Source organism: Pseudomonas sp. Irchel 3E20 (genome assembly GCF_900187645.1).
Lineage (GTDB): Bacteria > Pseudomonadota > Gammaproteobacteria > Pseudomonadales > Pseudomonadaceae > Aquipseudomonas.
On record NZ_FYEE01000002.1, the window covers coordinates 309,543 to 422,013 of the forward strand.

At 62.4% G+C, this 112,471-nt stretch carries 105 protein-coding genes (2 of these 105 only partly in view); 60 read left to right on the forward strand and 45 right to left on the reverse strand.

The window, feature by feature from the left end; translation table 11 throughout:
- The 5 genes from CKW13_RS04790 to CKW13_RS04810 all read left to right on the forward strand — a co-directional run.
- A protein-coding gene (locus CKW13_RS04790; RefSeq protein ID WP_095107448.1) for a rhodanese-related sulfurtransferase crosses the window boundary here: on the forward strand, positions 1-582 show its 3' portion. 357 nt of this gene lie to the left of the window's left edge; 582 of the gene's 939 nt are visible here — the last part of the coding sequence; its start codon lies off the left edge, out of view; its stop codon occupies positions 580-582.
- A 36-nt stretch (positions 583-618) separates the two neighbouring features.
- Positions 619-1,221 (forward strand): DsbA family protein, encoded by a 603-nt coding sequence (locus tag CKW13_RS04795; RefSeq protein ID WP_176465063.1) that lies wholly within the window; start codon positions 619-621, stop codon positions 1,219-1,221.
- Positions 1,214-3,025: an ABC transporter ATP-binding protein gene (locus CKW13_RS04800; protein ID WP_095107450.1), complete on the forward strand. Its 1,812-nt coding sequence runs from the start codon at positions 1,214-1,216 to the stop codon at positions 3,023-3,025. The genes CKW13_RS04795 and CKW13_RS04800 overlap by 8 nt, the downstream gene beginning before the upstream one ends.
- A 207-nt stretch (positions 3,026-3,232) precedes the next feature.
- Positions 3,233-5,692 (forward strand): EAL domain-containing protein, encoded by a 2,460-nt coding sequence (locus CKW13_RS04805; protein ID WP_095107451.1) that lies wholly within the window; start codon positions 3,233-3,235, stop codon positions 5,690-5,692.
- A gap of 77 nt (positions 5,693-5,769) precedes the next feature.
- On the forward strand, positions 5,770-6,522 hold the full coding sequence (locus CKW13_RS04810) for a TenA family transcriptional regulator (protein WP_371856218.1): 753 nt from the start codon (positions 5,770-5,772) through the stop codon (positions 6,520-6,522).
- A gap of 18 nt (positions 6,523-6,540) precedes the next feature.
- Here the strand turns inward: CKW13_RS04810 and CKW13_RS04815 are convergent, their stop codons facing one another.
- The 5 genes from CKW13_RS04815 to CKW13_RS04835 form a co-directional block, all read right to left on the reverse strand.
- Positions 6,541-7,467, reverse strand: a complete 927-nt coding sequence (locus CKW13_RS04815) for a GGDEF domain-containing protein (RefSeq protein WP_095107453.1) — start codon at positions 7,465-7,467, stop codon at positions 6,541-6,543.
- A 308-nt stretch (positions 7,468-7,775) separates the two neighbouring features.
- Complete coding sequence (locus CKW13_RS04820; protein ID WP_095107454.1) at positions 7,776-8,516, reverse strand: YciK family oxidoreductase; 741 nt, start codon at positions 8,514-8,516, stop codon at positions 7,776-7,778.
- Positions 8,517-8,562: 46 nt separating this feature from the next.
- Positions 8,563-9,234 carry an N-acetylmuramic acid 6-phosphate phosphatase MupP gene (gene mupP / locus CKW13_RS04825; protein WP_095107455.1) on the reverse strand — a complete coding sequence of 224 codons (672 nt, stop codon included), beginning with the start codon at positions 9,232-9,234 and terminating at the stop codon, positions 8,563-8,565.
- 4 nt (positions 9,235-9,238) lie between these two features.
- Positions 9,239-9,937, reverse strand: a complete 699-nt coding sequence (gene ubiG, locus CKW13_RS04830; protein ID WP_095107456.1) for a bifunctional 2-polyprenyl-6-hydroxyphenol methylase/3-demethylubiquinol 3-O-methyltransferase UbiG — start codon at positions 9,935-9,937, stop codon at positions 9,239-9,241.
- A 51-nt stretch (positions 9,938-9,988) separates the two neighbouring features.
- Positions 9,989-11,335, reverse strand: a complete 1,347-nt coding sequence (locus CKW13_RS04835; protein WP_095107457.1) for a TRZ/ATZ family hydrolase — start codon at positions 11,333-11,335, stop codon at positions 9,989-9,991.
- A gap of 108 nt (positions 11,336-11,443) precedes the next feature.
- On the opposite strand from CKW13_RS04835, the gene mtnA reads away from it, so the two are divergent.
- The 17 genes from mtnA to CKW13_RS04920 all read left to right on the forward strand — a co-directional run bounded on the left by mtnA (position 11,444) and on the right by CKW13_RS04920 (position 31,720).
- Positions 11,444-12,520 carry an S-methyl-5-thioribose-1-phosphate isomerase gene (gene mtnA, locus CKW13_RS04840; protein ID WP_095107458.1) on the forward strand — a complete coding sequence of 359 codons (1,077 nt, stop codon included), beginning with the start codon at positions 11,444-11,446 and terminating at the stop codon, positions 12,518-12,520.
- Positions 12,521-12,934: 414 nt separating this feature from the next.
- Positions 12,935-15,586 carry a DNA gyrase subunit A gene (gyrA, locus tag CKW13_RS04845; protein WP_095107459.1) on the forward strand — a complete coding sequence of 884 codons (2,652 nt, stop codon included), beginning with the start codon at positions 12,935-12,937 and terminating at the stop codon, positions 15,584-15,586.
- Between the two features lie 204 nt (positions 15,587-15,790).
- The gene (gene serC / locus CKW13_RS04850) at positions 15,791-16,876 is read left to right on the forward strand and encodes a 3-phosphoserine/phosphohydroxythreonine transaminase (RefSeq protein ID WP_095107460.1); all 1,086 of its coding nucleotides are present in this window, start codon (positions 15,791-15,793) and stop codon (positions 16,874-16,876) included.
- Entirely contained in the window at positions 16,876-17,970 is a 1,095-nt protein-coding gene (gene pheA / locus CKW13_RS04855) for a prephenate dehydratase (protein ID WP_095107461.1), read from the forward strand. The genes serC and pheA overlap by 1 nt, the downstream gene beginning before the upstream one ends.
- Before the next feature lie 11 nt (positions 17,971-17,981).
- Positions 17,982-19,094 (forward strand): histidinol-phosphate transaminase, encoded by a 1,113-nt coding sequence (hisC, locus tag CKW13_RS04860; protein ID WP_095107462.1) that lies wholly within the window; start codon positions 17,982-17,984, stop codon positions 19,092-19,094.
- A 28-nt stretch (positions 19,095-19,122) separates the two neighbouring features.
- Positions 19,123-21,330: a bifunctional prephenate dehydrogenase/3-phosphoshikimate 1-carboxyvinyltransferase gene (locus tag CKW13_RS04865; protein WP_256576516.1), complete on the forward strand. Its 2,208-nt coding sequence runs from the start codon at positions 19,123-19,125 to the stop codon at positions 21,328-21,330.
- Positions 21,285-22,016, forward strand: a complete 732-nt coding sequence (gene cmk, locus CKW13_RS04870; protein WP_095107464.1) for a (d)CMP kinase — start codon at positions 21,285-21,287, stop codon at positions 22,014-22,016. Before CKW13_RS04865 ends, cmk begins: the two co-directional genes overlap by 46 nt.
- A gap of 123 nt (positions 22,017-22,139) precedes the next feature.
- Positions 22,140-23,834, forward strand: coding sequence for a 30S ribosomal protein S1 (gene rpsA, locus CKW13_RS04875; RefSeq protein WP_095107465.1), 1,695 nt, complete (start codon positions 22,140-22,142; stop codon positions 23,832-23,834).
- A gap of 223 nt (positions 23,835-24,057) precedes the next feature.
- Complete coding sequence (locus CKW13_RS24715; RefSeq protein WP_095107724.1) at positions 24,058-24,339, forward strand: hypothetical protein; 282 nt, start codon at positions 24,058-24,060, stop codon at positions 24,337-24,339.
- Between the two features lie 162 nt (positions 24,340-24,501).
- A complete protein-coding gene (gene ihfB / locus CKW13_RS04885; RefSeq protein WP_007899751.1) occupies positions 24,502-24,798 on the forward strand; it encodes an integration host factor subunit beta in 297 nt (98 codons plus the stop codon).
- Between the two features lie 21 nt (positions 24,799-24,819).
- Positions 24,820-25,056 carry a lipopolysaccharide assembly protein LapA domain-containing protein gene (locus tag CKW13_RS04890; protein ID WP_095107466.1) on the forward strand — a complete coding sequence of 79 codons (237 nt, stop codon included), beginning with the start codon at positions 24,820-24,822 and terminating at the stop codon, positions 25,054-25,056.
- Positions 25,057-25,229: 173 nt separating this feature from the next.
- Positions 25,230-26,120, forward strand: coding sequence for a glucose-1-phosphate thymidylyltransferase RfbA (gene rfbA / locus CKW13_RS04895; protein WP_095107725.1), 891 nt, complete (start codon positions 25,230-25,232; stop codon positions 26,118-26,120).
- A 54-nt stretch (positions 26,121-26,174) separates the two neighbouring features.
- A complete protein-coding gene (locus CKW13_RS04900; protein WP_095107467.1) occupies positions 26,175-27,101 on the forward strand; it encodes a glycosyltransferase in 927 nt (308 codons plus the stop codon).
- Positions 27,098-28,060: an SDR family oxidoreductase gene (locus CKW13_RS04905; protein ID WP_095107468.1), complete on the forward strand. Its 963-nt coding sequence runs from the start codon at positions 27,098-27,100 to the stop codon at positions 28,058-28,060. Before CKW13_RS04900 ends, CKW13_RS04905 begins: the two co-directional genes overlap by 4 nt.
- Positions 28,057-29,067 (forward strand): glycosyltransferase family 4 protein, encoded by a 1,011-nt coding sequence (locus tag CKW13_RS04910; protein WP_095107469.1) that lies wholly within the window; start codon positions 28,057-28,059, stop codon positions 29,065-29,067. The genes CKW13_RS04905 and CKW13_RS04910 overlap by 4 nt, the downstream gene beginning before the upstream one ends.
- 216 nt (positions 29,068-29,283) lie before the next feature.
- Positions 29,284-31,278: a nucleoside-diphosphate sugar epimerase/dehydratase gene (locus tag CKW13_RS04915; protein WP_095107470.1), complete on the forward strand. Its 1,995-nt coding sequence runs from the start codon at positions 29,284-29,286 to the stop codon at positions 31,276-31,278.
- Between the two features lie 112 nt (positions 31,279-31,390).
- Positions 31,391-31,720, forward strand: coding sequence for a helix-hairpin-helix domain-containing protein (locus CKW13_RS04920; protein ID WP_095107471.1), 330 nt, complete (start codon positions 31,391-31,393; stop codon positions 31,718-31,720).
- Here CKW13_RS04920 and CKW13_RS04925 read toward each other — a convergent pair.
- Together CKW13_RS04925 and CKW13_RS04930 are read right to left on the reverse strand one after the other, a co-directional pair.
- The gene (locus tag CKW13_RS04925) at positions 31,717-32,340 is read right to left on the reverse strand and encodes a TetR/AcrR family transcriptional regulator (protein WP_095107472.1); all 624 of its coding nucleotides are present in this window, start codon (positions 32,338-32,340) and stop codon (positions 31,717-31,719) included. The two genes, CKW13_RS04920 and CKW13_RS04925, sit on opposite strands and share 4 nt — an antisense overlap.
- Before the next feature lie 227 nt (positions 32,341-32,567).
- A complete protein-coding gene (locus tag CKW13_RS04930) occupies positions 32,568-32,735 on the reverse strand; it encodes a DUF2897 family protein (RefSeq protein WP_095107473.1) in 168 nt (55 codons plus the stop codon).
- A 353-nt stretch (positions 32,736-33,088) separates the two neighbouring features.
- Here CKW13_RS04930 and kdpF point away from each other — a divergent pair, with 353 nt between their 5' ends.
- The 6 genes from kdpF (at position 33,089) to CKW13_RS04960 (ending at position 41,064) form a co-directional block, all read left to right on the forward strand.
- On the forward strand, positions 33,089-33,178 hold the full coding sequence (gene kdpF, locus CKW13_RS04935) for a K(+)-transporting ATPase subunit F (RefSeq protein WP_095107474.1): 90 nt from the start codon (positions 33,089-33,091) through the stop codon (positions 33,176-33,178).
- A gap of 8 nt (positions 33,179-33,186) precedes the next feature.
- Complete coding sequence (kdpA, locus tag CKW13_RS04940) at positions 33,187-34,890, forward strand: potassium-transporting ATPase subunit KdpA (RefSeq protein ID WP_095107475.1); 1,704 nt, start codon at positions 33,187-33,189, stop codon at positions 34,888-34,890.
- 17 nt (positions 34,891-34,907) lie between these two features.
- Positions 34,908-36,962, forward strand: a complete 2,055-nt coding sequence (kdpB, locus tag CKW13_RS04945; RefSeq protein WP_095107476.1) for a potassium-transporting ATPase subunit KdpB — start codon at positions 34,908-34,910, stop codon at positions 36,960-36,962.
- A gap of 48 nt (positions 36,963-37,010) precedes the next feature.
- A complete protein-coding gene (kdpC, locus tag CKW13_RS04950) occupies positions 37,011-37,556 on the forward strand; it encodes a potassium-transporting ATPase subunit KdpC (protein ID WP_095107477.1) in 546 nt (181 codons plus the stop codon).
- 113 nt (positions 37,557-37,669) lie between these two features.
- The gene (locus CKW13_RS04955) at positions 37,670-40,327 is read left to right on the forward strand and encodes a sensor histidine kinase KdpD (RefSeq protein WP_095107478.1); all 2,658 of its coding nucleotides are present in this window, start codon (positions 37,670-37,672) and stop codon (positions 40,325-40,327) included.
- Positions 40,328-40,374: 47 nt separating this feature from the next.
- Positions 40,375-41,064: a response regulator gene (locus CKW13_RS04960; protein ID WP_095107479.1), complete on the forward strand. Its 690-nt coding sequence runs from the start codon at positions 40,375-40,377 to the stop codon at positions 41,062-41,064.
- Positions 41,065-41,091: 27 nt separating this feature from the next.
- Here the strand turns inward: CKW13_RS04960 and CKW13_RS04965 are convergent, their stop codons facing one another.
- The gene (locus tag CKW13_RS04965) at positions 41,092-42,132 is read right to left on the reverse strand and encodes a patatin-like phospholipase family protein (RefSeq protein WP_095107480.1); all 1,041 of its coding nucleotides are present in this window, start codon (positions 42,130-42,132) and stop codon (positions 41,092-41,094) included.
- Positions 42,133-42,354: 222 nt separating this feature from the next.
- On the opposite strand from CKW13_RS04965, the gene CKW13_RS04970 reads away from it, so the two are divergent.
- The 3 genes from CKW13_RS04970 to CKW13_RS04980 all read left to right on the forward strand — a co-directional run bounded on the left by CKW13_RS04970 (position 42,355) and on the right by CKW13_RS04980 (position 44,364).
- Positions 42,355-42,633, forward strand: coding sequence for a hypothetical protein (locus CKW13_RS04970; protein ID WP_095107481.1), 279 nt, complete (start codon positions 42,355-42,357; stop codon positions 42,631-42,633).
- A 71-nt stretch (positions 42,634-42,704) separates the two neighbouring features.
- Positions 42,705-43,472 (forward strand): CHAD domain-containing protein, encoded by a 768-nt coding sequence (locus CKW13_RS04975; RefSeq protein ID WP_095107482.1) that lies wholly within the window; start codon positions 42,705-42,707, stop codon positions 43,470-43,472.
- A 97-nt stretch (positions 43,473-43,569) separates the two neighbouring features.
- Entirely contained in the window at positions 43,570-44,364 is a 795-nt protein-coding gene (locus tag CKW13_RS04980; protein ID WP_095107483.1) for an acyl-CoA thioesterase II, read from the forward strand.
- A 7-nt stretch (positions 44,365-44,371) separates the two neighbouring features.
- On the opposite strand, the gene CKW13_RS04985 is transcribed toward CKW13_RS04980, so the two are convergent.
- The 3 genes from CKW13_RS04985 to CKW13_RS04995 all read right to left on the reverse strand — a co-directional run bounded on the left by CKW13_RS04985 (position 44,372) and on the right by CKW13_RS04995 (position 47,300).
- Entirely contained in the window at positions 44,372-44,734 is a 363-nt protein-coding gene (locus tag CKW13_RS04985; RefSeq protein WP_095107484.1) for an Mpo1-like protein, read from the reverse strand.
- Positions 44,735-44,899: 165 nt separating this feature from the next.
- Complete coding sequence (locus CKW13_RS04990; protein WP_095107485.1) at positions 44,900-46,381, reverse strand: methyl-accepting chemotaxis protein; 1,482 nt, start codon at positions 46,379-46,381, stop codon at positions 44,900-44,902.
- A 112-nt stretch (positions 46,382-46,493) separates the two neighbouring features.
- A complete protein-coding gene (locus CKW13_RS04995; protein ID WP_095107486.1) occupies positions 46,494-47,300 on the reverse strand; it encodes a TatD family hydrolase in 807 nt (268 codons plus the stop codon).
- Positions 47,301-47,518: 218 nt separating this feature from the next.
- Here CKW13_RS04995 and CKW13_RS05000 point away from each other — a divergent pair, with 218 nt between their 5' ends.
- Positions 47,519-48,940, forward strand: coding sequence for a transglycosylase SLT domain-containing protein (locus CKW13_RS05000; protein ID WP_095107487.1), 1,422 nt, complete (start codon positions 47,519-47,521; stop codon positions 48,938-48,940).
- Between the two features lie 102 nt (positions 48,941-49,042).
- Positions 49,043-49,477 (forward strand): DoxX family protein, encoded by a 435-nt coding sequence (locus tag CKW13_RS05005; protein WP_095107488.1) that lies wholly within the window; start codon positions 49,043-49,045, stop codon positions 49,475-49,477.
- A gap of 146 nt (positions 49,478-49,623) precedes the next feature.
- Here the strand turns inward: CKW13_RS05005 and CKW13_RS05010 are convergent, their stop codons facing one another.
- A complete protein-coding gene (locus tag CKW13_RS05010; protein ID WP_095107489.1) occupies positions 49,624-50,088 on the reverse strand; it encodes a VOC family protein in 465 nt (154 codons plus the stop codon).
- Positions 50,089-50,199: 111 nt separating this feature from the next.
- Entirely contained in the window at positions 50,200-50,673 is a 474-nt protein-coding gene (gene soxR / locus CKW13_RS05015) for a redox-sensitive transcriptional activator SoxR (protein WP_095107490.1), read from the reverse strand.
- A gap of 95 nt (positions 50,674-50,768) precedes the next feature.
- Between soxR and CKW13_RS05020 the strand changes: the two genes are divergently transcribed.
- The 3 genes from CKW13_RS05020 to CKW13_RS05030 all read left to right on the forward strand — a co-directional run bounded on the left by CKW13_RS05020 (position 50,769) and on the right by CKW13_RS05030 (position 52,265).
- Positions 50,769-51,203, forward strand: coding sequence for an antibiotic biosynthesis monooxygenase (locus tag CKW13_RS05020; protein WP_095107491.1), 435 nt, complete (start codon positions 50,769-50,771; stop codon positions 51,201-51,203).
- 67 nt (positions 51,204-51,270) lie between these two features.
- Entirely contained in the window at positions 51,271-51,540 is a 270-nt protein-coding gene (locus CKW13_RS05025) for a hypothetical protein (protein ID WP_095107492.1), read from the forward strand.
- A 98-nt stretch (positions 51,541-51,638) separates the two neighbouring features.
- The gene (locus CKW13_RS05030) at positions 51,639-52,265 is read left to right on the forward strand and encodes a LysE family translocator (RefSeq protein WP_095107493.1); all 627 of its coding nucleotides are present in this window, start codon (positions 51,639-51,641) and stop codon (positions 52,263-52,265) included.
- Positions 52,266-52,328: 63 nt separating this feature from the next.
- On the opposite strand, the gene CKW13_RS05035 is transcribed toward CKW13_RS05030, so the two are convergent.
- On the reverse strand, positions 52,329-53,300 hold the full coding sequence (locus CKW13_RS05035) for a LysR family transcriptional regulator (protein ID WP_095107494.1): 972 nt from the start codon (positions 53,298-53,300) through the stop codon (positions 52,329-52,331).
- A gap of 105 nt (positions 53,301-53,405) precedes the next feature.
- Between CKW13_RS05035 and CKW13_RS05040 the strand changes: the two genes are divergently transcribed.
- Positions 53,406-54,155 (forward strand): sulfite exporter TauE/SafE family protein, encoded by a 750-nt coding sequence (locus CKW13_RS05040; protein WP_095107495.1) that lies wholly within the window; start codon positions 53,406-53,408, stop codon positions 54,153-54,155.
- On the opposite strand, the gene CKW13_RS05045 is transcribed toward CKW13_RS05040, so the two are convergent.
- Complete coding sequence (locus CKW13_RS05045) at positions 54,145-54,999, reverse strand: LysR substrate-binding domain-containing protein (protein WP_095107496.1); 855 nt, start codon at positions 54,997-54,999, stop codon at positions 54,145-54,147. The two genes, CKW13_RS05040 and CKW13_RS05045, sit on opposite strands and share 11 nt — an antisense overlap.
- Positions 55,000-55,092: 93 nt before the next feature.
- On the opposite strand from CKW13_RS05045, the gene CKW13_RS05050 reads away from it, so the two are divergent.
- On the forward strand, positions 55,093-55,302 hold the full coding sequence (locus CKW13_RS05050) for a DUF1127 domain-containing protein (protein WP_256576509.1): 210 nt from the start codon (positions 55,093-55,095) through the stop codon (positions 55,300-55,302).
- A gap of 17 nt (positions 55,303-55,319) precedes the next feature.
- On the opposite strand, the gene CKW13_RS05055 is transcribed toward CKW13_RS05050, so the two are convergent.
- Positions 55,320-56,666 (reverse strand): class II 3-deoxy-7-phosphoheptulonate synthase, encoded by a 1,347-nt coding sequence (locus tag CKW13_RS05055; RefSeq protein WP_095107497.1) that lies wholly within the window; start codon positions 56,664-56,666, stop codon positions 55,320-55,322.
- 149 nt (positions 56,667-56,815) lie between these two features.
- On the opposite strand from CKW13_RS05055, the gene CKW13_RS05060 reads away from it, so the two are divergent.
- Positions 56,816-57,571, forward strand: coding sequence for a spermidine synthase (locus CKW13_RS05060; protein ID WP_095107498.1), 756 nt, complete (start codon positions 56,816-56,818; stop codon positions 57,569-57,571).
- Between the two features lie 109 nt (positions 57,572-57,680).
- On the opposite strand, the gene CKW13_RS24400 is transcribed toward CKW13_RS05060, so the two are convergent.
- The gene (locus tag CKW13_RS24400) at positions 57,681-57,872 is read right to left on the reverse strand and encodes a hypothetical protein (protein ID WP_176465052.1); all 192 of its coding nucleotides are present in this window, start codon (positions 57,870-57,872) and stop codon (positions 57,681-57,683) included.
- 142 nt (positions 57,873-58,014) lie between these two features.
- Between CKW13_RS24400 and CKW13_RS05070 the strand changes: the two genes are divergently transcribed.
- Entirely contained in the window at positions 58,015-59,688 is a 1,674-nt protein-coding gene (locus tag CKW13_RS05070; protein WP_095107499.1) for a DEAD/DEAH box helicase, read from the forward strand.
- A gap of 90 nt (positions 59,689-59,778) precedes the next feature.
- On the opposite strand, the gene CKW13_RS05075 is transcribed toward CKW13_RS05070, so the two are convergent.
- Positions 59,779-60,546 carry a class III extradiol ring-cleavage dioxygenase gene (locus CKW13_RS05075; RefSeq protein ID WP_095107500.1) on the reverse strand — a complete coding sequence of 256 codons (768 nt, stop codon included), beginning with the start codon at positions 60,544-60,546 and terminating at the stop codon, positions 59,779-59,781.
- Positions 60,547-60,648: 102 nt separating this feature from the next.
- On the opposite strand from CKW13_RS05075, the gene CKW13_RS05080 reads away from it, so the two are divergent.
- Positions 60,649-61,305 (forward strand): thiopurine S-methyltransferase, encoded by a 657-nt coding sequence (locus CKW13_RS05080; RefSeq protein WP_095107501.1) that lies wholly within the window; start codon positions 60,649-60,651, stop codon positions 61,303-61,305.
- A 51-nt stretch (positions 61,306-61,356) separates the two neighbouring features.
- On the opposite strand, the gene htpX is transcribed toward CKW13_RS05080, so the two are convergent.
- Both htpX and CKW13_RS05090 read right to left on the reverse strand, forming a co-directional pair.
- Positions 61,357-62,244: a protease HtpX gene (gene htpX, locus CKW13_RS05085; protein ID WP_095107502.1), complete on the reverse strand. Its 888-nt coding sequence runs from the start codon at positions 62,242-62,244 to the stop codon at positions 61,357-61,359.
- 315 nt (positions 62,245-62,559) lie between these two features.
- The gene (locus CKW13_RS05090) at positions 62,560-63,771 is read right to left on the reverse strand and encodes a pyridoxal phosphate-dependent aminotransferase (protein ID WP_095107503.1); all 1,212 of its coding nucleotides are present in this window, start codon (positions 63,769-63,771) and stop codon (positions 62,560-62,562) included.
- Positions 63,772-63,983: 212 nt separating this feature from the next.
- Here CKW13_RS05090 and msrB point away from each other — a divergent pair, with 212 nt between their 5' ends.
- From msrB to CKW13_RS05105, 3 genes are all read left to right on the forward strand, one after another.
- Entirely contained in the window at positions 63,984-64,379 is a 396-nt protein-coding gene (gene msrB, locus CKW13_RS05095) for a peptide-methionine (R)-S-oxide reductase MsrB (RefSeq protein WP_095107504.1), read from the forward strand.
- Between the two features lie 113 nt (positions 64,380-64,492).
- Entirely contained in the window at positions 64,493-64,978 is a 486-nt protein-coding gene (locus CKW13_RS05100) for a glutathione peroxidase (protein WP_095107505.1), read from the forward strand.
- Positions 64,975-65,436 (forward strand): MarR family winged helix-turn-helix transcriptional regulator, encoded by a 462-nt coding sequence (locus CKW13_RS05105; protein WP_095107506.1) that lies wholly within the window; start codon positions 64,975-64,977, stop codon positions 65,434-65,436. Before CKW13_RS05100 ends, CKW13_RS05105 begins: the two co-directional genes overlap by 4 nt.
- On the opposite strand, the gene CKW13_RS05110 is transcribed toward CKW13_RS05105, so the two are convergent.
- Positions 65,420-67,741, reverse strand: coding sequence for a response regulator (locus CKW13_RS05110; protein ID WP_095107507.1), 2,322 nt, complete (start codon positions 67,739-67,741; stop codon positions 65,420-65,422). The two genes, CKW13_RS05105 and CKW13_RS05110, sit on opposite strands and share 17 nt — an antisense overlap.
- 165 nt (positions 67,742-67,906) lie before the next feature.
- Between CKW13_RS05110 and CKW13_RS05115 the strand changes: the two genes are divergently transcribed.
- Both CKW13_RS05115 and CKW13_RS05120 read left to right on the forward strand, forming a co-directional pair.
- Positions 67,907-68,797: an ATP-binding protein gene (locus CKW13_RS05115; protein WP_095107508.1), complete on the forward strand. Its 891-nt coding sequence runs from the start codon at positions 67,907-67,909 to the stop codon at positions 68,795-68,797.
- Complete coding sequence (locus tag CKW13_RS05120) at positions 68,794-69,276, forward strand: GAF domain-containing protein (protein WP_095107509.1); 483 nt, start codon at positions 68,794-68,796, stop codon at positions 69,274-69,276. Before CKW13_RS05115 ends, CKW13_RS05120 begins: the two co-directional genes overlap by 4 nt.
- On the opposite strand, the gene CKW13_RS05125 is transcribed toward CKW13_RS05120, so the two are convergent.
- From CKW13_RS05125 to CKW13_RS05160, 8 genes are all read right to left on the reverse strand, one after another.
- On the reverse strand, positions 69,277-72,225 hold the full coding sequence (locus tag CKW13_RS05125; protein ID WP_095107510.1) for an HD domain-containing phosphohydrolase: 2,949 nt from the start codon (positions 72,223-72,225) through the stop codon (positions 69,277-69,279).
- 209 nt (positions 72,226-72,434) lie between these two features.
- Positions 72,435-76,064: a transporter substrate-binding domain-containing protein gene (locus tag CKW13_RS05130; protein ID WP_095107511.1), complete on the reverse strand. Its 3,630-nt coding sequence runs from the start codon at positions 76,062-76,064 to the stop codon at positions 72,435-72,437.
- A gap of 8 nt (positions 76,065-76,072) precedes the next feature.
- Positions 76,073-76,699 carry a response regulator transcription factor gene (locus tag CKW13_RS05135; protein ID WP_095107512.1) on the reverse strand — a complete coding sequence of 209 codons (627 nt, stop codon included), beginning with the start codon at positions 76,697-76,699 and terminating at the stop codon, positions 76,073-76,075.
- A gap of 425 nt (positions 76,700-77,124) precedes the next feature.
- Entirely contained in the window at positions 77,125-77,514 is a 390-nt protein-coding gene (locus CKW13_RS05140; RefSeq protein WP_095107513.1) for a response regulator, read from the reverse strand.
- 236 nt (positions 77,515-77,750) lie between these two features.
- Positions 77,751-79,082, reverse strand: coding sequence for a deoxyguanosinetriphosphate triphosphohydrolase (locus CKW13_RS05145; protein WP_095107514.1), 1,332 nt, complete (start codon positions 79,080-79,082; stop codon positions 77,751-77,753).
- Between the two features lie 145 nt (positions 79,083-79,227).
- Positions 79,228-79,566 carry a hypothetical protein gene (locus CKW13_RS05150; protein WP_095107515.1) on the reverse strand — a complete coding sequence of 113 codons (339 nt, stop codon included), beginning with the start codon at positions 79,564-79,566 and terminating at the stop codon, positions 79,228-79,230.
- Positions 79,563-79,943, reverse strand: coding sequence for a phage holin family protein (locus tag CKW13_RS05155; protein WP_095107516.1), 381 nt, complete (start codon positions 79,941-79,943; stop codon positions 79,563-79,565). Before CKW13_RS05155 ends, CKW13_RS05150 begins: the two co-directional genes overlap by 4 nt.
- Position 79,944: 1 nt before the next feature.
- Positions 79,945-80,259 carry a YqjD family protein gene (locus tag CKW13_RS05160; RefSeq protein ID WP_095107517.1) on the reverse strand — a complete coding sequence of 105 codons (315 nt, stop codon included), beginning with the start codon at positions 80,257-80,259 and terminating at the stop codon, positions 79,945-79,947.
- A gap of 326 nt (positions 80,260-80,585) precedes the next feature.
- Here CKW13_RS05160 and CKW13_RS05165 point away from each other — a divergent pair, with 326 nt between their 5' ends.
- On the forward strand, positions 80,586-81,794 hold the full coding sequence (locus tag CKW13_RS05165; protein ID WP_095107518.1) for an ammonium transporter: 1,209 nt from the start codon (positions 80,586-80,588) through the stop codon (positions 81,792-81,794).
- A gap of 44 nt (positions 81,795-81,838) precedes the next feature.
- Here CKW13_RS05165 and CKW13_RS05170 read toward each other — a convergent pair whose 3' ends face one another.
- Positions 81,839-83,794, reverse strand: coding sequence for a monovalent cation:proton antiporter family protein (locus CKW13_RS05170; RefSeq protein WP_095107519.1), 1,956 nt, complete (start codon positions 83,792-83,794; stop codon positions 81,839-81,841).
- A gap of 170 nt (positions 83,795-83,964) precedes the next feature.
- Here CKW13_RS05170 and CKW13_RS05175 point away from each other — a divergent pair, with 170 nt between their 5' ends.
- The 3 genes from CKW13_RS05175 (at position 83,965) to CKW13_RS05185 (ending at position 85,618) form a co-directional block, all read left to right on the forward strand.
- Entirely contained in the window at positions 83,965-84,201 is a 237-nt protein-coding gene (locus CKW13_RS05175; RefSeq protein ID WP_095107520.1) for a glutaredoxin family protein, read from the forward strand.
- 137 nt (positions 84,202-84,338) lie between these two features.
- Positions 84,339-84,659 (forward strand): transcriptional regulator, encoded by a 321-nt coding sequence (locus CKW13_RS05180; RefSeq protein WP_095107521.1) that lies wholly within the window; start codon positions 84,339-84,341, stop codon positions 84,657-84,659.
- Positions 84,660-84,727: 68 nt separating this feature from the next.
- A complete protein-coding gene (locus CKW13_RS05185) occupies positions 84,728-85,618 on the forward strand; it encodes a pseudouridine synthase (RefSeq protein WP_095107522.1) in 891 nt (296 codons plus the stop codon).
- A gap of 54 nt (positions 85,619-85,672) precedes the next feature.
- Here the strand turns inward: CKW13_RS05185 and CKW13_RS05190 are convergent, their stop codons facing one another.
- Positions 85,673-85,894, reverse strand: a complete 222-nt coding sequence (locus CKW13_RS05190; protein ID WP_095107523.1) for a YgdI/YgdR family lipoprotein — start codon at positions 85,892-85,894, stop codon at positions 85,673-85,675.
- Between the two features lie 76 nt (positions 85,895-85,970).
- Positions 85,971-86,573 carry a molybdenum cofactor guanylyltransferase MobA gene (gene mobA / locus CKW13_RS05195; protein ID WP_095107524.1) on the reverse strand — a complete coding sequence of 201 codons (603 nt, stop codon included), beginning with the start codon at positions 86,571-86,573 and terminating at the stop codon, positions 85,971-85,973.
- A gap of 78 nt (positions 86,574-86,651) precedes the next feature.
- Between mobA and moaB the strand changes: the two genes are divergently transcribed.
- The 3 genes from moaB (at position 86,652) to yegS (ending at position 89,391) form a co-directional block, all read left to right on the forward strand.
- Complete coding sequence (moaB, locus tag CKW13_RS05200; RefSeq protein WP_095107525.1) at positions 86,652-87,191, forward strand: molybdenum cofactor biosynthesis protein B; 540 nt, start codon at positions 86,652-86,654, stop codon at positions 87,189-87,191.
- The gene (gene glp, locus CKW13_RS05205) at positions 87,175-88,401 is read left to right on the forward strand and encodes a gephyrin-like molybdotransferase Glp (protein ID WP_095107526.1); all 1,227 of its coding nucleotides are present in this window, start codon (positions 87,175-87,177) and stop codon (positions 88,399-88,401) included. Before moaB ends, glp begins: the two co-directional genes overlap by 17 nt.
- An 84-nt stretch (positions 88,402-88,485) precedes the next feature.
- A complete protein-coding gene (yegS, locus tag CKW13_RS05210) occupies positions 88,486-89,391 on the forward strand; it encodes a lipid kinase YegS (RefSeq protein WP_095107527.1) in 906 nt (301 codons plus the stop codon).
- Here yegS and CKW13_RS05215 read toward each other — a convergent pair.
- The 3 genes from CKW13_RS05215 to CKW13_RS05225 form a co-directional block, all read right to left on the reverse strand.
- On the reverse strand, positions 89,375-90,025 hold the full coding sequence (locus CKW13_RS05215) for a response regulator transcription factor (RefSeq protein WP_095107528.1): 651 nt from the start codon (positions 90,023-90,025) through the stop codon (positions 89,375-89,377). The two genes, yegS and CKW13_RS05215, sit on opposite strands and share 17 nt — an antisense overlap.
- On the reverse strand, positions 90,022-90,915 hold the full coding sequence (locus CKW13_RS05220) for a sensor histidine kinase (RefSeq protein WP_095107529.1): 894 nt from the start codon (positions 90,913-90,915) through the stop codon (positions 90,022-90,024). Before CKW13_RS05220 ends, CKW13_RS05215 begins: the two co-directional genes overlap by 4 nt.
- Before the next feature lie 483 nt (positions 90,916-91,398).
- Positions 91,399-91,869, reverse strand: a complete 471-nt coding sequence (locus CKW13_RS05225; protein ID WP_095107530.1) for a hypothetical protein — start codon at positions 91,867-91,869, stop codon at positions 91,399-91,401.
- A gap of 552 nt (positions 91,870-92,421) precedes the next feature.
- On the opposite strand from CKW13_RS05225, the gene CKW13_RS05230 reads away from it, so the two are divergent.
- Together CKW13_RS05230 and CKW13_RS05235 are read left to right on the forward strand one after the other, a co-directional pair.
- A complete protein-coding gene (locus tag CKW13_RS05230; protein ID WP_095107531.1) occupies positions 92,422-93,357 on the forward strand; it encodes a chemotaxis protein CheV in 936 nt (311 codons plus the stop codon).
- Between the two features lie 67 nt (positions 93,358-93,424).
- On the forward strand, positions 93,425-94,231 hold the full coding sequence (locus CKW13_RS05235; RefSeq protein ID WP_095107532.1) for an MOSC domain-containing protein: 807 nt from the start codon (positions 93,425-93,427) through the stop codon (positions 94,229-94,231).
- 58 nt (positions 94,232-94,289) lie between these two features.
- On the opposite strand, the gene CKW13_RS05240 is transcribed toward CKW13_RS05235, so the two are convergent.
- The 7 genes from CKW13_RS05240 to CKW13_RS05270 form a co-directional block, all read right to left on the reverse strand.
- Positions 94,290-94,574, reverse strand: coding sequence for a pyrimidine/purine nucleoside phosphorylase (locus CKW13_RS05240; protein WP_095107533.1), 285 nt, complete (start codon positions 94,572-94,574; stop codon positions 94,290-94,292).
- 80 nt (positions 94,575-94,654) lie between these two features.
- The gene (locus tag CKW13_RS05245) at positions 94,655-95,197 is read right to left on the reverse strand and encodes an exonuclease domain-containing protein (RefSeq protein WP_095107534.1); all 543 of its coding nucleotides are present in this window, start codon (positions 95,195-95,197) and stop codon (positions 94,655-94,657) included.
- A 79-nt stretch (positions 95,198-95,276) separates the two neighbouring features.
- Positions 95,277-97,238, reverse strand: a complete 1,962-nt coding sequence (locus tag CKW13_RS05250; protein WP_095107535.1) for an acetyl/propionyl/methylcrotonyl-CoA carboxylase subunit alpha — start codon at positions 97,236-97,238, stop codon at positions 95,277-95,279.
- An 84-nt stretch (positions 97,239-97,322) separates the two neighbouring features.
- Positions 97,323-98,126, reverse strand: a complete 804-nt coding sequence (locus tag CKW13_RS05255) for an enoyl-CoA hydratase-related protein (RefSeq protein WP_095107536.1) — start codon at positions 98,124-98,126, stop codon at positions 97,323-97,325.
- A complete protein-coding gene (gene atuD, locus CKW13_RS05260) occupies positions 98,123-99,280 on the reverse strand; it encodes a citronellyl-CoA dehydrogenase (protein ID WP_095107537.1) in 1,158 nt (385 codons plus the stop codon). Before atuD ends, CKW13_RS05255 begins: the two co-directional genes overlap by 4 nt.
- Before the next feature lie 33 nt (positions 99,281-99,313).
- On the reverse strand, positions 99,314-100,930 hold the full coding sequence (gene atuC / locus CKW13_RS05265; RefSeq protein ID WP_095107538.1) for a geranyl-CoA carboxylase subunit beta: 1,617 nt from the start codon (positions 100,928-100,930) through the stop codon (positions 99,314-99,316).
- Positions 100,931-102,733 (reverse strand): acyclic terpene utilization AtuA family protein, encoded by a 1,803-nt coding sequence (locus CKW13_RS05270; RefSeq protein ID WP_095107539.1) that lies wholly within the window; start codon positions 102,731-102,733, stop codon positions 100,931-100,933.
- Positions 102,734-102,912: 179 nt separating this feature from the next.
- On the opposite strand from CKW13_RS05270, the gene CKW13_RS05275 reads away from it, so the two are divergent.
- The 3 genes from CKW13_RS05275 (at position 102,913) to CKW13_RS24405 (ending at position 107,411) form a co-directional block, all read left to right on the forward strand.
- A complete protein-coding gene (locus CKW13_RS05275) occupies positions 102,913-103,548 on the forward strand; it encodes a TetR/AcrR family transcriptional regulator (RefSeq protein ID WP_095107540.1) in 636 nt (211 codons plus the stop codon).
- 79 nt (positions 103,549-103,627) lie between these two features.
- Positions 103,628-104,419, forward strand: a complete 792-nt coding sequence (locus CKW13_RS05280) for an ABC transporter substrate-binding protein (protein ID WP_095107541.1) — start codon at positions 103,628-103,630, stop codon at positions 104,417-104,419.
- A gap of 640 nt (positions 104,420-105,059) precedes the next feature.
- A complete protein-coding gene (locus CKW13_RS24405) occupies positions 105,060-107,411 on the forward strand; it encodes a hypothetical protein (protein WP_176465053.1) in 2,352 nt (783 codons plus the stop codon).
- A 50-nt stretch (positions 107,412-107,461) separates the two neighbouring features.
- Here CKW13_RS24405 and dsbG read toward each other — a convergent pair whose 3' ends face one another.
- The 3 genes from dsbG to dsbD are packed head-to-tail and all read right to left on the reverse strand — an operon-like array spanning position 107,462 to position 110,804.
- Positions 107,462-108,232: a thiol:disulfide interchange protein DsbG gene (dsbG, locus tag CKW13_RS05290; protein WP_095107542.1), complete on the reverse strand. Its 771-nt coding sequence runs from the start codon at positions 108,230-108,232 to the stop codon at positions 107,462-107,464.
- Complete coding sequence (locus CKW13_RS05295; RefSeq protein ID WP_095107543.1) at positions 108,208-109,065, reverse strand: TlpA family protein disulfide reductase; 858 nt, start codon at positions 109,063-109,065, stop codon at positions 108,208-108,210. Before CKW13_RS05295 ends, dsbG begins: the two co-directional genes overlap by 25 nt.
- The gene (gene dsbD / locus CKW13_RS05300) at positions 109,065-110,804 is read right to left on the reverse strand and encodes a protein-disulfide reductase DsbD (RefSeq protein WP_095107544.1); all 1,740 of its coding nucleotides are present in this window, start codon (positions 110,802-110,804) and stop codon (positions 109,065-109,067) included. The genes CKW13_RS05295 and dsbD overlap by 1 nt, the downstream gene beginning before the upstream one ends.
- 171 nt (positions 110,805-110,975) lie before the next feature.
- Between dsbD and CKW13_RS05305 the strand changes: the two genes are divergently transcribed.
- Both CKW13_RS05305 and CKW13_RS05310 read left to right on the forward strand, forming a co-directional pair.
- Complete coding sequence (locus CKW13_RS05305; RefSeq protein ID WP_095107545.1) at positions 110,976-111,650, forward strand: response regulator; 675 nt, start codon at positions 110,976-110,978, stop codon at positions 111,648-111,650.
- A gap of 2 nt (positions 111,651-111,652) precedes the next feature.
- Positions 111,653-112,471: the 5' portion of an ATP-binding protein gene (locus CKW13_RS05310; protein WP_176465065.1), read on the forward strand. Its footprint extends 507 nt past the window's final position; only the first 819 of its 1,326 coding nucleotides appear in the window; its start codon is at positions 111,653-111,655; the stop codon falls past the right edge of the window.

Sequence of the window (112,471 nt, forward strand, 5' to 3'; positions counted from 1 at the left end):
AACGCGTTGATCGACGACCCCGAAGTGCTGCTGATCGATACCCGCAACGACTACGAAGTGGCGATCGGCACCTTTGAAGGCGCGATCGACCCGAAAACCACCAGTTTTCGGGAATTTCCCGACTACATCAAAGCCAACTTCGACCCGGCCCGCCATAAGAAGGTCGCCATGTTCTGCACCGGCGGCATCCGTTGCGAGAAGGCCTCCAGCTATATGCTCAGCCAGGGTTTCGATGAGGTGTTCCACCTCAAGGGCGGCATCCTCAAGTACCTGGAAGAAGTGCCCCGCGAAGAAACCAAGTGGCAGGGCGACTGCTTCGTGTTCGACAACCGCGTCACCGTGCGCCACGACTTGAGCGAAGGTGACTACGATCAATGTCATGCCTGCCGCACACCTGTTAGCGTCGAAGACCGGGCCAGCGAGCACTATGTGGCCGGCATCAGTTGCCCCCATTGCTGGGATAAGCTGAGCGAGAAAACCCGGCGCAGCGCCATCGACCGGCAAAAGCAGATCGAACTGGCCAAGGCCCGCAACCAGCCACACCCCATTGGCTACAACTACAAACAACCGTCCGAGGCCTGAACCATGTCCGCGCGCTTGCTCTATGTAATGGACCCCATGTGCTCCTGGTGCTGGGGTTTCGCCCCGGTCGCCGAGGCGTTGGTAGAGCAGGCCCAGGCCGCGGGCGTGGAGCTGCACCTGGTGATGGGCGGTTTGCGCAGCGGCAGCGGTTCGGCCCTGGAGCCGACCACCCGGCGCTACATCCTCGAACACTGGCAAGCAGTTAACGAGGCCACCGGCCAGCCGTTCAAGTTCGACGGCGCGCTGCCTGAGGGGTTTGTCTACGACACCGAACCTGCCTGCCGTGCCCTGGTCACCGCCCGGGGCCTGGCACCGGATTGTGCCTGGGCCCTGCTCAAGCTGATCCAGCAGGCGTTTTATGCTCACGGCCGCGACGTCACCCGCGCCAGCGTGCTGGTGGAATTGGCGGAGCAGGCCGGTTTGCCGCGCATTGAGTTCGCCGCCGCGTTCGACCGGATGGAGCAGCACACCGCCACCCTGGCCGACTTCGCTTGGGTCCAGGACCTGGGCATCGCCGGTTTCCCCACCTTGCTGGCCGAGCGTAATGGCCAACTGGCCTTGCTGACCAATGGCTATCAGCCGCTGGAGCAGTTGTCGCCGCTGTTGGGCCGCTGGCTGGAGCGCGCGGCCTGTGCATGATGGCGCCGAGCAACCCCGGCGCGCCGATCGGTTGAGTTGGGCGCACATCCGGCGCCTGGCCCAGCAGCATAAAAAATCCCTGTGGCTCGCCAACGGCGTCGCCGTGCTGGCGACCCTGTGCAGCGTGCCGATTCCGCTGCTGTTGCCGTTGCTGGTGGACGAAGTGCTACTGGGCAATGGCGACGCAGCCCTCAAGTTGATGAACCACGGCTTGCCGCAGGCTTGGCAGACTCCCGCCGGCTACATCGGCCTGATGCTCCTGGCCACCCTGACCCTGCGCTGTTTCGCCCTGGTGCTCAACGTGGTGCAGGCGCGTTTGTTCGTCGGCCTGGCCAAGGATGTGGTGTACCGCATCCGCCTGCGCTTGATCGAGCGCCTCAAGCGTATTTCCCTGGGCGAATACGAAAGCCTGGGCAGTGGCACAGTGACCACGCACCTGGTCACCGACCTGGACACCGTGGACAAGTTCGTCGGCGAAACCCTCAGCCGTTTCCTGGTGGCCATGCTGACCCTGGTGGGCACCTCGGCGATCCTGTTATGGATGCACTGGCAACTGGCGCTGCTGATTCTGCTGTTCAACCCTTTGGTGATCTACGCCACGGTGCAATTGGGCAAGCGGGTCAAGCACCTCAAAAAACTGGAAAACGACAGCACCTCGCGCTTTACCCAGGCCCTGACCGAAACCCTGGATGCCATCCAGGAAGTACGCGCCGGCAACCGCCAGGGCTTTTTCCTCGGCCGCCTCGGCCAGCGGGCCCGGGAAGTGCGCGATTACGCGGTCAACTCCCAGTGGAAGAGCGACGCCAGCAGTCGGGCCAGTGGCTTGCTGTTCCAGTTCGGTATCGACATCTTCCGTGCGGCGGCCATGCTCACCGTGCTGTTTTCCGACCTGTCCATCGGCCAGATGCTCGCGGTGTTCAGCTACCTATGGTTCATGATCGGCCCGGTGGAACAACTGCTGAACCTGCAATACGCCTACTACGCGGCGGGCGGTGCCATCACGCGCATCAACGAACTGCTGGCCCGTGCCGATGAGCCCCAGTACCCCGGCGGCGTCAACCCGTTCCAGGGCCGCGAGACGGTGGGCATCGAAGTGCGCGGCCTGAGTTTTGGTTATGGCGATGAACTAGTGCTGGACCAGATGAGCCTAGCCATTGCTCCCGGCGAAAAAGTCGCCATCGTCGGCGCCAGCGGCGGCGGTAAGAGCACCTTGGTGCAGTTGCTGCTGGGCCTGTACACGCCGCAGGCGGGGAGTATCCGCTTCGGCGGCGCGAGCCAGGAGGACATCGGCCTGGAAACCGTGCGCGAAAACGTCGCGGTGGTCCTGCAGCACCCGGCACTGTTCAACGACACGGTGCGCGCCAACCTGACCATGGGCCGCGAACGCAGCGACGAGGCCTGCTGGCACGCCCTGGAAATCGCCCAGCTCGACGGCACCATCCGCAACCTGGCCCAAGGCCTGGACAGCGTGGTCGGCCGCTCCGGGGTGCGTTTGTCCGGCGGCCAGCGCCAGCGCCTGGCCATCGCCCGCATGGTGCTCGCCGAGCCCAAAGTGGTGATTCTCGACGAGGCCACCTCGGCCCTGGACGCCGCCACCGAGTACAACCTGCACCAGGCCATGGCGCGGTTCTTGAGCGGGCGTACCACCCTGATAATCGCCCATCGCCTGTCGGCGGTTAAGCAAGCAGACCGGGTGCTGGTGTTTGACGGCGGGCACATCGCCGAAGATGGCGACCACCAGCAACTGATCGCCGACGGCGGCCTCTACGCCAAGCTCTACGGGCATTTGCAGCAGGTTCGCTGAAGCCCTTCGAGGGTGCCGCTCGCGCCCTAACTCCCTGAATACATGATGCAAACCTGGCGCTGGAATCCTGGCGCCTGACTGTAGGAGTTAAATCCATCTCGTGTCAGATATCTTGCCTTTGCATTGCTGAAAACTAGCCTAGGCTGTGCTGATTAGGAGAAAGAACCTCTCGGGTGTTCATCTGGCAGTGCTTATGCAAGGGACGTCATGAAGCAAAAGCGGACTCTCGGAACGCCGCGGTTGTTGGGCATCGTCTGGCCATTTATTACCGCGGTGCTGTTTCAGGCATTGCTGGGTGGTTTCAGCCTGTATGTCCTGTCGGCCGTGCGCGGTTATGTGGCGGGCGAGAGCTTGTGGTCCAAGGGCCAGAAAGACGCCATCTATTACCTGAGCCTCTACGCCGACGTGCGCGGTGAGGCGGTCTGGCTCAAATACCGCCACGCCATCGCCGTGCCCCAGGGCGGCCATGAGTTGCGCGTGGCCCTGGACCGCCATCCGCCGGATCTGGACGCGGCGCGCCAGGGCATTCTCAAGGGCGGCAACCACCCGGATGACGTCACCCGGCTGATCTGGCTGTACCTCAACTTCCGCCATTTCAGCTACCTGGAAAAAGCCATCGACCTGTGGGCCGAGGGCGACGGCTACCTGGTGCAACTGGACGCCGTGGCCCGGGAGATGCACGAGAAAATCCTCGATAACCGCGTTAGCGCCGCCGATGTCGCCCGCTGGAAAAACCTGATCGTGGCCATCAACGAAGGGGTGACCCCGGCGGCCAAGGGCTTTAGCGATGCGCTGGGAGAGGGCTCGCGGGTGATGCTGCGCCTGCTGCTGACTATCAACCTGGCCACCGCCCTGGGCATGATCGCCCTGGCGCTGTTGCGCACCCACAAGTTGCTGACTCAGCGCCACGCCTTTGCCGATGCTCTGCAAATGGAGCGCGAGCGAGCGCAGATTACCTTGCAGTCCATCGGCGACGGGGTCATCACCACTGACGTAGAAGGCGCCATCGCCTACATGAACCCGGCCGCCGAGGCGCTGACCCATTGGAAAGCTTCCCAGGCCACAGGCCTGCCGCTGGCGGCGCTGTTCAACCTGTTGGATGAAAATGCCCAGGCCGAAGGCTTCACCCTGATCGAGCACATTCTCAACGGCCAACTCGGCGGCGGTAGTGAGCATGCCAAGCTGATCCAGCGCCTCGATGGCAGCACCGTTTCGGTAACCCTGGTGGGTGCGCCGATCCTGAATGCCGGCAAAGTCAGCGGCACCGTGCTGGTGCTGCACGACATGACCCAGGAACGCCAGTACATCGCCAACCTCTCATGGCAGGCGACCCACGATGCCCTCACCGGGCTGGCCAACCGCCGCGAGTTTGAGTACCGCCTCGAACAAGCCCTGCACGGCTTGCTCCGCCACCCGGGGCGCCACGCGGTGCTGTTTTTGGACCTGGACCAGTTCAAATTGGTCAATGACACCTGCGGCCACGCCGCGGGGGACGAGTTGCTGCGGCACATCTGCGCGCTGTTGCAGTCGGGCCTGCGTGAGGGCGACACCCTGGCACGACTGGGCGGCGACGAGTTCGGCATTCTGCTGGAGAACTGCGCCCCGGAAGCCGCAGAGAAAATCGCCGAAGGCTTGCGCCAAACCGTGCAGAACCTGCATTTCGTGTGGAAGGGGCGCCCGTTCGTGACCACCGTCAGCGTGGGCCTGGTACATATCAGCCAGGTGCCGACCACCCTGGAAGCCTCCCTGCGCGCCGCGGACATGGCCTGCTACATGGCCAAGGAAAAGGGCCGTAACCGGGTGCAGGTTTACCACGCCGACGACTCGGAACTGTCCATGCGTTTTGGCGAGATGGCCTGGGTGCAGCGCCTGCACCTCGCTCTGGAGGAAAACCGCTTCTGCCTCTACGCCCAGGAAATCGCCGCCCTGGGCCTCACCGAACGGGGCGGCGGCCATGTGGAAATCCTCTTGCGCCTGCATGACGAAGCGGGCCGGATGATCTTGCCCAGTAGTTTCATTCCGGCTGCTGAACGTTATGGTCTGATGCCTTCGTTAGACCGTTGGGTAGTTCATAACGTATTCAAGATCATTGCTCAATGTATTGCTCAGGAACGCCCGGGAACAATGGCGATGTGTGCGATTAATCTGTCAGGTATTACTATCGGAGATGAGAGTTTTCTGGACTTTCTGCGGGAGCAATTCAAAACTTACGATATTCCACCAGAAATGATTTGTTTTGAAATAACTGAAACAAGCGCCATCGCCAATCTCGCTAGCGCAATTAGATTTATCAATGAACTCAAGCGCTTAGGTTGCTTTTTTTCATTGGATGATTTTTGTGCCGGGATGTCTTCGTTCGCGTACCTAAAACATTTACCTGTAGACTTCCTGAAGATCGACGGAAGTTTCGTGAAGGATATGTTGGACGATCCGATCAATCGCGCCATGGTCGAAGTTATCAATCACATTGGCCATGTCATGGGTAAACGCACTATTGCCGAGTTCGTTGAGTCACCCCAGATCGAACAAGCGTTATTGGAAATCGGTGTGGACTTTGCTCAGGGTTATATTATTGAGCGCCCACAACTATTTACCTGCGACAGCCTGTTGTGCCGCCCTGTGCGGCCGCAACCGTTGTTGTTCAAGGCGCCCGGCACCTTTCGCTGAACTTACGGCTGATCTTCATCATCACCATCAAAAGGAGCTCGACAGTGATCGATACATTCAACCGCACCGGCCCGCTCATGGACGCCGCCAGTTACCCCGTCTGGGCCCAGAAGCTGATCCGCGAATGCAGCGAGAGCAAGCGCCGGGTCGTCGAGCACGAGTTGTACCAACGCATGCGCGACAACAAACTGGGCGCCAAGACAATGCGCCATTACCTGATCGGCGGCTGGCCGGTGGTTGAGCAGTTTGCCTTGTACATGGCGCAAAACCTGACCAAGACCCGCTTCGCCCGCCACCCCGGCGAAGACATGGCGCGCCGCTGGCTGATGCGTAACATCCGTGTGGAGCTCAACCACGCCGATTACTGGGTCAACTGGAGCCGCGCCCATGGCGTGACGCTGGAGGATTTGCAGGCGCAACAGGTGGCGCCGGAGCTGCACGCCTTGAGCCACTGGTGCTGGCACACCAGTTCGGCCGATTCGCTGATCGTGGCCATCGCGGCCACCAACTACGCCATCGAAGGCGCGACGGGTGAATGGTCGGCGTTGGTGTGTTCCACCGGGGCCTACGCGGCAGCGTTCCCCGAAGAGGCGCGCAAGGGCGCGATGAAGTGGCTGAAGATGCACGCCCAGTACGACGACGCGCACCCTTGGGAGGCGCTGGAGATCATCTGCACCCTGGCCGGAATGAACCCCTCGGCGCAGTTGCAGGTGGAACTGCGCCAGGCCATTTGCAAGAGCTACGACTACATGTACCTGTTCCTGGAACGCTGCATGCAGTTGGAAAAAGCCCCGGTGGCTCGCGCGTGTTTGGCCCTGGCCGACGACTGAAGTGGCCTGGCGGGGTGCCTACCCCGCCATCGCCAAGCGGTTGCGGCCTTCGCGCTTGGCCACGTAGAGGGCGCTGTCGGCGCGGCGGATCAGGCTTTCGGCGGACTCACCGGGCAGCAGGGTGGAGCAGCCGAGGCTGACCGTCAGTTCGATGGGCACCGTGTCGGCCCGATAGTCCTGGGCTTGCGCGGCGTGGCGCAGACGTTCGCCCACCAGGGCCGCGGCTTCGCGGCTGGTGTTGGAGAGCAGGATCAGGAACTCTTCGCCGCCGAAGCGGAACACCATGTCCACATTACGCAACTGGCCCTTGATCGCCGCGGCCACGGCTTTGAGCACTTTGTCGCCGGCGTTGTGGCCGTGGCTGTCGTTGACCCGTTTGAAGTGGTCGATGTCGAGCATCAGCAGCGACAGCGGTTGCAGGTGGCGGCGCGCCATGTCGATTTCCCGTTGCAGGGTCTGGTCCATGGCGATGCGGTTGCCGGTGCCGGTCAATGGGTCGCGCAGGGCGCTCTGGGTGGCGGCGCGGTAGAGCAGGGCGTTGCGCATCGGGTAGAGCAGGCAGGACAGCAGCGACTCCAGGCTGGCCAACTCTTCCTCGCTAAAGCGCTGGTTACGGCGAAATACCAGTTCACCCAGGTGCTCGCCTTCGTGGCTGAGGCTGTAGCTGACGCAATGGTGGCCGCGTTGGCCGAACTCCAGGCGCAGGTCGCTGGCCTGGTGTTCGTAGCTCAGGGCGTGCAGCGGCACCAGGCGTTGGATCTCACGGAAAAACAACCCCAGGATGCGCTGCGGCTCCAGGCTGGTCTGTAATTGCAGGCCCAGTTGCTGGCGCAGTTGACCCAGGCTGATCGTGCGCTGCACCAGAGGCGATTGCTGCCCAAAGCCCAGGCGCTGCAATTTGGCGCTGTCGAAGTCGATGGCGTGGGTCTGGGTGGGTGATTTCATATGGCACGGGCCCCTGAGCACGAAATGCTGTCTTACAGGCCGAGTGAAAGCTTTGTATCCACTGATCCATCAGTCCCGTAGGACAAGTGCTATCAGTCTAGTCGGACTCGCTGCCACGCGGCGTGTTTGCAGGGTTTAGAGCGAAAGTCGTGCCATTCGGTTCAGTTTGATAAAACTCGTTTCAATTCAGATGCTTGGATTATTTTTCGGAACACGGCGAGAAGCGCAGTGGCAGAAACTTGGCTGAGATAGGCGCGGGGGGCGGGGAGGGGCAAGCAGCGCGCCGGTAAACCGGCGCGCCACGGGGGTTACTGCGCGTCGAACGCCTGGCCGTTGATCCCGGTGCTGTCCGGGCCCATCAGGTACAGGTAAACCGGCATGATTTCCTCGGGCGTAGGGTTGTTGCCCGGGTTCTCGCCTGGGTACGCCTGGGCGCGCATGCTGGTGCGGGTAGCGCCGGGGTTGATGCTGTTGGAGCGGATCGGCGCCACGGTGTCCACTTCGTCGGCCAGGGTTTGCATCAGGCCTTCGGTGGCGAACTTCGACACCCCATAGGCGCCCCAATACGCGCGGCCCTTGCGCCCGACGCTGCTGGAGGTGAACACCACCGAGGCGTCCTGGGATAGCTTGAGCAGCGGCAGCAGGGTGCTGGTGAGCATGAACATGGCGTTGACGTTGACTTGCATCACGCGCATGAAGTTCTCGCCTGACAGCTGCTCCAGCGGAGTGCGCGGGCCAATGATCGAGGCGTTGTGAAGCAGGCCGTCGAGGTGGCCGAACTCGCTTTCGACCATGGCTGCCAGCTCATCGTATTGATGGGGCAGGGCGGTCTCCAGGTTGAACGGGATCACCACCGGTTGCGGGTGGCCGGCGGCTTCGATCTCGTCGTAGACCTGGGTCAGGTTGGCTTCGGTCTTGCCCAGCAGCAATACGGTGGCACCGTGGGCGGCGTAGGTTTTCGCCGCAGCGGCGCCGATGCCACGACCGGCGCCGGTGACCAGGATGACCCGGCCTTTGAGCAGTTCGGGGCGAGCGGAGTAATCAAACATAGTTAAGCCTCAACAAAACAATAAGCAGGTGGCCGCAAGCGGCGCTCTAGCAGCGGCACAGTGCGTTATCCAGCACCTTGCGCAGTTCCAGCGGGTGGTCCACCACCGCACCGGCGCCCCAGTTGTGGGGGTTGTCGTCGGGGTGGATATAGCCGTAGGTGACGGCGGCGGTCAGGGTGCCGGCGTCGCGGCCCGATTCGATGTCGCGCAGGTCATCGCCCACGAACAGGACGCTGGCCGGGTCGAGGTCGAGCATCTTGCAGGCCAGTGTCAGGGGTTCAGGGTCGGGTTTACTGTTCGTGACGTGGTCCGGGCAGATCAGCAGGGCCGAGCGTTCGGCCAGGCCCAGGCGTTGCATGATCGGTGCGGCGAAGCGCAGTGGCTTGTTGGTGACCACGCCCCAGATCAGGTTGGCCTTTTCCAGGTCGGCCAGCAGTTCGGCCATGCCGTCGAAAAGCCTGGTATGGACGGCGCAGTCCTTGAGGTACAGCTCTAGAAATTCCTGGCGCAGCGCTTCGAAACCGGGCGATTCGGGGTCCATGGCGAAGGTCACTGCAACCATCGCCTTGGCGCCGCCGGAGATTTCGTCGCGGATGTGCTGGTCGGCAATCGGTGCCAGGCCACGGTCGGCGCGCATCCGCTGGCACACCGCGATGAAGTCCGGCGCGGTGTCGAGCAGGGTGCCGTCCATGTCGAAAAGAACCGCTTTGATGGCCATCGGCTTATTCCTCGCGCAGGGTCTGGATCATGTAGTTGACGTCCACGTCGGCGGCCAGTTTGTAGTGCTTGGTCAGCGGGTTGTAGGTCAGGCCGATGATGTCCTTGACGGTGAGGCCGGCGGCGCGGCTCCAGGCGCCCAGTTCGGACGGGCGGATGAACTTCTTGAAGTCGTGGGTGCCACGCGGCAGCAGCTTCATGATGTATTCGGCGCCGATGATGGCGAACAGGTAAGCCTTGGGGTTGCGGTTGATGGTGGACAGGAACACCTGGCCACCGGGTTTGACCATGCGCAAACAGGCGCGGATCACCGAAGACGGGTCGGGCACGTGCTCGAGCATCTCCAGGCAAGTGACCACGTCGAACTGCTCGGGCATTTCTTCGGCCAGGGCTTCGGCGGTGATCTGCCGGTACTCCACGCTCACCCCGGATTCGAGCTGGTGCAGGCGGGCCACCGCCAGGGGCGCTTCGCCCATGTCGATGCCCATCACGGTGGCGCCGCGTTGGGCCATGGCTTCGCTGAGGATGCCGCCGCCGCAACCGATGTCCAGGACCTTCTTGCCGGCCAGTTTGACCCGCTCATCAATCCAGTTGACCCGCAGCGGGTTGATGTCGTGCAGCGGTTTGAACTCGCTTTCGCGGTCCCACCAGCGGTGGGCCAGGGCTTCGAATTTGGCGATTTCTGCGTGGTCAACGTTGCTCATGGGGTCATCCTCTAAATCCAGTGAAAGCGTTGGCGGAGCTTGAGTCGTGGCTCAAGCCCCTTGATTCGGTTGGTGGTGGCCGCCGATGCGTTCGCCCCAGGCGACGGCGGTGGCACACAGTTGCTGCTCGTCCAGGCGCGTCAGGCGGCGGTCTTCAAGCAAGGCTTTACCGGCGACCCAGACATGCGTCACACAGTCGCGGCCCGTGGCGTAGATCAACTGGGAAACCGGGTCGTAGACGGGTTGCTGGGCCAGGCCGGAGAGGTCGAAGGCCACCAGGTCGGCGGCCTTGCCCACTTCCAGCGAGCCGATGTGCGTATCCAGGCCCAGGGCTCGCGCGCCGTTCAAGGTGGCCATGCGCAGTGCGCGGTGGGCGTCCAGGGCGGTGGCCGAGCCCGCGACAGCCTTGGCCAGCAAGGCTGCGGTGCGGGTTTCACCGAGCAGGTCGAGGTCGTTGTTGCTGGCTGCGCCATCGGTGCCGACGGCCACGTTGACGCCCGCCAGCCACAAGCGCTCCACCGGGCAGAAGCCGCTGGCCAGTTTCAGGTTCGATTCCGGGCAGTGGATCACGCTGCTGTTACTTTCTACCAGCAAAGCCAGGTCGTCATCGCTGACCTGGGTCATGTGCACGGCCTGAAAGCGTGGCCCCAGCAGGCCCAGGCGTGCGAGGCGGGCCAGGGGCCGCTCCTGGTTCTGCTCCAGGGCCTGGTGCACTTCGAAGGCGGTTTCGTGGACGTGCATCTGGATCGCAGCGTCCAGTTCTTCGGCGATGACCCGCACTTTTTCCAGGCTTTCATCACCCACGGTGTACGGCGCGTGGGGGCCGAGGGCGATGGTGATACGCGGGTGGTGCTTGAGCTCGCCGAACAACGCGATGGCTTGGCGCAGGGCTTCGTCGGCGTCGCTGGCGCCGGGGATCGGGAAGTCGAGGATAGGCATGGCGATTTGCGCGCGGATGCCGCTGTTGTGCACGCGTTCGCACGCGACTTTGGGGAAGAAGTACATATCCGAGAAGCAGGTGATGCCGCCCTTGAGCTGTTCGGCGATGGCCAGGTCGGTGCCATCACGGACAAAGGCTTCATCGACCCACTTGCCCTCGGCGGGCCAGATGTGGTTTTCCAGCCAGGTCATCAGCGGCAGGTCGTCGGCCAGGCCACGGAACAGGGTCATTGCCGCGTGCCCGTGGGCATTGACCAGGCCGGGGCTCATGAGCATGCCGGGCAATTCGCGCACTTCTTGCGCCTTGAGCTTCAGGGCCTGGGCCCTGGGGCCGATAAACACAATACGGCCCTCGCGGATGCCCAGGCCGTGGTCCTTGAGCACAACGCCGGCCGGCTCCACAGGTACCAGCCAGGTCGGCAGCAGCAAGAGGTCGAGCGCAGGGGCAGAGATTGGCATCGTGGCAGGGTTCCGCGGCTTTTATAGAGGACGGCGAAGTATACCCGAGCGTCTTCGCGGGGGGATCGCTATAATCGGCCGCTTTTGTTCTTGAGTGGGGAGTCAGGCATGCGCGATCGACTGTTGGCGGCGGAGAAGGTGAAGGCCATCGATTGGCGCGATGGCGCCCTGTACCTGCTCGACCAGCGCATCCTGCCGTTCGAGGAGCGCTGGATCGCCTACACCAGCGCCGCCGGTGTGGCCGAGGCCATCCGCACCATGGTGGTGCGCGGCGCGCCAGCCATCGGCATCAGCGCCGCCTATGGCGTGGTGCTGGCCGCCCGCGAGCGCTTTGCCGCCGGCGGTGATTGGCAGGTGGAGCTGGAAGAGGACTTCGCCTTGCTCGCCGATTCTCGGCCCACGGCAGTCAACCTGTTCTGGGCCCTGAACCGCATGAGCGATCGCCTGTACCGCCTCAAGGGCAACGCCGACCCCTTGGCGGCGCTGGAGGCTGAGGCTCTGGCCATTCACGAGAGCGACCGCGAAGCCAACCTGACCATGGCGCAACTGGGGGTGGACCTGATCCGCCGGCACCAGGGCAACGCCCAGGCGATCCTCACCCACTGCAACACCGGGGCCCTGGCCACCGGCGGCTTCGGCACAGCGCTTGGGGTGATTCGCGGGGCCTGGATCGACGGCATGGTGGAACGGGTCTACGCCGACGAAACCCGGCCCTGGCTGCAAGGCTCGCGCCTGACGGCGTGGGAACTGGCCAACGAAGGCATCCCGGTGACCCTCAATGCCGACTCCGCGGCGGCCCACATCATGAAAACCAAAGGCATCACCTGGGTCATCGTCGGCGCCGACCGCATCACCGCCAATGGCGACGTGGCGAATAAGATCGGCACCTACCAACTGGCGGTGAACGCCATGCACCACGGCGTGCGCTTCATGGTGGTGGCGCCCAGCTCGACCATCGACATGAGCCTGGCCAGCGGCGACGAAATTCCCATCGAAGAGCGCGACGGCAGCGAGCTGCTGGAGGTCGGTGGCAAGCGCGTGGGGGCGGACGTGGAAGCGTACAACCCGGTATTCGACGTGACGCCGGCGGACCTGATTGACGCGATCGTCACTGAAAAGGGCATTGTCGAGCGGCCCGATATGGCGAAAATGGCCCAGTTGATGTGCCGCAAACGCCTGCATTGATGGGCGATTCTGGTTGATGAATGGCTCTCGCGAGCAAGCTCGCTTCCGCGGGTAAGGGTTTTGGTGGGAGCGAGCCTGCTCGCGATAGGGGCCGCACAGCCAGCCAAACCGCCCCAATCGGCCGCCAATTCTGCATTCGCCCCCGCTCTGAGCTTCTCTCGTCGCCCTCAAGCCCGTCATCGCTCATCTAACTACGCTCCATGCGCATCAGAGGGATAGGTGCGTGGCGGCGATTGTGATACCATCCGGCGTTTTCCGAGATAGCCCCAAGGGGTTGTCTTTACTGCGCAAATCCGTGGTGCAACTCGTTGATTTGTCGTAAGTCGATGCATGGCATAAAGCCTGCACCGGCGAGCTTCGTTCGTCCCATATGGATGTGACGAGGTTTCACCAGAAAAAGGAATCAGGCTTCTCATGGGCGAACTGGCCAAAGAAATCATCCCGGTCAATATCGAAGACGAGATGAAGCAGTCCTACCTCGACTACGCAATGAGCGTAATTGTCGGGCGGGCACTGCCTGATGCGCGTGATGGCTTGAAGCCCGTGCATCGTCGCGTGCTCTTCGCGATGAGCGAACTGGGTAACGACTGGAACAAGCCATACAAGAAATCGGCCCGTGTCGTCGGCGACGTGATCGGTAAGTACCACCCCCACGGTGATACCGCGGTCTACGACACCATCGTGCGTATGGCCCAGCCTTTCTCCCTGCGCTACCTGCTGGTGGACGGCCAGGGCAACTTCGGTTCGGTGGACGGCGACAACGCCGCGGCCATGCGATACACCGAAGTGCGCATGACCAAGCTGGCCCACGAGTTGCTGGCCGACCTGCACAAGGAAACCGTGGACTGGGTGCCGAACTACGACGGCACCGAAATGATCCCCGCGGTCATGCCCACCAAGATCCCCAACCTGCTCGTCAACGGCTCCAGCGGTATCGCCGTGGGCATGGCGACCAACATCCCGCCGCACAACCTCGGTGAAGTCATCGACGGTTGCCTGGCCCTCATCGACAACCCCGAGCTGACCGTCGATGAGCTGATGCAATTCATTCCCGGCCCGGATTTCCCAACCGCCGCGATCATCAACGGTCGCGCCGGCATCATCGAGGCCTATCGCACCGGTCGCGGGCGCATCTACATGCGTGCCCGCTCGATCATCGAAGACATCGACAAGGTCGGTGGCCGCCAGCAGATCGTCATCACCGAGCTGCCGTACCAGTTGAACAAGGCTCGCCTGATCGAGAAGATCGCCGAGCTGGTCAAGGAAAAGAAACTCGAAGGCATCACCGAGCTGCGTGACGAGTCCGACAAGGACGGCATGCGCGTCGTGATCGAGCTGCGCCGTGGCGAAGTGCCTGAGGTGATCCTCAACAACCTCTACGCCCAGACCCAGTTGCAAGCGGTGTTCGGTATCAACATCGTCGCGCTGATCGACGGCCGCCCGCGCATCCTGAACCTCAAGGACCTGCTCGAAGCCTTCGTGCGTCACCGCCGCGAAGTCGTCACCCGGCGCACCGTGTTCGAGCTGCGCAAGGCCCGCGAGCGTGGCCACATCCTGGAAGGCCAGGCCGTTGCCCTGTCGAACATCGACCCGGTCATCGCCCTCATCAAGGCCTCGCCGACTCCGTCGGAAGCCAAGGAAGCCCTCATCAAGATGCCGTGGGAATCCAGCGCCGTCGTGGCGATGGTGGAGCGCGCCGGCGCCGATTCCTGCCGTCCCGAGACCCTGGACCCGCAATACGGCCTGCGCGACGGCAAGTATTTCCTGTCGCCGGAACAGGCCCAGGCCATCCTGGAACTGCGCCTGCATCGTCTGACCGGCCTGGAACACGAAAAGCTGCTGGCCGAGTACCAGGAAATCCTCAACCAGATCGGCGAGCTGATCCGCATCCTCAACAGTGCCGTGCGCCTGATGGAAGTGATTCGCGAAGAACTGGAAGTGATTCGCGCCGAATACGGTGACGTGCGCCGCACCGAGATCCTCGATGCGCGCCTGGACCTGACCCTGGGTGACATGATCCCGGAAGAAGAGCGCGTGGTGACCATTTCCCACGGCGGTTATGCCAAGACCCAGCCGCTCGCTGCCTACCAGGCCCAGCGCCGTGGCGGTAAAGGCAAGTCGGCGACCGGCGTCAAGGATGAGGACTACATTGCTCACCTGCTGGTTGCCAACAGCCACACCACGCTCCTGCTGTTCTCTAGCAAGGGCAAGGTGTACTGGCTCAAGACCTATGAAATCCCGGAGGCCTCCCGCGCCGCCCGTGGCCGCCCATTGGTCAACCTGCTGCCGCTGGGTGAGGGTGAGTACATCACCACCATGCTGCCGGTCGAGGAATATACCGAAGGTCACTTCATCTTCATGGCAACGGCCGACGGCACCGTGAAGAAGACCCCGCTGGAGCAGTTCAGCCGCCAACGCAGCGTGGGCCTGATCGCCCTGGAACTGGACGAAGGCGACGTGCTGATTAGCGCCGCGATCACCGATGGCCAGCGCGAAGTCATGCTGTTCTCCGACGGTGGCAAGGTGACACGCTTCAAGGAATCCGATGTACGTGCCATGGGCCGTACCGCCCGTGGTGTGCGCGGCATGCGTCTGCCAGAAGGGCAGAAGCTGATTTCCATGCTGATCCCCGAAGAAGGCAGCCAGATCCTCACTGCTTCGGCCCGCGGCTACGGCAAGCGCACCGCCATCAGCGAGTTCCCCGAGTACAAACGTGGCGGGCAGGGCGTGATCGCCATGGTCAGCAACGAGCGTAACGGTCGCCTGGTGGGCGCGGTGCAGGTGCTCGACGGCGAGGAGATCATGCTGATTTCCGACCAGGGCACGCTGGTGCGTACGCGGGTCGACGAAGTCTCCAGCCTGGGCCGCAACACCCAGGGCGTGACCCTGATTAAGTTGGCCAGCGACGAAACGCTGGTGGGCCTTGAGCGGGTGCAGGAGCCTTCGGAAGTGGAAGGTGAAGAGTTCGATGGCGATGAGGCCGAGTTCGAGGCCGGCGCCGTGAGCGACGAGGCGGGTGAGAGCCAACCGCTTGGTGCTGCCGCTGACGAAGAACCGCAGGAGTAAGCGGACACCCAGGGGGCGGATGAGAATTCGCCCCCTTGTTGTTTGTGTATGTGGGGGCGGGCTTGTCCGCGATGGCGTTATTGCTGCCGACAGCTATGTAGCGGTTGTATCGACTTCATCGCGGGCAAGCCCGCTCCCACGTCCGAGCAAGCATGAACTGAAGATTTATTGCACCACCCCCACCAGATCAGAGTGAGATTGGATGTGAGCAAGAGAGCTTATAACTTCTGTGCCGGTCCCGCGGCGCTTCCTGAAGCAGTCCTGCAGCGCGCGCAGGGTGAACTCCTCGATTGGCATGGCAAGGGCCTGTCGGTCATGGAAATGAGCCATCGCAGCGACGAATTCGTGTCCATCGCCACCAAGGCCGAGCAGGATCTGCGCGACCTGCTGGACATCCCGTCTAACTACAAAGTGCTGTTCCTGCAAGGGGGCGCCAGCCAGCAGTTTGCCCAGATCCCCCTCAACCTGCTGCCGGAAAACGGCTCGGCCGACTATATCGACACCGGTATCTGGTCGCAGAAAGCCATTGAAGAGGCCTCGCGCTACGGTCACGTCAACGTCGCCGCCACCGCCAAGCCCTACGACTATTTCGCCATTCCCGGCCAGAACGAGTGGCAACTGAACCGTGACGCGGCCTACGTGCACTACGCGCCGAACGAAACCATCGGTGGCCTGGAGTTCAACTGGGTGCCCGAGACCGGCGACGTACCGTTGGTGGCCGACATGTCCTCGGACATCCTCTCGCGCCCTGTGGATATCTCCCGTTTCGGCATGATCTACGCCGGTGCGCAGAAAAACATCGGCCCCAGCGGTATCGTCGTCAACATCATCCGCGAAGACCTGCTGGGCCGCGCCCGCTCCCTGTGCCCGACCATGCTCGACTACAAGGTCGCGGCCGACAACGGCTCGATGTACAACACCCCGCCGACCTTGGCCTGGTACTTGTCCGGCCTGGTGTTCGAGTGGCTCAAGGAGCAGGGCGGCGTGGCGGCCATCGGCAAGCTCAATGAGGTCAAGCAGCGCACCCTGTATGACTTCATCGACGCCAGCGGCCTGTACAGCAACCCAATCAATAAAACCGATCGCTCCTGGATGAACGTGCCGTTCCGCCTGGCCGACGACCGTCTCGACAAGCCGTTCTTGGTCGGCGCCGAGGCCCGTGGCCTGCTGAACCTCAAGGGCCACCGTTCGGTGGGCGGCATGCGCGCTTCTATCTATAACGCCGTGGACATCCACGCGGTCAACGCGCTGGTGGCGTACATGGCAGAGTTCGAGAAGGAACACGGCTGATGTCCGAGCAAGAACTCAAGGCCCTGCGCCTGCGCATCGATAGCCTGGATGAGAAAGTCCTAGAGCTGATTAGCGAGCGCGCGCGCTGTGCCCAGGAAGTGGCACGGGTGAAAATGGCCTCCCTGGCCGAGGGCGAAGTGCCGGTGTTCTATCGCCCCGAGCGCGAAGCCCAGGTGCTCAAGCGCGTGATGGAGCGCAACCAGGGGCCGCTGGGTAACGAAGAGATGGCGCGGTTGTTCCGCGAGATCATGTCCTCGTGCCTGGCCCTGGAGCAGCCGCTCAAAGTCGCGTATCTGGGGCCGGAAGGCACCTTCACCCAGGCTGCGGCCATGAAGCATTTCGGCCACGCGGTCATCAGCAAGCCCATGGCGGCCATCGATGAAGTGTTCCGTGAAGTAGCGGCCGGGGCGGTGAACTTTGGCGTAGTCCCGGTGGAAAACTCCACCGAGGGTGCGGTCAACCACACCCTCGACAGCTTCCTCGAGCACGACATGGTGATCTGTGGCGAAGTCGAGTTGCGTATCCACCACCACTTGCTGGTGGGCGAGAACACCAAGACCGACAGCATCAGTCGCATCTACTCCCACGCCCAGTCCCTGGCCCAGTGCCGTAAGTGGCTGGACGCCCATTACCCGAATGTCGAGCGCGTGGCGGTGTCCAGCAACGCCGAAGCGGCCAAGCGGGTCAAGGGTGAGTGGAATTCGGCGGCCATCGCTGGCGACATGGCGGCGGGCCTCTATGGCCTGACGCGCTTGGCGGAAAAAATCGAGGATCGCCCGGATAACTCCACGCGCTTCCTGATGATCGGCAGCCAGGAAGTGCCGCCGACGGGCGACGACAAGACCTCCATCATCGTCTCGATGAGCAACAAGCCGGGGGCCTTGCACGAATTGCTGGTGCCGTTCCACGACAACGGCATCGACCTGACGCGGATCGAGACCCGTCCTTCGCGCAGCGGTAAATGGACCTACGTGTTCTTCATCGATTTTATCGGCCATCACCGCGACCCACTGGTCAAGGGCGTGCTGGAAAAAATCAGTCAGGAGGCCGTGGCACTCAAGGTGCTGGGTTCCTACCCCAAAGCAGTTCTTTAAGGGCGTTGATAATGAGTGGCGACTTCCTCGCACTGGCGCAGCCGGGCGTGCAACAACTTTCGCCTTACGTTCCGGGCAAGCCTGTGGACGAACTGGCACGTGAGCTGGATATCGATCCGGCCCGCATCGTCAAACTGGCCAGCAACGAAAACCCGCTAGGCGCCAGCCCCAAGGCACTTGCAGCGATCAGCGCCGAACTGGCGCAATTGACCCGCTATCCCGATGGCAACGGCTTTGCCCTCAAGTCCCTGTTAGCCGAGCAGTGCCGCGTGGAACCGGACCAGGTGACCCTGGGCAATGGCTCCAACGACATCCTCGAGTTGGTGGCGCGGGCCTACCTGGCGCCGGGCCTCAATGCGGTGTTCAGCGAGCACGCGTTCGCGGTGTACCCCATCGTCACCCAGGCTGTGGGCGCAGAGGCCCGAGTGATCCCGGCCATCGACTGGGGTCATGACCTGTCGGCGATGCTTGAAGCCATCGACAGCAATACCCGCGTGGTTTTCATCGCCAACCCGAATAATCCGACGGGCACCTGGTTCAGCGCCGAGGCCCTGGACGAGTTTCTGCAGGACGTGCCCGAGCGGGTGCTGGTGGTGCTCGACGAGGCTTACATCGAATACGCCGAGGGCAGCGACCTGCCCGATGGCCTGGATTTTCTCGCGGCCTATCCGAACCTTTTGGTTTCGCGCACGTTCTCCAAGGCCTATGGCCTGGCGGCATTGCGGGTCGGCTACGGTTTGTCCTCGGCCGTGGTCGCCGATGTGCTGAACCGTGTGCGCCAGCCTTTCAACGTCAATAGCCTGGCCCTGGCCGCAGCCTGCGCCGCGTTGCAGGACAGCGAGTATCTGGAGCAAAGCCGCCGGTTGAACGAGGCGGGCATGGCCCAGCTTGAAGCCGGTTTGCGCGAGCTGGGCCTGGGCTGGATTCCTTCCCGTGGCAACTTCCTTTGTGTGGACCTGAACCGGGTGGCAGCGCCCGTGTTCCAGGGCCTGCTGCATGAAGGCGTGATCGTGCGTCCGGTGGCCAATTACGGCATGCCGAACCACCTGCGCGTGACCGTTGGCCTGGCCGCGGAAAACGCCCGCTTCCTCGAGGCGCTGGCCAAGGTCCTGGCCCGTGGTTGATGTCACCGCGCTGCAATCTGCTGCACCTATGATCGGGCGCTTGGTGGTGGTGGGCCTGGGGCTGATCGGCGGGTCCTTCGCCAAAGGCCTGCGTGAAAGCGGGCTGTGTGGCGAAGTGGTTGGCGTCGACCTCGACCCGCAGTCGCGCAAGCTGGCAGTGGAGCTGGGTGTCGTCGACCGCTGTGAAGAAGACCTGGTTGCAGCCTGCGAAGGCGCGGATGTGATCCAGTTGGCGGTGCCGATCCTGGCCATGGAAAAACTGCTGCTGCGCTTGGCTGGCATGCGGCTGGGGCAGGCGATCCTGACGGACGTCGGCAGCGCCAAGGGCAATGTCGTGCGTGCGGCCAGCGTGGCGTTTGGCCAGATGCCGGCACGGTTCGTGCCGGGCCATCCGATTGCCGGCTCCGAGCAGAGCGGGGTGGAGGCGTCCAACGCGCAACTGTTCCGCCGCCACAAAGTGATCCTGACGCCGCTGGCGCAAACCGATCCGGGTGCGTTGGCGGTGGTCGACCGTTTGTGGCGCGAACTGGGCGCCGATGTCGAGCACATGCAGGTCGAGCGCCACGACGAAGTGCTGGCGGCGACCAGCCATTTGCCGCATTTGCTGGCGTTCGGCCTGGTCGATTCGCTGGCCAAGCGCAATGAAAACCTAGAGATCTTCCGTTACGCTGCGGGTGGTTTCCGCGATTTCACAAGAATCGCCGGCAGCGACCCGGTTATGTGGCACGACATCTTTCTCGCCAATCGCGATGCTGTCCTGCGCACACTCGATACATTTCGCAGCGACCTCGACGCCTTGCGCGACGCGGTCGATGCAGGGGATGGGCACCAACTGTTGGGCGTCTTTACGCGCGCCCGGGTTGCCCGCGAGCATTTCAGTAAAATCCTGGCCCGCCGGGCCTATGTGGACGCTATGAACTCCAACGATCTGATTTTCCTGGCAAATCCTGGTGGCCGCCTGACTGGGCGGATCCGTGTACCGGGCGATAAATCCATTTCCCACCGCTCGATCATGCTGGGCTCCCTCGCCGAGGGCACCACCGAAGTCGAAGGGTTTCTTGAAGGCGAAGACGCCTTGGCAACCATCCAGGCGTTCCGCGACATGGGCGTGGTGATCGAAGGCCCGCACCATGGTCGTGTCACCGTTCACGGCGTAGGCTTGCACGGCTTGAAACCCGCGCCGGGCCCGATCTACTTGGGCAACTCCGGTACATCGATGCGCCTGCTCTCGGGGCTGTTGGCCGCCCAGAGTTTTGACAGCACCCTCACGGGCGATGCTTCGCTGTCTAAGCGGCCGATGAATCGGGTAGCCAATCCCCTGCGGGAAATGGGCGCCGTGATCGAAACCGCCGCCGAAGGCCGACCGCCCATGGTGATCCGTGGTGGTCACCCGCTTAAAGGCCTGACCTACAGCATGCCGATGGCCAGCGCCCAGGTTAAATCCTGCCTGCTGCTGGCGGGGCTCTATGCCGAAGGCAAGACCACTGTTACCGAGCCAGCACCGACCCGCGACCACACCGAACGCATGCTGCGTGGTTTTGGCTACCCGGTGGCGGTGGATGGCGCCACCGCTTCGGTCGAGTCCGGGCATAAGCTGACCGCAACCCATATCGAAGTACCGGGGGATATTTCCTCTTCCGCGTTCTTCCTGGTGGCAGCGTCCATTGCCGAAGGTTCCGAGCTGGTGCTTGAGCACGTCGGCATAAACCCGACTCGCACTGGCGTCATCGACATCCTGCGTTTGATGGGGGCTGATATCACCCTGGAAAACCAGCGTGAGGTCGGTGGCGAGCCGGTGGCGGATCTGCGCGTGCGCGCGGCGCAGCTCAAGGGTATTGAGATTCCTGAAGAGCTGGTTCCGCTGGCGATCGACGAGTTCCCGGTGCTGTTCATCGCTGCGGCGTGTGCGCAAGGGCGTACTGTGCTGCGTGGCGCTGAGGAGCTGCGGGTGAAAGAGTCCGATCGCATTCAGGTCATGGCGGATGGCCTACTGACATTGGGCGTCAAGTGCGAGCCGACGCCGGACGGCATCATCATCGATGGCGGCCTGATCGGCGGCGGAGAAGTACACGGTCACGGCGATCACCGCATCGCCATGGCCTTCAGCGTCGCCTCCTTGCGCGCCACTGCACCGATCCGCATCCATGACTGCGCCAACGTCGCGACCTCCTTCCCCAACTTTCTCGCGCTATGCGCGCAGGTCGGCATCCGCGTCGCGCAAGAGGCTCAGTCGTGAATATCAAAGCGCCGGTTATTGCCATTGATGGGCCAAGCGGCTCGGGTAAAGGCACTATTGCCGGAATCCTGGCTAAGCGTTTGGGCTGGAACTTGCTGGACTCCGGTGCCCTTTACCGTTTGCTGGCCTTTGCTGCGAGCAATCATGGCGTCGACCTGACTAATGAAGAGTTGCTCAAACAGCTCGCCGCTCATCTGGACGTGCAGTTCATTGCCGCCACTGATGGCCAGTTGCAGCGCACGATCCTGGAAGGCGACGAAGTCAGCAACGCCATCCGCACCGAAACCGTTGGTGCCGGTGCCTCCCAGGTGGCGGCGTTGCCAGCGGTGCGCGAAGCCCTGCTGCAACGCCAGCGCGCGTTTCAGGAGGCCCCAGGCCTGGTGGCCGATGGCCGCGATATGGGTACGGTGGTGTTCCCCGATGCCCCGTTGAAGATTTTTCTGACCGCCAGCGCCGAGGAGCGGGCGCGTCGCCGTTACTTGCAGTTGAAGGCCAAGGGCGATGATGTTAGTCTGTCGAGTCTGCTAGATGAGATCCGTGCGCGCGATGAGCGCGATACCCAGCGAGCAGTAGCCCCGCTCAAACCGGCGGCTGACGCTATACAGCTGGATTCCACGGAGTTGTCCATCGAGCAGGTGCTGGAACGCATCATGAGCGAGATCGCCATTCGCGATATCGCCGGGTGACCAAGAAATACCGCAGGGGACTCCAGGCATAGTCCTGCGGCTTTTCTTTTATATGAACGTAACCCACATCGTCTGGGATGTGGCAGATGGGCGTATTCTTCGCCCTTATCAACAGGAATTAAAATGAGCGAAAGCTTTGCGGAACTCTTTGAAGAAAGCCTAAAAACCCTGAACCTTCAGGCAGGCTCCATCATCACCGGTGTTATCGTTGATATCGATTACCAAGCTCGCTGGGTAACCGTTCACGCTGGTCTGAAGTCTGAAGCACTCATCCCGCTTGAGCAGTTTTACAATGACGCTGGCGACCTGACTATCAATGTCGGTGACGAAGTTCACGTTGCTCTGGACTCGGTTGAAGACGGCTTCGGTGAAACCAAGCTCTCCCGTGAAAAAGCCAAGCGCGCTGAATGCTGGATTGTTCTGGAAGCAGCCTTCGCAGCCGAAGAAGTGGTCAAGGGCGTTATCAACGGTAAGGTTAAAGGCGGCTTCACTGTCGACGTTAACGGCATCCGTGCGTTCCTGCCAGGTTCTTTGGTCGACGTTCGTCCAGTGCGCGACACCACGCACCTGGAAGGCAAAGAGCTGGAATTCAAGGTCATCAAGCTGGATCAGAAGCGCAACAACGTTGTCGTTTCCCGTCGTAGCGTCCTGGAAGCAGAGAACTCCGCCGAGCGTGAAGCTCTGCTGGAATCCCTGCAAGAAGGCCAGCAAGTCAAAGGTATCGTCAAAAACCTCACCGATTACGGCGCATTCGTCGATCTGGGTGGCGTCGATGGCCTGCTGCACATTACCGACATGGCTTGGAAGCGTATCAAGCATCCTTCCGAAATCGTCAACGTTGGCGACGAGATCGATGTCAAGGTTCTGAAATACGATCGCGAACGCAACCGTGTTTCTCTGGGCCTCAAGCAACTGGGCGAAGATCCATGGGTTGCTATCAAAGCCCGTTACCCAGAAAGCACTCGCGTTACCGCACGTGTAACCAACCTGACCGACTACGGCTGCTTCGCTGAGCTGGAAGAAGGCGTTGAAGGCCTGGTTCACGTTTCGGAAATGGACTGGACCAACAAGAACATCCACCCTTCGAAAGTCGTACAAGTTGGCGACGAAGTGGAAGTTATGGTTCTGGACATCGACGAAGAGCGTCGTCGTATCTCCCTGGGCATCAAGCAGTGCAAATCTAACCCATGGGAAGATTTCTCTGGCCAGTTCAACAAGGGCGATAAAATCTCCGGCACCATCAAGTCGATCACCGATTTCGGTATCTTCATTGGTCTGGACGGCGGCATCGATGGCCTGGTTCATCTGTCCGACATTTCCTGGAACGAAGTGGGCGAAGAAGCCGTGCGTCGTTTCAAGAAGGGCGACGAACTGGACACCGTTATCCTGTCGGTTGACCCGGAGCGTGAGCGCATCTCGCTGGGTATCAAGCAACTGGAAAGCGATCCGTTCTCCGAGTACGTTCAAGAGAACGACAAAGGCGCAATCGTTAAAGGCATTGTGAAAGAAGTTGACGCTAAAGGCGCCATCATCACTTTGGCCGACGATATCGAAGCGACTCTGAAAGCTTCCGAAATCAGCCGTGACCGTGTTGAAGACGCGCGTAACGTGCTGAAAGAAGGCGAAGAAGTAGAAGCCAAGATCATCAGCGTTGACCGTAAGAGCCGCGTAATCCAGCTCTCCATCAAGTCGAAAGACGATGCTGAAGAGAAAGAAGCAATCCAGAGCCTGCGCGACAAGCCAGCTACCTCTGACATTGCTGCTGGTCCTACCACTCTGGGTGACCTGTTGCGTGCACAGATGGAAAAACAGAACTAAGTTCTGTCGGACCATAGAAAAAGGGCGGCTTCGGTCGCCCTTTTTTGTGCCTGCGATTTGATGGTTCTTTTCCCTCGGATGCTCACGACTTCATGTGGCTGATCGCAAGAAACCAACTGCTGCTCCCAGTATCTATTTCCTTGTGTGCGCCTATATTTCAATCGGGTCTAAGCTTTGAGCGAAGCGCATGCTGTTTTGTTGGGTTTCTGGCCGAGGGCGCGAAATGAAGGGCTTTTGTATCGTTATTACGAGTTTGATTCTGCTGGGCTGTACAACTGGGGCTAAAACCCATGTGGTGCGCGGAGTCAGTGGTGTGGAAATTAACTGCTCCGGGCTAGGATCGAGCTGGGAGAGGTGCTACAAGCGCGCCGCAAGAGAGTGTGGTACCGCTGGCTACAAAGTGATTACTAAATCGAGCGACGTGAATGAGGAGCCTGGTGATTACCTCTTTGGCTGGAACCCGGCTGGGTATTTATCGCGCAGCATGCTGGTTATCTGTCGGTGAGGTTTTTCACGCTTATGAAGGGTGAAAGATGGCGCGAAGCGGTTTGTCAGCCTTGTCTGCTAGGGCGTAAAGATAAGTCAATATGTAGGCTGTTCAAAATCTCTCCCGCATGCTAAAACCTTTGGAGCGCTGATCTAGCTGCTTGAAAAAGAAGGGAAAAATATGACGAAGTCGGAGTTGATCGAACGAATTGTCACCCATCAAGGGCTGCTCTCATCTAAGGATGTAGAGTTGGCCATCAAGACCATGCTTGAGCAAATGTCCCAGTGCCTGGCCACCGGTGATCGAATCGAGATCCGGGGTTTTGGTAGCTTCTCCCTGCATTACCGCGCGCCACGGGTTGGCCGTAACCCAAAAACTGGTCAATCGGTCAGTCTCGACGGAAAGTTCGTGCCCCATTTCAAACCGGGTAAAGAGTTGCGCGATCGAGTGAATGAAGAAGAGGAAGAAGGGCTTTGATTAGAAGCCAAGGAGCAACTCATGCGTAATCTGAGCCGTAGTATGCTGGCTGTCACAGGGCTATTGTTGGTTCTGGTAATTCTCACCTTTATGCTTGAAAATCAACAGCCTGTTTCCCTGCTGTTTCTGGGGTGGGCAGCCCCGCAACTACCTGTATCGGTGGTGGTGGTGATTGCGTTGCTTATTGGTATGTTGGCTGGCCCTCTCTTAAGGCTATTCCTTGGGCGCCAGTCCAGGCTACATAAACGTATGGTTTGATTTTTTTCATCCTGAGTTTTGGCCGACTAATCGTGAAAGCGCCACCTGCAGGGCTGTTAGGTAGAATTGTAGGTGCGTATTTATTGTCTGTACCAGCAGTCTTCGGTATGACTAATTTTTATATTTTCTGGTTGTAGGAAAGTTGTACCGGAATGCTGACGGAAGCTTCGCTCATGATTACTTCAGGTCGCAAAGGCATTATTCTCGCGGGCGGCTCAGGCACGCGTCTACACCCATTGACCTTGGGCGTCTCCAAGCAGATGTTGCCTATCTATGACAAACCGATGATTTTTTATCCACTATCGGTATTGATGCTTGCAGGCATGAGAGAAATTCTCATTATCTCCACGCCTGAGGATTTGCCTAGCTTTCGCAAGCTCCTCGGTGATGGCAGTTTGTACGGTATCCACCTTACTTATGCCGAGCAGGCGCGCCCGGAGGGGTTGGCCCAAGCATTTATTATTGGCGAAGAGTTTATTGGCAAAGATCCATGTTGCTTAATTCTTGGAGACAATATTTTCTACGGACAGCACTTTTCTGATAATTTGCGCGTCGCTAATGCTCGAACCCACGGTGCAACGGTCTTTGGGTATCACGTGTCTGATCCAGAGCGGTTCGGCGTCGTAGAGTTCGATGGCGATGGACAGGCGCTGAGTATTGAGGAAAAGCCGCTCAAGCCAAAGTCAAACTATGCCGTTACAGGCTTGTATTTTTACGATAACCAGGTTGTTGATATCGCCAAAAGCATTAAACCTTCTGCCCGCGGCGAGCTTGAAATCACGGATGTCAGCCTGGCTTATCTCCAGCAGGGTTCTTTGAATGTTGAAATGCTGGGTCGAGGTTTTGCCTGGCTTGATAGCGGTACCCATGAGTCCCTTCTTGAAGCCAGCCATTTTGTTCACACCATAGAGCATCGACAAGGACTCAAGGTCGCGTGCCTTGAGGAAATTGCCTACGCCAACGGATGGATTACTACCGAGCAGTTGGCTATCCAGGCGCAGCGATTGAAGAAAACCGGTTACGGTCGGTATCTGCAAAGAATCGTGGATTTATCCTGTCATTGATATGATCTAGAACTCAGCGTGTGACAACGTTCAATGAACGTAGGCGAATGTTTAATGCCCTTGGACCAACCCTATAAAGTAGCCGTGCTACTAGCCGCTTATAACGGGATGCAGTGGATTGATGAACAGGTGAAATCAATCCTTGAACAGTCGGCAGTTGATGTGACTCTCTATATAAGCGTCGACCCTTCCACCGATGGAACTGAAATATGGTGTTCAACGCTCAGCGATGCGCACCCCAATGTGGTGGTATTGGCAGAGGCGGGTCGCTTTGGTGGAGCCGCTCCAAATTTTTTTCGTCTTATTCGTGATGTGGAGTTTGCTGATTACGATTTTGTGGCGCTCGCCGATCAGGATGATATCTGGCACCCGGATAAACTTTGGCGGGCTGTCCAGACCCTGAGCAGCACTGACTATGATGCGTACTCAAGCAATGTGACTGCGTTTTGGCAGGATGGTAGGACCCACTTGCTCGACAAGGCCCAGCCGCAAGTTGCGTGGGACTTCTTGTTTGAAGCCGCCGGCCCTGGCTGCACCTATGTGCTGAGCCGGCGCTTAGCTGACCCCTTGAAGGACTCGATAGTCTCCCGCTGGAAGGCGTTCCAGGGTGTTAGCCTGCATGACTGGTACTTTTACGCATTCGCTCGCAGTCAGAACTTTAAATGGTTTATTGACCCTGTGCCCTCTATGCAATATAGGCAGCATGAAAACAATCAGGTGGGCGCCAATACCAGCCTTTTTTCACTCATGGTCCGCTACAAGACTATTCATGAAGGATGGTGGTTTAAACAGGTGCGGATGATTACTTGCTTGGTTGGTAGAGGGGACGATCATTTTGTCAGCACTTGGTTGCCACTAGAACGAATTCACTTGCTTCGGTTGTCCCTTCATTCCTGGCAGTGCAGACGACGTTTTCGAGATAAGCTGTTTTTCTTTTTTATCTGCCTCACCAGTGCCTTGATTGGAAGTAAGACTAAATGAATGGAGCGCAGGTTTTAATTACTGGAGCATCGGGCTGGGTTGGCGAAGCGCTGGTTTTTCGTTTGTTGAGGGATCGCCTGTTCGTTCCTGTGGCCGCAGTTCGGCGTAGTTCCAGGTTAAGTGGTCTTTGCCCCAGCATTCGCTTTGACCTTGATAGTGAAAGTGAACTCCCTTCTCTCGAAAACATTAAAGTCGTCGTCCACGCAGCAGCTCGTGTGCACGTTATGCATGACACCTGCGCTGATCCTCTTTCAGCGTTCCGTAAAACCAATGTCGAAGGCACTGTCCGGCTCGCGAAAAAGGCCGCCGAGGCTGGGGTGACGCGGTTTGTTTTTATCAGTTCTATCAAGGTCAATGGTGAAGAGACCGTGCAAGGGAGCCCTTTTTGTGCTGAGGACAGTCCTCAGCCTACTGATCCCTACGGCGTATCGAAGTGGGAAGCTGAAAGTGCCTTGACGGTGCTTGGGCGTGAAACCGGTATGGAGATAGTCATCATCCGGCCGCCGCTGGTCTTCGGGCCTGGGGTCAAGGCCAATTTCCTGAGCATGATGAACTGGTTGCATAAAGGTATTCCCTTGCCTCTGGGGGCGATTCACAACCGGCGTAGTTTTGTTGCGCTCGAGAACCTCGTGGATCTCATCGTGACGTGTATTGAGCATCCCGCGGCTCGCGGTAATACCTTTCTGGTCAGTGATGGTGAAGACCTCTCCACGACTCAATTGCTTCAGCGCATGGCCGAGGCGCTCGGCAAGCGTGCGTACCTCATCCCCATCCCCTGTGTACTGTTGAATTCGGCCGCCGCAATGCTGGGAAAAAGGGCCATGGTTCAACGTCTGTGCGGATCATTGCAGGTTGATATGGCCAAAACCTGTGCGATCTTGGGATGGCTGCCGCCGGTCAGTGTGGGGCGCGCCTTGGAAAAAACTGCCCGTCATTATTTGGATAACAAGGCTCGATGATTTTCTGGTGGTTACTACCCGTGGTATTTGCCGTTTCCTGGTTACTGACGCTGGCTCTACGTCATTACGCGCTCACCCAAAGCTTGTTGGATGTGCCTAATGAGCGTAGTTCCCACACGATTCCCACGCCTCGTGGTGGTGGAATGGCGATTGTTGTGGCCTTTTCAACTGCGATGCTTGTGCTGGCCAGCCTTGATGGGCTTGGGGGTGCTGAACTCAAGGGTTTTTTGGGGGCGGGGCTGTTGGTGGCCGGCATCGGGTTTGCCGATGACCATGGGCACATTGCCGCAAAGTGGCGGCTCTTGGGGCATTTTGTCGCGGCGGCCTGGGTGCTTTTCTGGATCGGCGGACTCGCTCCTCTGTCTGTTTTTGGCTTGCTGGTCGATCTGGGTTGGCTGGGCAACGGGCTAGCGCTGGTTTATTTGGTGTGGATGCTCAACCTATACAACTTCATGGATGGCATCGATGGTTTGGCCAGTGTCGAGGCCCTTTGCGTGTGCCTGGGCGCTTGTCTGCTTTACTGGGTGGGTGGCCAGGTTTCACTGATCTGGCTTGCGTTGATGCTGGCGTGTGCGGTGCTTGGATTTCTGTGCTGGAACTTCCCCCCAGCCCGTATCTTCATGGGAGATGCGGGCAGTGGATTTCTGGGGTTGATTCTTGGGGCTCTGGCGCTTCAAGCCGCATGGGTCGGGCCCGAGTTGTTCTGGGGGTGGGTGATCTTGTTAGGCGTATTTGTTGTCGATGCCACCTGGACATTGCTGCGGCGTTTGCTGCGCGGTGACAAGGTTTTCCAGGCACATCGCAGCCATGCCTACCAATTTGCCGCTCGCAGGTTTCAGAGTCACAGGGCGGTAACGTTAGCTGTAGTTGCAATTAATGTGTTGTGGCTACTGCCCATTGCGCTGTTTGTGGTGATGGGAATGCTGGAGCCCGTTGCAGGGTTGTCGCTCGCATACGCGCCTCTGGTGTTTTCGGCTTGGTTTTTTAAAGCCGGGACTTTGGAGTAAAAGTTTTGGGTCCAGGTCAAAGAATCTATTCACAAAGCCTGTTCTAGTTGCGATGTAAGATCCAAGTTATTGGATATTCACGGCTAGGGTTTTGTGAGAGTGTCGTTGCCGGCGCTTGGCGTCTGCAACCAAGTTTGGGATGAAGCGGTCTGATGCAGGCGAACAGCGACGATTCAGATTGATTGATTGGGGGCGAGACCGTCAGGTCGAGTATTTATGGACAAATTGAAAGCATCTTTACTGGGCCTGCCGCGCCGGCAAAAAAGGCTGCTGCAGCTGGCCACCGATGTTGTGCTGGTCTGGGTCGCGCTCTGGCTGGCGTTCATCGTGCGCCTGGGTGTCGATGACATGTACAACCCCGTCCGGGCTCATTTCTGGCTTTTCGCCTCTGCGCCGGTGGTGGCTATTCCCCTATTTATCCGTTTTGGCATGTACCGCGCGGTCATGCGTTATTTCGGCAATGATGCGCTGATTGCCATCGTCAAGGCTGTCAGCCTGTCGTCGTTGATCCTCGCGGTGGTGGTCTATTGGTACAGCAACCATCAGGCCGTCGTGCCGCGCTCGATCATTTTCAACTACTGGTGGTTGAGCCTGGTCATCATCGGCGGGCTGCGGCTGTGCATGCGCCAATACTTTATGGGTGACTGGTTCACGGCCGCTCAGCACGTGCCTTTTACCAACCGTGATGATGGCTTGACCAAGGTAGCGATCTACGGAGCCGGGGTGGCTGGCAATCAGTTGGTCGCGGCGCTGCGGATGGGGCGGGTGATGCGCCCCGTAGCGTTCATCGACGATGACGCGGGTATAGCCGATCGCTCCATTTCCGGTTTGCAAGTGTATAAGCCCAAGCACATCCAGCAGATGATCGACGTAACCGGGGCGCAGGAAATCCTCCTGGCCCTGCCGTCCTCCACTCGCGCGCGGCGTAGGGAGATTCTGAACCTCCTGGAAGGCTTTCCGCTGCATGTGCGAAGCGTGCCCAATTTCACGGACCTGGCCAGTGGCCTGGTCAAGGTTGACGACATCCAGGAAGTCGATATCGCCGACCTGTTGGGACGTGATGCGGTCCCGGCCCAGTGCGAGTTACTGGCCCGCTGCATCAAGGGCAAGACCGTGATGGTCACCGGGGCGGGCGGTTCGATTGGCTCAGAGTTGTGCCGGCAGATCTTTTCCATCGGCCCAACCACCCTGATTCTGTTCGATCACAGCGAGTTCAACCTCTACAGCATTCTGTCTGAACTCGAACAGCGTATCGCCCGCGAGTCCGTGCCGGTGCGCTTGCTGCCGATCCTCGGTTCCATCCGCCATCCCGATAAATTGCTGGATGTGATGAAGACCTGGAATGTAGAGACCGTCTATCACGCGGCAGCCTACAAGCATGTGCCGATGGTCGAGCACAACATCGCCGAAGGCGTGTTGAACAATGTAATAGGCACCCTCAACACCGCGCAGGCGGCGTTGCAGGCCGGGGTTGCCAACTTTGTGCTGATTTCCACGGATAAAGCGGTACGCCCGACCAATGTGATGGGCAGCACCAAACGCCTGGCGGAGCTCACCTTGCAGGCGCTGAGCCGAGAGCTGGCACCGGTATTGTTCGGTGACCGGGCCAATGTCTCACGGGTCAACAAAACCCGCTTCACCATGGTCCGCTTTGGCAATGTACTGGGCTCTTCCGGTTCGGTGATCCCGCTCTTCCACAAGCAGATCAAGTCGGGTGGGCCGTTGACGGTCACCCATCCGAAGATTACCCGCTACTTCATGACGATCCCTGAGGCGGCGCAACTGGTGATTCAGGCCGGTTCCATGGGGCAGGGCGGCGATGTTTTCGTGCTCGACATGGGCGAGCCGGTGAAGATCGTCGAGTTGGCCGAGAAGATGATTCACCTTTCTGGCCTGAGTGTGCGGTCAGAAAAAAATCTCCATGGGGAGATTTCCATCGAATTTACTGGCCTGCGTCCCGGGGAGAAACTTTACGAGGAGTTACTGATTGGCGATAACGTCGCGGCGACCCAGCACCCGATGATTATGAGCGCCAATGAAGAACACCTGCCCTGGGACACGCTCAAGGGCAAGCTCAACGAACTGTTGGCGGCAGTGGAAAAGGACGATTATTCGCGTGTTCGCCAATTGCTGCGCGATACCGTCAGTGGCTATACGCCCGATGGTGAGATCGTTGATTGGGTGTACCAGCAACGCCGCCTCGACCCGTGACTTCACATACGCTGTAACGCTGCCATTTTTGACATGCTCCGGGCCTCGTCTAGGTTTGGAAAGCAGCTTGGGAAAAGCTGCTTTCCCCTATCAAAGTCATGGAGTTTTACTTATGCGTATAGCTCATCTCTCTTCCCTGGCCTTTGCCTTGCTGGCCAGCGCATCCCTCGCCGTGAATGCTGCACCTGTCAAAACAGAGACATCCGCACCCGTTGCCGTACAAGTCGCTCCCAGCGAACAGTCCTCCAGAATCGACCTTAACGCCGCCGATGTGCCGACTCTGCAACGCGAGCTTGCCGGGGTCGGGGAGGCTAAGGCCCGGGCCATCGTGGCTTACCGTGAAAGCAATGGCGCCTTTGCTTCGGTAGATGAGCTACTGGAAGTCAAGGGAATTGGCAAAGCTATCCTGGAAAAGAACCGGGACAAGTTAGTCGTCAACTAAGTGAGTGGGTTGTATGGGTGAGGCCGATCATTGATCGGCCTTTTTTGTGGGCCGCGGTTAGGTCGCGAAGTGTTCTGTTTCAGGTGTTCACGCACGGTGTCGAGAATTTGTTGACCCAGTTGCGGGTTCTGGACGCTGCGTGACAACAGTAGCGCCCCCACCAGGGCCGACATGATGATGATGCTTTGTTCGCGGGCGTCAGGGCTGCCCAGGCTGTGTTCGACCTGCCGCAACCTGGCGTTGAGCACTGCGTCTGTGGTAGCGCTGGGCTGGCCGCGTTGGCCGAGTTCGGAGCACATCGTTGGCAGTGGGCAGCCTTGATGGGGGGAGGTGGCATGCCATTGGGAGAGGTAACTGTCGACAAAGGCCTCCAGCGGCTCGTCCTGGGCAAACAAGGTGGCGCAGTGGGCGTCCAGTTGGTCGCTGGCGACTTGCAGGGCTTTTTCCACCAGTTCGTCTTTGGATTTGAAATGGGAGTAAAAGCCGCCATGGGTCAGCCCCAGTGCTTTCATTAAAGGTTGCAGGCCTGTTGCGCCGATACCGTCGCGACGAAAGCGTGCCGAAGCTTCTTCAATAATGCGTTGATGGGTTTGGGCTTTATGGTCTTGCGAATAACGCATTTAAGAAGTCTCCACAGCGGTGGGCCATCTTAACCAAGGTTAATTGGATGGTGACTGTACTTCTACTCCAATAAAGCACGCAGATCTACAACACGGATTGAGGTTTAACTGTCAGGCTTTTCCGTACTATTAGTTGTACAGGTTTTGTATAAGAACTAATGGATGGCGGCGCAAAGTTAAAAACCCTTCACTTTGCAATGAAGGGTTTTATTGATTAGGGCGTTGAATTAGCGGTCTTGAGCGTCTTTGGCGTCCATCTCGGCATTGCGCTCAGCCACGCGTTTGCGTTGCTCGTCGGTCAGTTCGACCTTGTTCGCGGTGTCGCGCAACATCATCAGGCCACCCACGATCGAGCCGATGGCAACGATCAGAATCATCCAGGCATACCAGGGCATAGGGTTCTCCTTGAGGGCAGCCTGTGGGGCGAGGGTCGCCGCGCAGCCTGCCTAACACTTTGAGCGATGGAAATTGGCAGTGGTTCCATTCTATGCCCGATACCGGCCCTTGGCCGCGACTGTTTCTCTGGCGCCCGACCAGGATGCTGAACCACACGGCGGTGAGTATCGCCAAGTGCGACAACTTAGCCATGTGCGCGTCGCATTAAAGATGAGCCCCCTCGCTGACACGTCTTAAGCGGCTTCTTTACGCGTTCTTTATGTGCAGCCACAGCCCTCGATCTCGTTCCTTTACAGGCGCGGCGCGGACAATTGCGCAACAGGCGACCACCGCCATACCCCGGAGAAACTCCATGAATGTTCTGGACGCAGGGTCACTGCTGCTGGCAGTGGGGCTGTTCATTTATCTACTGGTTGCGCTGTTGCGCGCAGATCGGCACTAGGAGCGGCTATGCACAGTTATGACTATTGGCTGATCCTGGCCTTCTTTGCCCTGGTGCTGGTGCCGGCCCCCTTTCTGGGGCGCTTCTACTACAAGGTGATGGAAGGGCAACGCACCTGGCTGTCGCCGGTGCTCGGGCCGCTGGAGCGCGGCTGCTATCGCGTGGCCGGGGTCGACCCCCAGGCCGAACAGAGTTGGCAGAAGTACACCCTGGCCTTGCTCGCCTTCAACCTGGCCGGGTTCCTTTTGCTGTTCGCAATTCTGTTGTGGCAGAACTATTTGCCGCTCAACCCGCAGCAGTTGCCGGGGCAGGAGTGGACACAGGCGTTCAACACCGCCGTCAGCTTCATGACCAACACCAACTGGCAGTCTTATAGCGGCGAGGCAACCCTGAGTTACTTCAGCCAGATGGCGGGCCTGACAGTGCAGAACTTCGTCAGCGCCGCCACCGGCCTGGCTGTGCTGGTGGCGCTGTGCCGTGGGATTGGCCGCAAGTCGGCGCAAACCCTGGGCAACTTCTGGGTTGATATGACCCGCGCCACCCTCTATGGCCTGTTGCCGCTGTGCCTGCTGCTGGCGCTGTTTCTGGTGTGGCAGGGTGTGCCGCAGACCTTTGCCCAGTACGTCCACGCGCTGACGGTGCAAGGGGCGGACCAAGTGATCCCCCTCGGCCCGGCCGCTAGCCAGATTGCCATCAAACAGTTGGGCACCAACGGCGGTGGTTTCTTCGGTGTCAATTCGGCCCACCCGTTCGAGAACCCGACCGCGTGGAGCAACCTGTTCGAGGTGGCGTCGATCATCTTGATCCCCGTGGCGTTGGTGTTCACCTTCGGCCACTACGTCAAGGACCTGCGCCAGAGCCGCGCGATCATCGCCTGCATGCTGGCCCTGTTCCTGATTGGCGGCGCGACGTCGCTGTGGGCCGAGTACCAGCCCAACCCGACCCTGGCCAACGCGGCGGTGGAGCAGACCGCGCCGCTCGAAGGCAAGGAAAGCCGCTTCGGCACCACCGCCACCGTGCTCTGGTCGGTGACCACCACCGCCGCGTCCAACGGTTCGGTCAACGCCATGCACGACAGCCTCAACCCGCTCAGTGGCATGGTCGCGCTGGTGAACATGATGGTCGGCGAAGTGATCTTCGGCGGCGTCGGTGCGGGGCTCTACGGCATGTTGCTCAACGTGCTGATCGCGGTGTTCCTCGCCGGCCTGATGATTGGCCGCACCCCGGAATACCTGGGCAAAAAGCTGCAAGCGCGGGAAGTGAAGTTGCTGGTGGCGACCCTGCTGGTGATGCCCGTCGGCGTGCTGGTGCTCGGCGCCCTCGCCACCAGCCTGCCGGGGCCGGCCGCGGCGGTGAGCAACCCAGGGCCTCACGGCTTCAGCCAGTTGCTCTACGCCTACACCTCGGCCAGCGCCAACAACGGCTCGGCGTTCGCAGGGCTTGGGGTCAACACCCCGTTCCACAACCTGATGCTGGGCCTGGGCATGTTGATCGGCCGCTTCGGCTACATCCTGCCGGTGCTGGCCCTGGCGGGCAGCCTGGCGATGAAGAAGCCGGCGCCCATCGGCCAAGACAGCTTCCCCACCCACGGCCCGCTCTTTGTCGCCCTGTTGACCGTGACCATTTTGCTGGTCGGCGGCCTGACCTTCCTGCCGAGCCTGGCACTGGGGCCGGTGGCTGAACAGCTGGGTCTGGCCGCGTTTGCCCATTGAGAGCGAGGGAATTGAACATGAACATGCCTGCACCCAAAGCCGTCGCCCACGTGGCGCCGCAAGCAAAAACCGCCTTCGCCGCCCTGTGGCGCCCGGCGTTGCGCCAAGCCTTCGTCAAGCTCGACCCGCGTCAGCTCAAACGCTCGCCGGTGATGCTGGTGGTGGAACTGACAGCCGTCTTCACCACCGTGCTGTGCTTTATCCCCGACCCGGCGGTGCCCACTGGCGTCGCCGCGCAAATCGCCCTGTGGCTGTGGTTCACCGTGCTCTTTGCCAATTTTGCCGAGGCCCTGGCCGAGGGGCGCGGCAAAGCCCGCGCCGATAGCCTCAAGGCCGGCAGCGAAGGCATGAGCGCACGGCGCAAGAAGGCCGACGGCAGTTTTGAAGTGCTGCCTGCCACCCGTTTGCGCAAGGGCGATGTGGTGCGCGTCGAGGCCGGGGAGATGATCCCCGGTGATGGCGAAGTGATCGAAGGCATCGCCGCCGTCAACGAAGCGGCCATTACCGGCGAGTCGGCACCGGTGATCCGTGAATCCGGCGGCGACCGCTCGGCCGTCACCGGCAACACGCGATTGGTGTCCGATTGGCTGCTGGTGCGCATCACCGCCAACCCCGGCGAGTCCACCCTGGACCGCATGATCGCCCTGGTCGAAGGCGCCAAGCGGCAGAAAACCCCCAACGAAGTGGCGCTGGACATCCTGCTGATCGGCCTGACCCTGATCTTCCTGGTGGTCGTGGTCACGCTGCAACCGTTCGCCCGCTTCGCCGAGGGCAATGTGCCCCTGGTGTTCCTGGTGGCGCTGCTGGTGACCCTGATCCCCACCACCATCGGCGGCCTGCTTTCGGCCATCGGCATCGCCGGCATGGATCGCCTGGTGCGCCTGAACGTGATCGCCAAGTCCGGCCGGGCGGTGGAAGCGGCGGGCGACGTGCACGTGCTGATGCTCGACAAGACCGGCACCATCACCTTTGGCAACCGCCGCTGCACCGCGATCTACGCCGCCCCCGGCGTCAGCGCCAAGGCCTTGGCCGAAGGCGCGTTGATGGCCTCCCTGGCCGACGAGACGGCCGAGGGCAAGTCCGTGGTTGATTTTCTGCGCGGCTTGCACCCGCAAGTGGAGCCGCCGTTGCACACCTTGACCGCCGTGCCGTTCAGCGCCGAAACGCGCCTGTCGGGCGTGGACTACCAGGGCCACGTGTACCGCAAGGGCGCGGTGGATTCGGTGTTGGCCTTCATCGGCCAACAGCGCAGCGACGTGCTGCCGGCGCTGTCGCGGGAAATCGACAAGATCGCCCAAAGCGGCGGCACGCCGTTGCTGGTGTGCCTCGACGGCCAGTTGTTGGGCGCCATTCACCTCAAGGACGTGGTCAAACCCGGCATCCGCGAGCGTTTTGCGCAGTTGCGCAAGTTGGGTATTCGCACCGTGATGGTCACCGGCGACAACCCGCTGACCGCCGCCGCCATTGCTGCCGAGGCGGGCGTGGACGACGTGCTGGCCGAGGCCACGCCGGAGAAAAAACTGGCGCGCATTCGCCATGAGCAAAACGATGGCCGTTTGGTCGCCATGTGCGGCGACGGCGCCAACGATGCCCCGGCCCTGGCCCAGGCTGACGTGGGCATGGCCATGAACGACGGCACCCAGGCAGCCCGCGAGGCGGCCAACATGGTCGACCTGGACAGCGACCCAACCAAGCTGCTGGACGTGGTGCAAATCGGCAAGGAGCTGCTGGTGACCCGTGGCGCCCTGACCACGTTCTCCATCGCCAACGACGTGGCCAAGTACTTCGCCATCCTGCCGGCGCTGTTCGCGGCGATTTATCCACAGCTGGGCGTGCTCAATGTGATGCAACTGAGCAGCCCGCAGAGCGCGATCCTCTCGGCGATTGTGTTCAACGCCCTGATTATCGTGGTGCTAATCCCCCTGGCGCTGCGCGGGGTGCGGGTACAAGCGGCCAGTGCGGTGCACCTGTTGCGGCGCAACCTGCTGATTTATGGCGTGGGTGGTTTGGTGGCGCCGTTCGTGGGGATCAAGTTGATCGACCTGCTGCTGACGGCACTGCACCTGGTGTGAGTGCTGGTCACAGTGCTGAATCTGTTCTCTGGAAACGAGGAAATTGATATGTCGACTGTAGTGCGTCCGGCCTTGAGCCTGATTATTTTGATGACCCTGATTACCGGCGTGGCCTATCCCCTGGTGGTCACAGGCGTGGCCCAAGTGGCGTTCCCCGAACAGGCCAATGGCAGCCTGGTGCGTGATGAGGCGGGTAAGGTGCGCGGATCTGCGCTGATCGCCCAGGATTTCACCGGCAATGCGTGGTTCCACCCGCGGCCCTCGGCGGGGGCCTTCGCCACGGTGGCGAGCGGGGCCAGCAACCTGGCACCGAGCAACCCGGCCCTGGCCACCCGCGTCATCGACGACGCCAACAAACAGCAAGTGCCCGGCCAAGGCCCGGTGCCGCTGGCGCTGTTGACCACCTCCGGCAGCGGCCTCGATCCACACTTGCCACCCGAGGCAATTGGCTATCAACTGGCGCGAGTCGCCGCCGCCCGCAACCTGCCCGTGGCGACCCTGGCGCAGTTGCTGGACGAGCACATCGAACAACCCCTGGTGGGGCCGCCGGTGGTCAACGTGCTGGCGCTGAACCGGGCTCTGGAAAAGTTGTAGAGCCGTAGGGCAGCATCGCGGGCCGGCCGCTCCCTCTTTAGGATGAGAGCGCCGGCCCGCGACGACGGTTGCGAAAACCCCATATAACCACCCGCAAACAAGGGACCCTTTTGATGAGCAACGCCACCCGCGCCGACGCCCTGTTAGCCGACCTGCCACGGGACGGTCGCGGCCGCCTCAAGGTCTTTCTGGGCGCTGCTCCCGGCGTGGGCAAAACCTACGCCATGCTTCAGGCCGCCCACACCCAGTTGCGTCAAGGGGTGAAGGTGCTGGCGGGCGTGGTGGAAACCCATGGCCGCGCCGAAACCGAAGCCCTGCTCGCCGGCCTGCCCCAGCAACCCTTGGTGCGCTCGGAATACCGCGGCGTGGTGCTGGAGGAAATGGACCTCGACGGCTTGCTCCAGGCCAAGCCGCAACTGGTGTTGGTGGACGAACTGGCCCACAGCAACGCCCCCGGCAGCCGCCATGCCAAGCGCTGGCAGGATATCCAGGAACTGCTGGCCGCCGGCATCGACGTGTACACCACGGTCAACGTCCAGCACCTGGAAAGCCTCAACGACCAGGTGCGCGGCATCACCGGCGTGCAGGTGCGCGAGACGCTCCCCGATTGGGTGCTGCAAGAAGCCTTCGAGCTGCTGCTGATCGACTTGCCACCCCGCGAACTGCTGGAGCGCCTGCGCGACGGCAAGGTCTACGTGCCGGAGCAGGCGCGGGCCGCCATCGACGCGTTTTTTACCCAGACCAACCTCACCGCCCTGCGGGAGCTGGCGATGCAGACCGCTGCCGCCCAGGTGGACGACGACCTGGCCCTGGGCTATCGCCAATTGGGCCAAGCCGCACCCGCGGTGCGCGGGCGCTTGCTGGTGGGCGTGGACGGCGACAGCCAGGCCGAACGCCTGGTGCGCCATGCTAGCCGCGTGGCGCGGCGCCGGCATTTGCCCTGGAGCCTGGTGCATGTGGACAACGGTCGGGTGGCCGATGAGCAATCACGCCTGCGCCTGCAAAGCGCCCAGCAACTGGCCGAACGCCTGGGCGGCGAAGTGGTGCTGCTGCGCGCCGGCGAAGTGGCCAAGACCCTGATCCAGCACGCCGGCGAGCGCCGTGCCAGTTTGTTGCTGGTGGGCCAGTCGCGGCCCCGTTTGCGGCGCCGATTGCTCGGTGGAGGCTTGGCCTCGCGCTTGCTGCGCGATGCCCGGGGCCTGGAAATCAACGTGCTGGACAGCGACACCGACCAGCCACCGCCGCGCTCGCGGGCGGCCCACACCCTGGTGTGGTTCGACTATGCCCTGGCGGTACTGGCTACGCTGCTGGCCAGTGCCTTGGCCTGGGGCGTGGCCAGTGTGCTGCCGTTGCCCAACATCTCCCTGGTGTTCCTCGCGGCGGTGCTGCTGGTGGCGGTGCGCAGCAGCCTCGGCCCGGCGCTGGTGTGCGCGGCGCTGTCGTTCCTGACCTATGACTTTCTGTTTATCCCGCCGAATTTCTCCCTGAGCATCCAGCGCGAAGAAGACGTGCTGACCCTGTTGTTCTTCCTGCTGATGGCGGCGCTCACCGGTAACCTCGCAGCCCGCCAGCGCCAGCAATTGCGGGCGTTGCGCGACACCCAGGAGGAAACCAGCGAACTGCTCGACCTGTCGCGCAAACTCACCGCCGCCACCGACCGGCGGGCGGTCATCAGCGCAGCGGCGCAGCACTTGGAAGGCTGGCGCGATGTGCAACTGTGCCTGGTCAACCGCCAGGGCCAGGCTGCCGACGGCTGGCAAGTGGAAAGCGGTGGCCCGTTGCAACTGAACGAGACCGAACGCGCCGCCGCCGATTGGGCCTGGCAACACGACCAAGCGGCGGGCCTGGGCACCGGCACGTTGCCGTTCGGGCGTTGGTGGTGGTGGCCGCTGTCGGTGGACGATGGTCCGCTTGGCCTGCTGGGCGTCTCGACCCACGATGGCTTGCCCCTGAGCGGCCAGCGTCGGCGTTTGTTGACCGCGTTGAGCCAGCCGCTGGCCCAGGCCCTGGCCCGCGCCCAATTGGCGCAAGACTTGGAAGCAGCGCGCCTGCACGGCGAAACCGAACAACTGCGCAGCGCGCTGCTGGCGTCGGTGTCCCATGACCTGCGCACACCGCTGACGTCCATGCGCGGCAGCATCGATAGCCTCTTGGCGCTGGGTGAGGCGATCCCGCTGGAAGATCGCCGTGAACTGCTCGAAGGCACCCGCGACGAAGCCGAGCGCCTGGACCGCTACATCCAGAACCTGCTGGACATGACGCGCCTGGGCCACGGCGCCCTGAAACTGGCCCGCGACTGGGTGTCGCCGGCCGACATCGCCGGCAGTGCCTTGAACCGTTTGCGCACGGTGCTGGCGCCGTTGCAGGTCAACGTCGACGTGCCGGGCACCTTGCCGCTGCTGTATGTGCACGCGGCACTGATCGAACAGGCGCTGGTCAATGTATTGGAGAACGCGGCGCGGTTTTCGCCGCCCCACGGGCGTTTGCAATTGAGCGCAGGGGCGGGCGACGAGGAGTTGTTTTTCACCGTTTGTGATGAAGGTCCGGGTATCCCTGAAGAGGACCGGGCGAAGATTTTCGACATGTTCTACACCGCCGCCCGGGGTGACCGGGGCGGGCAGGGCACAGGCCTGGGGCTGGCGATCTGCCAAGGGATGGTCGGCGCCCACGGTGGGCGCATCAGCGTCGGCGATGGCATCGACGGCCGAGGAACCTGCATCACGCTGCACCTGCCGCTGGCCACCCAACCGCCATTGGACGGTGAAGCCTGAAGCCGCCTGCGCTACTCTTTTGCCACTTTTTGCTTTGAATGGATGCCATGAGCCAGACCGCGACCATTTTGGTCATCGACGACGAACCGCAGATCCGCAAGTTTCTACGTATCAGCCTCGCCTCCCAGGGCTACAAAGTGTTGGAGGCGGGCACCGGCACTGAAGGCCTGGCCCAGGCCGCGCTAAACCAGCCGGATTTACTGGTGCTTGACCTGGGCCTGCCGGACATGGACGGCCAGCAGGTGCTGCGTGAGTTGCGCCAATGGTCCAGCATGCCGGTGCTGGTGCTGTCGGTGCGCGCCAGCGAGGGGCAGAAGGTCGATGCCCTGGACGGCGGCGCCAACGACTACGTGACCAAGCCGTTCGGCATTCAGGAATTCCTCGCTCGGGTGCGCGCCCTGCTGCGCCAGGCCCCCACCGGCGAAGCGCCGCAAGCGGCGCTGACCTTCGGCCCGCTGACCATCGACCTGGCGTACCGCCGCGTGGTCTTGGACGGCGCCCAAGTGGCCCTGACCCGCAAGGAATACGCGGTGCTGGCGCAACTGGCGCGCCACCCCGGGCGCGTGATTACCCAACAGCAATTGCTCAAGGACATTTGGGGCCCGACCCACACCGAAGACAGCCATTACCTGCGCATCGTGGTGGGGCACTTACGGCAGAAACTCGCCGACGACCCCACCAACCCGCGGTTCATCCTGACCGAGGCGGGGGTGGGGTATCGGTTGTTGGCGCCGTAACCACCGTTGTTACCACGACGGCGGCGGTCAGCTTTGTTCATTCTCATAACGGTCCAGGGTATCGCGGGCGATTTCCCGGCCCAGGGCGATCAGTTCCGGGGCTTTGTAGAACTCGAAGAAGCGGCACACGCGTTTGGGCACGTTGATGAGGATATCGGGTGGATAACCGGCGATCTTGTACTGCGCCAGTGAGGTCTGCATCACCTCGAAGCTTTGGTTAATCAGGTCCAGCAAAGACGCCGGGCCGACGTTGTCGATGATGAACGAGCCCGTCGCGGATTTTGGCGCGCCGGGGCCTTCGGGGGCGGCGGCCGGTTGCTGGGCCTCGGGCTCGGCGCCTTCGAGCCAGGGGTTGCGTTCCTTTTCGGCGTCCGGGCGCAGGGTCTCTTGTTCCAGCAACAGCAACTGCTCGGCCTGTTTGCGGCGAAAGGGCATATGGGAGCCCAGGGAACTCATCAGCCCGTCGAAGCGGCTCTTGAAGGCTGGCGGGCGCTGGATCACCGGCAGTTGATAGTGCTTCTGGTTGGTGGAGTTGAGGTTGACCGCGATTATCAGGTCGCAGTGGCTCGACACCACGGGCACGATGGGCAGCGGGTTAAGCAGGCCGCCGTCCACCAGCATGCGGTTGCCCTGCATCACCGGGGTGAACAGGCTGGGGATCGCCGCCGAGGCGCGCATGGCCTGGTGCAGGCAGCCTTCCTGGAACCAGATTTCCTGCTGGTTGGTCAGGTCGGTGGCCACCGCCGTGTAGGGGATGCGCAGCTCTTCGATATTGATGTCGCCGACGATCTTGCGGATCTGCCCGAACACCTTCTCGCCGCGAATCGCCCCCAGGCGAAAACTCACGTCCACCAGGCGCAGCACATCGAGGTAATCCAGGCTTTCGATCCAGTTGCGGTAGTCGTCGAGTTTGCCGGCAGCGTAGATGCCGCCGACCACCGCGCCCATGGAGCAACCGGCCACGCAGGCGATGTCATAGCCGCGGCGTTCGATCTCTTCAATTACCCCGATATGGGCATAGCCCCGGGCGCCGCCGGAGCCGAGTACCAATGCAACACGCTTTTTCATCGTTCATCCTTTGGTCAAACAGGCCTCAACAATGCACCTATCGGGGGGCGGGCTTCAATCGCCGTAGCGGGTCGCAACGGCAAAGCGGTAGTTTTTTCGACAACGGGTGCCGGAGCACGCATGGCCTGGCGCCAGCTATATTGATCTGCGCGGCAAGGCACTTTTTGCGCCGCCGGTCGTCTTACCGAGCACGTCTGTTCTTCCCTTATTGAGGTGTCTTTGATGAAAGCCTGGATCTGTCTGCCTTTGATGGTGCTGGCGCTGGCCGGTTGCGCCGGCAAAACCGCGTACCGCGACAGCTGCGCGACGCAACTCGATTCCGCCTGGCGTGAACTGGACCTGGCCAAGGCCGAGGGTTTTGCCGGTACGGTCAGTTACTCCAAGGCCCTGTCATTGCTGACCGGCGCCAAGACCCAACAACAGTTCGAGGCCTTTGAAGGTTGCAGCAGCAAGGCCGAGAAGGCACGCTTCTACATTCGTGAATCCCGCGCCGGCCGTTAATTGCGCCGATCCTGTCAAAACTTGCAGCTAACAGCGTATCGCTCGCAGCTGCACCCCCCGTGGAGCCGTACATGTCTGTGTTGGTTGATCGTCTGGTGGCCCGGGTCATGGACCTGGAAGTTCGTCTTTGGGCGTGTCAGGCGCGGCTGAGCGCCAGCACCGATGCCGAGGCCCTGCACAGCTTGCGCACCACGGTGCGGCGCTTGCGCAGCCTGTTGCGCCCGCTGCGCGGCTTGCCGGGGGTGGATCAACTGGAAGCGGCGGCGGCCGAGGTGGGCAACCTGACCACGCCCCTGCGCGACCGCGAGGTGCTGGCGGCCTACCTGTTGCGCCACGGCCATGTGGAAGCGGCCCGCCAGCGTAGCTTGCAAATGGCCGATACCTATCCGGCCGTGGCCGACGGTGCCGAACTGGCTCAGTTGCTGCTGATGCTCGACGCCTTCCCGCGGTTTTTGCGCGCCTCCCAGCGCCAGGGCTTGCTCGGCGGTTTGCGCCTGCGCATCGAAAAGCGCCTGGCCAAACAATGGAAAGAGTTGGCGCAGGCCCTGCGCGACCCCAACCACGATCGCCATCGCTTGCGCCTGCTGATTAAGCGCGTGCGCTATGGCATCGAGGCCTACCCCGAATTGAACCGCTTGCCGGCCCAGGCCATGCCCCGGCTCAAGGCTGCGCAAGGCGCCCTGGGCGACTGGCACGATTGCTGGCAATGGCTGCTGCGCGCCGAGCAGGAATCGGACCTGCTGCCGTGCGTGGCGGTGTGGCGCAAGACCATGGCCACCGCCCAAGGCCGTGCAGACCGCGTGCTTGAGCGTTTGCAACAGGACTGCTTCGGCGCCTGACGGCTTATCTGTCGGTGTTTTTGGCGGGAATAAGCACTGTGCCAGCACTGGGCGGCTGGTTAACATCCCGAAGTCTTTTCTTTGCCTTGAGGTGCACATGGGCTTTAGCGATTTACTCGAAGCGGTACGCAAGCAGCCGCTGGACGTCTCGATCCCGGCGCAATGGGCCCAGGGCCGCGCCAGTTTTGGCGGGCTGATGGCCGCGCTGCAATACGAAGCCATGCGCGCCAAGGTGCCGGCGGATCGCCCGGTGCGTTCGTTGGCGATCACCTTTGTCGGCCCGGCCGAGCCGGATGTGCCGATCCGTTTTGAAGTGGAGGTGCTGCGCGAGGGCAAGGCCGTCAGTCAAGTGCTGGGCCGTGCAGTGCAGAACGGCCAGGTTGTCACGTTGGTGCAGGGCAGCTTCGGCGCGTCGCGGCCGTCGGAAATCGAGGTGGCCGCCGAAGCGGCGCCGGACCTCAAACATTGGGAAGCTTGCCAGGAACTGCCCTACATCAAGGGCGTGACCCCGGAATTCATGCGCCACCTGGGCTTGCGTTGGGCAGTGGGTGGCTATCCGTTCAGCGGCGTGAAATCGCGGCACATGGGCGGCTGGGTGCGTTTGCGTGACGAGGCCGAAGCGGCGCTGACCGAGGCCCATATCCTGGCCCTGGTGGACGCCTGGCCGCCGGCGCTATTGCCGTACCTGAAAAAACCGGCGGCGGGCAGCACCCTGACCTGGACCATCGAGTTCGTGCAGCCGTTGCTGGCGCTGACGACGCTGGACTGGTGCAAGTACCAAGTGGAAATCGAACACGCCCGCGATGGCTATGGCCACACCGCCGCGGCGTTGTGGAGCGAGGACGGGCGTTTGATCGCCCTGAGCCGCCAAACGGTCACGGTATTCGCCTAAGCACGGTTCAACGGCGGTGGCGCTGGCGCCAGGCGCGCCACCAGGCACCGCTGAGGACAAAACGTGGAAACGTCAGGAACTGTTCGGTCAAAAGGCGCTGCACGGCGTCGGCACGGTCGCTGAACGGTTCGCTGGCCTGCTGCTCCAGGCTATGGCCATGGCGTTGCAGGCCCAGGGCCGCGAGCAGGCCGATCACGCCAATGGCCACACTGGCCGCACTCAGGGCGAACACGCCCGATACGATCAACAAAAACGCCACGATAAACAGCGGCACGGCAATCAGGTGCAACACCAGGTTGGTCGGGTTGCTGTGGTTGTTTGGGTACTGGCGCCATTGCCAGGCGGGGAGATTGGGGTGACGTTTGCCCATGGTGATAATCCTCTGTCCGTATGAAACATATGGACAAAGAATAGGGGCGCCCTGGCTGATCCGCGAATCGTGATTGCCTATGGCTATCATCGGCAATTTCCATCGGGCCTGCTGCGGCTGTTGTTGTAGCAAGCGGGCTCGCCTGCTTGCTACAACGGCCGTTCTTCAGAGTTTGAGTTGGCCGATGGCTTTGTTCAGTTCGCCGGCCAGGGTGGCCAGTTCGTTGCTGGTGGTGGCCGAGTCGACGGTTTGCTGCACGGTGTTTTCGGTCACGTCGCGGATGCTCACCACAGCGCGGTTCATTTCTTCGGCCACTTGGCTTTGCTGTTCGGCGGCGACGGCGATCTGGGTGTTGCTTTCGCGCATCTGGGCCACGGCGCTGGTGATCTCCATCAGCGAGGCGCCGGCCTCTTGGGCCTGCTGTACGCAGTCATCGGCCTTGAACGAGCTCTCTTGCATGAAGTCTACGGCGTCGCGGGTGCCGGCCTGCAGGGCCGAAACCATGAGGGTGATTTCATCGGTGGAGGCCTGCACCCGCTTGGCCAGGTTGCGCACTTCATCGGCCACCACGGCAAAGCCGCGGCCCATTTCCCCGGCGCGGGCCGCTTCGATGGCCGCGTTGAGGGCCAGCAGGTTGGTTTGCTCGGCGATGCTGTGGATCACGCTGACCACACCGTTGATTTTCTGGCTGTCTTCGGCCAGGCGCTGGATCATCTCGGCGGTTTGCTGCACGCCGCTGGAGAGGCCGGCGATGGATTTCTGCACGCGGCTGACCACTTCCTGGCCACTGCCAGCGAGGGTATCGGCGCTTTTCGAGAGGTCACGAGTGGCGCCGGCGTGCTGGGCGATGTGGTAGACCGTGGCGGTCATTTCGTTGATGGCGGTGGCCGCTTGGTCGGTTTCGCTTTGCTGGCCGAGCATGCCGTGGCGCACTTCGTCCATGCTCGCGGCCAGGCGCGCGGCGCCCACGTCCAGTTGCCGGGCGGTGTTGGCCACGGTGCTGACCACGCGCTGATAACCGGCCTGCATGGCGTTGAACGCACTGGCCATCTGCCCGACTTCATCGGTGCAGGCCAGGGGCACGCGGGCGGACAGGTCGCCGGTTTTCTCGACGTGCAGCATCACGTCCTTGAGGGTGTTGAGCTGGCTGAGCAGGAAGCGGATCAGCAGTTGCGAGGCGCAGAGCATGGCGAACATCAGGATGAACACGGCCACCGCGTAGTTGGAAAAACGCTCGCTGAACACTTGCATCAGGCTTGGGGCGAAGGCCAGCACGGCGACTTTTTGGCCGTCGGCGCGGGTTATCACGTTGGCGCCCATCAACGGGTTCTCACCAAAGAACGGCATCGCGTCGATCAGCACCCACTCGTTGGCATCGGCCAGTTCTGGAAGAGCCTGCTCATTGAGGCTGGGGATTTGCCCGGCGCGAAACGCCAGCAAATGCTCGGCCTGGGGCAGCGGTTGGCCGGCGGGCCAGGCCTTGAGCAGGGTGGCTTGGGCCTGGGCCGACTCTTGGGAGGCGTGGGTACGCGACTGTTGTTCCAGTTGCACGGCGTACAGCACCAGCAGCAGGGTGGTGACGAAAGCGACCGCGTTGACGGCCCAGAACTTGTACTTCAACGAGATGTTGCTAAGCCAGGCACCCATAGGAAGGTCTTCTCTGATAGCGGAAACATTTTTGGCAAGGTGCCATTATTGTGCCGCTATCCAGGAAAAGGAACCTTGATATGGGTCAAATGAGGTCGCGGCGCAGGCTGATTCAATCGAGGAAGGGTAGCCCAAAAAAGTCGCGGGCGCAGGCGGTGGTGTGGGCGGCCAGGTCGGCTTCGGCTTCGTCGCGGTGGCGCGCCACTTCGCGCAGCACTTCGCCCAGGTAGGCCGGCTCGTTGCGCCCGTTCTTGGGTTTGGGTCGCAGGGTACGCGGCAGCAGGTAGGGCGCGTCGCTTTCGAGCATCAGGCGCCCACGGGGGATTTCACGCACCAAGGGATGCAGGTGGGTGCCGCGGCGTTCATCGCAGATCCAACCGGTGATGCCGATGTGCAGGTCCAGGTCCAGGTAGCTGAACAGTGCCCGTTGTTCGCCGGTGAAGCAGTGCACCACGGCGGCGGGCAACTGGTCGCGAAAGTCCCGCAGGATCTCCAGCAAGCGTTGGTTGGCGTCCCGTTCATGAAGGAACACGGGCAATTGCAGCTCCACGGCCAGGGCCAGGTGTTGTTCCAGGACTTTTTCCTGTTGCGGGCGCGGCGAGAAGTCGCGGTTGAAGTCCAACCCGCATTCGCCCACCGCGCGCACCGTGGGCGCCTTGCACAAGTCGCTTAGGCGCCGGGCGCTATCGGCGTTCCAGTCGCTGGCGCTGTGGGGGTGGATGCCGGCGGTGGAGAACAACCGTTGGCCGCTGCTGTCCAGTTGCTGGCACAGCTCCAGGGCCTGTTCGCTGCCCTCCACGCTGGTGCCGGTGAGCACCATTTGGCAGACCCCGGCCGCTTGCGCGCGCTCCAGTACGGCCTGGTGCTTGTCGGCGAAACTGGGGTTGGTCAGGTTGACGCCGATATCGATGAGTTGCATGGTGCTATCTCTGCCTCGCGGCCGCAAAGCATATCAGAGCCCCGGTTTTATAAGAAAAGCCAAGAACTACAACGGCTTATCGCGGTCATTTGAGGCCCTTGGGAATGCCTGGGCTGACAGCAGTGCTGTCCATGTGCCAGTCTCGCGTCCTTTTCTGGCTTGGCTGGCCTTGTGTTTATCGCCCGGGATCTCCCGGCCTTACTGATCCCGGAGAGCGGATGACGCGACCCACCCTATGGCTTTTGCTATGCCTGGCGGCCCTGTTGCCGCTGCCCGCGGCGGCGCGCCTGCCCGGGCCGGTGCAGGCCGTGGCCACGGATAAGGTCCGCGACCTGGCGCAAATCCGCAGCAGCCGGGTGTTGCGGGTGCTGGTCAACCAGAGCCGCAACAGCTCAGGCGAGGTCCAGGGCCAGTCCATTGGCGTGGAGTACCATCGCTTGCGGGCCTTCGAGCAGTACCTCAATGGCCATGCCCGTGATGGCCAGGAAATCAGCCTCAAGATCATTCCCAAAGCCAAGGAGCAGTTGCTCGGTGCGTTGCAGCGCGGTGAAGGCGACTTGGTGGCACCGGGTGAGTTGCTCGACCCCCATTCCGGCCATGGTGTGAGCACCAGCGAGCCGATTGCCAGCGATGTGCCGCTGTTGCTGGTGGGCATCAAGGGCGAGCGGCGCTACACGCGCCTGGAGCAGTTATCCGGCAAGACCCTGACCCTGGCCACTGGCAGCGCGGCGGCCGGGGCAATCGACCAGATCAACCAGAAACTGGCGCTGCGCAAGTTACCGCCGGTGCTGATCGAGTGGGTGGACCCCAGCCTGGCGGTGGAGGATGTGTTGGAGATGGTCCAGGCCGGGATCTTTCACCTGACCATCGTCGAGCAACCGATTGCCGAGCGCTGGGGCAAGATCCTGCCTAAATTGCGCTTCGATCGCCAGGTGCTGGTGAGCGAGCCGGGGGAGCAGTACTGGTTTGTGCGCCGCGACGCATCGATGTTGCGCGCCAGCATCGACCGGTTCCTGAAAACCTATCGAGCCCCGTCCGACCAGGACGCCGCATTCCTACGCATCTACCGGCGCTTGTACAAGGTGCACAACCCTTTGGCGCGGGTCACCCGCCAGCGTTTGGAAAAACTGCGCCCGGTCCTGCAAAAACACGCTCGCGAGCAGGGTATGGACTGGCTCAACCTGGCGGCGCTGGCCTTCAAAGAGTCCGCCCTGCAGCCCAGTGCCCGCAGTGGCGGTGGGCCCACGGGGTTGATGCAGATCACGCCGTCGGCGGCCCAGCGGGTGGGGGTCAACAATATCCAGAGCCTGGACAGCAATGTGCAGGCCGGCGCCAAGTACCTGGCGTTGATCCGCCGCAAGTTCTTCGCCAGCCCCAAGCTCAACGAGCGTGAGCGCATGGCGTTCGTGCTGGCGGCTTACAACATGGGCCCGGAGCGGGTCCAGGGCATGCGCGCCGAGGCCCGGCGCCGGGGCCTGAACCCCGATCAGTGGTTCTTCCAGGTCGAACGCATCGCCATGGAGCAGGTGGGAATGGGGGCGGTCAGCTATGTTAATAGCGTCAATAAGTATTACTTGGCATTCGACCGGGAACGGGAGTCCTTGGAGCCCGGGACGCAGAAGGTCGTCTCACGCAAGTGATCGAATAATCTGATTGTTATCTCGCGTTTTTAGCGCTTTTAACATTTCGGTTACTGATTAATATGGCGGCCATGCCCCCAACAACACAATGGATGACCCAGCATGAGCACACTGATTAACCGCGTACTGTTCACTCGCGCAGGTTATGGCCTGACGGTCCTGCGCATCTTTGTCGGCATCATCTTCGCTGCCCACGGCTCGCAGAAACTTTTTGGCTGGTTTGGCGGCGGCGGCTTGGCCGGCACGGCGCAGTGGATGGAAAGTATCGGCCTGGCGCCGGGCTACCTGATGGCATCGCTGGCCGGCGGTACCGAGTTCTTCGCCGGCTTGGCCCTGATTATTGGCCTGTTGGCGCGTCCTGCGGCGTTGGGCCTGTCGTTCACCCTGTTGGTGGCGATTTTCTCGGTGCACATCAGCCACGGCCTGTTCATGGCCAACAACGGTTATGAATTCGCCCTGGCGCTGTTGGGCGGCACGATCGCAGTGTTGTTTGAAGGCGCGGGCAAGTTGTCGGCCGACGCGGCGATTGCCCGGTAATTGAGGGGATAAAAGAAGCACCCTTGTGGGAGCGGATTTGCTCGCGATAGCAATGGCAAATTCAGCCTGAATGTCGGCTGAAATCGCCATCGTCGGATCGCCGCGCGAACCAGGCCCGCTCCCACACAAACCTGCACACAGGTTGTTTAGCCCTGTTTGAACAGCTCCTGCGCCCGCCGTCCGATTTCTTCGGGGCTCAGGTCTTCCTTGTGGGTGGAGATGAACCACACATGGCCGAAAGGGTCTCTGAGCGCGCCGCTGCGGTCGCCGTAGAACTGATCCTTGACCTCGGAAATCGCCGTGGCCCCGGCCTTGAGCGCGCGGGCGAACTGGCTGTCAACGTCATTGACGTACAAATGCAGGCCCACCGACGTACCCTGCAAGGCGTCGGGGCCGCCCAGGCCTGATTCGGAGCATGGGGTGGCAAGCATGATGGCGCTATCGCCGATGCGCAGTTCGGCGTGGCCGACGTCACCGTTGGGCATGTCCAGGCGCATGATTTCGTTGGCGCCGAAGGCTTCTTTATAAAACTCTATGGCTTTGGCGGCAGCCTTGATGCCCAAGTAAGGCGTGATGCTGTGATAGCCCTCGGGGATGGGTTTGACATTCATGGCCGTTCTCCTTTTGGTGGGGGATGGGGGTGAACCTTCATGGTTGTGCAACGTTTTCACTATAGGCGCGGGCATCCGTCACCAGGTTTCAGCCGACGGGGAGCACGTCGGTTAGCGGGATTTCCCACGCTCGCTCGGTTCCAGCAAATGCGCCCCGGGGCCTTGCTCGCCCAGCACATCGCCGAAATTGCGCAGTGGGCAGGCCTCCATGGACAAGCAGCCGCAGCCCATGCAGCCGTTGAGCTGGTCGCGCAGCCACACCAGTTTGTTGATGCGCTCGTCCAGGTCGTTGCGCCACTGGGCAGACAGGTTCTTCCAGTCCGCCGCTGTCGGGGCGCGGCCATCAGGCAGTGCGTGCAAGGCATCGTGAATGGTCGCCAGGGGAATGCCCAGGCGTTGGGCGATCTTGATGAGTGCCACCCGCCGCAGCACTTCGCGCGGGTAGCGGCGCTGGTTGCCTTGGTTGCGGTTGCTCTTGATAAGGCCCTTGGCCTCGTAGAAGTGCAGGGCGGTCACCGCCACGCCACTGCGGGCAGAGAGTTGGCCGACGCTCAATTCCTTGTGCAGCATTTCTTTGGTAATCATGTGGTTTTGCCGCTTGACCTTGACTTAGGTAGAGGTTTTACCCTGCAGGCCTTCAGATCGCAAGGTCTGGCTTCCATGTCGCGAGGGAACGGTTCATGCACGTATCAGAGAACAACCGCAGCTTCACCCAACTGATCGAATTCGAGATCGAACCCCATCAACTGCAAGGGCTGGTCAGCGCCCTGGCCGAGCAATCCGAACATCTGGCCCAGGGGTACGGTGGTTTTCTCAACGCCAGCGTGCAGGCCAGTGAGGATGGGCGCCGGGTGCTCAATTACCTGCAATGGGAATCCCGCGAGGCGGGAGAGGCAGCGTTCGTGCGGTTTGAGCGCGGGGAGGAGGATTTTTGGCAACTGATCCGCGCCTATCACGCCAAGGCTGTCACTTTCGGCTCCTTCCAGGTGCTGCGCAGTATCGAACGCAGCCACGATGACGCCCTGCACTGCAACCTAGTGCACGCGACGGTTTATCCACAGGTGATGTGTGGCGACCCTGCTGCACATGCCAATAGCCACTATCGAGAAGGTTGATTTTTGTCGGTTGCCCCACAGGCGTAGCCTATGGCCATTGCTTCACTGCGATTGCCAGGAGTCTGTGATGAACCGTTTTGCGCTTGCCCTTTCGCTGCTTGGCACCGTGTCATTGGCCGGTTGCGCGACGCCGCCAGGCCCGCAGGCGCGGCCGTTCACTGTGCAGGAAAGCCAGGAGCTGGCGCTCGAGGCCCTGAACCGCCGTGGCTTGTCTTTTGATGAGTACCAGCGCAAACGGGCCGAGTTGCTCAAACCCGCGGCGCCGCACTTGGGTTTCGATCGCCAGGGCGAGATGAATGCCGATCGTAGTGCAGTTTTACGCAGTCGCTCCAGCTGAGCTAACTGTACTGCCGCAAGTTTTGTGCAACTGTGCGTGGGTTTCACCGCGGTGCTCCGATAGGGTCGAGGCCTGAACGACCTTGATGGAATTGCACCATGACGCTCTCGCTGGACTTGCTGTTGGGCTTCGCCCTGTTTGCCTTGGTGACGTCGATCACCCCCGGGCCGAACAACACCATGCTGCTGGCGTCAGGGGTGAATTTCGGCTTCCACCGCACAATCCCCCATATGCTCGGTATCACCTGCGGTTTTTTCATCCTGGTGCTGGCGGTTGGCTTTGGCTTGGGTGCTGTGTTCGAGACTTATCCCCTGGTCTACAACGTACTGCGCTATGTCGGCGCGGCGTATCTGTTGTACCTGGCGTGGAAAATCGCCCACAGCGGCCCGGTGTCAGAGGGCGCGCGGAGCGAGGGTAAACCCATCAGTTACCTGGGGGCGGCGGCGTTCCAGTGGGTCAACCCCAAGGCGTGGATCATGGCCATTGGCGCTATCAGCACCTACACCCCGTTGCAGGGTTACTTCACTAATGTGGTGGTGATTGCTGCCGTGTTTGCCCTGATAAACCTGCCCAGCGTGGGCATGTGGGTGGTGTGCGGTACGCTGTTGCGCAATGTGCTGCGCGAGCCTCGTTGGTTGCGGCTGTTCAACTGGGGCATGGCGCTGCTGCTGGTGATGTCCTTGTACCCGCTGCTGGCCGATAGCCTGCGGCATCTGCTGGGCTGAAGCCACGACAGCCGCGAAGTCCGTGCTAGAGGGCTTTGCGGCTTTTTTGTGGCGGTTTTTTCGTCATTGCCCCGAGTTTTGGCGCCAGCGCAGGTCGCTTTGCAGGGCCAGGTCCCAGGGCGGCATCGGGCTGAAGCGGCTCTTGAGGTATTCCAGCAGCAAGCGGCTGCGGGAGTTGGCCTGCTGCTCCAGGCGCAGGGCGTAGATGCCGCTGGCTTCGGGCCGGGGCAAGCCGTCGTCGCAGAACAGCGGCAGCAGTTCGCCGCGCAGCAGGTATTGGCTTATCAGCCAGGTGGGCAGGTGCGCGATGCCCAGCCCGGCGAGAGCACCGTCCACCAAGGCTTCGGCGTTGTTGCTGCTCATGCGCACCCGCTGTGGGCGATGAGCCTGCTGCTGACCGTCCACCGTAAAACGCCAGGCGAAGGGCGGCGCCAAACCATCCCAATCGAGGCCATCGTGGTCGCCCAGTTCGCCGGGGTGGGTGGGCGTGCCGCGCCGCTTGAGGTAGGCCGGGCTGGCGCAGGCGATGCGCACCATGCTCGCCAGCGGGGTAGCCACCAGCCGCGTGTCGGCCATAAGCCCGGCGCGCAGCACCAGGTCGACCTTGCCCAAGTGCGCACCCTGCATGTCGACAAAGCTGTCGATCAGGTGCAACTGCACATCCAGCCCCGGGTAGGCCAGCAAAAAATCCGCGATTACCGGTGCCAAATGGCGGCGGCCGAACGCGGCAGGGGCGTCGATGCGGATCAGGCCTTGCGGGGCAGTGCTCAGGGATACCGCTTCGGCGCGGGCCAGGCGCAATTCGCTGACGATACGCCGTGCCCGCTCGGCAAAGGCCAAGCCGGCGGGCGTGGCGCGCACGGCGTGGGTGCTGCGGATGAACAACTGGCTGCCCAGGGCGCTTTCCAGGCTGTCGATACGCCGGGCCACGGCCGATGGGGTCAAGGGGTGGCGGCGCGAGGCGGCGGAAAAACTGCCGGTTTCCAGTACGTCGAGAAACAGGCCGAGTTGGTCGGTGAGTAGGTTTGGATTCACGGAGGGGCTCGCTTGTGCGGATAGCGCATAGCCATTGTGCGTTGCTGTGCGTTTCCAGGCTAGGCCAGGTTGCGTAGCATGCGGGCACCTTGTGAGGAGTGGCCTGTGATTGAGTTAGCGATGTATCTGGCCCTGGGTGCGGCGTTGGGCACCGTGGGCGGGTTGTTCGGCATTGGCGGCGGTTTGATCGCGATCCCGGTGCTGGGCGTGTTGTTCGGCCTGGACCAGCAGATCGCCCAGGGCACGGCGCTGGTGATGGTGGTGCCCAACGTGATGCTGGCCTTGTGGCGTTACCACCAGCGCAACCGCATCGAGCTGCGCCATGTCTTGCCGTTGGCGAGCATGGGTTTTTGTTTTGCCTGGCTGGGTTCGATCTGGGCGGTGGGCCTGGACGCGCGGTTGATGCGCCTGGGCTTTGTGGCGTTCCTGATAGCCCTATCGGTGTACAACCTGGCGCGCATGTTCACCCGCACGGCCGCGCCCTCGGCGCAGATGCGCTATGGCTGGCCTTGGCTCGGTGTGCTGGGGGCCGCTTCGGGGTCGATGGGCGGCTTGTTCGGCGTGGGCGGCGCGGTGGTGGCAACGCCCGTGCTGACCAGCCTGTTCGGCACCACCCAGGTGGTGGCGCAGGGCTTGTCACTGGCCCTGGCGCTGCCGAGCACCGGCGTGACCCTGGTGACCTACGCCCTGCACCAGCAGGTCAACTGGGGAGTTGGCGTGCCGTTGGCCATCGGTGGCCTGCTGAGCATCAGTTGGGGGGTGAAGATCGCCCACGCCTTGCCGGAGCGCCTGCTGCGTGGGTTGTTCTGCGGTTTTCTGGTGGTCTGCGCGGTGATGCTGGCTTTTAAAGTCTGAAGCCTTCGACGATGTGCTCGGCCAGGCATTCGGTGATGGGCGAGTTTTTTTGCGGATGGCGCAACAACATGATGCTGGCGGCGGGCAGTTCCGGCATGCCATCGGCGGCGTCCAGCACCCGCAGGTCATCGGTGACCAGGCTGCCCATATGGGCGGTGACCGCCAGGCTGGCGCTGACCACCGCCATAATCGCCGCCACGCTCGAGCTGTGGTAAGCCAGGCGAAAATCCCGGCCGCAACCCTCCAGCGCTTTACACGCCCATTGGGTGCAAAAGAACTCCGGGCCGGGCATGGCCAGGGGCAGCACGGTGTGTTCCTCCAGGCAGAACCCCGGCGCGGCGGCCCACACCAGGCGTTCGTGGCGCAGTAATTGGCCGATTTCCTCGCCGGGTTTGCGGGTGATGACGGTCAGGTCCAAGTCCTGGCGTTGCATCAGGATGCTGGAGGCCTCGCAGTGCATTTCGATCTGGATCAGCGGATAGGCCTGGGCGAAGCGCGACAGGATGCCCGGCAGAAACCGCATCACGTAGTCGTCCGGTGTACCGATGCGCACGGTGCCGACCATGTGCGGCTCGCGCAGGGTGTTGAACACTTCGCTGTGCAGCTTGAGGATGCGCCGCGCATAGCCCAGCAGAATCTGGCCTTCGGGGGTGAGCCGCACCTGGCGCCCGTCGCGCTGGAAGAGCTGGCGTTGCAGCACGTCCTCTTCCAGGCGCTTCATCTGCATGCTGACCGCTGATTGGGTGCGGTTGACTACCTCCCCGGCGCGGGTGAACCCGCCCTGGTCGGCGATGGCGACAAAGGTGCGCAGGACTTCGGTGTCGATACTGGGGTAGTGGCTCATTAATCAATCTCTGAGATGTATTGCATCAGAAACATTCGTTTGATTGATCTTAGCCCTGATAACAGACTGCCGTCATCCCCATTGGAGAACAGGATGATGAAAGCTCAACGCGGCTTTTTGGTAGTGACCCAGGCGCCGTGGCGCCCGCTACTGCAACGGCTCGGCCGCTGGCGCGAGGTGCGCCGAGAGCGGCGGCTGTTGGCGGGGCTCAGCGATGACGCGCTCCGGGATATCGGCCTGAACCCGGCGGATGTGCGCGCCAGCACGGCAGACCCGTGCTGGCGCGACCCTTTGGGCCGCTGACCCTGTCTAGGCGGGGCTCAGCGTTTGACTTGCTTGAGGGTTTCGGCGATCAGGAAGGCCAGTTCCAGGGATTGGTCGGCGTTCATCCGTGGGTCGCAGTGGGTGTGGTAGCGATCCGACAAGCCATCCTCGGTGATTGGCCGGGCGCCGCCGATGCACTCGGTGACGTTCTGCCCGGTCATCTCGATATGAATGCCGCCGGCATAGCTGCCCTCGGCTTGGTGAACCTGGAAGAACTGCTTCACTTCGCCGAGGATCTGCGCAAAATCGCGGGTCTTGTAGCCGCTGCTGGCCTTGATGGTATTGCCGTGCATCGGGTCGCAGCTCCACAGCACCTGCTTGCCTTCGCGTTCCACGGCGCGAATCAGCTGTGGCAAGTGGTCGCCCACCTTGCTGGCGCCCATGCGCGCGATCAGGTTCAGGCGCCCGGGGTCGTTGTCCGGGTTGAGGGTGTCGATCAGGCGGATCAGGTCGTCGGTGTTCATGCTCGGGCCGACCTTGACCCCGATGGGGTTGTTCACCCCGCGCAGGAACTCGACATGGGCACCGTCCAGTTGGCGGGTGCGGTCGCCGATCCACAGCATGTGGGCCGAGCAGTCGTAGTAGTCGTTGGTCAGGCTGTCGCGGCGCACGAAGGCTTCTTCGTAATTGAGCAGCAGGGCCTCATGGGCGGTGAAGAAACTGGTTTCGCGCAGTTGCGGCGAGCTGTCCATGCCGCAGGCGCGCATAAAGGCCAGCGTCTCGTCGATGCGGTTGGCCAAATGGCTGTACTTTTCGGCCAGGGCCGAGTTGGCAATGAAATCCAGGTTCCACTTGTGCACTTGGTGCAGGTCGGCAAACCCGCCCTGGGCGAACGCGCGCAGCAGGTTCAGGGTGGCGGTGGATTGGTGATAGGCCTGGAGCAGGCGTTCCGGGTCCGGCACGCGGCTTTTTTCGTCGAAACCGATGCCGTTGACGATATCGCCACGGTAGGCCGGCAGGGTCACGCCGGCGAGGGTTTCGTCATTGGCTGAACGCGGCTTGGCAAATTGCCCGGCCATGCGCCCGACCTTGACCACCGGGCAACCGGCGGCAAAGGTCATGACAATCGCCATTTGCAGCAGCACCTTGAAGGTGTCGCGGATTTTTGCCGCCGAGAACTCGGCAAAGCTTTCGGCGCAATCACCGCCCTGCAGCAGGAACGCGCGGCCCTGGGTCACTTCGGCAAACTGGCGGCGCAACTCCCGGGCCTCACCGGCAAACACCAGCGGCGGGTAACTGGCCAGGCTTTGCTCGACCCGCAGCAAATGCGCCGCGTCGGGGTAGTGGGGTTGTTGCTGGATCGGCAGGGCACGCCAGCTATCGGGACTCCAGGGTTGGCTCATCGCAGGCTCTAGTGTTTTACGGTGGGAGCGGCATGTTATCAGCAATTAGTACGTGACCTGTGCGCGCCGCTTCGCCCACAATCGCGCCTTTGCCGCGTCCAACCGGCAGTTTATTGCGTCGCCGGGCCCGGCGGCGATCAGGAGACGAAATGACTGAGGAGCGCGTCGAGCATTTGCTCGCCGAGGTGCAGGACGAGTACGGCGTGATTCGCGTGCTGGAAGTGGCGGACTACCGCTTTCTCGAGTTTGGCGATGCCATCGAGCAGAGTTGCGTGTTCACCGCCGACCCGAGCTGGCTGGAGTACGACTACACCCGCGCCATGCTGATTGGCGCGCTGTGCCACGAGGCGCCGGAAAGCGCGCTGTTCCTGGGGTTGGGCGCCGGCACGCTGACTCAGGCCTGCCTCAAGTTCCTGCCCCTGGAAGATGTCGAAGCCATCGAGCTGCGCCCCGACGTGCCACGCCTGGCCATCGAGTACCTGGGGCTGGACGACGACCCGCGCCTGTATATCCGCGTGGGCGATGCCCTGGAGCTGCTGGCCAGCGCCGAATCCGCCGACCTGATTTTCGTCGACCTCTATACCGATGTCGGCCCCGGTGTAGGGCATCTGGCCTGGGGTTTTCTGACCGACTGCCAGAAACGCCTGAACCCGGGCGGTTGGCTGGTCATCAACCAATGGGCCACGGATGACGGCAAACCCCTGGGCGCGGCGTTGCTGCGCGGCCTTTACCACCGACATTACTGGGAACTGCCGGTGAAGGAGGGCAACGTGATCCTGATCGTGCCCGCCGACCTGGAGCAGGAGCTGGACCTGCCTGCCCTGACCGCCCGGGCCGAGGCGCTGGCACCCCGCCTGGGCTATTCGCTGCAGGCGCTTATCAAGGCGATCCGCCCCGCGACCTGATCGTGGGCCAGCGCCCCTTGAACAGCCCCGGACGCCGGCTTGAGTGATGACGGTTGTCCGCGGCACAGGGGCGCAGCGATGAAACGTTTAAGCCTCTCACCTGGCAGGCTCAGGCTTTTAGAGCGTCGACCTTGGCACGGGAATGGGCAAAGCCCGCGACATCAAGGCCTGCGCTCGGCTTGGGCATTAAAAAAAACTCCCTTTTTTGGTGAATTCCGGTATAGTGCGCGCCGGCCTTTAGCCAGGCCGCGTTCAGGTAGCGCAATTCCCCGAAGTCAGCTTCGGCTGCACGTCCGTACAAACGGACTCTTCCTTGACGATCCTTTCATTCATTCGTTTTCGCAAATCCCCGCCGACAAAGCAGCCAGGGCGACTCTTGAGTCTTACACGGCATGCGCAGCTTTGGAGCATGGGTCTTTGCGGATGCACTTAGAGGCAGACCCATGACCCAGGAAACCGGCGGCTTCGCCGCTTTTAATCTTAATCCGAACATTCTCGCCGCCGTCATCGCAACCGGCTACGAAGAACCTTCGGCTATTCAGCAGCAATCGATCCCGATCATCATGGCCGGTCACGACATGATTGGTCAGGCGCAAACCGGTACGGGTAAAACTGCCGCGTTCGCCCTGCCGATCCTGCACCGCATCGATCCTGCTAAGCGCGAACCGCAAGCCCTGATCCTGGCGCCAACCCGTGAGTTGGCGCTGCAAGTAGCAACCGCTTTTGAAACCTACGCCAAGCAAATGCCGGGCGTTACCGTCGTGGCTGTCTACGGTGGCGCGCCCATGGGCCCGCAACTCAAAGCCATCCGCAACGGCGCACAAATCGTCGTCGCCACCCCGGGCCGCCTGTGCGACCACCTGCGTCGCGACGAAAAAGTGCTGGCGACCGTGAACCACCTGGTTCTGGACGAAGCTGACGAAATGCTCAAGCTGGGCTTCATGGATGACCTGGAAGTCATCTTCAAAGCCCTGCCCGCCAGCCGCCAAACCGTACTGTTCTCGGCGACCCTGCCACAGTCGATCCGTGCCATCGCCGAGCGCCACCTGCGCGATCCGCAGCACGTGAAGATCCAGACCAAGACCCAGACCGTTACCGCGATCGAGCAGGCACACCTGCTGGTTCACGCTGACCAGAAGACCTCGGCTGTATTGAGCCTGCTGGAAGTCGAAGACTTCGACGCCCTCATCATGTTCGTGCGCACCAAACAAGCAACCCTGGACCTGGCCAGCGCCCTGGAAGCCAAAGGCTACAAAGCCGCTGCGCTGAACGGTGACATTGCCCAGAACCAGCGTGAGCGCGTGATCGAATCCCTCAAGGATGGCCGTTTGGACATCGTTGTGGCGACCGACGTTGCCGCCCGTGGCCTGGACGTTCCGCGCATCACCCACGTGTTCAACGTGGACATGCCTTACGACCCTGAGTCCTACGTGCACCGTATCGGCCGTACCGGCCGTGCTGGTCGCGAAGGCCGTGCGCTGCTGTTGGTAACGCCACGCGAGCGCCGCATGCTGCAAGTGATCGAGCGCGTGACCGGGCAGAAAGTTGCCGAAGTTCGCCTGCCAGACGCCCAGGCTGTGCTCGATGCGCGCATCAAGAAGCTGACCAACAGCCTGTCGCCGCTGGTGGCTGACGCCGAATCGACCCACGGCGATCTGCTCGATCGCCTGACCGCCGACATCGGTTGCACCCCGCGCGCCCTGGCCGCAGCCTTGCTGCGCAAGGCCACCAACGGTCAAGCCCTGACCCTGGCGGCCATCGAGAAAGAGCGCCCACTGGTGCCGAACAACGCACCCCGTGGCGATCGTCCTGAGCGTACCGGCGACCGTCCGGACCGTGGTGATCGCGAGCGCCGCGCTCCGGTTCCACTGGCCGAAGGTCGTGCCCGTTGCCGCACTGCGTTGGGCGCGCGTGATGGCATCGCCGCCAAGAACCTGCTGGGCGCTATCCTCAACGAGGGTGGCCTGGCGCGCGAAGCGATCGGTCGTATCCAAGTGCGTGATAGCTTCAGCCTGGTCGAGTTGCCGGAAGATGGTCTGGAGAAGTTGCTGACCAAACTGAAAGACACTCGCGTTGCCGGTAAGCAGCTCAAACTGCGTCGCTATCGCGAAGATTGATCCGCTTGCGGGTTGATTGATCGCACATGAAAAATCCCCGACTGGTTCGGGGATTTTTTATGCCTGGCGTTTCGTCTGGGCGGCTGCGGCTCAGTCGAACCGGTAGATGTCCATGCCCAGCGCACCAAGGGTGAAGCCCTGGTGGACGATGCCGAAGGTCCCGCCGGCGCCTCGGGCGAAGTACAGCGGCAGCAGGTGCTCGTCGCTGGGGTGGTTGCGCGCGGCGTTGGGGGCCTGGCGACGATAGTCGTCGAGGGCGGCGTCATTGCCGGCCTGGAGTTTGTCCACAATCCAGTCGCGAAACTCCCGGGCCCAGGGTGTGATGGTCTCGGGGCCGGCGCGCCAGTCCAGCTCGCCCAGGTTGTGGGTGATGCTGCCAGAACCGATCAACAACACGCCTTGCGCCCTCAGGCCCGCCAGGGCGCGGCCAACGCGGGTTTGCAGAGCCGGGCCCAGATGGCTGGGCAACGACACCTGCACCACCGGTATGTCGGCGCGCGGGTACATCAGCGAAAGCGGCACCCAAGCGCCGTGGTCGAACGGCCGTTGGGCGTCCAATTCCGCCGGCAGGCCGGCGGCGTGCAATAACCCGGCGACTTCGCCAGCCAATTCGGGTTGGCCGGGGGCGGGGTATTGCACGGCGTACAGGGCGGCGGGGAAGCCGCCAAAGTCGTGCCAGGTTTTGGGGTGCGGATGGCTGCTGACCCGCAGGCCCTGGCTTTCCCAGTGGGCGGACACCACCACTATGGCCTTGGGCCGCTCCAGCTCGGCGGCCAATCGGGCCAGGGCCGGGCCGCTGGCGCCGGGTTCAAGTGCCAGCATGGGCGAGCCGTGTGAGATAAACAGGCTGGGAAGCATAAGACGGTCCTGAGCGTTAAGATGACGCCATCTTCAGCCAGATCATTGATCTAAATCTAATATAAGTTTTAGCGCTTTTTGATCGATTTATCAGAGGTGTTTATGCAGCCAGAGTTTTGGCACAAGCGCTGGGAGCGCGACCAGATTGGTTTCCACTTACCCGAAGTGAACCCTTACTTGCCGCAATTCTGGCCTGGTTTGGGGTTGGCTCCGGGCAGCCAGGTGCTGGTGCCGTTGTGCGGAAAAAGCCTGGATATGGGCTGGCTTGCGGGGCAGGGGTATCGGGTGCTGGGGGTGGAGCTGTCGGCCAAGGCAGTGGAGGACTTTTTCGCGGAACAACAGGTGGAACCACAGCTCTCCCGGCGTGGTGCTTTCCGTGTCTATCAGGCCGGAACGTTGGAGGTGTGGTGTGGGGATTTTTTCGCCTTGAGTGCCGAGGATGTTGCTGAGTGTGCGGCTTTTTATGATCGGGCTGCGCTGATCGCGTTGCCTGAGCCGATGCGCGAGCAGTATGCCCAGCACCTGGAACGCATCCTCAAGGACGGCTGTAAAGGGTTACTAATTACCCTCGATTACGATCAGTCGCAGATGAACGGGCCGCCGTTTGCGGTCACTGACCCAGAGGTCCAGCAGCTGTTCGGGGCAGATTGGCAACTGCGGATCGGGTACGAGAAAGACATCCTGGGTGAGAGTTGGAAGTTCCTCAAGGGTGGCGTCACGCGCTTGGATGAGCGGGTTTATCAGTTGAGCAAACGCTGAGCCACGGGCAAACAAAAAGGGGTGACACAGTCACCCCTTTTTGTTTGGTTGTTAGCCGCGGCGACGCAGAGCGTCGATACGCTCTTCCAGCGGTGGGTGGCTCATGAACATGCGAGCCAGGCCTTGCTTGACACCACCATTGATGCCGAAGGCATTCAGGGTGTCGGGCATGTGCACGGGCAAACCCTGTTCCGAGCGCAGGCGTTGCAGCGCACCGATCATCGCGTTGGTGCCGGCCAGCCGGGCGCCGGCTTCGTCGGCGCGGAACTCGCGTTTGCGCGAGAACCACATGACGATGGAGCTGGCCAGAAAGCCCAGTACCAGTTCGGCGAAGATGGTCGCTACGTAGTAGGCGATGCCCTGGCCTTCTTCGTTCTTGAAGATCACCTTGTCGACGAAGTTGCCGATGATCCGCGCAAAGAACATCACGAAGGTGTTCACCACGCCTTGCACCAGTGCCAGGGTGACCATGTCACCGTTGGCGACGTGGCCGATTTCATGGGCCAGCACGGCTTTGACTTCATCCGGGGAAAAGCGCTCCAGCAGGCCCTGGCTTACGGCGACCAGTGCGTCGTTCTTGTTCCAGCCTGTAGCGAAGGCGTTGGCCTCGTAGGCCGGAAAGATCCCGACTTCGGGCATCTTGATGCCGGCTTCGCGGGACAGTTGCTCGACAGTCTGCAACAACCATTGTTCATGGCGAGTGCGCGGCTGGCTGATGATCTGGGTGCTGGTACTCATCTTCGCCATCCACTTGGAGATGAACAGCGAAAACAGGGAGCCGGCAAAACCGAAGACCGCACAGAAGATCAGCAGCTGATTGAGGTTCAGGTCAACCCCGTTGGCCGCCATGAACCCGTTGAAGCCGAAAAGGCTCAGGGTGATGCTGGCAATCAGCACGACCGCCAGGTTAGTGGCCAAAAACAGCAGAATGCGCATCATGGTTGTAGAACTCTCCTCATGCTAAAGACGTAGCGTACTGCGGGGTATATAAGGTGCTGCACCGGGCTATTCAACCGGGTGACTATTTCAAACTGTGTCTTACAGTGGATTTTTAGCCGCCTGTAGGGTATTTCCCGCGAGATGCACCGGTTAGTCTGATCTTTTTTTCTCCGCGAAGGTCCTGCTGCCGTTGGGTATGCGGGTTCTCAGGTCTCTAAAATGGAAGCCTGGGATGGCATGAGGCGAGCAATGGCAAAGATGTGTTGCTGAATGGCTCGCTGTACGACTTTGCTTAAGCCGTACAGCGCAACGGACTTACTGGCGGTAGGACTTGAGGAAGTTGCCGATCCGACCAATCGCCTGCTCCAGGTCGTCGACCCGTGGCAGGGTCACGACACGGAAGTGATCGGGCCATGGCCAGTTGAAGGCCGTGCCCTGAACTACCAGGAGTTTTTCCGAGAGCAGCAGGTCGAGGACGAACTTCTCATCGTTAAGGATCGGACAGACTTTCGGGTCGATCCGTGGGAAGGCGTAGAGCGCGCCCATCGGTTTGACGCAGCTGACGCCGGGGATATCGTTGAGCAGTTCCCAGGTACGGTTGCGCTGTTCCAGCAGGCGCCCAGCGGGCAGTACCAGGTCGTTGATGCTCTGGTAGCCGCCCAGGGCGGTCTGGATCGCATGTTGGCTTGGCACGTTGGCACATAGGCGCATGTTGGCCAGCATGTCGATGCCCTCTATGTAGCTTTGGGCGTTGTGCTTGGGGCCGGAAATCGCCACCCAGCCGGAGCGGAAGCCGGCAACCCGATAGGATTTTGAGAGACCGTTGAAGGTCAGGCACAGCAGGTCTGGCGCCAGGGAGGCGGTGCAAATGTGCACGGCGTCGTCATAGAGAATCTTGTCGTAGATCTCATCGGAAAACACCACCAGGTTGTGCTGGCGGGCCAATTCCAGCATGCCCAGCAGCACTTCCTTGGAGTACACGGCGCCGGTGGGGTTGTTCGGGTTGATGATGACCAGGGCCTTGGTGTTCGGCGTGATCTTGGCCTTGATGTCAGCCAGGTCCGGCCACCAGTTGGCCTGCTCGTCGCACAGGTAGTGCACCGGGTTGCCGCCGGCCAGGGTGACGGCAGCGGTCCAGAGCGGGTAGTCGGGGGCCGGGACGAGGACTTCGTCGCCATTGTTGAGCAAGGCCTGCATGGCCATCACGATCAGCTCGGACACCCCGTTGCCCAGATAGATGTCCTCGATGCCGACGCCTTCCACGTGCATTTGCTGGTAGTACTGCATCACGGCCTTGCGGGCACTGAACAGGCCCTTGGAGTCGCTGTAGCCCTGGGCTGTGGGCAGGTTGCGGATGACGTCCTGAAGGATTTCATCGGGTGCTTCGAAACCAAAAGGCGCCGGGTTGCCGATGTTCAGCTTGAGGATGCGATGGCCTTCCTCTTCCAGGCGTTTGGCGTGCTTGAGCACTGGGCCGCGAATGTCATAGCAGACGTTGGCGAGCTTGTTCGATTTGCTGACCTGCATGGCGATGTGTTCCCGAAAATGAACGATCCAGGCGCAGCGCGGTGCTTGCGGGCTGGGAATCCTGCGTGCTCACACAGGCCTGTGGCCGGCGTAGCGGCTTGAATGCACGTGACACGGCTGCCAGACTGGCGTCTGACGAGGCGCAATCATACGTGCCGCCTGATCCGTGGAAAAGATACAGATCAGGCTTTTTGAGCCACAGAGGTAAGACGATGACAAAGCTTGAGAAAACCCTTGAAGAATGGCGTGCCATGCTCGACCCCGAGCAGTACAACGTATGCCGCCTGAAGGGCACTGAGCGGCCGTTTTCGGGCAAGTACAACGACTCCAAGGTTGATGGCGTGTATCACTGCATTTGCTGCAATGAACCGCTGTTCGATTCCCAGGCCAAATTCGATTCCGGCTGCGGTTGGCCCAGTTTCTACGAGCCGATAGGCGAAAACGCCATGACCGAGATCCGCGACGTCAGCCACGGCATGATTCGCACCGAAGTGGTGTGCAGCCACTGTGATGCGCACCTGGGGCATGTGTTTCCCGACGGTCCGGCGCCCACCGGTTTACGTTATTGCATCAACTCGGTGTGCCTGGACCTGGTGCCGCGCGTCTGACACAGCCCTGAGTGAAAGCAGCCCTTCGCGGGCTGTTTTTTGAGCAATTCAATTGTATGCAATTGAATTGCTCGTTATGGTTGTCGTTCTTTCCGCTATGGAGCGCCTGAACCATGACCGACAAACTGCTGCAAATTCCTTGCACCACCCTCAACGGCGAGCAAAAGACCCTGGCGGACTTCGCCGGGAAAGCCGTGTTGGTGGTCAACACCGCGAGCAAGTGCGGTTTCACCCCGCAGTACAAGGGCCTCGAAGAGCTCTGGCAGACCTACAAGGACCAAGGCCTGGTGGTGCTGGGCTTTCCCTGCAACCAGTTCGGCAAGCAGGAACCGGGGGATGAAGGCGCTATCTCGCAATTCTGCGAACTCAATTTCGGCGTCACTTTCCCGTTGTTCAAGAAGATTGAAGTCAACGGCGCCGGGGCCCATCCGCTGTTCGTGCAATTAAAGAAGCGCGCACCGGGGTTGTTGGGCTCCCAGGGCATCAAGTGGAATTTCACCAAGTTTCTGATCGGTAAGGACGGGCAACGGGTCAAGCGCTTCGCGCCGACCACCAAGCCCCAGGAGTTGGCCGGCGAGATAGAAGCCTTGCTCAAATGAAGGACCTGTCAGCCAATTCGCTCCAACTCGACAGTCAGTTGTGCTTCAAGTTGTACGCCGCATCGCGGGCGGTGATCCGTGGCTACAAGCCCATGCTCGACCGCTTGGGCCTGACTTACCCGCAATACCTGGTGATGCTGGTGCTGTGGGAGTGGCATGACGCACCGCCCGAGCAGCCGACGGTTAAGGCCCTGGGCGAGCGCCTGAGCCTGGATTCCGGGACGCTGACGCCGTTGCTCAAGCGTCTGGAGCAGATGGCGTTGGTGCAGCGCCAGCGTTCGGCACGGGATGAACGGGAAGTGCATTTGAGTCTGGCCGCGCCAGGGCTGGCGTTGCGCGATGCGGTGGCACCGCTCAAGGCACGGCTGTTGTGCGATAGCGGCGTGGATCTGGATGGCTTGGGGGCCTTGCGCGAAGGCCTGGATCAGTTGCTGGGTCAGCTCAAGGCTTTGTCATGAGTGGCACCCAGCGGTCGAGCAGGGCCGCCAGTTCTTCGCGGCGAAACGGCTTGGCCAGGTAATCGTCCATGCCGGCCGCACGGCAACGCTCGCGCTCCTCGGGCATGGCGTTGGCTGTGAGAGCAACGATGGGCAGGTCGGGCCAGCGCCCGCTCTGGCGAATCTGCCGGCTCGCCTCGTAGCCATCCATCACCGGCATGTTGCAGTCCATCAGCACCAACTCGAAGGAGCCTTGCTCCAGCAGGCCAAGGGCTTCGCCGCCATGGGCCGCGACGCTGACCTCGCAGCCGAGCTTACCCAGCATGCCCTTGGCCACCAGTTGATTGACCGGGTTGTCCTCCACCAGAAGGATGCGCCCGCGGCCTTGCAGGGCCGGCGTGGCGAGCTGGGCATCGTCAATAACGTGGGTTTCGACTTGCAGAGTGCGGCGCAAGGTCTGGTACAGCGCCGTACGAGCCAAAGGCCGCGCCTGCTGTTGCAGTGGCGCCAGGGCGCTGGCTTCTTCGCTGGGCAGGAAATTGCCATAGGCGGTAACCAGCAGGATCGGCGCCGCGAGGCCCGGACGCAGGCCGAACAGGCATTGCGGGCAATCGCTGATGAGCAAGTCGGGGTCGAGGTTGGCCAACGAATCGTCGAGGTTGCGCCGATGGTAGTCCAGGCCCCAACCGGGCAGCAGGCTGTTCAGCAACTCGGCCAGGCCACTGTCGGCCGTGGTCAGAGCGACGATGCAACCGCGCAAGGGTTGGGGCGTGACGGCAGGTGTATGGCAAGGCAAGGGCAACTCGGCACAGAACTGGCTGCCAAAACCCGCTTCGGAGCTGATTATCAGCCGGCCCTGCATGGCTTCGCAGAGGTTATAGGTCAGCGCCAGGCCCAAACCGGTGCCGCCGAACTGGCGGGTAATGCCGGCGCCGGCCTGGGTGAAAGGCTGGAAGATCTTCACCTGGGCGTCCTGGGCAATGCCGATGCCGGTGTCGCAGACCTCGATCCTGACCCCGTCCGCCACCTGTTTGAGGCGCACGTCGACACGGCCGAAGCGGGTGAACTTGAGGGCGTTGGACAGCAGGTTGCTGACGATTTGGCGCACCCGCGTCGGGTCGCCCAGCACCAGGGCGGGGAATTGCGGGTCGATCAGGCAGGTCAGTTCAACGCTGGGCGCCGCATTCTGCGAGAGCAGGTTAGCGGTGTCTTCGATCAGGGCGCCGAGGTCGAAGGGGATGCGTTCGAGCTCCAATTGGCCGGCGTCGAATTTCGACAGGTCGAGAATGTCATTGAGCAACTCCACCAGCACTTTGCCGGAGTCGTGGGCGATTGCCAGTTGCTGGCGTTGCTCGGCGTTGAGCGGGCTGTCCAGGGACAGGGCGATCATGCCCAGCAGGCCATTGAGCGGTGTGCGGATTTCATGGCTCATGTTGGCCAGGAACGCTGACCGCGCCTCGGCCATTTCCAGCGCCGTGGTGCGGGCGTGCTGTAGTTCTTCATTGGATTGGCTCAGGCGGCTGTTGATCGCCTTGAGCTCCATGGTGCGAGCCGAAACGATGTTTTCCAGTTGCCCCAGGTAATCGGTGAGGCGATTTTCGGCGTTGCGCCGCTGGCGGATTTCGGTGGCCATGTTCTCGAACTGCTGGTTGGCCACCTTGACCAGAACGCCGATCTCATCATGTTCATGGCCGGCGGGGAACTCCAGCCTGGCCTGCTGGCTGTTGCGCGGGTCGCTGCGGCTCAGTTCACGGATCACCCGCACCAGTGGCTTGGTCAGCATCACGTAGAACAACGCCAGCAGAATGCCCGTGAGGATCAGGCTGCGGGCGAAACCATTGAGCAGGGTGACTTCGGCCCGGCGCAAAAAACGGCTGCCAAAGGCGTAAGTGTCGATGTCCAAGCGCAGGGTGCCGAGGGCTTCGCCCGGCATATGGTCGAGGTAGAGGCGGTCCTCGAACTGGCGCTGGGCGCCGAATAGAAAGTCGCTGATGACCCGGTAGCCGCTTTGCTGGCCGGGGCGGCGCACGCTGGCCAGGACGCTGTCGTTGTTGTCGATCAACTGGGCGCCGATCACGGCGGGCGAGCGCAACAGGCCCAAGGTCAGCTCCTGGGCGAGTTCGGCGTCAATGTTGTAGGCGATGCGCGAGGCGGGGTTGTGGCTGATTTCCAGGAGCGCGTGTATTTCACGGTTGATGGAGGCATCTTCACTGGCATAATCGATGCCAATTTGCAGCAGGCTGAGCAGGGTTCCCAGCAAGAAACCGACCAGTACAGTGAGCCTGGCCTGTTTGTAGGACAGGCGATTGGTGAACTTGATATCCATCGGATGCTGAGCCATGTCCCGTTTCCCTTCGCTGGGCAAGCATAGCCGATGATCGCTGTTTTTCGGCGCAGTTCGTTTATGTGTTTATCCCGTTACGGCCCGCAGTGGCCGGGCGTGGGGCCTGGCTTTACAACAAATCGTCCAAACAAGCCTTGAGGAGAAGTCGTGGATTCTCGATTGAATGCGTTTCTTGAACGTGCCGACGCCGTGCTGGCGCGCCTGGAGCCCTTGCTGCCGGCGCCGCGCCACGCCATCGACTGGACGACGTGCCTGGCGGCGCGCTGGCAGCGCGATGGCCGCACGGGCTACCTGATGCCGCTGGAGGTCAGCCTGGATATGCGCCTGAGCGATCTGATCGGGGTCGATAAGCAATGTGAGCAACTGGGCCGCAACACCCAGCAGTTCCTCGACGGCATGCCCGCCAACCACGCCTTGCTGTGGGGCGCGCGGGGCACGGGCAAATCATCCCTGGTGCGGGCGCTGCTGGCTGAGCATGCCAAGCGCGGTTTGCGCCTGATCGAAATCGAGCGCGATCACCTGGCCGACCTGCCGCGTGTGGTCGAGCAACTGCAAAAATTGCCCCAGCGCTTCGTGTTGTTTTGCGATGACCTGTCGTTCGAGACCGGGGAGGGGGACTACCGGGTGCTCAAGAGCGTGCTCGACGGCTCCCTGGAACAGGCGCCGGACAATGTCTTGTTGTACGCCACGTCCAACCGTCGGCACTTGGTGCCGGAGAAGGAAAGCGACAACGAGAACTGGAAAATGGTCGACGGTGAACTGCACCCCAACGAAGCGGTGGAAGACAAGATCGCGCTGTCGGACCGCTTCGGTTTGTGGCTGTCGTTCTATCCCTTCACTCAGGAGCACTTTCTTAACGTTGTCGAACACTGGGTCGGCGAGCTCGCAGCCAAGGCCGGGCTGGCCTGGCAGCGTGATGAGGAGCTGGACATCCTTGCGGTGCGCTGGGCCACCGGGCGCGGCAACCGCAACGGGCGCTGCGCCTACCAGTTCGCCCGTTATTGGGTGGGCCTCAAGTTGCTGGAGCAAAAGCCATGATCGATTTGCAGCAAAACGTGGCGGGCCTAGAGGGCTACAGCTTGCTCCTGGCGCAACTGGAGTCGTTGCTGGCCGATGAGCGTGATTTCATCGCCAATGCGGCGCAGTTCTCGGCGTTTCTGTTCAACCAACTCGATGATCTGAACTGGGCGGGTTTCTACCTCAATAAGCATGAGGAACTGGTGCTCGGCCCGTTCCAGGGGCAGATCGCTTGTGTGCGTATCCCGTTCGGGCGTGGTGTGTGCGGCGCGGCTGCGGCCACGTTGCAGACCCAGCGGGTGGATGACGTACATGCCTTCGCCGGGCATATCGCCTGCGACAGCGCATCCAACAGTGAGTTGGTGGTGCCGCTGGTCAAGGACGGGCGCCTGATTGGCGTGCTGGATCTGGACAGCCCCTTGCTGGCCCGCTTTACCGAGCAGGATCAGGCCGGGATCGAGGCCTTGGCGCAGGTGTTCCTGCGCTTGAGTGACTGTTAATCAGGCTTTGAGGCCGGCCTTGCTGAGCAAGCTGTCGGGTTCGACGAGGTCGATCTGCTGCGGCGCGAGGAACTGCTCGGCGTATTGGCGATAGATGCCCGCCTCGATGAACAGGCCGAATAGTTGCGGGTCGATGTGGGCATCACGGCACATGCCGGCCATGATGCCCAGCGCCTCACTGAGGGTCTTGGCCTTCTTATACGGGCGATCGGCGGCGGTGAGGGCTTCAAAGATATCGGCAATCGCCATCATGCGCGCCGGCAGGCTCATGTCTGCGCGCTTGAGCTGCTTGGGGTAACCGGTGCCGTCCATTTTTTCATGATGGCCACCGGCGATCTCGGTGACATTGCCCAGGTGGCTGGGAAACGGCAGGTGGCTGAGCATCAGGATCGTCTGCACCATGTGGTGGTTGATGACGTAGCGTTCCTCGCGGGTCAAGGTGCCCCGGTTGATGCTCAGGTTGTACAGCTCGCCACGGTTGTACTTGTAGGCCGGCACCTCGAGCTTGAAACCCCAGGGGTTGTCGGCCGGAATCAGTTCGCTTGGTGCGCGCTCGAACAGGTGCTCGGGCTTGTCCGCCAACAGGTGCTCGGTGGCCGGCAGGCTGGCGGCGGGCGTACGCGCCTGGCGCGCATTCTCTTCCCAGGAAACCCCGAGGCGATCATCCAGGGTGCGGGTCCAGGTGCGGGCGGCGATGGTGCGCAAGCGTTGCAAATCCTCATCGCTCATGGATTCGCCGCCCAGGTTGCAGCGGGCGACAAAGGCAAAGTCATCATCCAGGCTGGCCAGGCTGGCATCGCGTAGCGCCGCCAGTGGCTGCTCGTCGCCGCCCAAGGCCCGGGCCTGCCAGAAACTGACCCAGGCATCGCGCTTGAGCACCTCGAAGCGGGTGCGGATTTCATGAATGCGGTCGCACAGGGTCTCCAGTTTGGTCGCCTTGTCGACCACGTATTCTGGCGTGGTGACCTTGCCGCAATCATGCAGCCAGGCCGCGATGTGCAGGGCTTCCCACTCGTCCTCGCTGGGGCGGTAGGCGCGAAACGCCGGTTGTTGGCTCTCGGCAGCCGCGCGGGCGAGCATCAGGGTCAGGGCTGGTACGCGCTGGCAATGGCCTCCGGTGTAGGGGCTCTTGGCGTCGATGGCGCCGGCCAATAGCTGGATAAAGGCGTCCAGAAGCTGTTTTTGCTTGGCTTGCAGCCGTTGGCTCTCGATGCACACTGCCGCCGCGCCGGAAACAGCCTGGATAAAGGCGATGCGGTCAGGGCGCAGTTTTTCCAGGTCGGCCTCGCTGCCGCTGTCGGCGAGCAACAACACCAATACCCCGACCATTTCGTTATGCCGGTTGCGCAAGCGGATGGCAATCAAGTGCGCTCGAGGGCATTGCATGGCCAGCAGCACGCTTTGCAGGTCTTGCGCTGCTTCAAAGCCCAGGGATGCAACGGCGCTGTCTTGACGATTGAGTTGCTGCAACCAGTGCGGGGCAGTTTCGTCCTGTGGGGTCTGGACCTTGATCTGGAAGCGGGGCAGGTCCTGGGCGATGTCGTCGATGACCAGCCCGTGGGGTTCAAGGCGACCATCGTCGCTGTCGCGCAGGTAGATCAGGCCCGCTTGGGCCTGGCTGATTTTTACCGTCTCGAACAGCACCCGTTGCAGCAGCGGTTCGAAACGCGTCTCGGCCGACAGGCTGGCGGTGATTTCAAAGAAGCTCGCCAGGGTCTCCTTCATCCGAGCCATGGAAAGGCTCAACTGATCGACTTCCAGTACCGGCGAACGGCGTGTCACCGGGTAGTTGAAATCGAAACTGCGGATGGCGTCCGCTTCATCCACCAGGTCGCGCAAGGGGCGTACCAGAATGCGCGAGGTCAGCCAGCCCAGGGGCAAGCACAGGAGCAGGGTGGTCAGGGTGATGAGCGCGCCCTGCCAGCGCAGGCGATAGGCATCGGCCAGCAACTCGTCTTCAGGCACCAGCAGCGCCAGTTGCAGGCCTTGGGGGCCGCCCTCGTGCATGCTGCTGCGGGCGACCACCCACTGGCGCCGGTCGAGGGTCAAGCGGTTGCCGCCGGGGTTGTCCATGAGCAGGGCTTTGAGTGCGGGATGCAGGTCCCGGGCTTTGATAAGGCGCGCGGTCTGGCTCTCGATAATCAACTTGCTGCTGTCGGGGTAGGCCACCGCGTTGCCATCGGCATCGAACAGGGCGATTTGGGTGCTGGGGGTGACAACGTGCTTGGCCAGGGTCGCGGACAGTTGGTTCAGGGTCAGGTCCGCGCCCATCACCGCCTCGCTGCCGCTGCGTCGGGCCAGGGTGGTGCCGACATTGCGCGTGGAGAAAAACAGGTAGGGTGCGGTGGTGATCTGGTCGTCATCGCTGCGGGCACTGATAAACCATTCGCGGGCCCGCGGGTCGTAGTTCTCCCGTGGGTTGTCGCGTTGTTCCAGCAGGTTCAGCGAACGGTCGAAGAGCAGCGTCTGCGAGTGGGGGGTGCCAGTGTCGGGGCTGCGCTCGATGCTCCAGACCTGGTACGCGGCGTTGTCCGGTGCCTTGAAGCGCTCTTTCAACGCCTGGGTGGCCAGCGGCCGGACCATGAAAAAGTCGCCATCGGGATAGCCCACGTACAGCGATGCCAGGTTGGTGTTGTCGCGCAGGGCCTGGCTGAAGGGTTTGAGCAACGCCAGGCGCTGCGTCAGATCTGGTGCCTGGGCTTGGGGGTACTGGGCCAGCAGGCTGAGCAGGTGGCGGATGGGCTCGTAGGTTGACTGCAAGTCCAGGCGCACGTCCTGTTCGATGCGATCGAACAGTTTCTGGCTGCTGGAAAGGATGATCTGGGTGGTTTGTCGATAGTTGAAAATGCCCAGCACCGTGCCGGTCAGCAACAGCAGCAGGGTAAACATCACGCTGATGTGCACGTGCAGCGGGAACCGGCGTTTGTCCGGGCGCAGTGGGCTGGGCATCAAGTCTCTCCGAGTGGTCGTACACACTGCTTAGCGTTCAAGCATAGTTAAGGCCGGAGCAACCTGCCTTGGAGAGTTGGACCTGTGCCAGGGCACGCAGGCTGCTTGGGCAGTCTGTGTGTCACTGGGTGGGATGATGGCTTTTTGATTTGTTTTTGTCGAGGCAAGACTGGCCAAGTGCCCGGGGCGCGATGGCCCCGGGTTAAGTGTCAGTTCCCCGGGTTGGATTGCAGATATCGTTGCAGGGTTTGCTCCAGCTCCAACATGGCCTGCTCGATCGCGCTACGGCAGGCCTCGACCTCTTCGTGGCTGGCCTGTGCATCGCACGCCTGTTCCAAGGCTTCGCAATGCTGGGTCAGCATCAAGGCCTGGACCATACGCGCGGCGCCTTTGATGCGGTGGGCAATATCGATCAGGGCTTGCTGGTCGCCGTCATGGGGCAAGGCGAGCAGGGCCTGGCGATCTTGCTGGGTGCTGCTCAGCAGTTCGACGAGCAGGCGCTGGATCATTTTCGGCTCGCCCCCCGTCAGCAAATGCAGACTATCGAGGTTGAAGGCGTTGCGGGCCGCCAGCGGCTTGAGCCCTGCCAGGCGTTGGTGGAGGGCGGTCAGACTGATGGGCTTGAACAAGCAGTCATCCATCCCGGCCGTGGCGCAGCGCTGTTTTTCCTCTTGTTGGGCGTTGGCGGTGAACCCCAGGATCGTACAAGCTGGCCGTTGTGTGCGCTGTTCGTGCTGGCGGATGGCGCGGGTCAGGTCATAGCCATTCATCACCGGCATGTTGCAGTCGGCGATCACCAGGTCGAAATGCCCGTCTTCCCAAACCTTCAGGCCAGCGCCACCGTGGTGGGCGGTGGTGAAGCGATGCCCCAGGAAGCCCAGTTGCTGGCACATCAGCAGGCGATTGGCGGGGTGGTCGTCCACCACCAGGATGTTCAGGGGCGTGCCGGCGGTGGTGATCTCGGGCTGTTGTTCATCGGCGTCGAGCCGGGGTGCCAGGCTGGTCAAGTGCAACGTCACGCAGACTTGAGTGCCTGTCCCCGGTTGGCTGGTGAGGGTCAGTTGCCCGCCCATCATTTCGCACAGGCTGCGGCTGATGACCAGCCCCAGCCCTGCGCCGGCCCGGGCCATGTGGCTGGGGCCGTCGGCCTGGGCAAAGGGTTCGAAGAGACGAGCTTGGTCGCTTTCGCTGATGCCGATTCCGGTGTCCTCCACCCGCAACTGCATGCAGATCTGTTGGGGCGCGGTGCCAGCGTGCACTTGCACGCGGATATTGATCTGGCCACGTTCGGTGAACTTGATGGCGTTGCTCACCAGGTTGGTGAGTATCTGCTTGAAGCGCAGTGGATCGATCAACACATCGGCCTGTTCGACACTCGATTGGAAGTCCAACCCTAGGCTCAGGCTTTTCTGCCGCGCTAAGCCGTCGAACACCCGAATCACCGACTCGACGGTGTCGCGCAGGCTGACGCGCTCCGGCGTCAGGCTCAGGCGACCGGACTCGATGCGGGCGATATCGAGAATGTCGCCGATCAGCTCCAGCAGATCCTTGGCCGAGTCGTAGGCCACTTCGATGGCTGTGCGGTCGAGATGGCCCTGGTCGGCGCGTTTCAAGGTCAGTTCGAGCATGCCGATCACCGCATTCATGGGGGTGCGGATCTCATGGCTCATGGTCGCCAGGAAGGTGCTTTTGGCGCGGTTGGCGTCATCGGCCTGCTCCTTGGCGGCGCGTAGTTCATCGAAGAGTTGGCGCCGTTCACTGATGTCGATCCAGCCGCCGATGATGCCCTGGACCTCTCCCGTGGAGTCGCGATAGGGCAGGATCCAGTGATAGATCGTCAACTGGCGATCACCGATGTACAGCGCGCGATCGAGAATCATCGGCGTGCCTTCGGCGATGACCCGCTGATAGTCGGCTTCGAACTCCCGGGCCTCGAACTCGTTGCTCAAGGCGCCCTGCATCACGGTTTTGCCGATGACCTCGTCGCGGGAGGTGGAAAAGGCCTCCAGGTAACTGTCGTTGCAGCTTTGCAGCACGCCGTCGCGGTCACGCACGTAGAGGGCGTGGGGCGTGCCGTTGACCAGCGTGCGCATGAACTCGAGCTGGTCGTTCAGCGCCCGTTCGGCCTGTTGCCGCTGCTTGATCTGGCGCCGCATGTAGGCGTTCCAGGCCAGGGAAAGCAGGAGCAACAGGCCCGCGCCCAGGACGATCTGGTAGATCAGGCGAGAGTAGTTGCGCCAGTAGCTGTCCGGGTCGGCGGTGTAGCCGCGCCAGCGGCTGTTGATGATGCCCAGTTCATCCGGCGCGATGCTGAGCAAGGCCTTGTCGAGGATGGCGCTCAGTTCCACCGCGCCTCGGGCGGTGGCCAGGGTAAAGGCCGCCGGCTGTGTACCGATGGTGGCGCTGATCTGCAATTGATCTTGAAATACGCGGGACGAGATGAAGTAGTTGGCGACTACCAGCGAGTTGACGGCACCCTCGACCTGGCCCTGAGCCAGCAGTTCGGCGGCACGGAAGGTGTCGTCGGTTTCGACCAGGCGTACCTCTGGGTACTCGGTGCGTAGGTACTCCATTAAGGGGTTGCCCTGGGTGATTGCCAGACGTTTGCCGGCGAGTTGCTCGAGGCTGCCCATCACCGGGGCGTCCTTGCGGGTGAGCAGTACGAAGGAGTTCTCCAGGTAAGGGCGGCTGAAGGTGAGGCGGTCCTCGCGCTCATCGCTGGGCAGCATGGCGGCGATGATCTCGGCGTTGCCCTGTTCGACCTGGCGGGTCATCTCATCGACGCCACGGCTGCGCTGGATCTCGAAGCGCAGGCCGGTGCGCAGCCGGATGAGTTCCAGCAGGTCGGCGGTGATACCGCGGAAGTTGTTCTGAGAATCGAAAAAAGTCAGTGGGGCAAAAGTTTCGTTGACCACCACTCGCACGGTGGGGTGCTGTTTCAACCAGCGCTCCTCGCGCGCGGTAAGTTGCAGCTTCTGGTCGGTGAGCAGAATGTCGCTGCCGGCACTCCAGCGCTGGGCGATGCTATCGCGCTCGGCCATGGGGATGGCCTTGAGCGTGGCATTGATGAGGTCCAGCAAGGGTTGATCGCTTCTACGCACGGCAAAACTGAAGCCATTGGCTTCATGTTTGCCGAAGTTGGCCATCTGGATGTTCTTGAGATAGCCCTTGTTAATCATGTAGTGGGTCGAAATGGTATCGCCCAGAAATACGTCGGCCTGGTCGAAAGCCACGGCATTGATGGCGTTCTGGTAGGAAGGGTAGGCGGTGATGGTGGCCTTGGGGTACAGCGCCTTGACGTCCTCGAGCGGCAAGTAGTGGTAGACCATGCTCAAGCGCATGTCCGCCAGGCCGTCGCTCAGCGATCGGTTTTCCCGCTCGCGGGTGACCAGCACTGGCTGGTCCACCGCGTAGGGAATCGAAAGCGCCAGGTTCGGATTGCTGGCTTCGAAGCCGTTCGCGGTACCCAGCATATCCACGCGGCCCTGTTCTAGCGCGGCGATGGCCGCCTCCCGGGAACCATAGCGCTGCACCCGCACGGGCAAGGCCAGGGTGGCCGCGAGAATGCCGGCATAGTCTGCGGTGAACCCTTCATAGTCGTGTCCGCTGAGGGTCAGGTCGAAGGGGGGATAATCGGGAGCAGAAGTGCCCAGGACCAGCTCGCGCTTGTTGCCAATCCATTGCAATTGCGCTTTATCCAGATGAACTTGGGTGAGGCCTTTGCTGGCGCGACTGAGCAGTGAATAGGACTGCACATCGTTGTTCTCGGCGACCGCGAAAGTGCTCAGGCATAAACCCGTGCTCAGTAATATTAAGTAGTCCTTTAACTGCCTGGGCATCCTATTTCTCACACTAATGCGTTGCGTTTTGCCATCTCGATAAGTTCTACCAAGGACTTGGCCTTAAGTTTTTGCATAAGTCTTTTCTTATAGGTGCTGACGGTTTTGTTGCTTAAAAACATGCCCTTGGCGATTTCCTTGTTAGTGCGGCCTTGGGCAAAGAGTTGGAGCACCATCAATTCCCGGTCATTCACCGATTTGAATAAATCCAGCTCCAGGCTTACTTCTTCATCCCGGCGCGCCGGGTTCAATGCCTGGCTGGGGAAGTAGTTGTAGCCTGAAAGTACGGCCTTGATGGCGCTGAGCAGCTCACTGAGGTCCTCCTGCTTACAGACATAGCCGGAAGCACCGGACTGCATGCACCGTATGGCGAAGAGAGTCGGCGATTGCGCAGTCAGTACGAGTGTGCGCAGGGGCGTGCTCATGGCGTTGAAACGCGATAGGACTTCCAGGCCGTCGAGTTTGGGAATGCTGATGTCGAGAATGATGAGGTCTGGCATACATTCGCGGACCATTTGCATGGCGTCGACACCATTATCGGTTTCGCCGACCACTTTATAACCTTCGTGTTCTAACAACATGCGAACTGCAAGTCTGATAACGGGGTGATCGTCGACAATAAAAACGGAGTTCATAATCAAATCCCATACGAGCGCAAATAAAGCGCGCACCTTAGCTCAGAAGGGGGCAGGCACGCATGAACCGACGGGCCTGTTGATGCAATATAAGATTATTCCTACACAAAAAAAGGCATTGGATTACGAATGTGTAAGGAGGGGGAGAGGCACGTTAGTTTAATGCATTAATCTTGGCGAGATTATTTCGGTGGCATTCTTTTTCGCTGCGTAAGTCAGAATTATTCCTACTTGTCTGGCGGTTTATTCTTGTTCGCTGAAATAATGTTTTTATTGGGTATTAATGAAAAATCCACTTGCCTATAAGAGCGAGGCGCAATGGGTACGCTGGGCACTATTGGGTAGGGAGTAAATTTGCCCAGTTGACCCCGTGTCAACGCCTGATTTCTCCCGGAGTGCATAGGGTTTAAAGAGGGCGTCGGGGGTCAGGGCTTGCGCTGCAACAGCGTGCTGAACTCCCGGCGGTTAAGTGGTTTGCTCAGATAGCCCAGCAGCGGGAGCCGGCGTAGGTTGGCCTGACGCTCAAGGGCCTCGAGTTCGCCCAGGCTCAGGCTACTGAGGATGATCGCGGACTGAATCAGGCGTTGGCTGCTGGCCAGGCCGATCAGTTCCAGGCCGCCCAGGTCCGGTAGGCATTGGTCGCATAGCAGTAGATCAAAGGGTTGCGGTGCCTGGCGCATCAGCAATAGCGCGGTTTCGGCGTCATGGGTGGCGGTGAGGTGGTGAAAGCCGTAGCTGTTAAGCAGGCACTGGGTGGCAGCCAATTGAAAAGGATGATCTTCCACCACCAGGATGCGCAGGTCATGTTTGAGCATTGTGTGTTCCATGGCAAAGGCGCTCACCCGGGATGAGCCTGCAGGGCTCTTCGGTTGACGGCTCGTTCTGTTGAGCAAGATAGTCGGCGATTATTTCGCGAATACATTGATAGATTCGATCAGTTCGCTCTCTACAAGGCGTAGGGCGATTCTCTAGGCGCTGAAATGCGCGGAATATTTGAGTGTTTTCAATCGGACGTGGAGGCTTATTCCTACACGTCTTATTGGCTTCACCTCTATTGAGGGCTGGAGCGTCCGGTCATTTCCCGGGCCATTTCGGTGGCGTAGCTATCGGTCATCCCGGCAATGAAGTCGATCATGCGCAGGAACGAGCTGTGCAGGGGCTTGCTGGGGTCGGGTGCGTTGTTGCCGAGCAGGTCGAGGATGCGCCGGTTCTTGAACGAGGGCGTGCGCCCGCCATGCTGTTCCAGTGCCGCGCCGCAAAAGGCGTTGAGCAGGATTTCCAAGGTGGTGTAGGCGCCGATCTCGTGCAGGGTCTTGCGCTTGTCCTGGAAGATCTTCTTGCGCGCCATGTCCTTGGCATTCAATACGCAGCGCTTGGCAGGCCCGTGCATGTGTTCCACCAGGTCGCCATGCAGGGTGCCCGCCAGCAGCGCGTCTTGCTGTTCGACGAAGGCTCGGGCGGCGGCGTTGGTCAGGTGTTCGATGGCCTTGCCACGCAGGATCGCCAGTTTGCGCCGGCGAGAGTCCGTCGGGCCGAGTTGGCGATAGGTTTGCGGCAGGTCATCGCCCACCAAGTCAAGTAGGAGAGATTCCACTTCGGCGTAGTTCAGCAGCTCCATCTCCACACCGTCCTCCAGGTCGATCAAGGCGTAGCAGATGTCATCGGCGGCTTCCATCAAGTAGACCAACGGGTGGCGGGCCCAGCGTTGGTCTTCGATCTGTGGCAGGCCGAGCTTATGGGCGATGGTTTCCAGCAACGGCAGTTCGCTCTGGTAGCAGCCGAATTTGTGTTTCTTGTAGCCCAGGGAGTCGGCGTGGCGTGCGGTCCAGGGGTATTTCAGGTAGGTCCCCAGGGTGGCGTAGGTCAGGCGCGTACCACCGTCGAATTGATGGTATTCAAGCTGGGTCAGCACCCGGAAACCCTGGGCGTTGCCCTCGAAGTTGAGGAAATCGCCTCGTTCGGCGTCAGTCATTGCGTCGAGCCAGCCGCGCCCCGCCGCTTGCTGGAACCAATGGCGAATGGCGTCCTCGCCTGAGTGGCCGAACGGCGGGTTACCGATGTCGTGGGCCAGGCACGCCGATTGTACGACCATGCCCAAGTCGCTCGGCTCGCACCAGTCGGGCAGGGCGCCGCGCAGGGTTTCGCCGACCCGCATGCCCAGAGAGCGGCCCACGCAACTGACTTCCAGGGAGTGGGTCAGGCGCGTGTGGATATGGTCGTTGCTGGACACCGGATGCACTTGGGTCTTGCGGCCGAGGCGGCGGAAGGCGCCGGAAAAGATGATGCGGTCGTGGTCTTTGTGGAAAGGGCTGCGGCCAAGTTCATGCGGGCTGTGCAGGGGTTTTCCGAGGCGTTCGCGGGTAAGCAGGGTGGGCCAATCCAAGGCTGGTTCTCTCCGTCAGGTGACTGATGGGCTAGCTTCCCGTTTCGCGCCCCTGGCCGCAAGGGGGACTACAGATGCGCGGGCGGGCAGGCACCGGCCTCTGGTGAAAGAGGCGGGTGCCTGGGCACAACGAAAGATTGCCGGCTCAGGGTTTGCGCGAGGTGCTTAGGGCCATCTTTATCAGTGGCAGTAGGCTGGTGCCGAGCCCGACGAGGCGGGTCAGGCGCCCGACGCCGCCACTCTTGGCGCCTTTACCGGTGAAAAAGCCCAGCAGCGTCACAGCGGCCACGCCCCACAGCGGCGCATGCTTGATGCCCAGGCCCTGTTGCCAGTTCTGGGTCATTCCGCGCATGCGCTGCAAGGGTTGCAGCAATTGCTGGGACTCATGGCGAATTTCTTGGCGATGCATCTCCATGCGCAGGCGGATCAAGGCCTTGCGCATTTCGCGGCGAGAATGGCTTTGCGGGATGTCAGGCAGGTTCATGGCAGCAGGCGCTCCCGGTCGTTGGCCAGTTCTTCCAGGGTGGCGTTGAATGGCGAGGATTCGTCATAGATCGCCGCCCGCAGGCGCATGGCGCAGAACAATGCGGCCAGGGAATAGAAGACGCACAAGCCGATGATGCCCGCCAGGCGATAGCTGTCCCACAGCAGGATCAGCACCAGCGCCGAGAGCCCCACGAGCAACAGCAGGGCAAACACCAGGGCTAGCCCGGCGAACAACAGCAGGCTCACTGTGCGGGCTTTCTGCTCCTGCAATTCGATGCCGAACAACTCGACATGGCTGTGTAGCAAACCCAGGAAAGCGGCGCCTAGGCGCCGCGACGAGGTGCCGGGGGCGGAGTCGGAATCGCCGATAGCCATATCAGCGCCGAGTTGCCAGCAAGCCGATCAAGAAACCCACACCGGCCGCGATGCCCACCGATTGCCAAGGGTTGGCCTGCACATAGTCTTCAGTGGCGGTGACCGCCGCTTGGCCACGCTCGCGTAGCGAATCCTGGGACAGTTGCAGGGTTTCGCGGGCGCGCAGCAGGCTGTCGTGGATCTGCCCGCGCAACTCATCGGCTTGATCGCCGGCCAGGGTGGCGGTGTGTTCCAGCAAACGTTCGGTGTCGTTCACCAGGGTTTGAAAATCCGCCATCAGTATTTCTTGAGCAGTCTTTGCTGTTTTGCTGGCCATGGTGATCTCCGTAGGTGGCTTGTGTGTGATTCGAGTATTGGGCGCGTGGGAAGGTTCAGTGCAATTGGCTGGTACAGCTTTTGCTTTGTGCTGGTGCATCGCCGCTTGGGTTTTGCGCTGAAAACGCGCGCCGAGTGATGAAAACCTTAACCTAAATAACTGAAACCTGCGGAAATACCCTAGCGGCAATTTGCCCCATTGTTGATTCCTGCGCCAAAGCGGTTCACCGAAGAAGAAACCGCGCCCCGCCCAGGTGCCAATTTGGTGCGTAAAAAGCGTTCGCGAGCTGCTTTGGTGCTTTTTCCTGCCTGTGGGGCTGCCCTCCAATGGACCATTTGCAAAGCGCCGTGACCAGCCTGGTCCACGGCTCCAACACGTTGTTTATTCTCATGGGCGCAGTCATGGTACTGGCCATGCACGCCGGGTTCGCGTTCCTTGAAGTGGGCACGGTACGCCAGAAGAACCAGGTCAACGCCTTGTGCAAAATCCTCAGTGATTTTGCCGTCTCGACCCTGGCCTACTTCTTTATCGGTTATTGGATTTCCTACGGCGTCAGCTTCATGCAGCCGGCGGCGGCGCTCAGCACCGACCACGGGTATGGGCTGGTGAAGTTCTTTTTCCTGCTGACGTTTGCCGCGGCCATCCCGGCGATTATTTCCGGCGGCATCGCCGAACGGGCCCGGTTCGCCCCGCAGCTGTGCGCGACGGCGCTGATCGTGGCGTTCGTCTACCCGTTCTTCGAGGGCCTGGTGTGGAACGGCAATTTCGGCCTGCAAGCCTGGCTGCAAGGGCGGTTTGGCGCGCCGTTCCACGACTTTGCCGGCTCCGTGGTGGTGCATGCCATGGGCGGTTGGCTGGCGCTGGCGGCGGTGTTGCTGCTGGGGCCGCGCCAGGGACGTTACCGCGATGGGCGCTTGGTGGCGTTCGCGCCGTCGAGTATTCCGTTTCTGGCCCTGGGGTCGTGGATTTTGATTGTCGGCTGGTTCGGCTTCAACGTGATGAGCGCCCAGACCCTGCAAGGGGTCAGTGGCCTGGTGGCGGTCAACTCGCTGATGGCCATGGTGGGAGGCACCGTGGCGGCGCTGGTAGTAGGGCGCAACGACCCGGGCTTTCTGCATAACGGCCCGCTGGCCGGGCTGGTGGCGGTTTGCGCCGGCTCCGACGTGATGCACCCCTTGGGGGCGCTGGTGACCGGTCTGATCGCCGGGGCGCTGTTCGTCTGGTGCTTCACCGCCGCCCAGGGCAAATGGCGGATCGACGACGTATTGGGGGTGTGGCCCTTGCATGGCGTATGCGGCGTCTGGGGCGGGATTGCCTGCGGGGTGTTCGGCCAGCAAATGCTCGGTGGTATCGGCGGGGTCAGCCTGGCGAGCCAGTTGCTCGGCACCGCCCTGGGCGTGTTGGTGGCCCTGGCCGGCGGCTTTGCCGTGTACGGCGCGATCAAGTACGGCCATGGCCTGCGCCTGAGCCAGGAAGAGGAGTACTACGGCGCCGACCTGTCGATCCACAAGATTGGCGCCATCAGCCAGGATTGAGGCGCTGCTCTGTAGCAAGCGGGCGAGCCCGCTTGCTAAGGGGGTCAGCCGCCCAGCAACCGTGCTTCGCAGGCTTCAATGGCGGCCAGAGGGCCGGACATCAGCACCTTGTCGCCGGCCCGTAGCGCGGTGGTGCCTTCCACCGCCAGTTCCGCGCCTTCGCGTTGTACCGCTTGAATGTCCACCCCCAGCAGTTCCAACGCCAGGTCACTGAGGGTCAGGCCGCAGGCATGGGCGTCGGGCGCCAGGTTGACCGCGTGCATCAGCACCTTGGGCTGGCCGCGATTGTCCAGCAGGTTGCCCTGGGCGCCGTGATAGAAGCCGTGGAGCAAGCGGTAGCGGGTCTGGCGCACTTCGTCGACGCGGGCCTGGGCCTGCTCTTCGGGCAGGCCGAGCATCACCAGGGCATGGGAGGCGAGCATCAGGCTCGACTCCAGCAACTCCGGCACCACCTCGTTGGCGCCGGCGGCCTGCAACTCGCTCAACTGACTGTCGTCGCGGGTACGCACCAAAATCTGCACCTGCGGGTTGAGGCGTCGCGCCTCCTTGAGCACCGTCAGGGCGATGTCGGTCTTGTCGACGGCAATCACCAGCAAGCGTGCGCGGTCCAGGCCCACGGCGCTGAGCAGCTCGCCGCGGCGCGAGTCGCCGTAGTGCACGCAGCTTTCGCCGGCGGCGGCTTCTTGCACCCGCACCGGGTCGTCGTCCAGGGCGATGAAGGTTTGTTTTTCACGGCGCAGGAAACGGCCGATGGACTGGCCCACGCGGCCATAACCGCAGATCACCACGTGGCCGTGAAACCCGGCGTTGAGGGCGGTGATTTCGTCGAGCTTGGCCTCTTCGTTGGGTTTGCGGTGCAGGCGCGCCGCGATGCCTGGCGCGGCCCGCAGCAGCAGCGGCGTGAGCACCATGGAGCAGAAGGTGGCGGCCAGCAGCAGGCCGCTGATCTCGGCGGGCATGAGTTGGCTTTGCTGCATCTGCGCCATCAGGGCGAAGCAGAATTCGCCGCCCTGGGCCAGCGCCAGGCCACTGCGCCATGCCGTTTCGCCGTCGCTGCCGCGCCACTTCACCAGTGCGGCGACAATGGCGCCCTTGACCAGCAGCAGGCCCAGGGTCAGGCCCAGAATCAGCAGGCTGTGGCTGACGAACAGTTGCAGGTCGATGAGCATGCCGATGCTGACGAAAAACAGCCCCAGCAGGATGTCGCGAAAGGGCCGGATATCGGCCTCGATCTGATGGCGGTAGTGGCTTTCCCCCAGCAGCATGCCCGCCAGGAACGCCCCCAGTGCCGGCGACAGGCCCAGCAAGTGGGTCAGCCACGCCGTCATCAACACAATCACCAGGGCCAGCAGCACGAACAGTTCGGCGGAATGGGACGCGGCCACCTCATGGAACAGCCGCGGCAGCAGCCAGCGGCTGGCCAGGGCCAGGCCGACGAACAGGATCACGGTCTTGACCAGGGTGATCGGCAGCGCCCAGTACCAGGCCTGGTCGCTCTGGCCGGCAAACACCGGCACCAGGGTCAGCAGCAACACCGCGACCACGTCCTGGAACAACAACACGCCAATGGCGTTCTGACCGTGGCTGCTGAAAATCTCCCCCAGGCTGGTCAGCTCCTTGCTGACGATGGCGGTCGACGACAACGCCAGCCCCGCGCCAAGCATCAGCGCTACGGCCAGCGGCATGCCGAACAGGCTCAGCACGCCCCCCAGCAACAGGCCGCTTATCAGCACTTGCAGGCTGCCCAGGCCAAACACCACGCGGCGCAGGGCGAGCATTTTCGACAGGGAGAATTCCAGGCCCAGGGAAAACAGCAGGAACACCACCCCCAGTTCCGCCAGGTCCGGCAGGTGCTCGCTGTCATTCACCCAGTCGAACGCGGTGGGCCCCACCAGCAGGCCGACACACAGGTAGCCCAGCACGGGTGGCAGTTGCAGGCGCCGGAACAGCGCGATCACCACCAGCGATGAGGCAAGAATGATTAACAGGTTGGCGAACACAGGCGTCTCCGGTCAGGGGCGTGGAATACACAGCGTAGAGGCAAAAAAAGCCGCGAGTTTCGTTTAATCGCGCCTGTGGCTTACTGACGCAGGTCAGGGGTTGGCCCGATGGCTGCCATCAGTGCGCCATGGGGCTAGACTATGGGCCCGTCTCTTTTCGGTTTTTTGTCATGCCTCCTGAATGTCAGCTGTACGGCACCCTGGGTTGCCACTTGTGCGAACTGGCCGAAGAGGTCCTCATGCCATTGGTCGAGCACGGCTTGATGGTGGAACTGGTGGATATCGGCGAAAGCGAAGCGTTGGTCGAGGCCTATGGCCTGCGCATCCCGGTGCTGCGGCGCATCGATACCGGCGCCGAATTGGGCTGGCCGTTCGACGCTGAGCAAGTGGTGAACTTTTTGCAATGACGGTCGCCTCCATTGGTCGCGGCCCTCGGTAATCGGTTGGCCAGGGGCACGATATTCGTTTACTGTATGCGTATACAGTTATTCGAGTGTCGCGCCACCTCTCGAGGTGGCGAGGCCCGCACGTCGAGGGATGCACCATGGTCAATGTCGAACAATTGAAGAACAGCGTGAACCGGATGTCCGCCGACGTCGTCCGTGAAGCGGTGCTGGAACTGCGCCTGGATGGGTTGGTCACCGAAGGCAAGACGCCGTTCGGCAAAGTGCATTTCAATACCTGTTTTGCAGAGATCGAAGCCCTGTTCCAGCGTGCCGGCTACCACCGCCAATTGGATGTGGTGGGCTACCAGGGTCTTCTTTATGCCCTGTATGACCCGGCGCGCTGGGAAGCGGTCGATGTGCTGCGCTGGCTCAAGGACTTCACCGAAGCCGCCGCCGAGGCCGGCGTGACCACGGCCTGAGGCAGCGGGCTAGGTTCGCGGGCACCGTTGCCGGATAATGCCGGCCAGCATTTGGCCAGAGTCCTGTTATGTCTACCTCATCGTTCAGCGCTGCGCAGCACCAAGCCAGCACCCTGTACCTGCCACCCGGCGCGTGGCCGACGGTGCTCGATTGCCTGTGCGAGCATTTTCGCGCCATCAGCCGCCAGCAGTGGCTGGACCGCATTGCCCGGGGCCGGGTGCTCGATGGCAATGGCGCGCCGATCAATGCCGACCTGCCGTACCGCGAAGGCCTGCGCATCCATTACTTTCGCGAAGTGGCCGCTGAAAAACCGATCCCGGTGCAGGAACACATTCTCTACGCCGACGAACACCTGGTGGTGGCTGACAAACCCCACTTTCTGCCCGTGACCCCGGCGGGCGAGTACGTCGAGCAAACCTTGTTGCGCCGCCTCATCCGGCGCCTGGATAACCCGCACCTGGTGCCCCTGCACCGCATCGACCGGCACACGGCGGGGCTGGTGCTGTTCTCGGCCAACCCGCAGAGCCGGGCGGCGTATCAGTCGCTGTTCCCCACGCGCCAGATCGACAAGCACTACGAAGCCATCGCCCGGGCGCTGCCCCAATGGGCGTTCCCCCTGGTGCACAAAAGCCGTTTGGTGGAAGGCGAGCCGTTTTTCCGCATGCGCGAAAGTGCGGGGGTGAGCAACACTGAAACCCGGGTGACGGTGCTTGAGCAAAACGACGAGTGGTGGCGCTACGGGTTGTTCCCGGTCACCGGCAAGAAACACCAGTTGCGGGTACACATGAGTGCGCTGGGGGCGGGGATCTGCAACGACCCGTTCTACCCAGAGGTACTCAAGGACGCCCCGGACGACTACACCAGGCCTCTCAAACTGCTGGCCCGGAGCCTGCGCTTTGTCGACCCCCTCAGTGGTGAGGCGCGCCACTTCGAGAGCCTTCTGACCCTGGCTTGGTAAGGCCTACAAAAGCAAAAACCCGCACGGGGCGGGTTTTTGCATCAAGGCCTGGGCTTACAGGTCTTTGACGGTGCGCACCTGGTCCTTGTTGATACGGGTTTGCTTGCCGTCCAGTTGTTCAAACTCATAGAAGCCGGATTCTTCATCGTACTGCGGGGTATCGACAGCCTGGATTTCACGGCCGTCGTTGAGCGTAATCACTGTTGGCGAAGCGCAACCGGCGAGGGTGGCGAGGCCCAGTGCGAGCATCAGGGAGGCGAGGGTCCGTTGAGTCATGGTGTTTCTCCGAAAGTGAATACTTTGAGTACTGACGTTCTGACGTATACATCGCGAGCAAGTTCCATGGCTAGTGTCATTCTGACACTTCGCCAGGGCGATCCAGCAACTGCGGTGTGTTGAGGTTGGCCAGGCGCGGGTCGTTGGCCGGGCACGGCAAGGCCTGTGCGGCCAATTGCCGCATGACCTTGCCGGGGCTGCGCTCGCCGTGGGCCCAGGCGTTTTCAAAGGCTGGCGCCAGGGCTGTGGGGATGACGCACAGCAACGGCTCCCAATGCTCGCCGTGGCGCAGCATCAGGGGTTTATCTGGCTGTTGGCGGGCGGCGTCGCGCATGGCGTGGAGCAACGCGGCGTCCAGTTGCGGCACATCACAGGGCAGCACCAGCAAGTAGTCGTGGCGGGCGGCGGCCAGGCCAGCGCGGATACCGGCCAGGGGCCCGGGGAAATCGGCGCAGTCGTCGTGCACCAAGCGGTCGGCGTAGGGCGCATACAGCTCCAGGTTGCGGTTGCACGAGACGATCAGGTCGTCCGTCAGCCCCCGCGTGAGGCGGTGCAGGTGGGCGATCAAGGGCTCGCCGCGCCAGGGCAGCAGGCCTTTGTCCTGCCCGCCCATGCGCTGGCCGCGGCCACCGGCCAGCAACAGGATCGAACAGGGCGGCAGCGGGGGCAGGGTGGTCATGGTGCCTCGCAACAGGGCTTGAAAATGGGGCGCTGTGATATAACACCCGGCCGTGTCTCCTACAACTGGATCGAGCCTATGAACGCCAAGGCTGAAGTGCCTTTCGCCCCGCTGAACATCGCGGTGCTGACCGTCAGCGATACCCGCACCCTGGACACCGACACCTCGGGCCAGGTGTTCGTCGACCGCCTCACGGCTGCCGGCCACCACCTTGCGGCGCGGGTGCTGCTTAAGGATGACCTGTACAAAATCCGTGCTCAGGTCGCCACCTGGATCGCCGAAGACGTGGTGCAAGTGGTGCTGATTACCGGTGGCACCGGGTTCACCGGCCGCGACAGCACGCCCGAAGCGGTCACCTGCCTGCTGGACAAGCAAGTCGATGGCTTTGGCGAGCTGTTCCGCCAGATCTCGGTGGCCGACATCGGCACCTCCACCGTGCAGTCCCGCGCCCTGGCCGGCATGGCCAACGGCACCCTGGTGTGCTGCCTGCCGGGTTCGACCAACGCGGTGCGCACCGGTTGGGACGGCATCCTCGCCGAGCAACTGGACGCGCGCCACCGCCCGTGCAATTTCGTGCCCCACCTCAAGCAAGCCGCACCTTGTGAAAGCCGTGGATAAGCCCGGCAAGAACGGCGCCCTGATGCCCGTCGAAGCGGCCCTGGCGCGGTTGCTGGAAATGGCGGGCGGCGCACCCATCACCGCCGATGAAGAACTGCCCTTGGCCCAGGTCCAGGGCCGGGTGTTGGCCCAAGACCTGGTCGCCACCCTCGATTTGCCGCCCTGGCCCAATAGCGCCATGGATGGCTACGCCCTGCGCGTGGCCGATTGGACGGGCCAGGCCTTGCCCGTGAGCCAGAAAGTGTTCGCCGGCCAGGCGCCCGAACCCTTGCTGCCCGGCACCTGCGCGCGGATCTTCACCGGCGCGCCCGTGCCCGCCGGCGCGGACTGCGTGGAAATGCAGGAAAACGCCCAGGTGCAGGACGACGGTCGCGTGAGCTTCAGCCAAGCGCTGCACAGCGGTCAGAACATTCGCCCGCAAGGCCAGGAAACCACCGTGGGCGAAGTGGTGCTGAACGCCGGCACACGCCTGGGGCCGATCGAACAAGGCTTGGCCGCCACCCTGGGCAACGCCCGCTTGCGCGTGGTGCGCCGCGCCCGGGTGGCGGTGTTGTCCACCGGCGACGAGTTGATCGAACCGGGCCTGCCCCTGGGCCCAGGGCAGATCTACAACAGCAACCGCGTGCTGCTGTGCAGTTGGTTGCAGCGCCTGGGCTGCGAGGTGGTCGACGCCGGGATCTTGCCCGACGACCTGGCCACCACCCGCCGCCGTTTGGCGGAACTGGGGGACGTGGACCTGATCCTCTCCACTGGCGGGGTATCGGTAGGCGAGGCGGATTTCCTCGGTGTGGCCCTGCGCGAGGAGGGCGAGCTGGCCCTGTGGAAACTCGCCATCAAGCCCGGTAAACCCCTGACCTGCGGGCATTTTCGCGGTGTGCCGGTGATCGGCCTGCCCGGCAACCCGGCATCCACCCTGGTGACCTTCGCCCTGTTGGCGCGGCCTTACCTGTTGCGGCGCATGGGCGTGCAAGCGGTCGAGCCGCTGAAATTCCCGGTGCCCGCCGGGTTCGCCTGGCCTAAACCGGGCAACCGTCGCGAGTACCTGCGTGCACGCCTGGAGCAGGGCCGCGCCATCATTTACCGCAACCAGAGTTCCGGGGTGCTGCGCAGCGCGGCGTGGGCCGAGGGCCTGGTGGAAGTGATGGAAGGCAGCACGCTGGTGGAGGGCGATTGGGTCAATTTCATCCCCCTAAGCGAAATGTTGGGTTGAAGTGCCCGGCACGCCGCCGGACTTTTTCGCCACTGTCATAGGTCAACATCCTCTGAGGTTTCTCAATGACGGGAGTGACGAGTCATGGCTGAGCGCAAGGCGTTGTTGATTTTGCACGGCAAGCAGGCGCTGAACGAGGACGTGCGTGCCGCCGTCCAGGCCAAGCGCGACGAGGGCTGGGACCTGGCGGTGCGCCTGACCTGGGAGGCCGGCGATGCCCAGCGCCTGGTGCAGGAAGCGATCGGCGCCGGTTACCGGCAACTGATCGCCGGTGGCGGTGATGGCACCTTGCGTGACATCGCCGAGGCCATCGCCCACAGCGCCGAGCCGGTGAGCCTGGTGCTGCTGCCCCTGGGCACCGCCAATGATTTTGCGCGGGCGGCCGGGGTTCCGCTGGAGCCGTTGCCGGCCCTGGACCTGCTCGACGTGCCGGCCCAGGCCATTGACCTGGGGGGCGTGGGCGAGCAGGTGTTCCTCAACATGGCCACCGGCGGTTTCGGCAGCCAGGTCACCGCCAACACCTCCGAAGACCTGAAAAAAGTCCTCGGCGGTGCGGCGTACCTGTTCACCGGGTTGACGCGCTTCAGCGAGCTACACGCCGCCCATGGCGAACTGCACGGGCCGGATTTCCACTGGAAGGGCGACCTGCTGGCCCTGGGCATCGGCAACGGCCGCCAGGCCGGTGGCGGGCAGGTGCTGTGCCCCCACGCCCTGGCCGATGATGGCCTGTTGGATATCAGTATCCTGCCCGCGCCCCAGGAAGTGGTGAGCACCTTGCGCGACCTGCTCAGCGGGGGGTTGGGCATCGACAACATGTTCGTGCGCGCGCGCCTGCCCTGGGTCGAGATCACCGTGGCCGAAGGCCTGTACATCAACCTTGATGGCGAACCGCTGGAGGGCGACCACTTGCGCTTCGAAGCGCGGCCGGGGGCTTTGCGCGTGCATTTGCCGGCGGATTCGCCGGTGCTGGGGGCTAGTCGTCGAGGCTGATGATCTGCTCGCGTACGGCAAACAGCACTAGGCCGGCGACGTCGAAAATCTGCAAGCGCTTCATGATTTGCGAGCGGTGGGCTTCCACGGTCTTGATGCTCAGGTTCAGGCCGTTGGCGATTTCCCGGGTGGACTTGCCGCGCACGATCAAACGCAGGATTTCCAACTGCCGCGCCGTCAGGCTGTGCCGTGGCGGTGGTGTGTTGCGGGCCAGGTGCAAGGCCTGGTTGATAACCGTGTGGGCGATGGCCGGGCTCAGGTAGCGCTCGTTGTTGCGCAGGGCCGCCAAGGCCTGCTCGAGTTCGGTGGCGGTGGTGTCCTTGAGCAGATAGCCGTGGGCGCCGGACTCCAGGGTTTGCATGATGAGGTCCGGGTCGGTGTGCATCGACAGGATCAACACCTTGCTCTGCGGGCGCCTGGCCTTGAGGCGGCGCAGGGCCTCCAGGCCCCCGGTGTGCTTCATCGACAGGTCCAGCAGGACGATGTCCGGGGCCAGGGCCTCGACCAGCTCCAGCAGTTGCGCGCCGTCATTGGCTTCGCCCACCACGGCATACCCGGGAATATCCAGCACCAGGGCGCGCACGCCGGCGCGGATCAGCGAGTGGTCGTCCACCAGCAGCAAATTGCAGGTCAATGGATCGCCTTAGGGGCGCTGGCGCGCTCCCGTGCCCGTGGCGCCCAGGGAAACAGCGCTTCGATGCGCGTGCCTTGGCCCAGTTCGCTCGTGACGTGCAAGGTGCCGCCCAACTGATCGATGCGCTCGGCCATCCCCGCCATTCCCGATTGCCCCGCCGGCCCTGGGTATTGCTGCGGGGAAAAGCCCTGGCCGTCATCGCAAATCGACAGCCGCAGGCCCTGGGGCTGGCGCTGCAACTGGATCACCAGGTTCTGCGCCTGGGCGTGGCGCAGGATATTGGTGACAGCTTCCTGGGTGACACGAAACGCGGCCACGGTCATTTCTTCGGGGATCCCGGTCAAGCGCTGCTGGCATTCCAGGCTCCAGTGCAGCGAGGTGTTGGCCAGGGTCTTGAGCAGGTGCGCGCGCAGGCTCGCTTCCAGGCCCAGGCTGGCCAACTGCCGTGGGTTGAGGATGGCCGAAACGTCGCGCACCTTGGCCAGGGTTTCTTCCAGGGTTTCGCACAGCGTCGCGCATTGCCCTTGCAGCTCTTCGGGCAAACGGCGCTTGAGCCAATCGCTTTGCAGCTTGGCGGCGGTGAGGAGCTGGCCGATGTCGTCGTGTAACTCGCGGCTGAGGCGGTGGCGCTCGTTTTCCTGCACTTGCAGCAGGCGCTCGGCCAACTCCTGAGGCTCGAACTTGATCGATTTACGCGAATAGAAGTGGTGCACGCCCAGGCTGGCCAGGGCGGCGAGGTCAAGGATCAGCAGCGCCAGCGGCATGCCGTGGGAACTGGCGAAGGCCAGCAGGTTGCCCAGGGCCGAAAGGGCGCATAGCACGAAGGTCAGCCGTAGGGCCTGCTTTTGCGAGGGGGGCCAGGTCAGGTGTGGTTTCAAGCTAGCGTGCATAACCAAAGGCGCCAGTGAATGTTCGCTGCGGAAGGACCGGTCTGGTCGGCTGACAGCGCCAGGTCCGGACCATGCAAAGTCGTTTTCAAACTGGCGGGATCCGTGTGTTTGAAGCGAGTTTTACACCGAGACTAAATCCGCGTCCGGGTTGGAATCAATAAGCCATTAGTGGCGTAATAATGGTCGGCATACTATCACCTTGCATACCGTTGGTCGCGCTCGGTCTATTGATTTGGGACATCAGTCAACAACTGAAGTTGGTACGAAAGTTCCACGTTCTGACAGGTTTCCCCAATAGGGTAAAAAAGCCGTGAAAGTTGCGCGGGTTTTGTTGTTTGGCGGGCGAAGTTTTTTACCGGTATTGCAAGTTCCAACCCTCTAAGGGGCTGTTTTAAGAGGCAAGTTTAAATGCATTAACTCGCCTTGCCGGGCACCCACTAAGTGCGTGGCAGCACACACTGCAAAGAAACTGGTTCAGGCGCGTCACGCCGGGCCTTGGGCGAAGGTCGCCACGGCCAGGGGCTTGGCCTGGTAGGCCGGCGGTGGTGGCGCTAGGCCCAGGTGGCGGGCGAGCACGTCGAGCAGGGCGGTTTGCTCGTTGTCGTCCAGGGCCAGTTTGCCGGTGCGCGCATCGATCAACTCCAGTTGCCAGGCCAGCAGGGTCAGGCAATCGTGCAGGGCTAGCAGGGCTGGCTCGGCCAGTTCCTGATGCCGCGGGTCACGGCTGAGCAAGGCGTGGATCTGCCGGCAAAACGGCGCGATGACCGACAGCGCCAAGGCGTCGGCGGCGCCGGCCAGTTTGAGCAAGGTGGCCTGCAGGCACTCGATGGCGTCCCGGTCATTGAGTATCAATTGCAGGTGACTGAGGCAGTCTTCTGACTTGGCCAGGAGCGTTTCGGCTTCGAGGAGAAACTCGGGGAAGCGCCGCTGCCATTCCTTCGCGTCGTTCAACATGCTTTTCTCCACAACATTATTGAATGTGAGAGGGGAATGTCGCGTGTGGCGAACGATCGCAATTTAGTTGGGCGCTCGGAATCTTGTATGTAGTCCACTTCCGAAAGTTTACGCACTGAAACAATTGTGTGCGCTATTTCACTTTCTTGTGGGGTTGCAGCATGGTAGGGGCTTGGGTCTTGCGCTGGCCAGGCATGAACGCCAAGAAAGACTGGGCGACGAGCGGCGTTTGTCCAAGGTTCGGGTATCACGAACAAAAGCCTGACTCCATTCATGCAATGAGAATGGCGTCACATTAATGGCTATTGGAAAGGGCGAATATCAGGCCGTGCCTGAGTGCCCATAGGGGAATCCCTTAGGCACAGGAACTTTCTGCCGGGAGGCGGGTCTGGCAGCAGTGATGGCAAAGTAATATGACTGATGTCAGTAAAGCATGATGTTAATGTGACATCAATGCTCGATCGTGGCATTTTGTCGGCAGGGTCAAGGTCCGGCGGTAGCCGCCGATAACTCTGTTTAGTGAATTCATCAGAACAAGCCCAGGAGTCATTAATGGCCGGCATTCTCGACACGGTAGACCAACGCACCCAACTGGTGGGTGAGAATCGCCTGGAAATCCTCATGTTCCGCCTGGCCGGGCGACAGTTGTTCGCGATCAACGTGTTCAAGGTCCAGGAAGTGCTGCAACTGCCCAAACTGACCCTGATGCCCCAGCGCCACCCGTTCGTGTGTGGCGTAGTCAACCTGCGCGGCCAGACCCTGCCGGTGATCGACCTGTCCCAGGCCATCGGCATGCGCCCCCTGGTGCCGGGGCCCGACAGCACCATCATCGTCACTGAGTACAACCGTTCGGTGCAGGCATTTTTGGTGGGCGGCGTGGACCGCATCGTCAACATGAACTGGGAAGCCATCCTGCCGCCGCCCACCAGTGCCGGCCGCCAGCACTACCTGACTGCCATCAGCAAGGTGGACGAGCAGTTGGTGGAAATCATCGACGTCGAAAAAGTACTGGCCGAAATCGTGCCGTACAACGCCAAGGTCTCGCGCGACAAGCTCGACGACCCGCTGCTGGCGCGGGCCATTGGCCGCGAAGTGCTGCTGGTGGATGACTCCAAGGTGGCGCTGTCGCAGTTGCGCGACACGTTGTCGCAACTGGGGGTGAAGATGCACGTGGCCAGTGACGGCCTCAAGGCGTTGAACATGCTTAAGGCCTGGGCCGACAGCGGCGTGGTGATGACCGACAAACTGCTGATGATCTTCACCGACGCCGAAATGCCGGAAATGGACGGCTACCGCCTGACCACCGAGATCCGCAACGACCCGCGCCTGCGCGGCCTCTATGTGGTGCTGCACACCTCGCTGTCCGGCAGTTTCAACGACTCGATGGTCAAGAAGGTCGGCTGCGACAACTTTCTCTCCAAGTTCCAGCCCGACAAATTGGTGGACGTGGTGCGCCAGCGCCTGGTCCTGGATGAAGCGCCGGCCTGATCCCGGCCTTTGATTCGGCCCGCCACCTCGTATAGGGTGGCGTTTTGACCCTATCGGGAGCCGGATCATGCTCTACCTCAGCGCGCTGTATCGTTACCCGCTCAAATCCGCCAAGGCCGAGCCTTTGCAGCAGATCAGCCTGGACAAACTGGGCCTGGACGGGGACCGGCGCTGGATGCTGGTGGACGAAGCCAGCGGCCGCTTTCTCACCCAACGCGCCGAACCCGGCATGAGCCAGCTCACGGCCCTGTGGAACGCAACCGGCGGCCTGACCCTGAGTGCCGTCGGCCGTGCCTCCCTGGACGTACCCTTGCCCGGCGCCGATGAAGCCCTGCGCGGCGTGACCATTTGGCGCGACAGCCTGCGCGTGCCGGACGCTGGTGACGAAGCGGCGGCGTGGGTCAGCGAGTTCATTGGCAAGCCCACGCGCCTGGTGCAGGTGCCCGTGGCGCGGGCGCGCACCACCGAAGCCGGCTATGGCCGCGACGATGACAAGGTGGGGTTTGCCGATGGCTATCCGCTGCTGCTGATCGGCCAGGCGTCATTGGAAGACTTGTCCGGCCGCGTTGGCCGCTCCCTGGAGATGCTGCGCTTTCGTCCCAACCTGGTGATCGAAGGCAGCGGCGCCTTTGCTGAGGATAGCTGGAAACGCATCCGCATCGGCGACGTCGAGTTTCGCGTGGTCAAGCCGTGCTCACGCTGCATCCTGACTACCATCGACCCGCAGACCGGCGAGCGTGATGCCAGCCGCGAACCCCTGGCCACGTTGCAGAAATACCGGGCTCAGGAGGGCGGCGCAATGTTCGGCCAGAACCTGGTCAACGACGGCAACGGCGTGCTGGAAGTGGGCATGCCGGTGACTGTGCTGGAGTAAGGGGTGGGAGTGGGCACGCTCACTCCCACGGGAGGGAAGACACATTCGGGGGCTGCAATCAGCCCCGGTACTCGCACAGGTAAGCCGAGTCGACCGCCACTTTGAGCTGGAACTTGCTGTTGGCCGGGATGTTGAACTGGCTGCCGGCGGGGAAGGTTTCCCAATCGCTGCTCTCGGGCAGCTTGACGGTCAGCGCGCCGCTGACCACGTGCATGATTTCGCGCTGGGCGGTGCCGAATTCGTACTCGCCCGGGGCCATGACGCCGATGGTCGCCGGGCCTTCGGCGGTGCCGAAAGCTATCGATTTGACCGTGCCGTCGAAGTATTCGTTGACTTTAAACATGGGCGATTCCTCGAAATGGGCTGAAAAGGCCGGCCAGTATGCACAAGCCCCCCTGAGCCGTCACCTGCCGCCTGCGGGGCTCAGGCCGGCAGAATCAGCGGCAGCAAGCGTGCGGTATTGCGCGCATCTTCCAGGGCGCGGTGTTGCTGCCCGTTGAATTGCATCCCGGCCAATTGCAGCGCGCCGTTGAGCCCCAGTGGCCGCTCCAGGCGCCGGGCCTTGGCGAAGCGCTGCTTGAGGTTGATATGCGGCACCTGGCGCAGCAGGCTGTGTAACGGCTGGTCGCGCCATTCCTGTTCCAGTTGGCGGCGGTCGTAGTCGCCCCAACTGGCCCAGCCTTCGAGGCGGCTCGCGTGCTGGCCGAGCCAACGCTCGAACAGCGGCCACACCTCGGCCAACGGGCTGGCAGCGTCGATCTGGGCCTGGGTGATGTGGGTCAGCTCGCGGCAGAACGGTGTCAGCAGCGGGCGGCGCAGGGGCCGCACGAAGCGCTGGAAGTGATCCACCTCGCGGCCCTGGCGGGTAACCAGGGTGGCGCCGATTTCAATGATTTCCATCTCGGTGACCGGCCAACCGCCGTCGTCGGTGGTGGCTTCAAGGTCAATTACCAGCCAATGAGGCATTGCAGGGTTCCTGGTATCCGCGTCCTGATGGGGCTTGAGCGTAGCCAAAGCGTAAGGATAAGCCCAGCAGCCCGTAGGACTATTCGACCTCCAATAACACCTGACGGTTCTTCACCTGATCGCCCGGGCTCACCTGCACGCGGGTGACCACGCCGTCGATCCCGGCCTTGAGCGGGTGCTCCATTTTCATCGCCTCCAGCACCAGCAGCGGTTGCCCCGCGTGCACGCGGCTGCCGACCTCCACCAGCACCTGCACAATCGCGCCATCCATGGGCGCCCCCAGCACACCGCTGGCCACCCCGGCCTGGGCCGCCACCGGCGCGTGGGTGTAGTCATGCAGGTGCACGGCGCCCTGGCCGGTGAGCAGCCACAGTTCATCGCCCGCCAGGTGATAGGCGTGGCGGCGGCGCACGCCGTCCCGTTCCAGCAGCAGCCAGCGGCCATCGTCGTGCAGCAGCTTGAGGTCGATCAGTTGTTCGCCGACGCCGATGCACAGGGTTTGATCGCCCCGTGCACTGAGTTCAACGGGCCATTGCTGCTCGCCCTGGCCGATGCGGTAGGTCAGCGCCGTGCCCTGGTGGTTGCGCCAACCTTGCAGGCCCGTGGCGTGGGCGCTGGCCGAGCGCTGGTAGAACAGCGCGGCGGCGATGGCCAACACATAGGCCTGGGGCGGTTGCGGATGCAGGCTGGGGGCATCGGCAAACTGCTGGGCGATGAACCCGGTGCTGAACTGGCCGCTGGCGAAATCCGGGTGAGCGAGCAACTCGGCGAGCAGCCGCTGGTTACTCGCCAGCCCCAGCAGTACGCAATCCTGCACGGCGCGCAGGAGTTTGCGCCGCGCCTCTTCGCGGGTGGCACCGTGGGCGATGAGCTTGCCCAGCATCGGGTCGTAGAACGGACTGATGACTTGGCCCTCCACCACGCCATGGTCCAGGCGCACCCCCGGTTGCAGGGCCGGTTCCCAGCGCAGCACGCGCCCGGTTTGCGGCATAAAGCCCTGGGCCGGGTCCTCGGCGTACAGGCGCACCTCCATGGCGTGGCCGTGGCACGCCACTTGTTCCTGGCGCAACGGCAGCGGCCACCCGGCGGCCACCTGCAACTGCCAGGCCACCAGGTCCAGGCCAGTGGTCATTTCGGTCACTGGGTGCTCCACCTGCAACCGGGTGTTCATTTCCAGGAAGTAGAACCGCCCCTGCTTATCCAGCAAGAACTCCACCGTGCCCGCACCCACATAGTCGACGGCGCGCCCGGCCTTGAGCGCCGCCTCGCCCATGGCCTGGCGCAAGGTATCGGTCAGTACCGGGCAGGGCGCTTCCTCGATGATTTTCTGGTGGCGGCGCTGGATCGAGCAGTCGCGTTCGCCCAGGTAAATCAATTGGCCGTGGTGGTCGCCGAACAGTTGTACCTCCACATGGCGCGGCTCGAGCAACGCCTGCTCGAGGATCAACTCGGCGCTGGCAAAGGCATTCAGCGCCTCGGAGCGGGCGGTGTGCAATTGCGCCACCAGGTCGTTGGCGTGCTGCACCAGGCGCATGCCGCGCCCGCCGCCGCCGGCGCTGGCCTTAATCATCAAGGGGTAGCCGATGCGCGCGGCTTCGCGTGCCAGGGTGGCGTCGTCCTGGGCCGCGCCCTGGTAGCCGGCGATGCAGGGTACGCCGGCCTCGAGCATGGCCAGTTTCGACAGGCGCTTGCTGCCCATCAGCTCGATCGCCGCGCTGCTGGGGCCGATAAAGGTGATGGCCGCGGCCTCGCAGGCCCGGGCGAACTCGGCGTTCTCCGAGAGAAAACCGTAGCCGGGGTGGATCGCATCGGCCCCGGTGCGCCGTGCCGCGTCGAGGATCGCGGCGATGTTCAGGTACGACTGCTGCACCGGCGCCGGGCCGATGTGCACCGCCTCGTCGGCCTGTTGCACATGCAGGGCCTGGGCGTCGGCATCGCTGAACACGGCCACCGTGCGATAGCCCAGGGCATGGGCAGTGCGCAGGATGCGGCAGGCGATTTCGCCACGGTTGGCGATCAGGATTTTGCTGAAACGGGGCATGGCGGCTCCTTGGGGAGTGGGCGCGAAGTGTGGGGGGCGGTGTTTCGCTTGCCATCCAACCCACCTCTATTGGCAGGCCTGTCGCTAGCGCGCCGGGCTCCAGTTGGGCGGGCGCTTTTGCATAAAGGCCTGGGTGCCTTCGCGGCCTTCGGCGCCGGTGGCGGCGTCGGCGAACCAGGCGGCGGCCTGGTCCAGCAACGGCCCCAAGGCTAGTTCGCTGCTGGCCAGCAGCAGGGCTTTGGTCCGCGCGTTGGCGCCGGGGGCGCAGCGCAGCACTTGGCCGAGCACTTCGTCGAGGCGTTCGGCCAGGGCTTGCGGGTCGGCTTCGGTGAAGTGCACCAGGCCCAGGCGCAAGGCTTCGTGGCCGTCGAAGCGGGCGGCGGTGAGGGCCAGGCGCCGGGTGTGGCTGAGGCCGATGCGCTTGACCACGAACGGCGCGATTTGCGCCGGCAGCAGGCCGAGGCTGGTTTCTGGCAGGCCGAAGGTGGCGTTCTCGGCGGCAATGGTGATGTCGCTGACGCAGGCCAGCCCCAGGCCACCGCCCAGCACCACGCCTTGCAGCAGGCTAATCAGGGTTTGCGGCAGCTGTTCGGCCTCTTGCAGCAGGGTGCCGAAGGCGCGGTTCAACGCTTGGCACGCGGCCGGCCCAGCGTGGTGGGCTTGGGCCATGTCCGAAAGGTCGGCCCCGGCGCAAAAATGCCCGCCGGCGCCGCTGAGCACCAGGGCGCGCACCTGGGGTTGTTCGCGCACGGCGGCGAACACGGCGCGCAGTTCGCTGACCATCGCCAGGCTCATGGCGTTGTGGCTTTGCGGGCGGTTGAGGGTGACGTGCAGCACGCCGCCATGGGCGTCGAGCAGCAGGGTGGTGCAGGTGGGCAGAGTGCTCATGGCTTTTTCCCCGGCAGGGTGCCCATCAATTTGCAGATGATGCCCAGCATGATTTCGTCGGCGCCGCCGCCAATAGACACCAGGCGCATGTCGCGGTAGGCGCGGGCCACCGGGTTGTCCCACATAAAGCCCATGCCGCCCCAGTATTGCAGGCAACTGTCGCTGACTTCCCGGCCCAGGCGCCCAGCCTTGAGCTTGGCCATGGATGCCAGGCGCGTGACGTCCTGGCCTGTGACGTACTGCTCGGTGGCCTGGTAGACAAGTGCGCGCAGGCACTCGATTTCGCTGGCCAGTTCGGCCAGGCGAAAGTGGATCACCTGGTTGTCGATCAGCGCATTGCCGAAGGTACGCCGCTCCTGGCAGTAGGCGATGGTGCTGTCGATGCAGTGCTCCAGGCCCTTAATCATGTTGGCGGCGCCGAACAGGCGTTCCTCCTGAAATTGCAGCATTTGCATCATGAACCCCGCGCCTTCGTGGCCGATGCGGTAGTGCTGGGGCACGCGCACGTCGTCGAAGAACACCTGGGCGGTCTGCGAGCTGCGCATGCCGAGCTTGTCCAGGTCGCTGCCCAGGGTGATGCCGGGGCTGTCCATCGGCACCACGATCAGGGATTTGTTGGCGTGGGGCTTGCCGTCCGAGGTGTTGGCCAGCAGGCAGATGAAGTCGGCGCAGGGCGCGTTGGTGATCCACATCTTGCTGCCGTTGATGACGTAGTCGTCGCCGTCCTTGCGTGCGCTGGTCTTGAGCCCGGCCACGTCGGAGCCGGCCCCCGCCTCGGAGACGCCGATACAGCCCACCTGTTCACCGCTGATGGCCGGGCGCAGGAACTGCTCGCGCAGTGCATCGCTGCCAAACCGTGCCAGGGCCGGGGTGCACATGTCGGTCTGCACGCCGATGGACATGGGAACGCCGCCGCAGCGCACGGTGCCGAACTCTTCGGCGGCGACGATGGAATAGCTGTAGTCCAGGCCCATGCCACCGAACTGCTCGGGCTTGGAGATGCCCAGCAGACCGAGGTCGCCGGCCTTACGGAAAATCTCATGGATGGGAAAGCGCCCGGCCCGTTCCCACTCATCGACATAAGGGTTGATCTGGTGCTCGACAAAGCCACGGACGGTGCGGCGCAGTGCTTCGTGTTCCGGGGTGAAGATCATGCGGGTACTCCCTGTCTATGCGGTGGTCGTGAATTAGAACCGCGCCACGCCGAAGGTGTTGGGCTGCAAGGGCCGCACCTGGGCTTCGTGGCAGATGTCCAGCAAGTAGCCCAATAGCGTGCGGCTGTCGCGCGGGTCGATGAGGCCGTCGTCCCACAGGTTGGCGCTGGCGTAGAGGGCGGTGGATTGGCTGTCGAGTTTTTGCGCGGTGGCCTGTTCGAGCATGTCCAGCATCTTCGCGTCCGGTTCCAGCCCTTCCTTGAGTTGCCGGGCCTCGGTAACGATGCGCAGCACCTTGCCGGCCTGGGCGCCGCCCATCACCGCCGTGCGGCTGTTGGGCCAGGCGAAGATGAAGCGCGGGTCCAGGCCGCGCCCGCACATGGCGTAGTTGCCGGCGCCGTAGGAGCCGCCGACCACCAGGGTGAGTTTTGGCACGCGGGCATTGGCCACGGCTTGGATCATTTTTGCGCCGTGCTTGATAACACCGTTGCGCTCGGACTCGGTGCCCACCATAAACCCGGTGGTGTTGTGCAAAAACAGCAGCGGCGTCTGGCTCTGGTCGCACAACTGGATGAACTGCGCCGCCTTGGCCGCGCCCTGGGCGGTGATCGGGCCGTTATTGCCGATCAGGCCACAGGCGCGGCCCTGGATGTGCAAATGGCCGCAGACCGTGTGGGGGTCGTATTCGTTTTTGAAGCCGAGAAAGCGCGAACCATCGGCCAGGCGCGCGACGATCTCGCGTACGTCGTAAGGCTGTTTTGGCTCCGCGGGGATCAGCCCCAGCAGTTCTTCGCTGGGGTACAGCGGTTCGTCATAGGCCTGGGCCGGGCGGTGCGGCAGGTGTGCGTTCCAGCCCAGCAGGCTGACGATTTCGCGCACGATGCGCAGGCCATCGGCGTCGTTCTCGGCCAGGTATTCGGCGGTGCCGGCCACTTGCGCGTGCATCTGCGCGCCACCCAGTTCCTCCTCGCTGGCCACTTCGCCTGTGGCGGCCTTGAGCAACGGCGGGCCGGCGAGGAACAAACGGGCCTTGTCGCGCACCACCACCACATAGTCCGACAGCCCCGGCTGATAGGCGCCGCCCGCCGTGGCCGAACCGTGGACGAGGGTGATCTGCGGCAGGCCCATGGCCGACATCCGCGCCTGATTGGCGAAACTGCGCGCGCCTTCGACGAAGATCTCCGCCGCGTAGTTGAGGTTGGCGCCGCCGCTCTCGGCCAGGGTGATGATTGGCAAGCGGTTTTCCAGGGCGATCTGTTGCAGGCGCAGGGTCTTTTTCAAACCGCTGGGGGAAATGGTGCCGCCCTTGATCGCGCTGTTGTTGGCCACCACCAGGGCGCGCACGCCACTGACGTAGCCGATGCCGGCAATCAGGCCGCCGCCGGCCTGGGTGCCGTCCTTGTCGTCGTGCAGCTTGTAGCCGGCCAGGCTGGCCAGTTCGAGAAAGGGCGCGCCGGGGTCGAGCAGCAGGTTCAAGCGCTCGCGGGGCAGCAGTTGGCCGCGCTGGTCGAACTTGGCTTTGGCCGTGGCGGCCTTGTCCAGCAGGGCCTGTTGCAGGGCCTGCAAGTGGCCGAGGCTGTCGAGCAGGGCGGCGCGGTTGTGGGCGTAGGCGGCGCTGGCGGGGTCGAGGTGGGAGTGGATCACCGGCATTTAGGCGTTCCTCGGCAGGACGTGGTCGGCGATGTGGCGCGGCACCGGGATCTGAATTTCCAGCAGTTGCTGGGCGAACGCCTTGCCCTGGGGGTCGATGCGCAGGCTGGCGACACCGCCGCCGCCCAGGGCGTTTTCCAGGACGAAGTTGAGGCTGTGGCTGGCGGGCAGATACCAGCGCTGCACGCGGCCGTGGATCGGGTCGAGTACGTGGCCCATCCACTCGACCACCACTTGGGCGCTCAAGGCTTCGGCGATCCAGGGCAGAAAGCGCGGCTCGCGGGCCATCACGCCGATGTTGCTGTGGTTGCCCTTGTCCCCCGAGCGCGCCACGGCCAGGTGCACCAACGCCACGCTGGCATCGGCCAGGCCTTCGGCGGCGGGCGGTTCGGCAGGGGCGGGCAAGGTGCTCCACTGCGGCGCGGCGAGTTCCGGCAGCGCGCAGGGGTGGCGCTCGCCGGCCAGTTCCACCGCCAGGGTGCAGGCGCTTTTGTCGATCAAAAACGAGAACAGGCGAATCAGCGGGTACACGCTCGGGCGCCCGCCGACGATCCCGGTCAGCCCCGGCGCCATGCCGGTGGCGGCCTGGGCGATCTCCCGGGAAAACAGCACCAGTGCGGCTTTGAGCGGGTGGCGCACGGCCAGTTTGATAACCACTTCGCGGCTGTCGCGGCGCTGGCCGTGAGGGCCGTAGGTGGCTTCGCTGCCCAACAGTTCAATGTTGACTTCGCTGTAGGGCGCCCAGCCGCGTTCGCTGAACATGTGTGCGGTCTTGGCGATGATCGCCTGGCTCACGCGCTCGGCCTTGGCCACGGCGTCGATGCCGGCGAGCACGCAACTGGCGGTGCAGCGAAAACCGTCCGGGTAGGTGGCGCTGACCTTGTATTGAGCGGTGGGCGGCAGGCCTTTGGCGCCGTGTACCTGGACGCGGTCGGGGCCGTGCTGGCGCAGTTGCACGGCGGTGAAATCGCAGATCACATCCGGCAAGCGATAGGCGCGTGGGTCGCCGATTTCGTAGAGCAATTGCTCGCCCACCGTCAGCGGGCTGACCAGGCCACCGGTGCCGGCGACTTTGCTCACCGTGAACGTGCCGTCGGCGCTGACGTCGACGATGGGGAAGCCGATGTGCTCGTAGTCGGGTACGTCGCGCCAGTCGGTGAAATTGCCGCCGGTGCACTGCGCGCCGCATTCGATGATGTGCCCGGCCAACGCGCCCTGGGCGAGGCGGTCGTAGTCGTCCCAGGCCCAGGCGAATTCATGCACCAGGGCGGCGCTGACCACTGCGCTGTCCACCACTCGGCCGGTGATGACGATGTCGGCGCCCAGTTCCAGTGCGCGGACGATGCCGGGGGCACCCAGGTAGGCGTTGGTGGATACGCACAGCGGCGGCAGCGGGGTGTCGTTGAACATTTCCCGCAGGCCCAGGGTCGCCAGGTGCGGGAACTGCGGTTGCAGGTCATCGCCCAGCAGCACGGCGATTTTCAGCGCCACCCCGGCCCGCTCGCACGCCGTTTGCAGGGCGGCGGCGCAGGCGTGCGGGTTGATCCCGCCGGCGTTGCTGATGACGCGGATGTTTTGCGCGCCGATCTGTGGGAGCAGCGGTGCGAGGACTTCGACAAAATCCGTGGCGTAGCCGGCGTTGGGGTCTTTGAGGCGGGCGCCGGCCAGCAGCGACAGGGTGATCTCGGCCAGGTAGTCGAACACCAGGTAGTCGAGTTGGCCGCCCACCACCAATTGTTCGGCGGCAGTGCTGGTGTCTCCCCAGAATGCGCTGGCGCATCCGATGCGCACGGTCTTGTTCATCACCCAGGCCCTTTGCGAAAGAATGCTGGCGAGACTACCAAGCAAGCGCTTGGTTTGTAAATCCTCGATGCATCTGTGGGCCAAGCGCTTGCTTGGTTGCCCCTGTGGGCTTAAATTGCCGCCCACACCGCGCCTGTGGGGCGCGTGGCAGACGATTGAAGTTGAGGCAGGAGACAGGCGTGGACGAGCAGACAGCCTTGCGCGTGATGCGCGGCATGGTAGACGAAGGGCAACTGACCGACCCCGACAGCGCCCGCGGCAAGCTGCTGCAAACCGCCGCGCACCTGTTCCGCAACAAGGGCTATGAACGCACCACGGTGCGCGACCTGGCCAGCGCGGTGGGCATCCAGTCGGGCAGCATCTTCCATCACTTCAAGAGCAAGGACGAAATTCTGCGGGCGGTGATGGAGCAAACCATCCTCTACAACACCGCGCTGATGCGCGCGGCCCTGGCCGAGGCCACCACCCTGCGCGAGCGCGTGCTGGCGCTGATCCGCTGTGAACTGCAATCGATCATGGGCGGCAGCGGCGAGGCCATGGCGGTGCTGGTCTACGAATGGCGCTCGTTGTCGGCGCCGGCCCAGGCCGATGTGCTGGCGCTGCGCGACATCTACGAGCAGATCTGGATGCAGGTGCTGGGGGAGGCCAAAGAGGCGGGGTTCATCAAGGGCGATGTGTTCATTACCCGGCGTTTTCTCACGGGCGCGCTGTCCTGGACCACCACCTGGTTTCGCCCCCAGGGCAGCCTGAGCCTGGACCAATTGGCTGACGAGGCGCTGACCCTGGTGCTATCGGCGCCGGCCTTAGCGCGATAAACCGCAGCAAAGTTGTTTAAGTGCTGGAAACCGCCTAGCTTGGTGGTATCGATTGTGTTTCCAGAGGTGTGTGGTCTTGATGTTTTCACCAACGCGCACGGCTTTGCGGATCGGCCTGGTGCTACTGGCCGGGCTTTGGGTGGCACCGGTGTTCTGTGCACAGTTGGTCAGAGTGGGCGCGGCTCACTTCCCGCCCTACACGGTGCGCCCGGAAAACGGCGCCGACACCGGCCTGCTGCCGCAGATGCTGGACGCCCTGAACCGTTTGCAGGATGACTACCAATTCGTCCTGGTGCCCACCTCCATTCCCCGGCGCTTTGGCGATTTCAAACAGGGCCGGGTGGATTTGGCCATTTTCGAGAACCCCGACTGGGGCTGGCAGGACATTCCCCACACCAGTGTCGATATGGGCCTGGAAGACGCCGAAGTGTTCGTCGCCCGCCGCGAACCGGAACGCCAGCAAGACTACTTCACCGATCTACAAGGCAAGCGCCTGGCACTGTTCAGCGGCTATCACTACGCCTTCGCCGATTTCAACGCCGACCCCAAGTACCTCGCCGAGCACTACACCGCCACGCTCACCTACTCCCACGACAGCAACCTGCTGATGGTCCTGCGGGGCCGGGCGGACATCGCGCTGCTGACCCGCTCGTACCTGAGCGACTACCTGCTGCGCAACGGCAAGACCGCCGACAGCTTCCTGGTGTCCGAACGCATCGATCAGCTGTATCACCACTACGCCTTGATCCGCCCCCGCGCGCCCATCAGCGCCGCCACCTTCAAGCAATTGCTGGCGCAACTGCACCGCAACGGCGAGATGGTGAAAATATTCGCGCCGTACCGCATTGCTATTACCACAATGGCGCCTTAGGCCTTGCAGCAAGCGGCCTCGGCTGCGCGGCGGTGGTAAAAACCTGCCATGGGTTGAATGACCTGATGGTCCAGTTCGAGACATTGAAGGCGGTTTTCTCGCCACTAGCGGCATGCCGCCACTGGTCGGAAAACCGTTTTTTTTCGCGCTGACCTGTCAGATCTGACAGTAGGCAAGCGCTCCTTTCCAGGCGTTAGATAACCCAGGTTCCCCCTGCATTGGCGGTGGGGTACACCGGTTACTTTCCTGGACAGGAGTCATGTGATGGCCAAAAAGCCCCCCTCCAAAGCCACTTCGCAGCCTGCTACGAAGTCCGTATCGCCACCGAGTACTGCCGCTGCCGAATTGCCCTACCCGCAGATCGAGCATGCCACCAACAACAGCGTGCTGTACCCCATCGATGCCCTGGAGGGCACCTCGGCCACCCTTGCTTTTACCGGCATGACCACCGCGCCTATCACCCTGTATTGGGCGATCAAGGGGCAGGACGAGCCCGCGTTCGAGCCCATCGTGCAGCCAGGCAGTACCAGCGGCAGCATCCAGATTCCCATTCCCTGGCAACAGGTCAGTACCTGTATCGGCCACACGGTGTTGGTCTGGTATACCGCCACGGTGGGCGGGGGTGCTCAAGGAGTCTTTGGTGTTGGAATTGGAGATCCAGCACATCCGCGAAGCCGACCTGCGTGGCTCGCTGCCGGTGTTCGTGCACTCGCGCGAGGAGTTCAGCACCTGGTGGCTGAACATGTACGAGTTCCAGGGCGACGAGACCATCCGGATCAAGGCCTGGCCGATGATCCAGGCCGGGCAGCGGCTGTTCGTCACTGTAGCCGGTGACCAGCATCAGGTGCCGTATCAGTTTATTTGGGTGGCGTTCGACCACCTGGTCACGGCGGCGGAAACCGATCCCGAGCATGTCTTCGAGTTCCGCCTGGCGCGGGGTTGGATGTCGCGCCGTCAGGACTATTCGGCCCTGACCACCCATATGGGGGTGATCTGGGACGGCACCGAGCCGAAATTGCCCGAGCCTGACGATCCGGTGCACGAAAACCCGCTGCCCCTCAATGCCCAGGATTTTCACCTGCGCACCACCACTTTACTGCGGGTGGACCCGGCCCTGGGCTTACCGCCACCGCACCTCAAGGAGTCGGTGGATTGCGGCAGCGACGGTTGGCTGGTGAACCCGGTCAACACGGTGAAGGGTGCCCATGTAGTGATCGTCTATGACGGCATGCATGCCGGGGATGTGGTCTGCCCCACTTTCAGCGGCACGCCGGGGCTGGGTTCGCCGGCCCTTGAATGCCGCACGGTGAAAGAGGGCGAAAGCAGCCTGGAATTCTTCGTGCCGCCTTCGGCCATCAGCGCCAATTTCGGCTTGCCGATTAACCTGACCTACAACGTCAGGTACAACGGCACCGGCCCCTGGCAATCGCCGCCCAGGGTGGTCAAGGTGCTGGACATCAGCGGCTTGCCCACCCCTGTGGTGGAACAGGCGACGGCAGGCCACCTGGACCTCAATACCTTCAGCGGCGATGCCGATTGCACGGTTATCCCCTGGCCATACATTGCGTTGGGCCAGCCTTGCTGGCTGTGGGTCACGGGCGTGTTGGAGGACGGCACGCTCTACAGTTTCCCAGTGCTGGAAGGCGAACCGGTGACCGCTGAGTGGCTGGCCAGTGGCGTGAACACGCCGCTGCCGCGCCGTGAGCTGGAAAAATTCGCCGATTGCGGTAAGTTCCAGGTGCATTTTGCGGTGAACTTCAATGGCCAATCCGATAGGGCGACGGCGAAGAAATTCCCAGTGCTGACACTGGGCATCGAGCAGGAAAACCTGGTGCTGGATCCACCGACCGTGCGCGAGGCGGTGGGCTCGCAACTGACGATCTACAACGGCCGTGACGGCGTAACGGTGCGGGTGGCCTATGCGCGAATGAGCACCCATCACCAGATCAGCCTGTGCTGGCAGCGCGCCGACGGTACGTGCCTGCCGCTGGCGGCAAAGCCGGGCAGCAGTCACCCCAAGCAGGTGGACTTCGCCATCCCCCGCGAAGCGGTGATCCAGGGCAGCGGCAAGACAGTGGCCATCACCTACACCGTGACCAGCGCCTGCAAAGTGGCCACCTGCGCGCCGTTGAACCTGCAGATCAGCGTGCCGGTGCGGCTACCCACCCCCGTGGTGCCGCAGGCCACCAACAACATCCTGGATTTGCGCACCTTGAGCGGTAACGCTGATATCACGGTGCAGAAATGGTGGTTCATCCTGCCGGAGCAAAAAGTTTGGTTACGCGGTGTCGGCACCCAAAAGGATGGCAGCCCTTACACCCTGAATGTGTATTTGGGTAAAGCGGTGACGGCGCAGGAAGTGAGCGCCGGGTTGGCGCATATTTTGCGGCGCGAGGAGTTGGATTTACTCAAGGACGGCAGCGAGTTGACATTCACCTGCAAAGTTACGGCCGATGGCAGTACCCATGAAAGTGAGGCGGTGGTGTTTCCGACCCTCACATTGCAGGTACGAACGTTACGAGTGCCGACGATCGATCATGAGGACTTTGAAAGCTACCCCCCAAGGTTCATTACGGCTGGGCAGAGTATTGATACGGCGTTTATGACCCTCACGCTGCCGCCTGGCATGGCCGGGTTGGCGGGGATTTCGGAGTATCCGTACGCCACGCCAGGGATGCACCACATCAACGCCATCGTCATTGCGCACAAGGGGGAAAGGCTCAACCCTCCACAACAGCTGAACATCGACTTCAAACACGAATACGAGCGGATCAGGTTCGCTTGGAGTTGGTTGCAAGAGCGTGGCTGGGTCACGTTTTACGGCGCGGGCAATCAGGCGATAAAAACCCTTGAATTCAAGGGTACGCTTGAGGGCGGAGCGGTGAACCATTTCTGGGTCGAGTGCTACAGCCCGGATGTTCCTATCGTCAGGATGGAGGTGTTTGCAGTGGACTGGGGGTTCCTGGACTTCTTCACGATGTGGCGTATCTGAGCGGGAAGCGGCCGGGCGGCTCGTGCGTGCCGCCCGGCTGGACGAACGCTCTAGGGCTTGGCCCCGAGAATCTTCACCAGCTTGTCCGGCGACGGCGCGCCTTGCTGTTGTTGCAGTTCGCCTTTGTCGTCCATGTAGAAAATCGCCGGGGTAGCGGACAGTTCCAGCTCTTCCATCAACTGCATGTTGGCGTTGAGCTGGGCCTGAACGTCAGCCGGGATCTTGCCCAGGGCTTTGAGCTTGCTGGCCTTGCCGGCCTTTTCGTGGTCGTGCAGGGCCTTGGCGGGGTCTTTGGCGGCCAGCAGCGCGGCGGATTTGCCTGGGCTGTCTTCGCGGATGATGCCAACCATGATGTGGCGTAGTTGCACCTTGCCCGCGTCCACCCACGGCCGCGCCTGCTCCCAGAACATATTGCAGTAAGGGCAGTTGGGGTCGCTGAACAGGTACACCACACGCGGGGCGTCGGCCTTGCCATCGGCGATCCAGTGGCTGGCCTCCATCTTCGCCCACACGGCCTTGGCCATGGGCGCGTAGACCAATTTTTGCAGGGGCTCGGCGCTCAGGTCGGTGCCGTTGGCGTCGTACAGGTTGCCCAGCAGCACGTGCTTGCCGTCGGGCGTCAGGTACAGGGCCATGCCGCGGTTCTGGTACTGCGCCGCATAGCCGCGTAGGCCATCGGGGGCGTCGAAGGTGCCGAGGATCTTGGCGCCCTTGTCCTGGATCTTTTGGATCGCCGCCGGCAGTTCTTCGGCGTGCAGCAGCGGGCTTTGTAGCAGGGCGGCGCCCAGGCTCAGGGTCAGCAGGTGGCGGAGGCGGAGCATGGTGGTTTCCTTGCAGAAGTGGCCGGGGTCGGCGTGTCGAAGTTTTCCAGGGCCCGGGCCAGGCTGGCCTGGGACAATTCCCCGAGATGGTTGCCCAGCAGGCGCCCGTCGGCGCTGTAGAACAGCGTCGTGGGCAGGGCCATGGAACCCACGGCCTGGCCGAGGCGCCCGCCGCTGTCGAACAGCATGTTGTCCAGGTTCAGGCCCTGGGTTTCCAGGTAGGTGCTGACGCTTTGCATGCTTTCGCCCTGGTTGACGAACAGGAAGGTCAGGTCCGGGCGTTGTTGTTGGGCGTGTTCGAGCACCGGCATTTCCCGCCGGCATGGCGGGCACCAGGTGGCCCACAGGTTGATGACCAACGGGCCGCCCTGGTAGTCGCTCAGTTGTACGGTTTGCCCGGCGGCGTTGCGCAGGGTGATGTCCGGCAGGCGGGTGCCCTGTTCATAGACACTCAAAGACAGGCTGGCCAGCACCCAGAACAGCATGCCAGTGGCCACGCCCGCGCCCAGGGGCTTGCGCAAGGGCGGGCGGCGCCAGCCCCAGAACAGGGCGCCCAGCAACAGGGCAATCGCCCCGGGCCAGGGTAAAAAGCCGCCGTCGCGCAGGTCGACCACTTGCCACGGGTCGTCGCGATAGAACGGCCAGTAGGCCAGGACAAAACCGATGCGCGCCGCCAGCATGCCCAGCAGGAACAGGCTGAACAGCACGGACTCCGGGTTTTCACCACCGCGCTTGGCCACGCGCCAGCCCACCAGCGTGGCCAGGGCCAGGGCGCTAATCAGCAGCAGGTGGTTGAGGGCGATGGCGAAGGTGCCGATGGTGAACGTGAGCATCAGCGGGCATCCCGGGTGGCGTTCCAGCGTTGCAGGAAACCGGCGGCGTCCACTTCGCCGGTGATGCGCTGGCTACGCCGCTCGTTGCCGTCCGGGCCGATCCACAGCAGGCTGGGCGGGCCGGGCACCTTGTAGCGGCTCATCAGCTCACGGCTGTCGGCGTTGTCGGCGGTGACGTCCAGGCGCAACAGGTGCACGTCGCTCAAAGCGGCGAGTACCTGGGCTTTGCCGAACACCTGCTTCTCCATGATCTTGCAGGACACGCACCAATCGGCGTAGTAGTCGATCAGCACCCATTGGCCGCGGGCCTGGGCCTGGTCCAGCTCGGCTTGCAGGGCGGTGGGGGTCTTGATGGTAATAAAGGCGTCGTGAGCGGTGGGTGCCGGCACGCCCGTGGTGCGCGAAGCCGCGTAGACCTGCAACGGTTTCCACAGGTCATCGCTGCCGCCCGCGGCGCCCACCAGCAACGCAGTGCCCCACACCCCGGACACAATGGCGCCGGCACCGAACACCTGGGCCACCCGGCCGAACCCGGCCGACTGACGCCAGCCGACGAACGCCATGACCAGCAGCAACACGCCCCACAGGCCGATCCACAGCGACTCGTCGAGCACCGGGCGCAGCATCAGGATCGCCGTACCCAGGAACAGGAAGCCGAACAAGCCTTTGAGCTGGTTCATCCATTGCCCCGGCTTGGGCAGGAAGCGGTTGCCTACGGTCACCAGGATCAACAGCGGCAGGCCGATGCCCAGGCCCATGCTGAACAGGATCAACCCGCCGTGCAGCGCGTTGCCGCTTTGGGCGATGTACAGCAGGGCGCCGGCCAGGGGGGCAGTCATGCACGGGCCCACCAGCAGGCCGGACAGTGCTCCCAGCACACCGGCGCCGACGAGGCTGCCACCACGGCGCTGGTTGCTGACGTTTTCCAGGCGATCGCGCACGGCCACCGGCAGTTGCAGTTCAAAGAAGCCGAACATCGGCAGGGCCAGCAGGACGAAAATCGCCGCGAAACTGCCCAGCAGCCAGGGTTGTTGCAGCATCGATTGCAGGTTGCCGCCCAGCAGCGCGGCGATCACTCCGAGGCTGGCGTAGACCAGGGCCATGCACACCACATAGCTGCTGGCCAGGGCCAGGCCACGGCGGGGGCTGGCGCCGCTGCCGACGATCAGGCCGGAGAGGATCGGTAGCATCGGCAGCGAGCAAGGGGCGAAGGCCAACAACAGGCCCAGGCCGAAGAACACCAGCAGGCTCCAGCCCAGGCTGCGTTGTTGCAGGCCGCTGGCCAGGGCTTCGTCCTGGGCCTGGCCGGAGGCGGCGGTGGCCGAGGGCGCGCCGCCCAGGTCAACTTTAAGGGTTTGCGGCGGGTAGCACAGGCCGGCATCGGCGCAGCCTTGCCAGCCCAGTTTGATTTCCCCGCTGGCACTGGCCGGGAGCTTGACTTCCAGGCCCTGGCGATAGACCTGCTGGTCGCCGAAGAACTCGTCGCTATGGGCCTCGCCCTCGGGCAGCACGGGTTTTTGCGCCTCTGGCAAACCGTCGAACTTCATGCGCTGCTGGTACAGGTAATAGCCGTCGGCGATCTGCCAGAACAGCTGGGTTTCCCCGGTATCGAGTTTCTGCGAGGTAAAGGTGAAGGCCTTGTCCACCGGCAGGAATTCGGGCTTGGACTCAAACGGGTTCGATGCCGCTTGAGCCAGCCCCGACAGGAACACTAAACATAAAATAAACAGTCGACGCATGAGGCGAGCCTTAGAACGAAGCAAGTGGGGGGCACAATGGGAGGCAACGATTAACCGATTATTAACCCTGGCGGCCATGGACACAGGACTTTTGCCGGGTTTTGCCGCCGCGCAGCATAATGCCGGCTTAATCCGTTATCTTCTTAATTCGCATTTTTTACGGGTTCGATCATGCATGTACTTGTTTGTGAAGACGATGAACTGATCGCCAGTGGCATCGTCGCCGGCCTTTGCGCCCAGGGCCTGACCGTGGAGCATGTGGCCACCGCCAGCGCGGCGCGGGCCATGCTCAAGGCGGCGGAGTTCGACGTCATGGTGCTGGACCTCGGCCTGCCGGATGAGGATGGCCTCAAGCTGTTGCAGCAGTTGCGCAAACAGGGCCTGGAGCTACCGGTGCTGATCCTTACCGCGCGGGACTCGGTGACCGACCGCGTCGACGGCCTGCAAGCGGGCGCCGACGACTATTTGCTCAAGCCCTTCGACCTGCGCGAATTGGCCGCCCGCCTGCACACCTTGCTGCGCCGGGTGGCGGGGCGCAGCGTCAACCTGATCGAACACGGGCGCTTGACCTACAACCCCAGCAGCCGTGAGACCTTCCTGGGTGGGCAACCGGTGGACCTGTCGCGCCGCGAGCAGGCGCTGTTGCAGGCCCTGCTGCACAACCGTGGGCGGGTGCTGTCCAGCGAACAATTGAAGGACAGCGTCTACGGCTTCAACGATGAGCTGGAGAGCAACGCCCTCAACGTGCACATCCACCACCTGCGGCGCAAACTCGGCAACGGCATCGTCGAAACCGTGCGCGGCCTGGGCTATCGCTTGGGCCCGGCCGATGGCGGGGAGCCGTGAGCGTGATGAGCCTGCGTTTGCGCCTGAGCCTGACCCTGGGCGCCGCGTTCGCGATGATCTGGGCCCTGGCTGCGGCCTGGATGCTCAGTGACTTGCGCAACCAGATGATGTTTTCCCTGGACCAACGCCTGGTGGCGTCGGCGCGCATGGTGGCGGGCCTGCTGGAGCAACTGCCGGCCCTGCCGACCCAGGGCGAGGGCAGCCATTTGAGCGCTGAGCAATTGAGCGTCCCCGGTGGCATGGCCTGCCAGGTCAGTTCCTTGCGCGGCGAAATCCTCGCCCGCAGCCACAGCACCCCGGAGCAAATGCTCGAGGCCGAGCAGACCGGTTTTCGCGACCAGATGATCGAGGGTGTGCGCTGGCGTAGTTTTACCCTCGACCGCGGCGACTTGCGTATCACCACCGCCGACCGCCAGGTTGAGCGCGAAGCCTTGAACATGTCAGTGCTGCTGGCCGCCTCGGTGCCGGTGGGCGCGGCGCTGCTCGGCTGCCTATGGCTGCTGTGGCTGGGCATCGGCCGGGGCCTGGCGCCGCTCAACCGCATGCGCGATGCGCTGATGCGGCGCAGCGTCGATTCCCTGGAGCCCTTGCAAGTGGCGCCATTGCCCAGTGAATTGCAGCCGCTGCTCGACACCCAGAACCAATTGTTGCAACGCATCGGCAAGACCATCGAGCGGGAGCGGCGCCTCACCGGCGATGCCGCCCATGAGCTGCGCAGCCCGCTGACCGCAATCAAGACCCACCTGCAAGTGGCGCGCATGACCGAGGGCGTGGCCCGCGACCAGGCCCTGGGCCGTGCCGAGGAGGGCGCCGACCGCTTG

Excerpts from the sequence above, each read along its gene's own strand:
- CKW13_RS04795 (WP_176465063.1), top strand. The coding sequence starts at position 619 with ATGTGCTCCTGGTGCTGGGGTTTCGCCCCGGTCGCCGAGGCGTTGGTA.
- CKW13_RS04805 (WP_095107451.1), top strand. The coding sequence starts at position 3,233 with ATGAAGCAAAAGCGGACTCTCGGAACGCCGCGGTTGTTGGGCATCGTC.
- CKW13_RS04810 (WP_371856218.1), top strand. The coding sequence starts at position 5,770 with ATGGACGCCGCCAGTTACCCCGTCTGGGCCCAGAAGCTGATCCGCGAA.
- CKW13_RS04815 (WP_095107453.1), bottom strand. The coding sequence starts at position 7,467 with ATGAAATCACCCACCCAGACCCACGCCATCGACTTCGACAGCGCCAAA.
- CKW13_RS04820 (WP_095107454.1), bottom strand. The coding sequence starts at position 8,516 with ATGTTTGATTACTCCGCTCGCCCCGAACTGCTCAAAGGCCGGGTCATC.
- mupP (WP_095107455.1), bottom strand. The coding sequence starts at position 9,234 with ATGGCCATCAAAGCGGTTCTTTTCGACATGGACGGCACCCTGCTCGAC.
- ubiG (WP_095107456.1), bottom strand. The coding sequence starts at position 9,937 with ATGAGCAACGTTGACCACGCAGAAATCGCCAAATTCGAAGCCCTGGCC.
- CKW13_RS04835 (WP_095107457.1), bottom strand. The coding sequence starts at position 11,335 with ATGCCAATCTCTGCCCCTGCGCTCGACCTCTTGCTGCTGCCGACCTGG.
- mtnA (WP_095107458.1), top strand. The coding sequence starts at position 11,444 with ATGCGCGATCGACTGTTGGCGGCGGAGAAGGTGAAGGCCATCGATTGG.
- gyrA (WP_095107459.1), top strand. The coding sequence starts at position 12,935 with ATGGGCGAACTGGCCAAAGAAATCATCCCGGTCAATATCGAAGACGAG.
- pheA (WP_095107461.1), top strand. The coding sequence starts at position 16,876 with ATGTCCGAGCAAGAACTCAAGGCCCTGCGCCTGCGCATCGATAGCCTG.
- hisC (WP_095107462.1), top strand. The coding sequence starts at position 17,982 with ATGAGTGGCGACTTCCTCGCACTGGCGCAGCCGGGCGTGCAACAACTT.
- CKW13_RS04865 (WP_256576516.1), top strand. The coding sequence starts at position 19,123 with ATGATCGGGCGCTTGGTGGTGGTGGGCCTGGGGCTGATCGGCGGGTCC.
- cmk (WP_095107464.1), top strand. The coding sequence starts at position 21,285 with ATGCGCGCAGGTCGGCATCCGCGTCGCGCAAGAGGCTCAGTCGTGAAT.
- rpsA (WP_095107465.1), top strand. The coding sequence starts at position 22,140 with ATGAGCGAAAGCTTTGCGGAACTCTTTGAAGAAAGCCTAAAAACCCTG.
- CKW13_RS24715 (WP_095107724.1), top strand. The coding sequence starts at position 24,058 with ATGAAGGGCTTTTGTATCGTTATTACGAGTTTGATTCTGCTGGGCTGT.
- ihfB (WP_007899751.1), top strand. The coding sequence starts at position 24,502 with ATGACGAAGTCGGAGTTGATCGAACGAATTGTCACCCATCAAGGGCTG.
- CKW13_RS04890 (WP_095107466.1), top strand. The coding sequence starts at position 24,820 with ATGCGTAATCTGAGCCGTAGTATGCTGGCTGTCACAGGGCTATTGTTG.
- rfbA (WP_095107725.1), top strand. The coding sequence starts at position 25,230 with ATGATTACTTCAGGTCGCAAAGGCATTATTCTCGCGGGCGGCTCAGGC.
- CKW13_RS04900 (WP_095107467.1), top strand. The coding sequence starts at position 26,175 with ATGCCCTTGGACCAACCCTATAAAGTAGCCGTGCTACTAGCCGCTTAT.
- CKW13_RS04905 (WP_095107468.1), top strand. The coding sequence starts at position 27,098 with ATGAATGGAGCGCAGGTTTTAATTACTGGAGCATCGGGCTGGGTTGGC.
- CKW13_RS04910 (WP_095107469.1), top strand. The coding sequence starts at position 28,057 with ATGATTTTCTGGTGGTTACTACCCGTGGTATTTGCCGTTTCCTGGTTA.
- CKW13_RS04915 (WP_095107470.1), top strand. The coding sequence starts at position 29,284 with ATGGACAAATTGAAAGCATCTTTACTGGGCCTGCCGCGCCGGCAAAAA.
- CKW13_RS04920 (WP_095107471.1), top strand. The coding sequence starts at position 31,391 with ATGCGTATAGCTCATCTCTCTTCCCTGGCCTTTGCCTTGCTGGCCAGC.
- CKW13_RS04925 (WP_095107472.1), bottom strand. The coding sequence starts at position 32,340 with ATGCGTTATTCGCAAGACCATAAAGCCCAAACCCATCAACGCATTATT.
- CKW13_RS04930 (WP_095107473.1), bottom strand. The coding sequence starts at position 32,735 with ATGCCCTGGTATGCCTGGATGATTCTGATCGTTGCCATCGGCTCGATC.
- kdpF (WP_095107474.1), top strand. The coding sequence starts at position 33,089 with ATGAATGTTCTGGACGCAGGGTCACTGCTGCTGGCAGTGGGGCTGTTC.
- kdpA (WP_095107475.1), top strand. The coding sequence starts at position 33,187 with ATGCACAGTTATGACTATTGGCTGATCCTGGCCTTCTTTGCCCTGGTG.
- kdpB (WP_095107476.1), top strand. The coding sequence starts at position 34,908 with ATGAACATGCCTGCACCCAAAGCCGTCGCCCACGTGGCGCCGCAAGCA.
- kdpC (WP_095107477.1), top strand. The coding sequence starts at position 37,011 with ATGTCGACTGTAGTGCGTCCGGCCTTGAGCCTGATTATTTTGATGACC.
- CKW13_RS04955 (WP_095107478.1), top strand. The coding sequence starts at position 37,670 with ATGAGCAACGCCACCCGCGCCGACGCCCTGTTAGCCGACCTGCCACGG.
- CKW13_RS04960 (WP_095107479.1), top strand. The coding sequence starts at position 40,375 with ATGAGCCAGACCGCGACCATTTTGGTCATCGACGACGAACCGCAGATC.
- CKW13_RS04965 (WP_095107480.1), bottom strand. The coding sequence starts at position 42,132 with ATGAAAAAGCGTGTTGCATTGGTACTCGGCTCCGGCGGCGCCCGGGGC.
- CKW13_RS04970 (WP_095107481.1), top strand. The coding sequence starts at position 42,355 with ATGAAAGCCTGGATCTGTCTGCCTTTGATGGTGCTGGCGCTGGCCGGT.
- CKW13_RS04975 (WP_095107482.1), top strand. The coding sequence starts at position 42,705 with ATGTCTGTGTTGGTTGATCGTCTGGTGGCCCGGGTCATGGACCTGGAA.
- CKW13_RS04980 (WP_095107483.1), top strand. The coding sequence starts at position 43,570 with ATGGGCTTTAGCGATTTACTCGAAGCGGTACGCAAGCAGCCGCTGGAC.
- CKW13_RS04985 (WP_095107484.1), bottom strand. The coding sequence starts at position 44,734 with ATGGGCAAACGTCACCCCAATCTCCCCGCCTGGCAATGGCGCCAGTAC.
- CKW13_RS04990 (WP_095107485.1), bottom strand. The coding sequence starts at position 46,381 with ATGGGTGCCTGGCTTAGCAACATCTCGTTGAAGTACAAGTTCTGGGCC.
- CKW13_RS04995 (WP_095107486.1), bottom strand. The coding sequence starts at position 47,300 with ATGCAACTCATCGATATCGGCGTCAACCTGACCAACCCCAGTTTCGCC.
- CKW13_RS05000 (WP_095107487.1), top strand. The coding sequence starts at position 47,519 with ATGACGCGACCCACCCTATGGCTTTTGCTATGCCTGGCGGCCCTGTTG.
- CKW13_RS05005 (WP_095107488.1), top strand. The coding sequence starts at position 49,043 with ATGAGCACACTGATTAACCGCGTACTGTTCACTCGCGCAGGTTATGGC.
- CKW13_RS05010 (WP_095107489.1), bottom strand. The coding sequence starts at position 50,088 with ATGAATGTCAAACCCATCCCCGAGGGCTATCACAGCATCACGCCTTAC.
- soxR (WP_095107490.1), bottom strand. The coding sequence starts at position 50,673 with ATGATTACCAAAGAAATGCTGCACAAGGAATTGAGCGTCGGCCAACTC.
- CKW13_RS05020 (WP_095107491.1), top strand. The coding sequence starts at position 50,769 with ATGCACGTATCAGAGAACAACCGCAGCTTCACCCAACTGATCGAATTC.
- CKW13_RS05025 (WP_095107492.1), top strand. The coding sequence starts at position 51,271 with ATGAACCGTTTTGCGCTTGCCCTTTCGCTGCTTGGCACCGTGTCATTG.
- CKW13_RS05030 (WP_095107493.1), top strand. The coding sequence starts at position 51,639 with ATGACGCTCTCGCTGGACTTGCTGTTGGGCTTCGCCCTGTTTGCCTTG.
- CKW13_RS05045 (WP_095107496.1), bottom strand. The coding sequence starts at position 54,999 with ATGAGCCACTACCCCAGTATCGACACCGAAGTCCTGCGCACCTTTGTC.
- CKW13_RS05050 (WP_256576509.1), top strand. The coding sequence starts at position 55,093 with ATGATGAAAGCTCAACGCGGCTTTTTGGTAGTGACCCAGGCGCCGTGG.
- CKW13_RS05055 (WP_095107497.1), bottom strand. The coding sequence starts at position 56,666 with ATGAGCCAACCCTGGAGTCCCGATAGCTGGCGTGCCCTGCCGATCCAG.
- CKW13_RS05060 (WP_095107498.1), top strand. The coding sequence starts at position 56,816 with ATGACTGAGGAGCGCGTCGAGCATTTGCTCGCCGAGGTGCAGGACGAG.
- CKW13_RS05070 (WP_095107499.1), top strand. The coding sequence starts at position 58,015 with ATGACCCAGGAAACCGGCGGCTTCGCCGCTTTTAATCTTAATCCGAAC.
- CKW13_RS05075 (WP_095107500.1), bottom strand. The coding sequence starts at position 60,546 with ATGCTTCCCAGCCTGTTTATCTCACACGGCTCGCCCATGCTGGCACTT.
- CKW13_RS05080 (WP_095107501.1), top strand. The coding sequence starts at position 60,649 with ATGCAGCCAGAGTTTTGGCACAAGCGCTGGGAGCGCGACCAGATTGGT.
- htpX (WP_095107502.1), bottom strand. The coding sequence starts at position 62,244 with ATGATGCGCATTCTGCTGTTTTTGGCCACTAACCTGGCGGTCGTGCTG.
- CKW13_RS05090 (WP_095107503.1), bottom strand. The coding sequence starts at position 63,771 with ATGCAGGTCAGCAAATCGAACAAGCTCGCCAACGTCTGCTATGACATT.
- msrB (WP_095107504.1), top strand. The coding sequence starts at position 63,984 with ATGACAAAGCTTGAGAAAACCCTTGAAGAATGGCGTGCCATGCTCGAC.
- CKW13_RS05100 (WP_095107505.1), top strand. The coding sequence starts at position 64,493 with ATGACCGACAAACTGCTGCAAATTCCTTGCACCACCCTCAACGGCGAG.
- CKW13_RS05105 (WP_095107506.1), top strand. The coding sequence starts at position 64,975 with ATGAAGGACCTGTCAGCCAATTCGCTCCAACTCGACAGTCAGTTGTGC.
- CKW13_RS05110 (WP_095107507.1), bottom strand. The coding sequence starts at position 67,741 with ATGGATATCAAGTTCACCAATCGCCTGTCCTACAAACAGGCCAGGCTC.
- CKW13_RS05120 (WP_095107509.1), top strand. The coding sequence starts at position 68,794 with ATGATCGATTTGCAGCAAAACGTGGCGGGCCTAGAGGGCTACAGCTTG.
- CKW13_RS05125 (WP_095107510.1), bottom strand. The coding sequence starts at position 72,225 with ATGCCCAGCCCACTGCGCCCGGACAAACGCCGGTTCCCGCTGCACGTG.
- CKW13_RS05130 (WP_095107511.1), bottom strand. The coding sequence starts at position 76,064 with ATGCCCAGGCAGTTAAAGGACTACTTAATATTACTGAGCACGGGTTTA.
- CKW13_RS05135 (WP_095107512.1), bottom strand. The coding sequence starts at position 76,699 with ATGAACTCCGTTTTTATTGTCGACGATCACCCCGTTATCAGACTTGCA.
- CKW13_RS05140 (WP_095107513.1), bottom strand. The coding sequence starts at position 77,514 with ATGCTCAAACATGACCTGCGCATCCTGGTGGTGGAAGATCATCCTTTT.
- CKW13_RS05150 (WP_095107515.1), bottom strand. The coding sequence starts at position 79,566 with ATGAACCTGCCTGACATCCCGCAAAGCCATTCTCGCCGCGAAATGCGC.
- CKW13_RS05155 (WP_095107516.1), bottom strand. The coding sequence starts at position 79,943 with ATGGCTATCGGCGATTCCGACTCCGCCCCCGGCACCTCGTCGCGGCGC.
- CKW13_RS05160 (WP_095107517.1), bottom strand. The coding sequence starts at position 80,259 with ATGGCCAGCAAAACAGCAAAGACTGCTCAAGAAATACTGATGGCGGAT.
- CKW13_RS05165 (WP_095107518.1), top strand. The coding sequence starts at position 80,586 with ATGGACCATTTGCAAAGCGCCGTGACCAGCCTGGTCCACGGCTCCAAC.
- CKW13_RS05175 (WP_095107520.1), top strand. The coding sequence starts at position 83,965 with ATGCCTCCTGAATGTCAGCTGTACGGCACCCTGGGTTGCCACTTGTGC.
- CKW13_RS05180 (WP_095107521.1), top strand. The coding sequence starts at position 84,339 with ATGGTCAATGTCGAACAATTGAAGAACAGCGTGAACCGGATGTCCGCC.
- CKW13_RS05185 (WP_095107522.1), top strand. The coding sequence starts at position 84,728 with ATGTCTACCTCATCGTTCAGCGCTGCGCAGCACCAAGCCAGCACCCTG.
- CKW13_RS05190 (WP_095107523.1), bottom strand. The coding sequence starts at position 85,894 with ATGACTCAACGGACCCTCGCCTCCCTGATGCTCGCACTGGGCCTCGCC.
- mobA (WP_095107524.1), bottom strand. The coding sequence starts at position 86,573 with ATGACCACCCTGCCCCCGCTGCCGCCCTGTTCGATCCTGTTGCTGGCC.
- moaB (WP_095107525.1), top strand. The coding sequence starts at position 86,652 with ATGAACGCCAAGGCTGAAGTGCCTTTCGCCCCGCTGAACATCGCGGTG.
- yegS (WP_095107527.1), top strand. The coding sequence starts at position 88,486 with ATGGCTGAGCGCAAGGCGTTGTTGATTTTGCACGGCAAGCAGGCGCTG.
- CKW13_RS05220 (WP_095107529.1), bottom strand. The coding sequence starts at position 90,915 with ATGCACGCTAGCTTGAAACCACACCTGACCTGGCCCCCCTCGCAAAAG.
- CKW13_RS05225 (WP_095107530.1), bottom strand. The coding sequence starts at position 91,869 with ATGTTGAACGACGCGAAGGAATGGCAGCGGCGCTTCCCCGAGTTTCTC.
- CKW13_RS05230 (WP_095107531.1), top strand. The coding sequence starts at position 92,422 with ATGGCCGGCATTCTCGACACGGTAGACCAACGCACCCAACTGGTGGGT.
- CKW13_RS05235 (WP_095107532.1), top strand. The coding sequence starts at position 93,425 with ATGCTCTACCTCAGCGCGCTGTATCGTTACCCGCTCAAATCCGCCAAG.
- CKW13_RS05240 (WP_095107533.1), bottom strand. The coding sequence starts at position 94,574 with ATGTTTAAAGTCAACGAATACTTCGACGGCACGGTCAAATCGATAGCT.
- CKW13_RS05245 (WP_095107534.1), bottom strand. The coding sequence starts at position 95,197 with ATGCCTCATTGGCTGGTAATTGACCTTGAAGCCACCACCGACGACGGC.
- CKW13_RS05250 (WP_095107535.1), bottom strand. The coding sequence starts at position 97,238 with ATGCCCCGTTTCAGCAAAATCCTGATCGCCAACCGTGGCGAAATCGCC.
- CKW13_RS05255 (WP_095107536.1), bottom strand. The coding sequence starts at position 98,126 with ATGAGCACTCTGCCCACCTGCACCACCCTGCTGCTCGACGCCCATGGC.
- atuD (WP_095107537.1), bottom strand. The coding sequence starts at position 99,280 with ATGATCTTCACCCCGGAACACGAAGCACTGCGCCGCACCGTCCGTGGC.
- atuC (WP_095107538.1), bottom strand. The coding sequence starts at position 100,930 with ATGCCGGTGATCCACTCCCACCTCGACCCCGCCAGCGCCGCCTACGCC.
- CKW13_RS05270 (WP_095107539.1), bottom strand. The coding sequence starts at position 102,733 with ATGAACAAGACCGTGCGCATCGGATGCGCCAGCGCATTCTGGGGAGAC.
- CKW13_RS05280 (WP_095107541.1), top strand. The coding sequence starts at position 103,628 with ATGTTTTCACCAACGCGCACGGCTTTGCGGATCGGCCTGGTGCTACTG.
- dsbG (WP_095107542.1), bottom strand. The coding sequence starts at position 108,232 with ATGCTCCGCCTCCGCCACCTGCTGACCCTGAGCCTGGGCGCCGCCCTG.
- CKW13_RS05295 (WP_095107543.1), bottom strand. The coding sequence starts at position 109,065 with ATGCTCACGTTCACCATCGGCACCTTCGCCATCGCCCTCAACCACCTG.
- dsbD (WP_095107544.1), bottom strand. The coding sequence starts at position 110,804 with ATGCGTCGACTGTTTATTTTATGTTTAGTGTTCCTGTCGGGGCTGGCT.
- CKW13_RS05305 (WP_095107545.1), top strand. The coding sequence starts at position 110,976 with ATGCATGTACTTGTTTGTGAAGACGATGAACTGATCGCCAGTGGCATC.